Genomic DNA, 108,028 nt, shown 5'->3' on the forward strand with positions numbered 1-108,028 from the left:
ACCGTCAAAGTCAAAGATCACAGCGCGCATGGAGTCCTACCAGTTGTGATGTCGTACCTACGAAAGTGGACGGGCGGCATTATAGCACAGCGAGAGGGTAGTGGTAGGACTACCTACCCTCTCGCGGAGGATGAACCATGGATGATCAGGGTTTCAGCTTGAGCTGTTTCTCGGCCAACCATCCCTTGGTGCCGAAGTCGGAGCGAATGGAGTAGACCCAGCCATTTCCTTGGAGATCGCCGTCAAGAATCGTGAATACAGTTCCTGGGGGAATGGCCGGTCCTGGTTTCGTCCCTTCGGCGTCTTGACTAAGCTGCACTTTCTGACCGGGAGCGGCTTGATTGTGCACCACGCTGACCCGTTGCCCTTCGCTGAAGAGTGGCGCTGGAGTTTCGATAACCGGAGCGGCTGGAGTTGGCGCTGGACCTGAGGCCGAAGTCGGTAATGCCGGTGCCGGAGTTGAAGTCGTCGGCATCGGTGGCGCAGCCGGTGCTATGGGGGGTAATGCTGGAGCGGGCGCTGCCGATTGCGGTGTCTCAATTGGCGTGATAGCCGGGGCAGGTGGCGGTGTCACGGCTTTAGGCTGTGCGGCTGGGGGAACAGGGACAGGAGCTGGGGGCGCCGGCTTTCGAGCGACAGGTGCTTGAGGCTGCTGGGCTGGGGCTTCGCCAAGGAGCGGGCCAAGATACTCCATGATCATGTCCGGTTCCATCGCAAGATAGGCGCCGCCGCCGAGCAGGAGGACCAACAGGGCCAGCAAGAGCGGACGCTTGTTTGATGGCTTGGGTGGCTTTACGGGTGACGGTGATCGAACGGTGGTCGTCTGCTCCAATTCCTCTTCGGTGAATTCTAGATCCGGTTCAGGTTGACGCGCGAAGAACACGCTCCAGGTGAGAGGATTGCCGGCGAACGACGGACCTCCAGCAGTAGCAAACATCGAGCACCTCCCTCTAGCAGACGGTATCGTAATCTCTCGAAAAGTACTTATCATCAAGCGCGTAGACTGTCAATTTTGCGTGAAGATTCAGCAGGATCCTGTTAACAAGATTGCACATGGGAGCAGGAGAGTACCTGATGCTCTCGGCTCCCGGCTCGATACACCGTCACGCCTTTGCAGCCCAGTTCATATGCCAGCGAGAGCGCAGCGGCCACATCCGCGGTTGTCGCGGAGGGAGGGAGATTGATCGTTTTGGATACCCCGCTGTCGCTGTGTCGCTGAAAGACGGCCTGCATTCGGACATGATGAGCCGGAGCGATATCGTGGGCGGTGACAAACAGCCGGCGAAGATCCTCCGGGATCTGTGACAGATGTTGAATCGATTCATGCCGACCGATTTCTTCACGTAACTCGCAGAGGGAGAGGCCCCTGGCTCGAGCTCGCCGAAGGAACTCTGGGTGAAGGCGTTGGAGCCGGATGTCTTCCATGATTGTATGGGCGACACTGACACCGTAGAGCGGTTCAATCCCAGCGGAACAATCGGCTAGAATACTGATGGTTCCGGTTGGAGCAATGGTCGTGACCGTTGCATTCCGCCGGAGAAGACCCTCGGCTTCCAGCGGACTGCCCTTGTAGGCTGGGAAGGGGCCCCGTTCCTGTGCCAGTCGATGCGAGGATTCATGAGCCTGTTGGCGAACAAATCCCATCAACTGATCCGCGATGTGCAACGCGTCATCGGTATCGTACGGGACCCCCAGCTGAATCAGTAGATCAGCAAACCCCATGATACCGAGCCCAATCTTTCTGGTGCGTTTGGTCTTGGCTTCGATCGATGCCAACGGGAAACGGGTTCGGTCGAGTACATTATCAAGAAAGCGAACCGCCAACTGAATGATGTGTTCGAGTCGTTCGTAGTCGATGCTGCTCGTGCCTCGATGGGTCGTCAGGCATCGGGCAACATTGATCGATCCGAGCGTGCATGATTCATAGGCCAGCAGCGGTTGTTCGCCGCAAGGGTTCGTGGCTTCGATCGTCCCGAGGTGGGGTGTGGGATGTGCTTTATTGATGGTATCAAGAAAGAGGACACCAGGCTCACCTGATTGCCAGGCTGCTTCGACCAGCCGATCAAAGACCATCTTGGCGGGGAGGCGTCGCACTGGCATGGCGTTCCGTGGGTTGATGAGCGCATATGACCGGTTGTGTGTGACCGCCTTCATAAATCGGTCGGTCAGCCCCACGGAAAGATTGAAGTTTGTCATTTCATGCGGCTGGCGTTTCAACGCGATGAAGTCCAGGATGTCGGGATGGTCGACTCGTAGGATGCCCATATTGGCGCCTCGTCTGGTGCCGCCTTGTTTGATGACATCGGTCGACAGGTTGAACAGGCGCATGAACGAGATGGGACCGGATGCAAGGCCATTGGTGGTGGTGACTCGATCGGCGTGAGGGCGAATATGACTGAAAGAAAAGCCGGTTCCCCCGCCTGATTGATGAATGAGCGCTTGATGCTTCACCGCGTCGAAGATCGATTCCAAGGAATCGTCCACCGGTAAGACGAAACAAGCCGAGAGTTGCTGAAGCGGACGTCCAGCGTTCATCAGGGTCGGCGAATTCGGAAGAAATGTCAGAGATGCCATAGCCTCGTAGAATTGACCGGAGAGACGGCGTCTGTGCGCGGGCGGTTCGATTGAGGCGACATCATCGGCGACGCGGTGAAACATTTCGGCGGGAGATTCGATGACCACCCCACGTTCGTTCTTGGCCAAGTAACGCTGGCGCAAGACCGTGAGTGCATTGGGAGACAGTCGCGGTGAGCGGTTTCTGGTACCCATAAAGCGATGAGGTCAATTATAGCTCTTTCCAGGAAAGAGGGAACATTCGGCGGGAGGTTGAATAGGCCGAAGCCTCTTGCATGTCTTCCACACCGGAGGGCAGAATGCGGCGGTCGATCATCATGAAATCCTATCGAGAAGAACTCTGGTTTGAAACCAAAACCAGGCGTGCCTACATCAACATCACACCGCAGATTGAGGCGTTGATCCACAAGAGCGGCGTACGGGAAGGACTGGTGTTGGTGAATGCCATGCACATTACGGCAAGCGTGTATATCAATGACGATGAACCGGGGCTTCTGAGGGATTATGACGACTTTCTCGAACGACTCGCTCCCCATGAGGCGCGCTACCGGCACAATGACACCGGTGAGGACAACGGGGATGCTCACCTCAAACGGCAAGTGATGGGGCGAGAAGTGCTGGTGGCCATTACAGAGGGCCGGCTCGACTTCGGGCCCTGGGAGCAAATTTTTTACGGCGAGTTCGACGGTCGTCGGCGCAAGCGTGTACTCGTCAAAATCATCGGGGAGTAAGGGAACCTCTGTGCATGAGCACTTCCGTCATACCGGCAATGTTGTTCGCGCTTGCGCGGGGTGCAAAAGTTTGGCAACATGCAGTCTGAGTTATCGGCCCATTGGTCGTGGCTCGCATGGTAAGGAAGAACAATGCTAGCCTGGTCTCGTCCGGACCCACTCACGCGCGATCTCATCCATCTCATCAACGCCCGCCGTCATGAGCACGGAGATGCCGATGATGCGATCGACACCCTGCAGGCTTTTCTCGAGCAGGGGCGTGAGCATGATCTACTGACTGTTCTAGCCGCACTCGATGAAGAAATGGCCGAGTGGCTGTTTGACTTGGTCGCCGAGGCGAGTTGTACGCTGCTCTTGGACGGGCCGCATGACGAAAAGCCGACGTATGCCACCATCGCGGCTCTGGCACTTCCGCTCCAGGCGAATTTGACTGCGCCGCTGAAGCTCAAGATCGACCCGATCGCGACCGCCGATTTGCTGCACAAACATCTGCAGCTTCCTCCAGGAACGGTCGTTCGCGTTGAATCGAGATTGTTGACCGATGCCACCTTGGAGATGTTGAACCTCCAGCTATTTCATGACCATCTGGTGATGGTCGCCGATTCACGACGCGTACAGTCCGTTGCAGCGCGCTTACTTCCACCGGTTGAAAACACCGCCTTCCTCTTGTTTGAGATGATGGGAGCTCCGGATCCAGGATTGCCCGACTCATGGGAAGATCAGCAGCGCCGTGAGATTCTGGAAGGACTCGTCAAACAATGTCCGGAGCTCGCCTGTGCACCCGACATGATCGAAGCACCGGTGTATGCCGCTTATGCGATGTTTGATGCACAAAATGCCGTACGGCTTCATCATCTGGCGGATGAGACCGCTGCGGTGTGGCGAGAGTTGGACCCGCTCGTCAGGTCTCGGACGATCGTGCATCTTCACACACAATGTGGAAATGGGGTCTATATGCCGGTCTGGACAGACCTGTTCGACCCGGAACTTCCTGAAGAACATGGTCCAGTGTGGACCTCGCCGGACGTCTGGGTATTCACGGCCGATCTTCCGATCGAATGGCCTGGCGAAATGCTGACCAACCGTCTTTTGGCCGAAGGCTGCACCAGGTTTGAAAACCATATCGTAGAAGCTCCAGAGAACTAGCCGTCCTCTTCCAGTTCGAATTCTCCGTATTCCTTCAGGGTGTGTCGTATCATTTCAGGTAGAGGTCTTGCGCAAAACACCAGTTTCGGTGATTTTCCAGCGGCTTTATTTTATTCTCAGCACGATGATGCAGCCAAAACAGACGGAGCAATCTGCAAAGGCTACTGCAAGCCTCGTCACGGGAGGCGGGTTGATCCTCGTCTGGGCGATTATCTGGACAAATGTCCCGCCGAAAGATGAATTCGTATCTGCTCAATCTACAACACCATCCGTAGAACGGTCACGCCCAGTTGAGCTCGACCTGACAATCCCCGGCGCACCTCGTCAGCCTCTGCAGGGCTCGACCGGAACCGGAGAGCTGTCAGGTGGCGTTGCGAGTAGCGGAGACGCGGCTCTGCAAGACAGTCATGCGAGGCAAATTGCGGAAGTGCGGTGCGATGCGCGAGTCCAGCAACTGTGCCCGGATTCACTCATGGGGGAAGAGAGACGGCGCTGTGTGATGCAACGGGTACGGCAGTTGGATCAGTCCTGTCAGCAAATCATCCGACAGCGTACAGCGCGATGGAAAGCTGCCGATGCCTATCGGTTGGCCTGTGCGCCAGATGTCAAGCGCATGTGCCCGACAGTGGAACCGGGGGAAGGTCGTATTCTCACGTGTTTACAAGAACACGAACAGGATCTTTCTGAAATCTGCTATCAAAGCTTGCCGAAGGGCCAGCTCCACTTCAGAAACTGAGACCTCCAGCCTGCAAGGTATTCTGATGTGAGCCCTGGCTTTCACGATATTGAGGGCTCACGGACTTCATCTTTATGCCGCCAGTCCTTGGGTGCAGGAGCGGAGTGCCGTGGCGAATTCGCTCGCACGGCGGTAGCGTTGGGCTGGATCTTTCTGCAACGCGCGATCTATGACGGTTTTAACGGTGGGAGGTAGATCAGGTCTGAGCGTCTTCAGGCTGGGATGGGGCGTTTGGGCGATGGCGAATAACAGTGCGGACACGTTGTCTGCCAGGAACGGCGGTCGGCCGGTCAGCAACTCAAACATGACGACGGCTAGCGAGAACATATCAGAACGTCCATCCACCTTTTTCCCTGCGATCTGTTCTGGAGACATGTAGGTCGGTGTACCCATCACGATATTTGTCTGAGTCTTGGCGGACATCGCCATCTTGGCAATACCGAAGTCCATGATCTTAATGACCTGTTCCCTGGTCAGCATGATGTTGGCTGGTTTGATATCGCGATGGACCACGCCCTGTTGGTGCGCATAGTCCATTGCCTCGGCGACGGTGACCGCAATCGAAATAACTTGCTCGAACGACAGCAACTTCGGTTTCCGCGACCAGTCCTTGAGCGTCGTCCCTTCGAGCAGTTCCATTGCGATGTACCCAAGAGGCCCCTCCTCACCCGCATCGAAAATCGTGACGATGTTTGGGTGTGACAACCGGCCCGTCGATTCAGCTTCGCGAAAGAACCGTGTCTTCATTTCATGGAGTTTATCGGAATCGTCGTTCTCGTCGAGCCGCATGGTTTTGATCGCCACGAACCGCTGGATGGTCGGATCTTTTCCGAGGTACACCACTCCCATGGCCCCACGCCCCAGCTCCTTCAGGACCTTGTAGCGACCAAGTGTTGAAGGAGAGCCTGCCTGAGTGGTGGAGTGACGAGGTGAGGTGTCCACGTCACAGTCGTCCTCTTCCTGTCCGAGCGTCTCAGTTGTCGTGAGGGATGTCGTATGGTGAGTCGGCTTCGGTGATGTTGCAAAAAATCGATGAAGTGCATCAAAGTTTACCAACCAGGTCGTCGTGATCCAGAGACCGGTGAGGGTGAGGACTGCCGTTTGTGCGATGGCATAGCGTGCTGTCCCGACGCTGTCGATCAGTGAGATTCCGAGCACTCGAAAGGTTTTGTCCACTGCCATGACAATAAAGAGGGTCGTGACGGGAAGGGTCATCCGTTTAAGGAACGATTGGCCTCGTCCGTCATCCGGTATTAAGTGCACTATGCGAGCTGCGATCAGGAAGAGGGCCGTAACTCCGACTGCTTGAGCGATCAGGTGAACAGTTTGGGTGCCGCTCAGACCGAAGAGAGTGAAAGGGAATGATTGAGCTGCAGGCAGTTTGCTGAACGCGGGGCCGGCGAAAAAAACCGCGCAGGTCATCAGAACATAGTGTAGGGCGCAGCGTGACGTGTTGATCATAACCGACGTGCTGAGGAGACAGGCAGAGTCTAGCCGATCTGGGAGGGGAGTCAATGGATTGAAGAAATCATGCGATCAATGCGAGCCGGTCGATATCTATCATTCCAGCATGCTCACAACCTGCTAACAGGCTGTTGACAAAGGCTGCCAGCGGCGTTTTCACGTCGCTCAGAGGCTCAACGTACGGGCCGGAGTACGATTCGCCCACTGCGGCCTTGCTGGACAGCCTGCGAGGCATCTCAATTCGGTTAGTCACTGTGAGGCTCGGCCCGTTTGAGGAAGAACGCAGGGTTTGTCAACACACTGCTAGATTCGTCCGACGGCGGCCTTCATCTTGGTAAGCAACGAAATGGGGACATGCAGAGTGCCTTTGCCGATTCCGACGTCAATATCGGGTTTCGTGAGACCATGGAAGTCGCTTCCTCCGGTGACCAACAGGCCGAGTTGTTGCGCGAGGCTGAGATACTCGCGTGTTTGCCGGGCTGCATGGGTGCTGTAGTAGACCTCCACACCATCGAGTCCCGCAGATTTGAGATCTCGAAGCAGCTCGATTAACGAGCGATCAGCGAGTTTGACCCAGGTCGGATGGGCCAAGACGGCAAGTCCTCCCGCTGCTTTGATCCATTGAATGGCTTCAGCGGGACTCGGAAGATCGCGAGGCACGTAGGCAGGTTTTCCATCGGCGAGAAAACGATCAAAGGCTTCCTTGGCCGACGAGACCACCTGTTTGTCCATCAGGGCACGGGCGATGTGAGGTCTACCCACGGAGTCACTGCCCGCGAGAGCTCGAACTTCCTCGTAGGTGATGTCAATGCCGAGTGATTGGAGCCGTTCAATGATTTGCGGATTGCGCCGGTGTCGACTGTCACGCAAGGTCTTGAATCGTTCATTGAGGACAGAGTCGTGCCAGTTAAGAAAGTAGCCAAGGATGTGCAACTCCGATCGGCCGCTGATCGAGCTGACCTCGACGCCTGGGATGACTTCAATCCCACAGGGCTCTGCCGCCGTGATGGCCTCCGCGATTCCCGTCATGATGTCATGATCCGTGATGGCGAGGGCGGTCACACCGGCCTGATGTGCGAGGCCGATGACCTCCGAAGGGGTATGACTTCCGTCCGAGTGGGTTGTATGGAGGTGAAGATCTAAGCGGTTCATGTTGAAGTTCCTGGAGTGAAAGGTTTTTGTGCCACGAGTTGCGCAGTGTACGCCGAATCTCCGTCTCGAGCCCCTTCATGCAGTCCTTCATCATAATGCAGGACACGAAGTCCGGAGGTAAGGCCCAACAGTTCCCCATGGCCCAGGCAGAACTCCCGCCGTCGGGGATGTTGGTAACGGAGGTGATGATCGATCAGAAAGGTCTCGTAGACGAACAGTCCACCAGGTTTGAGTGAGCGAAAGAGATGCGGAAAGATCGGTCGATTCAGATAGAAGAAAACGAGGATGGCGTCGTATCGTTCCTCACCGAGATCCGGCGGATGCGGTGATTCCAAGTCGAGCGCTTGTGTCGTGACGCCACCGAGATGTCTCGTTCGAGCATCGGCCAACAGCTGTGCGAGCGCTTGTTCATCTCGATCAACGGCTTCGACCTGGTATCCGAGGGATGAGAGAAATAACGTGTGTCGTCCTTTTCCCGCAGCGACGTCGAGGATCAGCCCCTTGGGGAGGCGATCCAGCTGCTGCACGAGAAACCTCGATGGGTGTGGATCCGCACGGAGCAACAGCTGGGTCAACCGGGTCCGCTCAAGGGTGATGCCGACGGATGATGTGATCTGCACGATCGGCGGATGCAATTTGCGCAGCCAGAGCTTGATTCGACCAACAGGGAATTCAGCAAAAAGAGCGGCAACAAGCTGTTCGGCGATTGATTCAAGAAGTTGCGCCTCTCGACCGGTTCCGATTTCGACGATGCGGCGGGCCATGGCCGCATAGTCGATGGTGTGGCGTAGATCGTCAGAAACCCCCGCGTGATCCATCCGGCAATCCAACTCCAGATCGACGGCGAGGGGTTGCGCGCGCGCGCGTTCTTCGGGTGTCACCCCGCAACGACTACGAAATTCCAATCGCTCAATGCGGATCTGGTCAGTCATAAAGCATTGTCGAAGATCCTCTTTTGACCTGTCAAGCCAGGCGAAGGGGAAGGGAACGGGAGCTGCTGATCAGGGATGCTGCCGATCTGCTCAAACAAAGTATCGGCTGGTATCGATCTTATATTCGGTGGTATCGACCAAACGGATGATGCTGTGGCGGTACGTGCCGGTCTCGTCTTGCTCAGTGAGGTCCAGCTCAGGCCCATTGTCGACGGAGGTGCCGTGCTGGTCGGTAATCACTTTGACCAGAGGCCGTTCAGCGTTGGCTTTGTCGACGGCTGGTTTGAGGACTACGGCCAGTTCGTCAGTATCCAGTATTACCAGGCTTCCGATCGGGACGATACCGACACAGTTGACGAAGAGTTTGAGGAGGGTGGGGTCAAAGCTCTTTCCGGATTTTGAAAACATAATGCTCAATACTTTGGATGGAGAGATCGGCTCTCGTCGATAGACGCGTGACGAGGTCATCGCGTCATAGCAATCCGCGATCATCAGAATCCGGCCGGTCAGAGAGAGTTTCCACGGTGTCTTTAATTTGGGATAACCGGAGTAGTCCAAGTTCATATGGTGCTCGAACGACGCTGCGACCATGCGCGACGGAAGATTCGTGATGCCACGGAGCTGGGTGAGACTCAAGACACCTTCAGTCGGATGATTGCGCATCATCGTCCACTCGTCTTCCGTGAACTCACCTGGCTTGTTCAGGACCTCAAGCGGAATGTTGGCTTTCCCCATGTCATGAAACAGGGCCGCCAATCCAAGGTCGGCCAGTTCGATCTTGGGATACCCGGCGCGGTTTGCGAGCGCAATGGACAAGAGAGAGACGTTCACGGAATGGTTGTGGGTATATTGGTCGTGACAACGGAGTGTCGTGAGGCCCAGAAGCGTCGACTCATCCTGCATCATGAGATCCACGATGTTTTGGATGGCTCGTTTGGCTTGCTTGAAGTTCAGCGTTCCGCCATCGCGCACGGATTGTGTCAGTTGTCCGACTTCGTTCGCGGCTTTGCCGTACGCGACTTTCGACTGAGCTTTCTGCTGAGCCTTTGAGGCGGATCCTGTTCCGTTGCTGGACGGGGATCCTGGGCCCGCTTCAGCAGGGTCCTCTCTGAGGGCAAGCTCGCGAGGATCCTCAAGTTGGATCGCGGTCACCTCGCTGGCCGTCAGTTCCTGTCGGAGTTCTTCCAGTGACTTTGTGGCCGGGTCGAGCGTGACGAAGAGATAGGCGAACGCGCGAAGGTCCTTGGACGACGTTGAGGCGCTAAACGTCAACCCCCCGATCTTCCATTTGGCCATGGTGTCGATCATGCTCGATGCCACGAGCATTTGTTGTGCACTGATCTTGAGGTGGCGTTCCCCGAGAAAGAGAAAATCATTCTGAATCCGCAGCGTCACCGGGTGGTCACTGGCCAATGTCTGAATCAGGGTCAACATGGTTTCGACCGGTTTATCAAGGGCGGCGTTCGTCCTCCCATGAATGCGCGATGTCTTGATGAGTGTATTCAGTTGCGTGATGAGCTGGAACCCCAGCATCGCCAGCTGTTGGTCGAGAATGTCGCCGGCTTCGGAGCCTTGTCCGATTTTCTGGGACAGGGATTTTTCATGTGTCAGGAGTGGTTCGGCCTGGGCGGTCTGTCCCTTCGACCGTGGTTGCGCTGTCTTGGGGACTGTCATGAAGGCTCTCCCTCCGTCGAGTGGGTGCCGGAGCGTGGTTCCTGATGGGGCTTCACTGTCTGGGTCAGCGCCATGCTGCAGGCTTGGCGAACGGCCGAACTTCCTTTTTTTGAGCCTCGTTCCAAGGCGGCGATTGCAGCGGGTGTCGCAAGTTTCCCGAGTGTTTCAGCCGCAAGTATCGCGAGCTCTTCCTTTTTTCTGCGATTGGTCCAGGCCCAGGCTGTCATGAGTCCCTGCCAGTACGGCACCGCTTCGTCTCCGCAAGAGACCCGCATGGCCTGGAAGATGCCGCGACGTTCGCTGATGGGCCGGTCCATGAAGTCGTTTTCGGAGAGCAGAGGAGACCATTGAGTGAAGGGTGCGGTATATTGGCCTGACATGAGAAGTTTCAGTGCGGCAAAGCGCACGCTTTCGTCCTCATCGCTGGTCAATGGCACCAGTCTTACCCCTGAGCCGGTCGGACGGAGCCGACCGATTGCGCGCACGACGTCACGCCGGACCTGTGCGTCAGGATACCGAGTCAACTTTTCGATCGGCTCAACGAATTTCGGACTATTCCAGGTCAGAAGGATGGAGATGAGATTGCGGACATAGATCGGTCGACGATCCATTAATCCTCTAACCACAGGATCCGGCTTGTCTTTTGCCAAGTGGGTGAGAGCTTCGACGACGATGGCCTGATGTCCCGAGGAGGTGAGGTTTGCCAGGAGCGTGCAGAGCGCAGGGACTGCCTCCGGCTTCATGAGGAGTAAAATGGTCGACAGGCCTTCGACGTTGGCATCCGGACTTTGATTCAGATAGTTTTCGATGGCTTTGATGCGTTCGGTGCGTCCTAGCCCGTCCATGATGGAGACGAGCTGCTGCTTGTGTTCCGTGCTGATATCTGGTCGCACTGCCTCAGTTTCATGCAGCAGGCTCAATACATGCTCCAACACCGTCCATTTTCCCTCGCGGAGGAGCGTTTCGACAACGTGGCCCCACAGGCCAAACAGTTTTGTCAGCAATGCTGGGGAGGTCTCAGAGACCAGAATCGAGGTCATGGCATCTAAAATGTAGGAGAGGCCATCTTGTTTGCTCTCTGCTTCAATTTCTCTTGCGAGCGTGGCCAGTTCTTCTTCGGTGACTTCGTAGCCGACGAGTCCTGATTGGAAGCGGTTACTTGAAGCGCTACCGGAGGTTTTCGTGTTGTCTCCCTCTCCAGCCCCTGTGTCTGCGTGCCGGCCACGACTTCGTTCACGATCCAACAGTTCTCGGAGTGTCGAATCGGACAAACTCATTCCGCTATCCAGACGAAAAAAGCCCTCATTCCCGACGGAGGCTTTTGCGACTTCTTCGGCCGTGACGATAGAGATGCTCGAAAGGTTCTTTTCCCAGATGCGCGTCACAATGTCATCATCGTCCTTGCTGGGATCAAGCCCACCCCACAGGGACTCCAGGAAGAATCCCAGATCTTCTTCGGTCAGGCCTTGATGCAGGGCCAATTCTCGAATGCCGTCCGCGTACAGCTTAAATGCAAGGCCTTCCCCGCCGCCATCCTGTTCCGCCTGATAGACCACACACTCTTTGCACAGGAGCGCCGTTCGCTGGACGAGGAAGGTGAGTTTGGAATAGGTGATCAGATGCGTGGTGAGTTCTTCGAACAGCTGATGCGAGAATTTCTGAGCAACTGGGTTGGCGGAGCCGTACGTTCGATTCGACTTTGCAGTTTTGTCCAACAGCTTCAGAACACGCTTGATGGAGACAATCTCAGGATCTTCGGCGCCTCGTGCTGCAACAGCAGCCGCAAGCATCTCCTGCGCCGACGTGACGTTCGTGGACATAAGAGTAAGACCTACCGAGAGATCCGGTATTCGTCAAGGAAATCGCCATTCTTCGCGATGGTGCGCTGAAGAGAGGTCGTACGAGCGGCTTGTATGACATCGGAGGCCTCGGTAGAATTGACCTGCACAATGAGTCGATCACCTCTCATTATCTGTTTTGGGGATAGTCTGACGGCGGGGTTCCAGTCTCCGACGAGGGAGAACCCGAGCGGACGGGACACTCCGTATGGACGGTTTCTGCAGTCGTATCTGGGTGATGCCGTAGAGATTCGTGTCAGTGGGGTTTGTGGTGAGCTGACGGGAGAGATGGTTGGACGGTTTCGACGAGATGTCCTCGATCACCAGCCGAACTATGTACCAATTCTTGGCGGGACGAACGATCTCGGATGGAATGCCTCACTGCAAGATATCTTTGACAATCTCATCAGCATGTACGACCAGGTCTTGCGAATGGGGGGCTTGCCGATTCCCGTGACCATTCCCTCGATACGCGTCGAGGATGCGGCAGGAAGCCGAGAGGGACAAGAATGGGTCCAAGAGCATGTGGGGCGCCGACGTCAGTTGAACCAGCTGCTTCAGGAGTTTGCCGGTTCAAAGGGTATTGCCTACGTCGATCTGTTTGGTGCGACGGCAGAGCCTGAGAGTAGCCAACTGGCGGCGAACTACTCAAACGACGGCATTCATCTGACCACCGCGGGTTATCGGCTCTTTGCGGAAGGAGTGGCACAGGTTCTGAAGCCGTTGTTGGCGGGATCTGTGCAATCATGAGTTTGAAGCTCCCATCGGTGACCGATCGGGAGTTCGATCGGGTGGTAGAGGGGAGTCATGTGCCGGTGTTGGTGGAATTTTGGAAACCAGGCTGCGGTCATTGCCAGGTTTTGATGAAAGAGCTGGAGCTGGTGCAAGCAGAATTGGCTGAGCGAGTCCTGATCCTCACGATGAATGTCGATGAACAGTTTCAGATTGCTGCGGAATTGGAAATCTTGTCGCTCCCCGCGCTGGCGCTTTACATGAACGGCCAGTTTGTGAGTTTCATCGGAGGGCTTGGGAAGAAAGAAGCCATACGGATGAAGATTGAATCCGCTTTGTCCGGCTGATTCTGATATTCAGCGCGCTTCTTACAGTACCCGCCAGGTCCGGCCGTCGTTTTGGATCAACCGATCGGCTTCGACAGGCCCCCAGGTGCCGGCTTGGTATTCAGGGAGCCAGCGCTGGCCTGATTTTTCCCACGCTTCGAGGATCTGGGTGATCCAAGCCCAGGAGGCTTCAACGGCGTCGCGTCGCATGAAGCGGGATGCATCTCCCGCCATGACATCAAGCAAGAGGCGTTCGTAGGCCTCCGGAGATGGCCGACCGAAGACTTCTCCGTACTTAAAGTTCATCTCTACCGGATGGGTTTGCGCGCGTGTGCCAGGCACGCGGGAGACGATACGAAGGGACAGCCCTTCTTCCGGTTGAATCTTCAAAGCCAAGACGTTCGGAGCTTGAGGGTTTTGCTGGTTGGCATTGAAGAGGATCTGCGGGATCTCTTTAAATTGAACGGCAACCTCGCTGGCCCGTAAGGGCAACGCTTTCCCTGTGCGCAGGTAGAAGGGGACTCCCGACCACCGCCAGTTCTCGACGAAACATTTGACCGCCACATAGGTTTCGGTGGTGGAGTCCGGTTTCACGCCTTTTTCACGGCGATAGCCCGGCACCGGTGTTCCGTGGACTTTTCCCTCTGTGTATTGCGCTCGTACGGTGCAGGTATCCACATCTTTGGCAGTGATGGGCCGAAGGCAGCGGAGGACTTCCATTTTGGCATTTCGTACGACGTTCGGGTCCAGCGAATAGGGCGGTTCCATCGCCACCAGGCAGAGCAGCTGGAGGAGATGATTCTGAATCATGTCTCGGAGCGCGCCCGCTTCTTCGTAGTAACTGGCTCTGGTTCCAACCCCTTCGGCTTCGCTGACGGTGATCTGGACATGGTCGACGTATTTGTGGTTCCAGATCGGCTCAAAGATGCTGTTGGCAAAACGGACGACCATGAGATTTTGAACGGTTTCTTTGCCCAGATAATGATCGATCCGGAAAATCTGCGATTCGTCGAAAACACGGCCGGTGACCTGGTTAATCGCTTGTGCTGAAGTCAGATCGCGCCCGACCGGTTTTTCAACGATGATGCGTGTGTATGGTGCACGGGCTCCGGGAGTGCCGGCGAGTCCTGAACGGGAGAGCCCTTCGCAGACGTCGGTGAAGGAACTCGGGGGAATGCTGAGATAGAAAATGCGGTTTCCCGGGAGTTGGAATTTCTGCTCCAGTTCTTCGACCCGCTCCTTCAAGCGAGCGAAGGTCTGTGTCTCATCGTTGCCTCCTGCCATGTAGAACAGGTGTTGGGAAAATGCGGTCCAGGTATCTTCGATGAGCGCTTGGCGCGAGTGTTTGACGACACCGTCACGAACCGTTGAACGGAATTCTTCGTCGCTCATGGGTGTGCGCCCGAGGCCGAGCACGACATAGTTTGATGGGAGCAACCCGTCGAGCAAGAGGTTGTAGACGGCAGGAATCAAGCGCCGACGAGCCAAATCGCCCGAACCACCGAAAATGACGAGGGTGCAGGGTTCGACCGGCGGCAGCGGTTCCTGTGCAGGATTGCTGTCGATGCGTGGACCATTCGTCGGCGCCATAGAAGTCTCCTCAGTGAACTCGTCTCGTTATCGACGGACCGCGTGACCGCCGAACGCGTTGCGAAGGGCCGCCAACATCTTTTCCGCAAAGGATTGCTCTTGTCGCGATCGAAACCGTGTGAAGAGTGCGGTCGTCAATGTGGGGACCGGGACGTCTTTTTCAATGGCATCGGCAATCATCCAGCGGCCTTCCCCGGAGTCCTGCACATACCCTTTCAGCTGGTCGAGTTTCGGATCCTGTTTGAGCGCGCCGACGGCGAGCTCCAGCAGCCAAGAGCGCACCACGCTGCCGTGCATCCAGAGATCGGCGACGCGTCCCAAATCCAGTTTGTACTCGCTTTTCGACATCAGCTCAAAGCCTTCCGCATAGCCTTGCATCATACTGTATTCGATTCCATTATGAACCATTTTGACGTAGTGACCTGCCCCGACGGCGCCGACATGGGCCCATCCATTGTCCGGAGCCAGGGTCTTGAACAACGGAGCGAGCCGTTGCACTGCGGCCTCTTCTCCTCCGACCATGAGGCAGTAGCCGACTTTTAGTCCCCAGATTCCTCCGCTGGTTCCTGCGTCGACGTAGTGGATCCCCTGTGGCTTCAATATCGCAGCTCGTCGGACGTCATCGTGAAATCTGGTATTGCCGCCGTCGATGATCGTGTCCCCTGGTTTCAACAATGCCGCCACGGCCTGTACAGTTTCTTCCGTCGGTGCACCGGAGGGAACCATGATCCAGACGGCACGGGGTGCACTGAGTTTGCTTACCAGATCGGCAAGAGACGTGGAGCCGACACAACCATGGCCTTCGGCCTGGTGGATGAGGTCGTTCGATCGGTCATAGACGACCACGCGGTGCTGATCGCGTCGTAGACGGATGACCATGTTCATGCCCATTTTTCCTAACCCGACAAATCCCAGTTCCATAAAGGGCTCCTTGGTATGAAGGTCGGTGACAGAGAACCGATGCCCGCTGATCGATGGCACGATCAGAGGCAGGCCTCTTCCATCGTATGCAACACAACGTCGTGATTAGGACGCTGCCGGTTCTGTACCGTGCGGCGGTCAGTCGATACGAGCCGGATTCGGGACATCCTTAAAGAGGAGATCGGCAAACTGCCGGCCAAAGTTGAGCCGGTCGACGAGAGTCGTGGAGGTCAGAAACTGTCCGGCCAGGTCGGCTAGAGTGGGCTCGCGGGAAAACATGAAGCGATGGACATCCACCGGCGCGACCAGCCAAAACCCTCTCAGCCGAAAGAAGGCGGAAATGCAATCTTCGTAAAAGAGCGTCAATAGGTAGTAGGCGGTGCCCGGTTTGTCTACGAGATCCTGCGCCTTCCCTAAGAGATGGTAGCACTCCGCCTTGAGACGAATCTGCTCATTGATGGATGCCGACGGCGGGCCCTGGCGAAAGCGCTGATGGACTTTGTCGAGGAGTTTGGCGCAGACACCGTCATGATCGTAGAGGATCCGACTTTTTCGCAAGAGGGAGGGGAGTCGGAGGGAGTAGGCGAGGTCATCTTCTACCGAACGGTAGCCATGATAGCGGATATCGGCGAGTCGCTCGCCGACTCGGAGAATTTCATGACCCTCTGTTTCTCCCTTGACGAGGGCGAGCAGATCGATATCGCTATGGGGTGTGAGTGTGCGCCGCGCCCCGGATCCGACCAGGAGGATGCCGACCAAGTCGCCTCCTCTGCGGCCCTTCACATGCCGGACGGCCACTTCAATGCCGTCCTCAAAGCCTGGAGGGGGAGGACTCTCCGGTTGTTCCGGCGGCTCAGGCACTTCGAGTAGCTCGGCGTTCAGTTCTTCACGAGTCGGAGTGGTGGTCGCCGTGTTGGATTCCATAGACATCAATAATTATCGCAGAGTGGTTATGGATGTTTCCTTGCGCATTCGTGGTGCGAGGTCCGCATGCCACGGCATCACTTTGGCATTCTATGGATCGAGGGGGAGCCTGTCAATGTCGAACGATCATCGAGGGAGAACCCGCGTGAACGCTGCGACGGCTTCTTCAATCTGAGGGTCCGTAATGTCCAGGTGTGTGACGGCGCGATAGCTCTTTCCGCCGACCGAGTTGATGAGCACACCTTGCTCTTTGAGTGCGGCGATCAGGTCGTTCGGCGAGCGTCCCTCGTCGAGGATGTCAAAGATCACGATATTCGTTTCCACATGCTGCGGAGCGATCTGGATGGCTGGAATTTGCTGAAGCAGCCGGGCCAGTTTCTTCGCATGTTCGTGGTCGGTTTTGAGACGGGCCACATGCCGTTCCAATGCGTAGATGCCGGCGGCAGCCAACACGCCGGCTTGACGCATGGCGCCTCCGTACATGCGGCGAAAGCGACGCGCTCGCTCGATGAGCTTGGGATCGTTGGAGAGGAGCAGGGATCCGACGGGCGCGCCGAGCCCCTTCGAGAGGCAGAGGGAGACGGTTTCAAAATGCTGGGCATAGGCGGTCGGAGGGAGCGTCGTGGCAGCCACGGCATTGAAGAGCCTGGCGCCGTCCAGATGCATCGGGATGCCGTATCTCACTGCGATCGCGCGGACTTTTTCGATCGTTGAAAGAGGGTAGATGGTGCCGCCGCCGGCATTGTGTGTATTTTCCAAACAGATCAGCGCGGTCTTGATGCTGTGCGGGTCAGCCGGCCGGATCGCAGCTTCCACCTGCTCAGCCGTGATGATGCCGCGCTCTCCCGGCACCCAATGAAGCTGCACCCCGGCCAGGGCACCGGCTGCGCCCTGCTCGTATCGGACGATATGGCTTGTGCTTTCGACGATGACTTCTTGTCCCGGTTGGGTCTGAATGCGAATCGCCAGTTGATTGGACATGGTGCCGGAGGGAACGAAGAGACAGAACCGCTTGCCCAGCATCGCCCCGGCCATGTCTTGGAGCCGATTGACGGTCGGGTCTTCGCCATAGACGTCATCGCCCACGTCCGCGCGGGCCATCGCCTTGCGCATCTCATCGGTCGGTTTGGTGACGGTGTCACTACGAAGATCGATCATCCTTATGGCCTCCCCTCTATACGGCAGCGCATTGTAGCAGATCTTCTACTTGCAGGCGACGATACACCTGATACACTGCGGGCGCATGGATGATCCACGTCATGCTCGACTTCAGCGATGGGCCGACTTCCTCGGAGCCAGACAGGAAGAGCTGGTACCGTTGGCCTGGGCGTTCGCCTATTTCTTCTGCCTCCTCTGCGGGTATTCCATCCTCCGGCCCGTTCGTGATGAGATGGCCATCGAAGGGGGACTCAAGCATCTCCCGTGGATGATGACGGCGACGTTTCTCACCATGCTCGGGGCCACGCCGCTATTCGGGTGGCTCTCCGCGCGGTGCTCACGCTATCGATTGCTGCTGACGGTGTACGGGTTCATTATTACGAACCTGCTCGCGTACTACGTGCTGATGACAAGTCATGTGTATCCCGAGTGGGTGGCCCGCAGTTTTTTCGTGTGGCTCTCGGTGATCAATCTGTTGATCGTGTCCGTGTTCTGGAGCTTCATGGCCGATCTCTTCACAACCGAGCAGGGGACGAGACTGTTCGGAGTCATTGCGGCGGGAGGGAGCAGCGGGGCATTGGTCGGCCCGTTGATCACAACAGGACTGACGTTTGTCTTCCCGGTGCCGGTGCTCATGCTGGCCTCGGCGGGGTTTCTGCTGCTCTGTCTGGGATGTATCTATCGACTCGAGCAGTGGGGACGTGAACAGTCCGCGCATCACCAGTCGAGGCCCGGTGAGCCGCTTCACGGCAGCTTCCTGGCCGGCATCCGTCTGACACTGTCCTCACCGTACTTGATGAAGATCTGCGGGTATTTGGCCTGTCTGACCATGACCGCCACGTTTCTGTATCTCGAACAGACTCGCTTGGTGTCTGAATATCTCGATCAGCCGGAAGCCCGCACTCGCCTGTTCTCCAGTCTGGACTTTACGACAGGGCTGTTGACGTGGTTGACCCAGGTGTTTCTCACACAGCGCGTGATTCGGCGCTTCGGCCTGGTCGCGCCGTTGCTGTTTTTGCCCGTCATCAGCGTGATTGGGTTTTTAGGCATTGCCGTATGGCCCACCCTTGCACTCTACGTCGTCTTTTCCGTCCTGCGGCGGGTGGGGGAGTATGCGCTCTCGAAGCCGGCGCGTGAAGTGCTCTTCACCGTCGTCAGTCGAGAAGAGAAATATAAAGCGAAGAATTTTATCGACACGGCCATTTCTCGCGGCGGCGACGCTTCAACCGGATGGCTCGTCACGGGTGTGAAAGCTCTCGGTGCCACAACAACTCACATTGCGTTGGCGTTGGTGCCAATGATGGTCGTCTGGGCCTGGCTGGCGACGATGCTGGCTCGGGAAGAGGGACATCGGTCGCCATCGCCCTCGCAGAAGACGTCTTGAAACTATTTGGTCTCGTCCTGAAAATAGAAGAGGGGGCTCTGAGCAAGCGCAGCGCGACGAGGTGGCACATGGCCGCCACTCCTACCGTCCCCTCAAGCCGTGCGAGCCTGCCAGGAATTGTTGTCACTGATTCTGCAGCCCGACCAGTGTCTCCACGCATGTCAAGTGACGCTGAGGCGAACGCTCAGACTTCATGCTTCGGCAAGCCCGGAATGGACTCGTCAGACCCTGTGTGAGCCAAGTCGAACCGTATGAATCCGTTGAGGGATGTGGTGCTCAGTCCCGGATCGTCACCGCGCCGATGACGTAGGAGCTGGTTCGGCCTGCTCGGGCTCCTCGGATCCGCACTTCGGAGACATCGCGCACATGGTCACGGAGCGTCCATGTGGTGTTGGCTTGCAGCTCGGGCCAGAACCACCAGGTGCCATCCCGCTTTCGGAACCAGAGCTGGATCGAGGTATCGGGGAGCACCTGAATCGAGTCCATGTCGAAGTAGATGGGCGCATGGGTATCGGTTGTGCTGAGCCATATTTTGACCCACTGACTTTGGTCATGGGAGGTCAGGACGCGCGGGGTTCTGACCCAATCCACATCGGTGCACTTCCATTCCACGAGCCTACCGAATCCTCGTCCCAGGCCGTCTCCAGGATCCGGGAGGGTATAACACTCGATCCCGGTCTCCATGCTCAAATGATAATGGGCCGAGCCGATGGTCTCAAGATTAATGTCGCTGCGTGAACAGTGTTGACGGTAGGTCCAGCAGTTGGTGTGCTTGGTACTGTCACAGACTTGCAGCTGTCCGTTTGACCCACGGCTGGTTTTGAGGGCCAATGTCGATCTGGCATGCCCGTAGATCTGGCCCAGTGCGGCTTCATCGTCAAACGTGACCAGGCACGATTGGCGGGGGCTGTCGGCCGAACGCGCTTGCACGGCTTTGGGCGGCTGGCTCTCCCGCTCTCGTTCGGCGACTTGTTCAGGGGTGGCCTGCGTTGGTGCCGTCAGCGTCTGTGCGGATTTCAACTGCGCACAGGCTCCCAAGGTTGTTGTGAGGATCAGGCAAAGCGCCAAGTAGCACCCGCGTCCGTTCATTTGCACTCCAGACCGCATTGTTCCTCCTTCGTCCGGCCTATCTCGACGTGCTCCTGCCGGTTTGTTATTCGTCATCCTCACTGATCAGTGCCCTGCTCGGCACGTCTGAGATCTCGACCGTGGTTTACTGATCGAAAAAACGCGTGTTATAGTCCGCCGTCTCCATCATCAGGCCGGTGCTCACGAGGTGCTCGTGACGGCAACGACGCAGTTGAACCTGTTTGTGGATCATGAGGCTTATGGCGATTGACGTTCCTGCTAAATTATACATCGAAAAGCTGTGTAAAGACTCACGGAGTATTGCCGGCGCCCTGCGGCTCCTCCCTGGCCCGGTCAAGACGACCGCGCTTCACGCCATGGCTGAGCGTGTGGCGTCTGACCACGACACAATTCTAACGGCGAACGCGAAGGATGTCGAGGCGGTGGGGAAGTCTTTTGGGGAGGGAACCGCCAAGGAGGGGATGAAGGCTGCCGTGACCCATGTGCGGGTGACGGCTGAACAGATTCACGAGATGGTTGGGCAACTTCATCAGATTGCCGAGCTGCCGGATCCGGTGGGGCTGGTGGTGTCACGGCAGGAGCGTCCGGATGGGTTGCTCGTCTCGCGGGTCAAGGTACCGATCGGCGTGCTAGGGGTGCTTTCGGAGCGCAGTCCGCTCGTCACGGTGGAGTCGATTGCGTTGGGGCTGAAGTCGGGGAATTTCTGTATTCTTCGCGGGGCTCCGGAATGGCGGCATACCCATCAGGCGATTGATGCGGGGTTGCGTGAGGCGGCCTTGAAGAGTGGGGTGCCGGCTGGGGCTTGGGTTCTAATTGATCGGCCGGATCGAGATGTGGCGCTCGAACTGATGCGATCGGCAAAAGCGGTGGACGCCCTCATCGTGCGAGGCGGCGCCGGGTTACGAAAGGCTGTCGCGGAGCAGGCGAAGGTGCCGGTGTTGTGCGATGACGGGGGGGTGACGCAGCTGTATATCGACGGCGACAGCGACATTCCGATGGCGCAAAATCTGGTGATTAACTCGAAAGTCCAACAGCCGGGAGCCTCCAACTCCCTGGATACGTTGCTCGTGCAACAGGTGATCGGGCGACAGTTCCTGCCGCCGTTGATCAATCGATTACTCGATCAGTTTAAAGTGGAGGTGCATGCCTGCCCGAAGACCGTCGCCCTCATGGGGCAGATGGCCATGACGGGCCATACGGCAATTGTCCCCGCAACGGAGGCCGATTGGCGGACGCAGTTTGCCGGACCCACCTTAGCCATCAAGATGGTGGAAGGCTTGGACGAGGCGTTGGCGCACATTGCCGCCCATCGCCCCTGTCTGACGGCGGTGATTGCCACCAACCGCTATGAGTCGGCGATTCGATTCACCAGGGAAGTCGATGCCGGCGCCGTGCTGGTGAATGCGTCGACCAGGCTGCATGCTGGAGAGAGTTTCGGGATGGGGCATGACGTGGGGTTGAGTGTCGGGAAGTTGCACGCGAAGGGCCCGATTGGTCTGGAGCAGCTGACCTGTGAAAAGTATGTGGCATTCGGATCCGGACAGCTACGGTTACCCCATCCGGTACCGGAGACGTACTTCGACGCCATCATGCTGAAGAGGCCGTGATTTCCGTTGAAGTGTCAGGCGTAAAGCGTGAAGTGTGTCGTGCTGAGGCGAGGAGCGTATAGCGAATGGCCTATAGCACGGAACATTCAGGATGATACGCCGGTTTTTCACCTAGTCCTCGGCCAGAAGCCATCGGCCATATGCTCCCCTCTTCAGATGAGATACGAGCGGCCCTCTTCGAGCATCTGGCCTGGTGGGGACTCAGGAAGTTCACGACCGACCACGATTACTTTGCCTGGCAACAGGAACAATTCTCTCCGGACGATCTGAAACAGCTTGCGTCATGCGCCGAACGAAAACGCGTAGGCGATCGTCGCGATGAGATTGCCTTCTATGATGTTGCTGCCCGTCCGACGATCTTTCCGGTGCTGTACAGCCAGCGATACGACTATTACGAAGCGATCGCTCCATGGATGGCGGTGCAGTGTAGTGCTGCGAAGCAGATCCTCGATTTTGGTTGTGGACTGGGGATTCTGACCTCTTTTTGTGCACGCCTGTTTCCGGAGAAGAGTTTTGTGGGGGTCGACCGGTCACCCGCGTCCATTGCGGTCGCACAAAAACAAGCTGACCGATTGGGCATACGCAATCTCCGCTTCGACTGTGTGGACGGAGAGGTCCAGCGGCTTTCCGGTTGCTACGATCTTGCGGTGGCCACCCATGCGCTGTTTCAGGCTGAGCAAGATCCTGGACTTCCAAGCCGAAGTTGGCGGACCTTTGAACGTGGGAACGATCCGACACTTCAGGCGGCATTCGAACAGCGAACAGGGCTTGGTCGTCGGTTGGACAACCTGGTGGATGTGCTGTCTTCAGAGGGGCACGTGATGGTGTGTGAGAAAAGCAGGCAACTGGCCAGACGAGTGCCTTTCCAGCGAGCCCTGGCGGCGAGAGGGTTACAGCTGATCGAACCTCCCATCCCCGTCCAATATCACACAGTCGAAGAACTTGTAGAGGACGGACCATGTTATCGGTTGCAGCGCAGAAGTCAGGAGACTGTCATATGGGATGAATCACCAGAGCCAGATGAGGGTCGCCCATTTGCTCCTGAAGCCATCGCGATCTCTAGCGATGCCGAGCATCCCCTCTATGAAAATCATCGGCCTTCCGCTCAAACGGCATGGGAACAACTCATGGGCCGCGACGTGCTCGCCGAGACCACACGCGAGGAGCCGGACGGTCGACAGGTCCATGTCGAGCGTGGAAGATTTCTAGGGTTTCAGTATTTGTACTGCGCGAATACCTTCGACCAACGTCAGTTGGTCATCGTGCAGCAGGCTCAAGCCGGCATACTGGAGACGTACTACCAGGACATTCTACGTGAGATCGCCTAGCAGATCTCCTAGTTTGTACTGGTCTATACGGATCTTCGGACCACAAAATCCATCAAAACCCGATATCGTCCTTGCAATCGTTTTCCGCTCTCGCTACCCTTGAGTCGCTTCCCAACAGATGTCTCCTGAACGCTGAGTGCGATGTCAATTCGTGTTCCTGCCGGGTGATGAGTCGGAAGGAGAGATGGTCATGAAAACGGCGCACACCGTTCTCGCTGTACTGAGCACCCTGTGTATCGGTTGCACGACGCCGCCGGAAGTCAAGCAGGCGTTGCTCGCCAAGGATCAGGCCTATGCCGAAAACGCCAGGCTGATGGACATGCATCGCCAACTCCTGGAGACGATCGACCAGCGCTATGCGTACTGGTATCAGTACACGAAGCAACTGGCGCTACTCAACCTGGCGTTGAAATGGGCGACGACCGACCCCGGTCCGGCGGACGAGGCCGGCAGAGGCGCGCTGGTTTCGGCGACGATCAAAGAATTCGGAACAGCCCCCGACATGCGAAGCGCACTGATCCATGCCATCAATAGCATGCGTCTCAAGGACCTTCCGGAACGCAAAGACAAACAGGGTACGATCGTGTTTGAAAAAGGCCAAGGCGATATGAACAGCCTCATCCGTGAGATTCCGACTCTCATCAACGTCATTCATACCCAGGTGGAAGCCGAGCGAAAGATCGAAGAGAACACCAGGCCGACTGACTACAGCGGATTTGACGACTATCAAACGAATCTTGCCGCATTGCGTCGGCTCAACGGGATGGTCAAACGTTATCTTGACATCGATGTCACGATAGACAAAGCGGACATCCGACAGCTGAGCGAGTCCGTAAAGGCCTTGCGGTGAGAGGGTAGTTACAGGAAGGAGCCTTTCATGCAGTCACCTAGAGTCGTCGTCGCTGTGGCGCTGCTCGTGCTGGTTGCCCAAGCAGGCTGTCATTCGATTCAGAGCAACGCGGTTCGAGATCTGGTCAAACGAGAAGGTGTCAAGATCGATGCCGCGCAGACCAATCTCCACCAATACCATCGCGATACTCAAAAACGGATCGAGTATTTGAAGCAATCGCTCGATGACCTTGATACCAGTATCAAGCTCGTTCAGGCCGCCGAAGCGCGACATGCGCTCATTGCCGCGTCACCGCAGAATGTGCTGACGAAGAAAGGGGTCGATGCATGGGCGGTGTCCTACTTGATCGGCAAGACGTATCTTGCTGAGTACCAAGGACTTGAACAGGCGGTGAAGAAGCAATTCGAGGACGATTTTTGTGCGGTACTGGAGGCGGTCAGCCGTATTGAAGATTCGTGGGGTGAGCTCGCGACGATCCATACACAGATCGAGCGGTACAGTCAGAAATCATTCCTCGCCTCGGTCGATCCCGAGTTCGTTGGGGCGTTGGTGGAATACGTCCCAGGTGGATCGGATCGGTTGGCTCAGGTGCTCGCCAGTTCGCGGACGGTGAACGAGGCGCTGGGTGAAGCGGCGACCTATCGGTTTCTCAAATCACGAGCGTTGGATCGGACGCGATCGCTGACGGTGGATCTCATGGACCTTATCGAACGAGTCAAGTGAATAGGAATGGCGAAGACCCTGTGAGCTGGAGGAGGCCTCAATGAGTATCCCGATGAGCGTCGAAGGTATCACCGCCTTTCTCAAACAGAATGACGCGCTGATCACTCAGATCAGAGAGGGGATCGAGCTTGGTGAAACGGCTGCCACTGACATACGGAAGTTCTTCACCAAGTTGAATGTGGCGAAGGACGATGCTCAGGAAGTGTTGGACGCGCTTGGTCCTCACGTCAAGTTCGTGGTGGCCAAATCCTCCGACGTTCGAGCCACTCAAGCTGCGCTGCTTGAGGAGATCAATGAGGTGAGTCAGGCCATTCGCGATTCCGACGGTGATCCGGAATTGCGCGCCTTGCAATTGCTTCATCGGTCCAGGCTGTACAAGAAACTGGCCGACACGTTTAACGAGACGGTGTCGAGGATGATTCCGTTCAACCAGCCGGAGATCGACGAATTGGATACGTTGTTGAATCGTGCACGACTCGATGCGGAAAAACGGCAGAAACTGGCGTTTGTCCTCGACGGGGCGGTCGGCCTGGCGAAGTTTGCGGCAAAGGTGGCCATGAAGGTTGCCGCGGCATGATCGGCAGTTCCCATCCTTGGGGTGGTGTCATTGCGGAACAAATCTGATGAGAAGGGGTGAGCCGGTGTCCGCTCATGGTCGACTGCTTCTGCTGATGCTTGTGCTGTTGCATCAGGGTTGTTCGGCATTGTCCGGTCCACGCCAGCACAGTGAAGTACGAAGTCCGGAAACCGTCACGGCTGCTTCCCTGCCTTTCCCTCCTGGTCATGTCCATCGGTTGGAATTCGATGATCCCGCTGACGGTGTACGCAGGAGACCGATGGGGATCACCGCGCTTCCCGCCGGCCTGGGCACTGTAGCGGATGGGGCGGCGTCGACGGCGAGAGCCTCGGACCTCGCAGCGAAAGCCGTGACCAACTCGAAACTCCGCCAGGTCCTTGGGAGTCGCTACACGGTCATCTCCGTAACGGTCACCGATCCGAGTACCACACATCTTTCCGAATGTTGCACCGGAATGATGCCCAAACATCATCTGCTGTTTTACAGCTATACGAACGATGTTGCCGTGGATGTTGAGATAAAGGGTGAGGATGTCATCACGATCGTGCAGAGAGATCGGTCGTACCTTCCTCCGGAGGGAGAGGAGGAAATGCAGCAGGCCATCGATCTGGCGAGAAAGGACAGCCGAATTCCGGGCGGGCTTCCGCAGCTGGATGGTCACGCGATTCTCATGCAGCCGGGAGACGGGGTGCTGTGGAACGAACCGGGGTACGGTCACCGGGTCTTCTGGGTGACGTTTTCCAAGGGGCTCACCGGTAATCCGGAATATTGGGCTGTTGTCGATCTGAGCGCACAAACCGTTCTGAAGGTCGAAAAAGAAGACGCACATCCGTAAAGGAGCGGCCTGTGAAACAGCGAATCATCCTCCTCTTGGCGTTGCTGGGCGGTCTCTTCTCGCCGTCTTTCCTCTTGGCTGAAGACAGAGGCGGCCATATCGATTTCACACCATGGAGCCTTGATTGGGACATCAGCGACGATACCGGTCTGGTGTTACGGAACGTGTTCTATGCCGGAGAAAAAGTGCTGGCTAAAGCGAGCATGCCCGTCCTTCGAGTCAAGTATGAGAAAGAGCGGCACTGGTGGAATCCCTTTTCACTGGGTGGGTCTCGTGCGGCAACCGGCCGGTGCGGCCCGTTCCAGGATCGGTTGAGTTGGACGAATACCGTGCCCATTCCGAATTGTGGAGACAAGAAAGTCTGTGCGCAGACCTATCACCATGACGAGGTGGAATGGCTGGAGCTGGGGGTCTACGCCAGAATCGGCGAATACCACATTTATCAGGCATGGTACATCTCGCGGGATGGAGAAATTCATCCGGTCGTTCATAGCCGAGGCCTGTCTTGTAATACCGACCATGTGCACCATCCCTACTGGCGATTTGATTTCGACATCGACGGCAATGGGCAAGACCAGGTGTTTCGCTATGATGTCGGTGGAAAAGACGAGGGGTGGGGGGCCGGATGGCATAAGTATACGAACGAGATCAATGATACGAACGTGCCGGATCGGATCTGGTTTGTTCGGGATCAACCGACGGGGCATGGGGTGTGGGTGATGCCGGGTCAGGCCTATAGCCCCTTGACCGATGAGGCCCTGACAAGGGACTCATTTTCGGATATGGATATTGCAGTTCGGCGGAACAAGCGTTGGGAAGATGAACCCTGGACGTTTGGTGCCCGAGGGGAACTCGCCTACGATCAGGACCAAGAGGGGATTCAGGAACAAGACATCGTCTTCTGGTACGTGGGGCACCTTCCGCACAAGGCCGCACTGGGTCCGATCAAGTGGCTGACCCTTGGCCCCGTTCTCCGCATCCAGCGATAGAGTGCGTCGTTCCCAGGGCCACAGTCCAAGTCCACCGCTCTCAGAAACTATCCCAATCCAATCTTGAGCTGAGCGAAGGTGAGGTTGGAGCTGGCGAGAGGAATCGAACCTCCAACCTGCGGTTTACAAAACCGCTGCTCTGCCGATTGAGCTACGCCAGCTTCCTAATGATTTGAACGAGTTGCAGTTTTACAGACTCTCGGCCTTGGGGTCAAGTGTTCCGAGTGGTCTCTTGGCGACTTCGTCCGGTAAAGACGAAGCGAGGTGGCCATGCCCTGCGCCCATTGCGCAAGCATGCGGGTGCCGACGTCCTCGAACTCCGAGTGATTTTTGATGTAGAAGGTAAAGGGGGTCGTGCGTCTTTTCATGCATGGTGAATACGTCGAGCGCATTGATAATGGCCAATCCGTTGTCACTGCCGTGGGTCCATTATATCTGTGGACATATTTAGAATGGGTCAAGACGACTGATACGCTGTCCGACTGAGCTATGGATTTACGAAGGACTTGTTGGGCCGATCAGCAATAGGGAGGCGTGTTTCGCTCACAGTCCTTGCTTGAGGATCGAGTGAGGAGTGGTTGGTGGATGAGTGAAGCTGACTATCGTGGGTCAGTGGTTAGGCAGCGGGTTGTTTGGTCACGTCCCAGCCTGGAAAGACCAGGACGGCGGGATGGCATTGCAGTACCAGCGCCAGGGTTTTGGCCCGTTCGACGCCCAGATTGATGGTGTTGTTTTCGATCGCCGAGATTGTGGACTGTGGAATTTTGGTCCTGCGTGCCAGTTCGCTCTGCGTGAGCCCCTGGAGTTCACGAACGATCCGAACGGATTCTCCTACCGACACCGCAGTCCGTACTTTTGCCGGACGAACGTCTTTCATTTTCATCATTGCCTCCGATAATCGTGCGCGGTGACGTCCATGACCACTACCAGGATGCGCTGGGCTTCAACCTTGTAGATCACTCGATACCGCACATTCAGTCGTGATGATCGATGTCCTTCCCATTCTCCTTGAAGCCGCTCATCGTGGAACTCCTTGATGAGACGCAAGCCTGCCGGGCCTGAGATCCGCACGATGTCTTTCCACTTCTCATAGCGTTTCAGTAACTCAACCGGAAGGCGATCAAGGCTCCTGCTCGCTCGACGGTGTTCGTAGATCTCCCACATGGACGAGCGTACTATACTATATAAGATATAGCCCAGCACAATCCATTAATAGGGCCAGGCTTCGGTATCTTAACGATTGACGCTGGTTCACAAGGACGCTGCATGACGCACTCCCCCTTCCGGATGGACCGACAGGACATGAGTGAAGGACATGCATCCACCTCCGTCGATGGCGCGGTGAGGGAATGTGGTTTCTTCTCAGTGCGGGTTCCTGCGGCAGCACTGGTCCGGATCACGACCGCGCATTCGTCCTCTGGTCGGATGGACGGAGGGTAGAATGTCCGGATGTTCGATCCACTTCCGGTTTACCGACCCTTGTAAAAGTAATTGATATCGCTTGCAAAGAGTGGCGTGGGCCATTATTCTAAGCCCGCCATGCATTTCGTATTCCACATTTTATGAGTATGAACCAAGTCAACGTATTAATTGTCGATGATGATGCGGCCGTCCGGGCAATTCTGCAGGAGGTGCTTCTGCATGAAGGCTATGGTGTGTCCATGGCCGAGGACGGCAACGCGGCCATTCACATTGCCAAGGAGTCGGTCGTTCATATCGTGATCACGGACTTGCAGTTGCCCGATATCGATGGGCTGGAGATTATCGATCGTTTGGCCAAGCAGGATGCCAAAATCATTCCCATCATGATGACCGGGTTCGGGACGATCGAAACCGCGGTTCGGGCCATGAAGTCCGGGGCCTTTGAGTTCATTACCAAACCCTTTGATCTTGAGACGGTTGCGGTCGTGGTGCGAAAGGCGGCGGAGTTCTATCGGCTGCGACAGGAAAACCACCTGCTGCGGAAAGCCGTCCGTGATCAGTATCGATTAGAGCAGTTGGTCGGAGTCAGTGAGCCGATGCAACAGGTGTTGGAGTTCGTGCAAAAGGTCGCCGACAGCGACAGCACGGTCATGATCCAAGGGGAAAGCGGGACCGGCAAAGAGTTGGTTGCCCGGATGCTTCACTTCAACAGTTTGCGAAGGGACCGCCCGCTCGTTCCGGTCAACTGCGGGGCCATTCCTGAAAACCTGCTGGAGTCGGAACTCTTCGGACACGAAAAAGGTGCGTTCACCGGCGCTACTCATTCGCGGATGGGTCGGTTTGAATTGGCGAACGGCGGGACGATCTTTCTTGATGAAATCGGCGAGATGAGCCTTCCCTTGCAGGTCAAGCTCCTGCGGGTGTTGCAGGAGCGGGAGTTTGAACGAGTCGGAGGCAATCGCACGATTCATGTGGATGTGCGCATTATCGCGGCGACGAATCAGGATCTCGAGTTGCAGGTGGAGGAACGGCGATTTCGGAAAGATCTTTTCTATCGGCTCAACGTCATTCCCATCCTGATTCCTCCTCTTCGCGAACGCCGAAGCGATATTCCGCTGCTCATTGAGCATTTCCTGGCCCGGTTCAATCAGAGCAAACATACGGATGTGTCGGGCTTTTCGACTGAGGCGCTGCAGTTCTTGATCGAGTACGATTGGCCCGGTAACATTCGCGAGCTGGAGAACATGATCGAGCGATTGGTTGTCCTGAAAAAACAGGGGACGCTGGGTGTCGAGGACTTGCCTCAAAAATTCGGTCGCCGGTCGATGACGCCTGAATTCAAGGAACAGTTCATCCGGTTCAACGACGATGGGATCAATCTCTCGAGAGAAGTGGAACAGTACGAAAAGCATCTCATCATGGAAGCGTTGCGCAAGGCGAATGGGGTTACGTCCAGAGCCGCGCAGTTGCTCCACTTGAATCGAACCACGTTGGTTGAAAAGCTGAAACGCAAGGGAGTCGATCCACGCTCCCATGTGGAAACTCTTCCGCTCTGGCCCCGCGTATCCAGTCAAAAGATTGACGACCTTCCGACCTAGTCGATGCCAGTCCTGACGCGATTCCGGCTGATTCTCAATTCCTCTCCATAACTCTCCTGATTTTCCTCAAGTTTTTGAGTGTGGCGAAGGGCATGAGCCTTGCTGATGTCTTCCCGCTGTGAATCTATGCCGTCTTCTATATGTCGGAGTGATGCTCCTGAGTGTCGTCTGGGCGGCCGGGCCTCAGCTGGTCATCGGACAGGCGCTTCCCTCGGGGAAGAGTTCCGGTATGCCCGCCGGTGGACGGCTGGCCGCGGTGAAAAGCCAGGCGCCGGTTGAACGGCTTGCTCTGCTCTTGCCGGACGATGGCCCACGGCTGGAAGGTCAGTCGACCGGGATCGATGGATTGGCTTGGCAGGAGGGGCAGTCTGCGTACAGGAAGCAAGCGTGGGCGGAGGCTCAACGATTCTTCGTCAAGATTGTCACGGACCACCCTGAAAGCCCGCTTGTGCCGTCGGCCAAGGCGTTTCTCATTGAGTTGGCCCTTCGTGAGGACTCCTCCGGCCAAGGTCGCGCGTCGGGAATCCAGGAGTATAAGAAACTCGTGCGAGACCATCCGCAGTCGGTCAATGCCCGGAGAGCAGAGTGGCGGATGGGTGATCTCTACTTTGAGCAAGGATGGTATCAAGAAGCCCAGGTGTTCTATGAGCAAGCGATGGCGCATGCCGAGAGCCGTCACTTCGATGGTCCACGATCGTTGCTCGGTCTGGGTTATGCGTTTATGGCGATGGGTAAGTGGAGCGAGGCGGAGCATGCGTTTTCAAATGTGCGCACACGGACGGAGCACGAGCCGCTGTTGCAAGGTGCCACGCTGGGGTTAGCCCATGCCTTGTATCGGCAACAGCGATATTCCGACGCCCAACCGCTCTTTGACCTCGCCTATCGACGGTGGCCGCGTTTGGTCAAGGCAGATCCGCTTGCGATTCACCGGTTTGCCGTGACGGAAATCAGGCTCCAGCATGAAACCTCCGCAAGGGAGTTGCTGCTCTTGTTGTATAACCTCTATCCCCGCTATGAGCATACGCCCGCGGCGCTGTTACAGCTCGCCGAGAGCCTGAGGGCCGGCGCGAACCAGCGACTTGCAGAGTTTGTCTATGCCCTTCTTCCCGCGCTCTATCCCTATAGCCTGCCGGCCACGACAGCCAAGCTCCGCTTAGCGGCTCAGCAGACGGAGACGATGCAGACCAGCGACATCGAGTCACTGGGGCGGACCGTCAGTGCCATGATGCACGATGTCCCAGTTCCGTTTCAGAACGCCGCATCGTACCGAGCACTGTTGGAAGACATTGCCGCGCGAGAAGCGGAAAACCCAGCCGGGAGCGAGGCACTCTTTTATCTGGCGAAAGCGGCAGAGCAGCGTCATGACATGAACCAGGCGATTGGACTCTACCGGGAGATCACGCTGAAGACGGCCCAGGTGACCGATCCCTGGGCGACGAAAGCGGCAGACCGCCTGACTGCGCTGCTGACTCCATGGATGGAAGCCGCTATCGCCTCGCAGGATGATCTGACGGTGGTCAGTTTGTTCCATCGGCATGGAACTGTGGCCAGACAACGGTATGCGCGATCGCCCCTCTTGCTGCAGATTGCTGACGCGCATCGTCGGCTGGGATTCTCGACGGAAGGGAGCAGCCTTTACCAGCAGGTGATCAAGGCGCACGCCGAGCCAGGGTTGATCGAGCCGGCCTTGATCGGGCTTGGCAAAATCTATCTGGATCAGCGCGACCCCGATGCGGCGCGGAAGGTGTTCGAGCGATATCGCTTTCAGTTTCCGCTTGGAGCCTACGAAGGGGAAGTCGTGCTATTGCTGGTGAAGACTATGCGGCAGCAGCGAGACATGCAGGGTCTCCTCCAGTTGTGCCGCACGTGGCTGCTGCGCCATCCCGGTCATCGGGAGCGCCCCGCGATGTACCTTGAGCTGGCCAAGACGTTGGGAGAGCTGGAGAAGCTCGAAGAGTCGGCGCTCGCGTATGAAGAAGGTCTCAAGGTCGGGGCGGTCGCGTCTTCCGATACGCTGTTGACCTACGCGGACACATTGTCACGGCTGAATCGGCACGAACGAGCGATCGCAGCGTATCAGTCGGTATTGGAGAAAAAACCCAATGTGCGCCAGGCTGAATGGGCTCGCTTGCAAATGGCACAGCACTGGACTGCACTGAAGCAATACGATCGCGCCACGGTGGCGCTGGCGGAACTCGGCCGCGCGGATGACGAGATGGTCAACCGGCTCTCGGCCTCGCTCAAGGGGGCCGCGCAGACGGTCCGGCATACAGGAAAAGCGGAGGGGCTATGACCAGCCTGGCGACGAATCCGGACGAACGGGCCCTCTTGCAGGCGGCGTTTCAGAGTTTCGACGAGGCCGCGCATACGTTACAGCAATCCTACAGTGCGCTCACGGCACGGGTGGAGGAGATGGATGCCGAACTTGCGCAGAGCAACGATGCGCTTCGGCGACAGCTTGTCGATAACGAAGCCATGCGCGTGCGCTTGGATGGCATTCTTGAGTCGTTGTCGACGGGGGTGGTGGTGGTGGACGAATGCGGGGTCATCACTCGCAGCAATCGCGCCGCGGAGCAGCTCCTTGGGGCGAGCGATGTGGAACTGCGAAATCATCGCATCCCGGAGGTCTTGGCGGAGCGAGGCCTCACCGTCTCTGATCGCCCGCAACGCATCGGACAGAGCGTGGTGTCCATCAGCCAGGTCCCGCTTCGAAACGACTCCGGTGATGATTCCGGGCAGCTTGTGCTGCTTCAGGACATCACCCGGGTCTATCAACTCGAAGAGCAATTGCAACGAAAGGATCGGCTCGCCGCGATGGGTGAGTTGATCGGTCGGATCGCGCATGAGATCCGCAATCCATTGGGCAGTGTGGAACTCTTTGCGTCTCTGCTGCAACGAGACCTCGACGCGCATGAACCTACGCAACGGTACGCGCAGCAGATTTCGCAGGCCGTTCGGTTGATGGATGGTCTGTTGGCGAATCTGCTGCTGTATATGCGCCCGGTGCACTTGACCCGCGCGTGGCACGACACGGAATCGTTACTCAGCGACTCGATCGAGTTGGCCGCTCATGCGATTGCCAAAGTACCCGTGAACATCCGTATGGACATCAGCCGGGAGGTGCCATTGTTGTGGTGTCACGATGGACAGTTGAAACAGGTCGTTGTGAACCTGGTCGTCAATGCCGTACAGGCGATGCCGAACGGAGGCGAGTTAGGAATCAGTCTCTCCCAGGAGCCGCTTCAGACGCTGGGGTCTCCCGCAGTACGACTGACCGTCCGTGATTCCGGTATGGGGATCGATCCGGCGCATCGGTCGCGCCTGTTCGATCCATTTTTTACGACGAAAGACGAGGGCACGGGTCTGGGGCTCGCCATCGTGCATTCCATTGTGGACGCCCACCATGGACGGATCGACGTCGAGAGCACGGTGGGGCAGGGCACGGCCTGTTCAATCATACTCCCTCATCCTTCGGTAGCCGGAGACGTGAGTGCCAAGACCGGCCCCGGTTGCGAAGACTGTGATGTCAATGACGCCGAGCGATCGGCGGGAGAGATCGTCCTCATGGAGGATTCGTCTTATGAGTGACCGTGAGAAGCAAGTCCCGACGGCAGAAACCGGTGAGGAGCAGGAGCGGATTCTGGTCGTTGACGACGATCCGTCGATGCGTATCGCCTTGATGGAAACTATCAGGCGACTCGGCTATGCCGTACAGGGAGCGGTTGATGGGACAGAGGCATTGGAGCGGATCACAAAGTTTCGTCCTTGGTTGGTCTTGACCGATTTGCGCATGCCGCGCCTCACTGGTCTCGAGCTGATCAAGGAGATGAAGGCCCGCGCCCCTCAGACGGCGATTGTCCTCATGACGGCCTATGGGACGGTTGAAACCGCCGTTGAGGCCATGAAGCTGGGAGCCAGCGAATATCTGCTGAAGCCATTTTCCATGGATGTGCTGGAACGGGCGATTGCCAATCTCAAAGCAGGCCGTGAGGAAGGGGTTGGCCTCGGTCAGCCGGTTCATCAGGTGGAACACCGAGCCCTGCTCAGCCAAGATCCGGGGATGGTGAGACTCCTGAGCACGATAGAAGGAGTGGCCTCCAGTCAGGCCACCGTCCTGATTCATGGTGAAAGCGGAACGGGCAAAGAGTTGCTGGCACGGTTTATCCACTTGCGAAGTCCACGGGCCCATCGACCGTTTATTGCAGTCAACTGTGCCGCGCTTCCCGATGGATTATTGGAGAGTGAACTCTTCGGTCATGAGCGAGGTGCCTTTACCGGTGCCGTCATCCGGAAAGTCGGGAAGTTCGAGATGGCTCACACCGGCACCCTCCTCTTGGACGAAATCAGCGAAATGAATCTGGCCCTCCAGGCGAAACTGTTGCGCGTCCTACAGGAACGTGAGGTGGATCGGATCGGCGGGCGTGACCCGGTTCCCGTCAACATTCGTGTCATCGCCACGACGAACCGTGTGCTCTATCGGGAGGTTGAGCAAGGCCGCTTTCGTGAAGATCTCTATTATCGATTAAACGTCTTTCCCGTAACGGTGCCACCGTTACGAGAGCGGGTCGTCGATATTCCCATCCTCGCGCGCCACTTTGTGAACCAATCGGCCATGAGAAACGGTCTGACCCCCCCGGTCGTGTCGGAGGGTGCTCTGGCACATTTGCAACGGTTGCCCTGGAAAGGAAATGTGCGTGAGTTGGAGAACGTGATGGAACGGGCGTTGTTGTTAGCCGGCCAGGGCGCAATCTTGCCGGAACATTGTCCTCCTGAACGGAGCGAGGAGGTTACCATCCCGTTTGTGCGTGCAGCGCAACCGGCCAATGGGTCGCTGTGGGAGATGGAGCGAGAGCTGATTTTCAAAACCTTGGCCCGCGTGAAAGACAATCGGACGCATGCGGCGAAAGAGTTGGGCATCAGCATTCGCACGCTCCGCAACAAACTCCGGGAGTATCGGGAGGGCGAACACTCGGCGTCCAGTTCGCCGGGAGGGTAACCAGAATTGCCGATGGGCAAATTTGTTCCAGGCAATCCATGTGTGTGACTGAGTGCTGAAGAGGCGGGAGGGCTGAACCCAGGACGTGCAGCCTGGAACTGCGTCGGCGGGTGACCTTTGAATGTGAAGACCGGCATCCAGGTTGCAAGGACGAGGGGATGTCACGCTGAAAGGAGTCAGGAGTATGACGATCTTCGATCGAACAATGCGGTTGTTGGAGCGCACGCTCGACCTTCGTAGTGGTCGACAACGGGTCATCGCCTCCAATCTCGCCAACGAAGAAACGCCGGGCTATCGTGCATCGGAGCTGACGTTCATGGATCAACTGCAGTCGGCACACAAGGGGCGTCTCCCCATTGTCCTGGCGGCGACCCAGCCGCGGCATTTTGGGCTCAGGGGGGCGGAGGGAGTGCAGGCCGTGACCGGAAAGCTCAATGAAGTGCCGGCCGGCGACATTCCGCTCGATGCCAACTCGGTCAATCTCGAATTGGAGATGGCGAAGTTGTCCGAAAACGTCATGCAGTATAACGCTGCCGCCACCATCCTTTCGAAGAAGTTTCACGGGCTGTTGAATGCCATACGGGAGGGACGTTAACGAATTGCTGAGCCTCCCACCTCAGGGAGGCGGTTGACGAGTCATTTTTGATACCTAGGAGGTTTCCTATGGAGATGTCCGACAGTCTGGCTGTCTCGGTGTCCGGGTTAGATGCCCAACGGCGACGACTCAACGTCATTGCCAGCAATCTTGCCAACGCGCAGTCGACGAAAACGCCGTCAGGCGGTCCGTATAAGCGGCGGGACGTGGTCTTTCGATCGACGGCGGTTCCCAGTGCATTTCAGCGATCGTTTCGGCAGGTGGTTGTGGGCCCATCGGCCCATGCTCTTGAAGGGGTTTCTGTTTCACGGGTGCAAGAAGATCCCAAGCCCGGGCAACTGATCTACGATCCACACCATCCGGATGCCGATCCAAAAGGATTCGTCCGGCTTCCCAACGTCAATGTGATGGAGGAAATGGTGAATATGATCGGGGCGTCGCGCGCGTATGAAGCGAACGTGCAGGCGATCAATGCGACACGCACGATGTGGAACAAGGCGCTGGAAATCGGGAGGTAATGATGGGGCCAATCACTGGTGTGGCATCCGGCATCGCTCCTATTGTCGATGTGGCATCGACTGGATCCACGGGCACGACTGGAAAAGCAGGCGGACCAGGATTCCTCGATTCGCTCAAGTCGGCGATCGGCAATGTCAACGATGCGCAAAAGGAAGCGAGTCGGGCGGTCGATGCGCTCATGACCGGCGAGACGCAAGACATTCATCGGACCATGGTTGCGCTGCAGCAAGCGGATGTGTCGTTCCAATTGATGATGCAGGTCAGGAACAAGCTGGTGACCGCTTACGAGGAAATTCAACGGATGCAAATCTGATCGGTCGTCTCGGTTGACGAGTAAGGGGTGGGCATGTTCTCCAAGTTTTCCATCAATCAACGGATGATCATCCTCGTCGCCTTGGCGGGATCCATTGCCGGTCTGATCGCCATCGCCTTGTGGACGCAACAGCCTGATATGCAAGTGCTGTTCACCCACCTTGGCAGCGAAGACGCCGCCGCCATTATCGATAAGCTCAAGGAGACCAAGGTGCCGTACGAGACGACCGGAGGCGGTTCAACCGTACTGGTGCCCAGCGACCAGGTTCACGACCTGCGATTGCAACTTGCGACCCAAGGGCTTCCTCACGGCGGTGGAGTCGGGTTCGAGATTTTCGACAAGACTTCAATCGGGATGTCCGAATTTGTTCAGAAGTTGAATTACCGTCGGGCCTTGCAGGGGGAATTGGCGAGAACCATTGCGCAGATGCCGGAAGTGGAACGGGCCCGCGTCCATCTGGCCATACCGGAGCGACGACTGTTCGCGAGTGAGCAGGAGAAAGCGAGAGCCTCCGTGATCGTCACGCTTCGTGGCGGCCAGCAGCTCTCGCCGGCACAGGTGCAGGGGGTCATTCATTTGGTATCGAGCAGTGTGGAGGGGCTTCAATCCCGCGATGTGACCGTAGTGGACGGACACGGACGTCTCTTGTCGGCGACGGTGACGGATGAGACGGCCGGGCTGACCAATACACAGCTTGATTATCAGCGCAGCATTGAAAAGGACATCGAGACGCGCATCCAAACGATGTTGGAACGAATCGTCGGACCCAATAAGGCCGTTGTTCGTGTCTCGAGTGTCGTGGATTTCAGGAAAGTCGAAACGACGGAAGAGCGGTATGATCCGAATAGCCAGGTGGTGAGAAGCGAACAGCGCGGCCAAGAGAAGTCTAATGGGAGTAACGGGGTTGGAGGCGGCGTGCCAGGCGTTCAGTCGAACGTGCCGCCCGGGACGGATGTTGAGCCGGCACAAAGCAGTTCGAACAGCAGTCAAACGAAAAACGAAACGGTCAATTATGAAATCAGTCGCACCGTGTCGAAAATTGTGGAACCTGTCGGTGCCATCAAGCAGCTGTCCGTCGCGGTATTAGTCGACGGGGTGTATGAAGCCGCCAAGGCCGGCGAAGGCCAGACGGGGGAGGCTCCCGCTGCGGCACGAAAGTATATTCCACGCTCGGAAGAGGATCTCAAGCGGATCGAAGACATCGTGAAAAAGGCGATGGGGTTCTCGGCCGAACGACAAGATCAGGTGCAAGTTGTGAACGTGCAGTTTGGGACGGAAGCCGAGGAACCGCAGGCGGGGACGGCGGAAGTGGCATCGGAAGGGTTGAAACCGTGGATGCCCTATCTTCGATACGGAGTGGGGATCCTTCTCTTTGCCGTTATTCTCATGTTTGTCGTGCGGCCGTTGCTCGCCATGTTGGGAACAAACATGGAACAGGCACAGGCAGAGGCGTCTGTGGCCGAGCTTTCTGGTGCGACCCATGGGGGTGGAACGACCTTGCCGGGTGCTCCGGATCGAGCGCAGATCATTGATATGGCCAAAAAAAACCCTGATGCGACGGCCGTGGTCGTCAAAGAGTGGTTGAAAAGTCCAACCTAGAGTCTGGCAATGGCAAATACTCTGACCGGTGAACAAAAAGCGGCGATTTTGCTTCGGGCGATCGGTGAAGAAGCGGCCGCCCAAGTCATGAAGCAACTGGATCCGAAGGAGATCAAGAAGCTGGGGAGCTTCATGAACGGAACCGCTCAAATCTCCCGAGAGGATGAAGAAGTGGTCATTTCTGATTTTCAGGCGGCGAGCGCCGCGGGAGGCGTGCAATTCCAAGGACGAGAGTTCATCAAAACCGTGCTGACCAAAGCACTGGGAGCAGACAAGGCGGCGCGGATCATTGAGTCCATGACGCAGAAAAATTATCCTGGAATTGAAGCGTTGAAGTGGGTCGACGTGAAAACGCTTACGCAAATGCTGAAGATAGAACATGCCCAAACAGTCGCCGTCATCCTGGCGCATCTGGAGAGTGACCAGGCCGGCCAGGTCCTGGCCTCGCTTCCGGAGGACATGCGCGGGGATGTAGCGCTTCGGCTGGCAACCATGGAAGAGGTGCAGCCGGATGTGCTGGAGGAACTGAGCGATACGCTACAAGAAACATTGTTGGCAGGTACAGGGGGCGGTGCGCATAGTGTCGGTGGCACCGAGGTGATCGCCAACATTCTGATGCGAATGGATAAAACGAATGAAGGCGGCATCATGGCGCGTATCACGGAGAAAAGCCAAACGCTCGCCGACAACATTCGGGCACTGATGTTTGTCTTCGACGATATGGTGAAAGTGGATGATCGTGGAATTCAGGAGCTCATGAAGGAAATCAGCAAGGAAGATTTGCCAGTGGCGCTGCGCGGCGCCAATCCGGAAGTGAAGGAAAAGTTCTTCAAGAATATGTCGAGTCGTGCTGCGGAAATGCTGAAGGATGATATGGAAGCCAGGGGACCGGTCAAAGTATCCGATGTGGAAAAAGCGCAACAAAACATTCTCAAAGTCTGCCGAAAGCTGGAGGACGAAGGCCGTATCGTCATCGCCGGTGTCGGAGAGGAGATGCTCTAGTGGCGGCTGCGGCTATGCCGTTGATGTCTTCTCACGGGCAGGGACTTTCGAGAGTCCAGGGATCGGTCCTTGTCGTCGATGATGAAGAAAGCATTCGGAATCTCTTTCTGGAGCTCTTCAGGTCCGAGCGCATCAATGTCCGCGTTGCCGGTTCGGGACAGGAAGCCCTGGCGATGGTCAGGCAGATTGTCCCGACGGTGCTGATCGTCGACGTGTTGCTGCCGGATGGCGACGGCATCGCCGTCCTGGAAGAAGTACAGAAACTCGACAATCGGATCATCGGAGCGGTGATGACCGGGGCGGCGACCATCGAGCTTGCTGTGCGAGCGATGAAAGCCGGAGCTGTCGATTTCTTCTTGAAACCGTTTCAGACCGAGGCCGTTATCGCCACAGTCCGGCGTTTATTGGCGATTCATCTGGCGCGAGGGGAACATGCGGTGGTGAAGCATGCAGCCGTCCGGTCCGGGGCGATCCGGCTACAGGATGCGCCCTTTCACACGTTCGACGAGGGGGGGATGTTTCGCGGAGCCGATGGGCCCGCGGAATATGAACGTGGGTTGGCGGAAGGACGACGGCTCGCGGAGGATGAACGCCGACAGGCCGTGGCCGTGCTGACCAACGCGGCCAGACAGTTTGACATGGCGCGGGGAACGGTGCGGCAGACGATGGAAGCGGACGTGATCGAATTGGCGTTTCAAGTGGCTTCCAAGATTCTTCATGAGTCGGCCGAATCGTGCCGTGAGCAGATCGTTGTTCAGGCCAAGGCAGGGATCAATGCGCTCCGCGACGCGGAGAGCGTGGTGATTCAAGCACATCCATTGGATGCCGGTGTTTTGGAAGCGGCCAAGGCTGAACTGGCAGGACAGCGAGACACTCCCTTCGTCATCAATGTTGAAGCGGTCCCATCACTTCCACGGGGAAGTTGCCTGTTGCATACCAGTACGCGATTGGTGGATGCCTCCCTTGAGACGCAGTTGGCTTGCTTGGGGCAGGCGATGCAGCCTGGGGTGCGGCATGAGTCGTAGTCATCTGCTTGAGCACATCGAACCCATTGAGATATCCGGACGGGTGGCCCAGGCCGTGGGGGGAGTGGTAAACGACTATGACCCGATGACGACCCTTCCATGGATGGCGGATGCGTCTCTTGCGATGCAGTCAGCTCGTTTGGGGCAGGTGGTGCAGCTTGGGGTGCCGCATGAGTCTTAGTCATCTGCTTGAGCACATCGAACCTATTGAGGTATCCGGACGGGTGGCCCAGGCCGTGGGGATGGTGGTGGAAGGCTATGGTCCAATGACGACCATTGGTGAGCTCTGCCGTATCACAAGAGAGGTGGGTGCCGCGCCGATTATGGCGGAGGTGGTCGGATTTCGTGGAGACCGTGTGTTGTTGATGCCGCTTGGAGACATGCGTGGAATCGGACCAGCCAGCCGCATCACTATGACTGGGCAGGTGGCAAGCCTCGCGGTCGGACCTGGCTTATTGGGCAGGATTCTGGATGGATGCGGGGACCCCATCGACGGGAAAGGAACGCCGAAGACGAGTCACCGCTATCCGCTCCATGCTGCCGCACCGAATCCCCTTGAGCGGGCACGCATTCAGGATCCTCTTGATCTCGGTGTTCGTGCGATCAACGGATTCTTGACCTGTGGCCGTGGACAAAAGATGGGGATTTTTTCAGGTTCAGGAGTCGGAAAGAGCGTCCTGTTAGGGATGATCAGTCGCTACACAAAGGCAGATGTCAACGTCATTGCACTCATCGGAGAACGAGGGCGAGAGGTCAACGAGTTTCTTGAGCGTGACCTGGGGGCCGATGCACTTGCGCGAACGGTCGTGGTCGTCGCAACGTCCGACCAAGCTCCGTTGATCCGTCTACGAGCCGCGTTGGTGGCCACGACGATCGCCGAATACTTCCGTGATGCAGGACAGCAAGTACTCTTGTTGATGGATTCACTCACGCGACTGGCCTATAGCCAGAGAGAGGTCGGACTGGCCATCGGAGAGCCACCGACAACAAAAGGCTATACGCCATCCGTGTTTGCGCTTCTTCCAAAACTTTTGGAGCGTGTGGGAACGGGGCCCGGACCGGGAACCATTACAGGTCTGTATACTGTGTTGGTGGATGGCGATGACCTGAGTGATCCCATTGCCGATACCGTTCGATCGATCTTGGATGGTCATATTGTGTTGTCACGTACGTTGGCCGCACGCAATCACTTCCCGGCCATTGATCTGCTCCAGAGCACGAGCCGTGTCATGAGGGATATTGTCGGGAAGGCGCATCATGATGCCGCCAGGCGGGTGCTTGAACTGATGGCTCGGTATCAACAGTCCGAAGATCTCGTCCTGTTAGGCGCGTACAAAGCCGGGATGAATGTAGGACTTGATAAAGCCGTGCAAGCCCAGGATTCGATCAACGGATATCTCCGACAGGCGATCGATCAGCCTGCCAACATGGCATCATCGGTGCAGGAACTTGAGGCGTTGGCGGGGCAATCGGCATGAGTCTCGATTCGATACGAAAGGTGCGGGCACAGACCGTCGAGTCACTGATGATGGAATTGTCGCAAATCACACAAGCGCTTACTCACAGTGAAGCACAGTATCGCACCATGGAAGTTCAGATTCAGGCGGATACTGAGCTCTATGCTCAGCAGGCCGGGCAGGGTCTGACGATCGAGGATCTGTTGCAATGGCAGGGGAAAATGGATGCCCAGCGGTCTGCGCTGCGGCAAGTCCGTGCCTCAATCGATCATGCGACCGGTCTGTGGCAGCAGACTCACGAACGGCTTGTTGAAGCCAGGCAGGAATGTAAGCTTCTTGAGAAAGTGGTCGACCAGCGTCAGGCAGCCCTGCAGGCGGTGAGTGCCCGCCGGGAGCAATGGGCTGAAGACGAGACTGCAAGTCGCCGGATCCCCATTCGAGATCGAGGCGATTCATGAAGCGGCCAAGCAATCCGATGAAGATGTCTCCGTTCACCCTCGCTACTCGGTGGCCGTGGCTCGCGCCGCGGCTGAGGCAGAATCGGCGTGGATCGCTTTGGACGATGGTCGGGGGATTGGTCGTTTCGACAATTCTGTTTTGGGTCATGGTTCAGTTGGGACAGGCCTCTTCAGATCCCAAGCCAAAGGTCTCGGCGCCGCACAATTCTGCCAAGCAAGAAGGGCAACCCTCCGTGCCAGAGGGACCACCGCACGAATCTGAAGCCAAGGATGGGACGATGGCTGCGGTCCGATCAGCGCCTCAGGGACCGGCAATCGAGATGCCCCGTGAAGTACTCGAGATGCTGGATCAACGAAAGCGCGATCTGGATCGACGAGAGGAAGTCATTCGACAGAATGAAGAACGGCTCATGATCGTGAGGAGCCAGGTTGAGGAACTCCTTGAGCAGAACGAGGCGTTGGAAAAGCGGATACAGAGCGCACGGGCCAAAGAGGAACGCCCTGCGGCTCAATCGACCAAGATTCAAGCGGACAAAGATCGTGGAGCACAGGATCAGCGGGCGCAGCTGGCCAAAATCTTTGAGTCGATGCCGTCGGAGGATGCCGCGGCACGTCTTGAGCGGATGCCGGACCGAAAAGCGATTGAAATTCTGCGAATGGTCAAGTCCAAAACTGCCGGAGCAATCCTCTCCCAAGTGAAGGCAGATCGCGCTGCCAAACTCACCGAACAGTTGCTGGTCCAAACGCCCTAGCCTGAAGTATTCCTGAACGCGTCCCCAATGATTGTCGAGACAGCGCCGTGAAGCGTATTTCGTTCCAGGATTCGGATGCTTCACGCCTCACGTGCGACGCTTCACGAGTTACTCGCTAAGGCGGTATTGTCCCTCAACCCCTCGGTTTCGCTCTGGGTCGACCCTGAGCGGGCTCTCTCCCACTCCGATCCATTTTGCCTACGACCCAGAAATATTTTCCTCCTTCCCTCCATGTGATCGGGAGTTGAATCACAACTGCTCGATATTTCAGTTCCTTATGAACTGTCAACTTGGCACGAGGCTTGTATTTCACCCTGCCGGAATCTCACGAGGACTGATAGCCATGGAGTTCATTGTGCCAGATCTGCTCTCCGCTGCACCGACCGCTACCTCGGATGGGCTTGTGCGGACTGCTCGATCTGCTTCTTACAGCGGTCCTGCTGTTCGGAAGAGCTTTTCGTCTGTATTGCAGGGGGTCCGTAGTGAAGAGAAGAAGAGCAATACGCAGGAAGCGGATAGTCCTCGAGGATCCCACAAGGTCGAGGATCGACCGGATCCCAAGCAAGCCAAAGGCCTCAATTCAGGGGCATCCCAAACGGAACGGTCTGAGGCCCTCCAGGCTCGTACCTCAGATAGTGAACAGTCAAACGACGCTCAAAGCCAGACAATGGACAGTTTACGGGAGGAATCCGAATCGGCATCGCCGCAGAGTAACTCAGGATCGGCAGCCGAAGGACAGATGTTTGTGTCGATGGCATCGGCAAACCTGTCCCAGGCAGAAGCTCAGATGATGCTCAGCGAGGGACAGGAGACGCACGAAGGCGTAGGCGAAATCGGCCGCGAACCGAGTTCGTCTGCAGAGTCGTCAGCAGCACGTGTGGCGACTGATGCTTCAGTACGGCCGGCCGAGCGCCGCTCAGCGGAGCAAGGAACCATTAGCTTACCGACTGACGTGCCAGAACAGGCTCAGCATTCATCACTGTCTCTGAAGGGAGAGTCTCGCGTCACGCAGTCCATGGAGCTGGGGGGCACGGTGGGTGAGAGCGACGTCACGGAGAACGCAGCCGATTCTGCGCAAGCTCACGCTGTGATTCAACCCTCATCATCCGGTGGGACCATTTCATCTTCCGACCACAATATTGTCCGGCTTGCCCAAACCCATGACGGGAAGCTATTGCCGGGGAATCAATTCGATCGCAACGTGGCTGCGCTTGATCGAGGGGAGTCCGGTGTCGTCCATCATTCACCGGACAATCAGCCGCCTCTCCTTGTGCTTGCTCAGGAGGATCAGGGAGAAACCGGTCCAAGGACTCAAGGGATCAACCCTCATGGACAGTCGCTCATTGTTGATCAGAAAGAGCTGTTCAGCCAGTCAGGGCATGAACATGATGGTCGGCAGCAGGGCGATCCTGAGCCCAAGCTGTTTCAGAGGATGGCTATTGACCTTCCATCCATGAACGGCCGCACAACGGAACCGTATGCGGCTGTCGCGCAAAGTCAGACCATTTCCATACCAACGGCACCTGCTCCAACTGTGAGTGTGCCGCCGGCGCAGCCAGTCTCCCACGTGCCTGACGTGACTCCGACACCGACGCATTCACTCTTACGATCAGTGGTGTTGGAGGTGGCTCAACCGGAGTTGGGGCATGTCAACATCCGCGTGGCCATGATGAATGAGTCTGTTCACGCCCATTTCTCGACGGATCGGGTGGAGGTTGGCCAGTTCCTGATCAACGGACAGGACAGACTGCAAACATCGCTTCAAGCGAACGGACTCGACATGGGACAGTTTCGAGTGGATATCGATCGCCAGAGTGGTGGGCGGTCGTTCCAACAGGGATTGTTTCATGAACAGGGACGGTCCGGACATCAAGGATCCCAGGGGGACACTCGAGAGCAGGCTCACGGGTGGTCGGATGAACGGTACCGTCCACTCCAGGGACGGCTGAACGTGGTGGCGTAAGCCTAAGGGAGATTTTACATGATCGATGTTGCAGGACTGAGCACAACCGGGACCACGTCCACGCCTGAAAAAACTGGGCCGCGAGCGTTGGGACAGGATGACTTCCTTAAACTGCTGGTCACGCAGCTGAAGAATCAAGACCCGTTGAATCCGACCGACAATACCGAGTTTGTCTCGCAGCTCGCGCAGTTCAGCCAGCTCGAACAGAGTGCCAAACAAGCGCAGTTGCTGCAGCAGAGCCTCGACGCGCAAACGGCGTCCTTGCAATTCACACTGCTTCCCATGATCGGCCGCACGGTGACGATCGGTCACCCGTTGATTCAGCTGGGAGAGGGACCAGCCACGTTCGGCTATTCACTGGAGAAGAATGCTGCGAAAGTTCTCATCAGCGTTCAGAATGCGGATGGACAAGTCATACGGACTCTGGAGCATCGTGATCGGCTGGCCGGACCGCAGGCTGCTGAGTGGGATGGAAAGAACCAGGATGGCGTGCGGATGCCCAAGGGCCTGTATCGGTATGTCATTTCCGCAGCAGACAGGGAAGGAAAGTCAGTGAACGTGGAGGGGCGTGCCAGCCTCACGGTGTCCGGTGTACGCATGGAGCAAGGGCAGGCGAAGCTCCTGGTCGGCGATTTAGCGATTGATCCGTCCGATATTGTTGAGCTGCGATAACAAAGAGGAGGATTGTACCGATGGGAATTCTGTCGTCGCTTTTTACGGGCGTCAGCGGGCTGAACGCAAACGGCAATGCGCTATCGGTCGTGGGAAATAATATTGCGAACCTGAGTACGGTGGGGTTCAAATCCAGCCGTTCTGTCTTTGCCGACCTGATCAGTTCTTCACTGGGAGGGGCGGGTGGAGCGATTCAGACCGGTCTGGGGGTCGCGCTCAACGGAGTGCAGGGGAACTTCAGTCAAGGGTCACTCAGTACCACGAGCAACGCATTGGATTTGGCCGTAGACGGCAACGGATTTTTTGTGCTTCGCGACACAGCCGGGGCGGCGTTTTATTCTCGAGCGGGGCAGTTTCATTTGAATTCGCAAAACCAGATCGTTGATCCAAGCGGATTTCTGCTCCAGGGTTTCCAGGTCAACACCAGCGGGTTGATCACAGCCAGCATCAGTGGCGTGACGCTTCCGACGACCACGGCTCCACCAAATCCGACCAGCAGCGTCGATATCGGCGCCAATCTCAATTCACAATCGACGGCCAGTACGTTCTCTCTCGCGGATCCGGCCGGGACGTCTCAGTTCTCCTCGTCGATCACCGTCTATGATTCCGTGGGCAACAGTCATCTCCTGACGAGTTATTTTACGAAGACGGCGGCGAATACGTGGACGTACAACGTGGTTGGCAGCACGAACGAAATCGTCACGGGTAATTATCATACATCGAATGTGAATACCTCGCTCGGACTGGTGCGGTTAGCCTCGGGGACGTTGACCTTTAACACCTCAGGCGCACTGGACACGGAGAGTGTCGTGACGAGCTACGATAGCGGCACGGCTGGAGGCACGGCCGGAAGTACTGTCGGGCAATCGCAAATCGATTTTGTCGGCGCGACTGGTGATCAGGCGATCAGCTTCAACTTCGGCACAAGTGTGACGACCGACGGGGGAACCGGCATGAATTTGACCACTCAGTTCGGCGCCGCCTCAGGGCTCGTTCAGCAATCTCAAAATGGATTCGGCGCCGGAGCCCTGCAGACGTTCAGCGTGGAGACCAACGGAATGATCAATGGGCGATTCTCGAATGGGCAGGTCCGGCCGTTGGCCCAGTTGGCGTTGGCACGATTCCCTGATCCGCTTGGTCTTGTGCGAACCGGGAAAAACACATTTGCCGAATCCGGCACTTCGGGACAACCATTGATCGGGGCAGCCACATCTGCAGGCCTCGGGAGAGTGCTTGCCAACACGCTTGAGTTGTCCAATGTTGATCTGGGGGAAAGTTTCATTGAGATGATTGCAGCCCAACGAGGGTTCCAGGCGAATTCGAGAGTCATCACAACTTCGGATGAGGTGCTTCAGGAGTTGGTGAACTTGAAACGATAAGTGCATCGGTTGTAGCCCGGGAGGAACATTCTTCCCGGGCCGCGTTCCAAGCCCCCCAGACCTACGGGGGCTACGGTTCCCTTCCTCATCTCTTCTCACCACGTCAGTTTCTTGACGGTGTCAATGACTTGCCTGACGGTACCTGGGGAAGGTGTCGGCGATCAGGCCTCCCGCTGATAAAACGCCTGTCAAATACATCTATTATGGGGAACCGTAATCGGCAGCCACCAACGGCTCAATGGCATATGCATTGCAGTTGCTTCACGAAGGCGATGAGGCCTTCAAGGAGGAGCTATGGCAGATGCAGCCGAGACGGACGACAAAACCGCGGGAGCGGCCCTTGCTCCGGCATTCCCGATCAAGTTGCTCATTATCGTGTCGGTGATTGCCCTCCTGTTCGGTGTGGGAGGAGCGGTCGTCGCCGTCAAGTTCTTCGGCGGATCCGATAAAAACGCAGAACATGCCGAGGAACACAAGACCGAGGCCGTGGCGAAGTCCGATGCGCAAGGCGGAGCGAGTGGAAAAGCAGGACAGACTGCCGCCCCGGGAGTCATGTTCGACCTGGATCCGTTTATTGTGAATCTCGCCGACGTGCCGGACGTGCGTTACTTGAAGCTGACCGTCAAGCTTGAGGTCGACAGTGAGGCGGTGTCTGCCGATCTCTCAGCACGGGTTCCCCAGGTCCGCGACGCCGTCCTTGTATTGCTCAGTAGCAAGGATGTGAATGCGGTGAGAACCACTCAAGGGAAATTTCAATTGCGCGATGAGATTACGCAACGGATCAATGGGCTGCTTCCCAAGCCTGGAGTGCGGTCCGCATATTTCACGGATTTCGTCGTTCAGTAGAGATCGCCCGCATGGAAAAAATCCTGTCACAAGACGAAATTGATGCACTCTTAAAGGGAGTGGTCTCGGGAGAAGTCGACACGGCTCCCAAAGACAATGAAACGGCTGCAAAGGGAGTTGCGCAATACGACCTCTTCAATCAGGAGCGGATCATTCGCGGGCGAATGCCCACGATGGAAATGATCAATGACCGGTTTATCCGCCGGCAATCCGTTGCCTGGACCAATATGTTTCATGACGCCATTGATTTTGTGGTGGTCGGGACCCAAGTGATCAAGTTCGGTGAATTTCTCAAGAAAATCCCGCAGCCTTCTTCGCTGAATGTGTTTCATATGTCCCCCCTGCGCGGTAGTGCGCTGTATGTGATGGATGCCTTTCTCGTCTACTTGATCATCGATTACTTCTTTGGGGGCAAGGGGCAAACTCACGTAAAACCGGAAGGCCGGGACTTTACCCCGGTGCAGTTACGCGTGATCAAAAAACTCCTGCTGCAGGCGTTGGTCGATCTCGAAAAAGCATGGCACGCTGTCGCGCCTGTGAAGGTGGAATATGTGCGGTCGGAAAGTAACCCGCAGTTCGCGATGGTGGTAACGTCCTCCGAGATCGTGATGGTCGTCACGTTGCAGGTTGTTCTGGGGGAAACCGCCCGTGAGCTCTACATCGTGTATCCGTACGCCATGCTCGAACCGATCAAAGAAAAGTTGTATTCCGGCCTGGTCTCCGACCAAGTCGATCAGAACGGAGACTGGAGTCAACGATTCCGGGAGCGCTTGCAGGAATGTCAGCTGCCGCTCGCGGTTCGGTTGGGAACCGCCACGGTGACTGTCAAGGATGTGCTCAATTTCGCCCCCGGGGATGTCGTGTTACTGAATCAGCGACCGGGTGATCCACTCGATTGTTTTATCGAAGGGTACCATAAATTCCAGGGTAGTCCCGGGGTCTACAAGGGCAATCACGCATGTCGCGTGACTAAAGTGTTGACGTAAGCGGGACCGGAGGACGCGAATAACTATGGCCGAATCAGAATCCACGACACCTCGTGATTCCCAGTCCGGTGGAGGGACGTCTCCACAGCTCGCATCGTTTCCGCCTGTTCAGAATTCAGAAACCGGCGGCAGCTCGAAGAATATCGATTTTATTCTGGATATTCCGATGAATGTCGCGGTGTATGTTGGATCCACCAAAATGGCGATCCGTGATCTCCTGCAGCTGGCGCAAGGGTCTGTCATTGAGCTGGATAAGTTGGCAGGCGAACCGATGGAGGTAATGGTGAACAACAAACTCGTTGCGCGCGGCGAGGTCGTCGTGGTGAACGAAAAGTTCGGTATTCGGTTGACCGACGTGGTCAGTGCGGCCGAGCGTGTTCAGCAGCTTCGGTAAGACAGTCACAGGGAGAGCGCGTGATCGACGTATGGGACAGCCTGATCAGAACCGTTTCGGCGCTTGCCGTGGTGTTGGTGTGTATCGGCATCGCGGCATTCGTGGCCCGTCGGGTGATGGGACCACGGGCGGGGAATTCCAGTGGCCGGCCGCTGGTTCAGGTGTTAGCGAGCGGGTATCTTGCTCCGCGCAAGACGATTAGTTTGGTGGATGTCGCCGGCGAGTATCTGATCGTGGGCGCAACGGCAACCGATCTCGTTCCTTTGGGACGGATTACCAATACGGCACATCTCCGTGAAGTGCTCGGAATGCCAGCTCAGACGCCTCCCTCCGGGGTGACATCTACCCCAGAGGCCGATGTGGCGGCATGGCTTCAACGACAACCGCTCCGTTGGGCTGATCATGACAAGGAACAGCATGGCCACTGACCGCGTTCATTCACGACTCGTTGGCTGGGCGATTGTCGTCGCGGTGGGGATATTGCTTCTGGCATCGGCAGCGGAGGCAGCCTCAAACGGCCCGTCTGTCAGTATCGATTTGGGTGCCGGTGGCCCAAAGCAAATGGCCGTCGTCATCCAGATTCTGATCCTGTTGACGGTGCTCTCATTGGCGCCGGCCTTATTCATCATGGTCACGTCGTTTACCAGGATCGTTATTGTCTTGGCCTTCCTGCGGCAGGCGCTCGGCACACAAGCGGTGCCTCCCAATCAAGTGTTGTTGTCCTTAGCCCTGTTCCTGACGATGTTCATCATGGCGCCGGTCGGACAGTCTGTCTACACCAACGCGTTGCAGCCGTTGCTCGCCGAACAGATCTCCTACGAGGATGCCTGGAAGAAGGGGATTGAGCCGGTTCGTGGGTTCATGTTGAAACAAGTGCGGGACAAGGACCTTGAGTTGTTCATTCAGCTGAGTCACATTCCCAAGCCCGATCGGGTTGAAGACGTTCCGACCCATGCCATCATTCCTGCATTTATTCTGAGTGAGTTGCGAATCGCCTTTCAGATCGGGTTCTTGATCTACATTCCATTTCTGATCGTCGACATGGTCGTCGCGAGCATTCTGATGTCGATGGGTATGATGCTCCTGCCTCCGGTCGTCATTTCCCTCCCGTTCAAGTTAATTCTATTCGTGCTGGCTGACGGCTGGTATCTCGTCGTCGGCTCGATGGTGCGCAGTTTTCAATGATTCCATGATCGTGCGAGCGGCTAAGACAACGGGAGTTGTGTGGGATTCGGCTGGCAACGACTCGAAACACGGGTGAGAGGAGGGCAGTCGATGACACCTGAAATCGTCACGGAATTGGGCAGGCAGGCGTTGGAAACCACATTACTCGTGTCGGCTCCGATCTTAGGACTGAGTCTGCTCGTCGGTCTGATCATCAGTGCGTTCCAGGCTATGACGCAGCTGAATGAGGCCACGCTGACATTCGTTCCAAAAGTATTGGCACTCTTCGGAGCGCTCTTGGTGTTTCTCCCCTGGATGTTGAACATCATGACGACCTTTATGGCGAATCTGCTGATGAACATTCCGAACTACGTGCGCTAGCTCGTTGGATTTATGAATGTAGCTGCTACGAATGACAATGTGCGGCCGCGACGATATACGTCATGCGTGAAACGTGAAGCGTATCTCGTTTCCGAATTCGAGCGCTTCACGTCTCACGCTTCACGAACCGTCATGACGAGTGTCGGCTAGGAAAAAACGATGGCGTTAACACAGACCATTCAGCTGCTCCTTCCCGAGTTTCAAGCATTCCTGGTGCTCATTTCTCGAATTGGAGGGCTTCTCGCGGCCTTGCCGGTGCTGAGCGGGCACTCGGTTCCGTTGAAAGTCAAAGGCGCATTGGTTCTGTCGTTGGGAGTGCTGTTGGCTCCGCTCATCCATCTTCCGCCTGTGCCTTACGATCCCCTGGTGCTGGCCGCCGGGCTGCTCAGCGAATTGGTGATCGGACTGGCCATTGGGTTGGCTGTCCGGCTGTTTTTTGGCGCATTTGAGGTGGCGGGAGAAATGATCGGCGTTCAAATGGGCTTCGGTGTTGTCCAGCTCCTTGATCCCACCACGTCTCGCCAGACACCGCTTATGGCGCAGTACTTTACGCTCCTTGCGTCCCTTGTTCTGCTCTCATTGAACGCGCACATGCTCATCGTGGCCACAATCCTGTCCAGCTACGAATCCATCCCGGCATTCGGGGCCGCTCTTCCGGCCGGAGCGGGAGATGAGGTCCTGCGTCTCTCTCAACACATGTTCATGGTGGGGCTCAAGCTTGCGGCTCCGGTGCTGGTCATCATTCTGGTGATCAACATTCTGCTCGCGATTCTTGGACGGGCAGTCAGTCAAATCAATGTGTTCGTGTTGAGCTTTCCCATTACGATCGTGGGAGGATTGGCGGTGCTCAGCATTTCGATGCCCTTTACAGTGGAAGTTCTCATTCGCGAAATCGAACGATTACAGTTTACGATTTTCGGACTTTTGAAGGCACTGGGACATGGCTGAGGACAGGGGAAATAAAACAGAACCGGCGACCCCCAAGCGCAAGGAGGAGGCGCGGAAACAAGGACAAGTCGCCGTGAGTCGCGACGTCTCCACGGCGGCGGTGCTCTTAGGGGGCGTCGGGTTGTTGGGTGCCATGTTGCCGGTGGGTCTTCTGAAAATGACGGAGATGACTCGTCAAGGTTTGACCCTCACGTTTCCCGGCGAATGGTACCGAAATATCTCGATCGAACAGGTCTACACAATTCTTATTCAGACCGGTGTGACGGTGGGTGTCTTGAGTCTTCCAATCGTGGCGGGAGTGCTTGTGCTGGGAAGTGTGGCGACGCTCCTCCAAACGGGTTTGTTGTGGCGAACGAATGCCTTTCAACTCGATTGGAGTCGAATCAGTCCGGCCAAAGGGTTCTCACGCCTGGCCTCGTTGCGTTCCGTTATGGAGCTCGTCAAGGGGCTGCTCAAAATCGCCATCATCACAGGAATCGGGCTGTGGGTCACCCGCCATGATGTGCTGCGGATTCCGGAGCTGATCCAGTTTGAGTTGAGCGGCGTGTTGCCGCTTGCGGGGAGTCTTGCGTTCAAGGTCGGGCTGGCGGTGTCGGGAGCGATCGCGGTGCTGGCTGTCTTTGACTATGCCTATCAGCGGTATGAATGGGAACGCAGTCTCCGTATGTCGAAGGAGGAGATTAAAGAAGAACACAAAGCGGCGGAAGGCGATCCTCTGATTAAGAGTCGCGTACGAACTGTCCAGCGTGAGCTGGTGAAGAAGCGCATGCTGGCGGCCGTCAAAACCGCCGATGTTGTGATTACAAATCCCACGCACTTGGCCGTGGCTCTCAAGTACGACACCGCCACGATGGCGGCTCCGGTCGTGGTGGCGAAAGGTGCCGGTGTGATTGCGGAACGAATCAGGGAGTTGGCACGACATCATAGCGTGCCGGTCGTGGAGAATAAGTTCGTCGCCAGGACGTTATTCAGGCTGGTCGATATCGGGAAAGAAATTCCGAATGATCTGTATCGCGCTGTGGCGGAGATTCTGGCCTTTGTGTATCGGGCGCGAGGGGGCACGGCGTGAGTCGGCCGTAGGCAGTATCCATTATGGCAACCGTCACGGAACCAACCAGCGCATCGCACTTCGTCAAACACCCGGACATTCTCATGTCCGTGGGGGTCGTCGCCATTCTCATGGTGATGCTCCTACCGTTGCCGCGGTTCATCCTCGACTTGTTGCTCAGCTTCGATATCACCCTCTCCGTCATCATTCTTTTGGTCGGTCTGCAAGTGCGTCGCCCCATCGAGTTCTCAGTGTTCCCATCGATTCTGTTGATGATTACGTTGTTCAGACTGTCGCTGAATATCGCCTCGACACGGCTCATCCTTTTGCATGGCAATGAAGGGGCCGGGGCGGCCGGTGAGGTCATCCGGGCATTCGGCAATTTCATTGTCGGCGGCAATTACACCGTCGGTCTCGTGGTCTTTACGATTCTGGTCGTGATCAATTTTGTGGTGGTCACCAAAGGAGCAGGCCGTGTCGCCGAAGTCGCGGCACGCTTCACCTTGGATGCGATGCCTGGAAAACAGATGAGCATCGACGCGGATCTGAATGCGGGTTTGATCAATGAAGCCGACGCGCGCCGACGAAGACGGGAAATCACCGAAGAGGCAGACTTCTACGGGTCGATGGACGGAGCGAGTAAGTTTGTTCGAGGTGACGCCATCGCGGCGGTGATCATTACCCTGGTCAATATCGTCGGCGGCCTCGCCATCGGTGTCTTGCAGCAAGGGATGAGTCCGGGACTCGCGGCACAGACCTATACGGTGCTCACTGTCGGTGAAGGACTGGTCGCGCAGATCCCCGCCCTCATTGTTTCGACGGCAGCCGGTATTGTCGTGACGCGCGCCGCTTCGGATATGGACTTGGGTGGGGCGATGACAAAGCAACTGCTGATGTCCCCCAAGCCGGTCGGGATTGCAGCGGGGATTCTTCTCGCTCTCGGCCTAGTCCCTGGCCTGCCGCATCTGGCCTTTCTGGTATTGGGCAGCGCAGTGGCGTGGATGGCCTATCACTTGCATCAGGAGGAAATCCGGGAAGCGGCTCCAACTCCAACCCAGACCCCTACGGCTCCAAAGGCTGATGAGGGGCCAACCCGCGTGACTCCGTTGGATTTGATGGAGGTGCAAGTGGGCTATGGGTTGATCGGTCTGGTGGAAGGAACACAAGGCACCGCGTTGCTCGACCGAATTAAAGCTCTCCGGCGGCAGTTTGCAGAAACGATGGGATTCGTCGTGCCGCCCATTCACATTCGTGACAATTTACAGCTGAGACCGAATGAGTACGCCATCATGTTGAAGGGCGTGGAGGTCGCCAAAGCGGATGTGTTGCCTGGGCACCTGTTGGCGATCGATCCAGGGACAGGGCAGAAGGGCGTGGTCCAGGGCATCGCAACGAAGGAGCCTGCATTCGGACTGCCGGCGCTCTGGATTCCGGAAGATGGGAGAGAACAGGCTCAGATTGCCGGTTATACCGTTGTGGATGCGAGTTCTGCCATCGCCACCCATCTTTCAGAGCTCGTGAAGCGGTATGGTCATGAATTGTTGGGGCGTCAGGAGGTTCAGGCACTTCTGGATGAGGTTGGCAAATCTCATCCCAAGCTGGTGGAAGAGCTGATTCCGACGATGGTTCCGTTGGGGACGGTGGTTCGGGTACTCGGCAATCTGCTCAAAGAGGGCATTCCGATCAGAGACTTGCGCTCCATTCTGGAAGCTATTTCCGATCAAGCCTCGAACAGTAAAGATCCTGAACTGTTGACGGAATATGCCCGGCAGGCCTTGGCGAGGACGATCACCAAACAGTATCAAGCATCGGACGGCAGCCTCCAGGTGATTACGTTGGATCCCCGGCTGGATCGGTCGCTGGCCGATCAAGTTGCGGCACTCCCGCCGGGCGCTGCCTTACAGCTTGATCCGACTGTGTTGCACAAGCTTCTGACGGGAATTAAACAGGCGGCTGAACGGGTTGCGGCTCGTGGGCAACAACCGATCGTCATTTGTTCACAGGCCGTTCGCCGGCATCTTCGTCGCCACAGCGATCGCATCCTTCATTCGGTGCCGGTGATGGGGTTTAACGAGGTTGATTCATTTGTTCGCCTCCAGTCGCTTGATACGGTGCGAGTCGACTTCGAATTGGCACAGTCATCCTAGGATAGCCCATGAAGGTGAAGACATTTCACGCGCTCACCATGCAGGATGCTCTCCGAGCCATCAAGGAGGAGTTGGGGCCGGATGCCATTATCCTGTCATCCAAAGAGGTGCGTGAAGGCGGGCGACTACTACGAGTCTTCAATCACACCGTGTTGGAAGTGATGGCGGCAGCCGAGTACGAGCGTCCACAGGTCGTCCGGGAGAGCACACCGGTTCAAGAATCTGTGCCTCCGGTACGAACGTCAGGGGGCGGCCCTTCGGCTCTTCATCCGGTGAACACCTTCCAACAGACCTTGCGAGGGATGTTGGAACCTACCAATGAAAGGAAACCACGAAAGCAGAGTCAGCAGGAGCCGTCGAGCAAGTCTGCCACATCGACTAAGACGCCGAATCGACGCCGCCAGGTACGGGCGGTGTACGACGAACTGAGTCAGTTGTTGCGCGAGCTTTCGCCGGACGCATGCACGCCACGGGCCGGTCAATCGTCGTCGGTTCTTTCAACCCTCCGTCAATCATTGTGCGATCAGGGGATGCATCCGTCCACGACCGAGTTGCTACTCGGTGAGGTACTGAAAACCGATCGACTGGCGCATGTTTCGGACGAACAGATGATGAGACGCGCACTCTATCAGGAAGTTGTCCGGCGTGTACGGGTCACCGGTCCGTTGGATCATGGCCAGGCACGTCCTGCGATTGAACTGTTCATCGGTCCGAGTGGAGCGGGGAAGACGTCGGCGGTTGCCAAGCTTGCCGCGTTTTATCGCCTGGAGCAGCAGAAGTCGGTCGCCTTGATTACGTTTGACAGCTATCGGGAGACCGCCGTGGAGCAGCTCCGACGGTACGCCAAGATCATAGGAGTCCCCTTTGCCTGTGCGCTATCGGCTCGGCAGGTGCAGGCCGGGCTGCGTCGCCATGCGAAGGTGGACCTTGTGCTGATGGATATGCCGGGGATTGCCCCGGCGGACCTGGCCTTGGCGCAGGATCTTTGTCGTTTGTTGAAGCACGATGCTATTACGACGCATCTGGTCTTGCCGGCCGCCATCAGAGCACAAGAAGCCTGTCGAATGACCGGTTGCGTGAGGGCACTTCCGGATCTCCGTTTGTTCTTTACCAAACTCGACGAAACGGACTCTTCTGGAACGATCTTTGAAGTAGGACATGCGACCGGGCTTCCACTGTCGTACTGGAGTATTGGACGGCGAGTCCCTGGGGATATTGAGGTCGCGTCTCCGGAGGTTCTCGCTGGCAGGCTCACGGCTGGTAGCACGGAGAGAGCGCATGATCATGTCGGACAGTCGGATCGATCAGCGGGAGCGAAGGTTGCGTTGGCGGCAACGGGAACTTATCACCGATAACGTGGTTGGAGGTCACACTATGCAGCTCAGATCCAAATCGTCAGCCTCGGTGTCGGAACCTGTCAGATGGGAAGGTGAGTCGTTTCCCCAAGTGATTGCCGTCTCAAGCGGAAAAGGTGGTGTGGGGAAAACCAATGTGGTGGCCAATGTGGGCATGGCTCTGACCAAACTTGGGAAACGAGTCCTGATCCTGGATGCCGATCTCGGCCTGGGCAATCTCGATGTGCTGCTTGGCCTTGTCCCACGGCTCACGATTGAAGATGTGCTCGCCGGGACCCATACATTCGAGGAAATCGTATTGAAAGGCCCGGCAGGTATCCATGTACTACCGGCAAGTTCCGGGGTCCCGCAGCTGACAAGTTTGACGGAGTCCCAACAGCTCATCATCCAAGAGCAGTTAGCACAGTTTTCCGGTGGGATGGATGTGCTGTTGATCGATACCGGTGCAGGTATTTCCCCAAGCGTGACATTTTTTGCCTCCTCGGCTGATGAAACCGTGGTCGTGGTGTCTCCAGAACCCACATCGCTCACGGATGCCTATGCCTTGATCAAGGTCTTGGCGCGCCAATATCGTGAACGTCGCTTCAAAATACTCGTGAACCAAGCAAAGAGTCCTCGAGAAGCATCCGAGGTATTCGGGAAACTCGATGTCGCGGCGGATCGCTTTTTGCATGTCGCTCTCGAATTGATCGGAGCCATTCCGTATGACGACTATGTGCCGATGGCTGTCATGCAGCAGAAGGCAGTCCTGGAATTATTCCCTGAGGCACCGGCGTCCGAAGCATTTAAAAAGTTAGCCAGGCAGATCGTGCAATGGCCGAAACCCGCACTTCCCAAAAGCTCGATGCAGTTGGTGTGGCAGCGGTCGGCGACGCACGTCGGCAACTAGCAAAAGGTTAGCAACTATTATGAGTAAGGCGGCATTACCACACGAGCGGAAAGCGTTCTCAGCAGAAGGGGCGCGACGTGAGCAACTGATCAAAGAGTTCGCCCATGTCATTCGCGCCATGGCCCATCGGTTGGCGTTCCGGCTGCCGGCCTATCTGGATGCGGAAGATCTGATTTCGGTCGGCACCATCGGATTGATGGATGCGATGACCAAGTATGATCCCACAAGGGAAGCCAAGTTCAAGACCTATGCAGAGTTCCGTATTCGAGGGGCCATGCTCGATGAGATCCGCGCGATGGATTGGATTCCCCGATCGGTTCATGAGCGAATTTCCTTGCTCCAAAAAACCCACACCCTCCTCATGAGCCGCCTCGGTCGCCCGCCGCATGATGAGGAGGTGGCAACCGAGTTGAAGATGTCGCTGGAAGAGCTGGATGAGTTCATCACACGTGCCAGAGGGGCGGTCATGATCAGTGTGGACGATCTGAGCCTCCACGAGCCGGATGGGCACAAAGTGGTGAAGATGTTGGCCGACACCCATACTCCTGATCCGCTCTCCTCATTGGTGAATGAACGCGAACGTGAATCCATTGCCGGAGCGATTCAGATGTTGCCGGAAAAGGAACGGCTTGTCCTCACGCTGTATTACTATGAAGAACTCACCATGAAAGAAATCGGAGAACTCCTCAAAGTGACAGAATCGCGCGTCTGCCAAATTCACACGAAAGCCATCATCCGACTCAAGGCCACCCTCGAAGCGATCACCTAACAGGCTGTTGAGAAAGGCCATCAGCAGCGTTCTCACGTCGTTCGCCTCGCAACGTTGGCGAAGCGGGTTCAGAAGCTCAACGTACGGGCCGGAGTGCGATTCGCTCCTGCGCTTGCTGCGGCCTTGCTGGACAGCCTGCGAGGCATCTAGATTCGGTCAGTCACCGTGGGGAGCGATCAGTTTGAGAAAGGACGTAGGGGTTCTCAATGCACTGCTAGGAGTCGTGAGCGGCCGTTGCAGGAGCAAGGCGCGAGCGAGATATGCGACGGCATCGTTGTCCCTCTGTCATGCGCTTCATCCAATATCTGTGATCGCTGCGTTCTTGTGGACCAGATGGGCACCAGGGTCTGTCTGTCGGCCTTGAAGACTCCGGCTACCCCCACACCTGCTTGCCCGTCATCATGCATAGCATGAACATGTCTTTCCTGGCTGTGCGGGCCGTCGTGTCTGATCGGCCATGGGAAGAGGAGGGGCTGCGATGAGCATGAAAGAGGTCGGGTGCTGTTCCAGGAAAAATATGCCGCTAGCTGGGTAGAATATGTCCTGACCGTACCGCGGCTTGCTCCAGTAGCCTGTCGTTCTTCATCTCAAATCGTGATTATTCTGCTCTATTTCTCTGATTTTGAATTGTGACCCTATGAAATCAGCAGGGCCAGGAGTGTGGCACAAGGGTTGCTGTCTTTGTGTCGGGACCGATAAGGAGTTGCTCACATGAACCGTGGTATCTATCCCATCCTCTCCGGTGCGTTGGCTCATGAGCGGCGGATGCAAGTCTTCGCCAATAATATGGCCAATGTGAATACGGCAGGTTTCAAGCAGGACGAGCAGGCCTTCAAAGCCATTTTCCCCAGGTATCAGGCGGTCATTCCTGCGATCGGTCAGAGTGCGGGATTGGCCCAGCAGATTGTGGCCAGGCCATTTGGGGCGACCGAACGTGCATTCGTTGCGCCGCATACGATGAAGACAACGTTCGAAGCGGGTCGTATCAGGCTCACCGGCAATCCGCTGGATCTCGCGATTCAGGGAAGAGGGTTTTTGGAAGTGGAGACCCCTCAAGGGGTTCGATACACCAGGAACGGCATGTTGTCACTGGACAACCAGCGCAGGCTGGTGAATAGCCTCGGCTATCCCGTGATGGGCACCAAAGGGGAAATCAAGATTCCTGCCGGGAAGTTGGAAATCACTCCTCAAGGCGATATCAAAGTGGATGATAAATCGGTCGGAACAATCAAGGTCATGGATTTTCCCGAGGAGGAGATGCCGGTCAAGTCTGCTGAAGGGTTGTTCGCATCCGATAAAGGCAAACCGGTCAAGAATCCGCAGCTTCTGGCCGGGCACATCGAGGAATCGAACGTCAATTCAATCGGTGAAATGGTGAAGATGATTGAGGGGATGCGGAGTTACGAGTCGGCACAAAAACTCATTCAAACGCTGGATCGCATGGCTGAAGTCGCGATTCAAGACATTGGGCGAGTGGTGTAGTACCGTGAAACGTATCTCGTGAAGCGTGAAGCGTCCAAAGTCTGAACGAGATCCGCTTCACGAACGACGGGAGACGAGGAGGGGTTAGATGATTAGAGCCATGTGGACAGCAGCAACGGGGATGACGGCACAACAGATCAATGTCGATACCATTGCACACAACCTTGCCAACGTGAACACGAATTCCTTTAAGCGAAGCCGAGCGGAGTTTGCGGACCTGGTCTATCAAATCCAGCGACTCCCTGGCACAAACGCATCGAATGTCGGCGTATTTCCTGTTGGGATTCAGGTCGGGACCGGAGTTCGGCCGACGACTGTCGCCAAAGAATGGCTGCAAGGGAATATGCGTCAAACGAACAATGAGACGGACCTGGCGATCGACGGGAACGGATTTTTTCAAGTGTCCCGCCCGGATGGCACCATCATGTACACCAGGAACGGCTCATTCAAACGAGACAACGTCGGGAATCTCGTCACCGGAGACGGCGATCTTCTGAATCCGGTCATCACCATTCCATCCGGCGCGCTCAAAGTGGATATCGGTCAAGATGGTACCGTGTCCGTGTTGCTTCCCGGTGTGACTCAAGCCTCACAGGTTGGTCAGATTCAGTTGACCAGGTTCGACAATCCCTCGGGTTTGGTGGCGATGGGAAACAACCTGTTCATCGATAGTTTTGCATCGGGCCCTCCCACACAAGGCACCGGCGGTTTCACTACCGGGTTCGGCACGATTCAACAAGGATTCCTGGAGAGCTCGAACGTCAACCTCGCTGAGGAGATGGTCAATATGATCATTGCCCAGCGGAGTTATGAGATCAATTCAAAGACGATTCAGGCTTCGGATGAGATGATGGCCATTGCCAATAATCTTCGCCGGTAAGGGGTAGGATGATGAGGATCGGGATCGTGCTCATGTCGCTCTGGGTGGGGTGGGTTAGCGGGACTTCTGTGGTCTTAGCCGGGACCAGAGTCGACACCCGCACCGTCACACTGGTGAAGGCGGGACACGAGATACGATCTGTGGAGAAGGAGCGTGAGAAACCTGCCATGCAGGAGCTCAATGCCGAACTGCTGCAGGGAGCGATTCATCGATATCTGGAGCAGGCCTGGTCTCAAAAAGTAAAGATGATCACCGTAGCAGTGCTGGATCCGGTAGAGCCGATTTCTGTGCCGTCCGGAATCATCGAGTTTCAAGTATTATCAGCTGGTTCGGACGACGGCCTTGGGAGACGGATCTTCCCGGTTTCGGTTGCAGTGAGCGGAAAAGCGTGGAAAACAATTCAGGTGCTGGCGGATGTGTCGGCGACGATCGAGGCCATCGTTCCCACACGGTTGTTGAGGACGGAGGAGGTGATCGATGGTGTAGACCTCAAGACCATGCGTGTTCGAATTCACCAGTGGAATCATCCGTTCGTGACTGATCGCGATGAGGTGATCGGCAAAAGCGCCGCACGACCACTTCCGCCTGATACGCCATTGCGTCCGACATTTGTGAAGTTTCCGCTCATCGTGAAGAAAGGTGACCGAGTCATGATTGAGGCGCGTCGAGGAGGTCTGTCGATTCAGACCTACGGCATCACCAAATCAAGCGGCCAAGTCGGACAGACCATTATGGTGGCGAATCTTGATTCGGGCCGAGAGTTGAGAGCGAAGGTTGTGGCACCTAGTTTGGTACAGGTTGATTTCTAGGAGCGTATGGTGAGTTCTATGATATCTGGTCATCGAATTCAGCCCAACGTTGCCATTGCGGGACTCGGGATCATGACCGTGATGTTCTTGCACGGATGTTCAAGTCCGCCAAGCCCGTCAAGCAAAGTGACTCTGCCGCTGATCCCTCCTCCGAAGACGCTGGGCTCGCTCTGGCAGGAAGAAAACGGACGTGCGTATCTCTATGAAGACATGCGTGCCATGCGGATCGGGGATATTCTGACCGTGAAGGTCTCCGAAGTTCATAAAGGATCAAAGTCCGCCGATACGGCGGTTCAACGAGATTCGACGATTAAGAACGGGATGGTCGGGAGCGGGATGGGGTATATCGGGCTTCCAGGGATCCGATTCAGCGATGAAACCAAGCGTGGATTCGGAATCAATGCGAGCGCCAACAACAAGTTCGACGGGAAAGGTTCTACGAATCGTGAAGGCACATTGACAGGGACCATCTCGGCGATCGTCACGGAGGTGCTTTCCAATGGGGATCTTCGGATCGAGGGGCGGCGTGAAGTCACCGTCAACAGTGAAAAGCAGCTGATGACTATCGGCGGGATCGTCCGTCGTGTGGACGTGGATACCAAGAATACCGTGGCGTCGAGTGCCATCGCAGATGCCAAAATCGAATACTCTGGTCTTGGTGTATTGGATGATGTTCAACGTCCGGGGTGGTTTGTTCGAATTCTTGACTGGGTGTATCCGTTCTGATGAGAAGTATCTCTATGCCGACTCCACTAAGACGTCCACCCACTCGAAGAACGATCTCCAAGCGGCGAGTGTTGAACGTGCAATCGCTGCAACTGATGGTCAGAAGTGGAGTCGTCCGTAGGGCAGACTCCATGCCTCCGCTTCCGCTCAGGCGAGGTCGTGTGTCACTATCGGATCAACAGCAACGAGCCGTGTGCAGCGAAGTCGTGCAAGAGCAAGGGTGGCTGTCGCGCGTCATTTTTGGCCCGAAGCCGCACCCCGCGATCACGAAGCGTTCCTCATTCGACGGAGGGCAATAGTTGTATGGTGTTACGATGGTTCGTCTTGGTTGGCTTCTTGAGCGCTGGCTCCCTCTGGCCTGTGAATGCCGATGCCGTGAGGATCAAGGATATTGGTGCGATTGAGGGGGTGCGTGAAAATCAACTGCTCGGCTATGGCTTGGTGGTGGGGTTAGACAGCACGGGCGATCGTGTGATCGGTGGGCAGTTTACGATTCAAGCAATGATGTCGATGTTGAATAAGATGGGGGTTCATCTCGTCATTGACCCCATTCAACTTCTGACGAGGAATATTGCGTCGGTGATGGTCACCGCAAAACTTCCTCCATTCTCGAAGCCCGGCATGACGTTGGATGCGGTGGTCTCCTCAATGGCCAACGCGAAGAGTTTGCAGGGTGGTACCCTCCTGCTCACGCCTCTTAAGGCAGCGAACCAGCAAGTATTTGCCGTGGCGCAAGGGCCCGTCTCAATAGGAGGATTTCTTGGCGGCACGGGTGGGGCCGGCGGGGCGACGGTGGCCAAAAATCATCAGGCTGCGGGTGTGGTGCCGAGTGGAGCCATTATTGAAAAGGAACTTCCCGTCGACATTGATTCGTGGGAGACCGTCTCAGTTCTCCTACGTCAGCCGGACTTTACCACTGCGATTCGGACGGCGGAGGCCATTGAGCATGCTTTTGGGAAAGGCAGTGCGTCAGCCGTCAACGCCGGCTCCATTAAGGCAACAATTCCTCCGGTTTTTCATGGGCGGGTTGTTGAATATATTGCGTCGATTGAAGGGCTTGATGTGTCTGTCGATGCCATTGCGAAGGTCGTGGTTAATGAGCGGACGGGGACGGTCGTCCTTGGAGAACATGTTCGGATTTCAACCTGTGCCATTTCTCACGGGAACCTTACAATTTCGGTCAAAAATACATTGAACGTGTCTCAGCCGGCTGCACCGCTCGTGGGGAATGCCGCAGGACAAACCACGGTCACCCCCGATGTCCAGACCGAGGTCAAAGAGCAGGAGTCCCGGTTGATCGTCGTCGATGAAACAGTCACCTTGGGAGAGGTTGTCCAGGCACTCAACGCCGTAGGAGTGACGCCTCGAGATTTGGTGGCGATTCTCTCGGCGCTCAAGTCGGCCGGGGCCCTTCAGGCGAATCTGGAGATCATTTGAGGGTTGCTATGGATGGGGTCACCTATACAGGTCTGGAGAAGAGTCGGGCGTTGATGGCATCACCATTATATGTGGATCCTGGGGCACTGCTCTCCCCAGATCGGTTGAAATCCCATCATAACCCATTGATACCACAGGATGTTGTGAGGGAGCGTCAGAAGCTTATCGAGGCAGGGAGGCAGTTTGAGTCCTATTTTGTCTCGCATTTACTGAAGGTTATGAGAGAAACCATTCCTCAGGGGGCAATTGCCAATAAGCAGGGTGCCTATTTCCATTCATTTTACGATGAGGAAATCGGACGACGAGCGGCAGAATCCGGAGGAATCGGTATTGCTCGGATGGTTCAGGAGCACGCGGAAAAGTATTTTTCAGGCTCCCCCGCAGAACGCTCAAGTTTTCCTGTGGGTGACCGATAAGTCACTCGACAGGGATAAAGGGCACCGATCGTTCAGGACAGGAGTTGGGAGAGTTGGGGAAGGAGTAGGACGATGCAGATTTCAGGTCATGGGAAAGTTGACCATCTTGCAAAAGTGTTGCTTGGAGTGCATGAAGCTGAGAACGCAGCAGCTCGACAACCGACGGCTCAGCCTAAGGCTGGTACGGATGAGGTTCAGATCTCGGCTCAAGCAAAGGAACTGCAACGAATTCGAGAGTTGGTCAATCAGCCGGATTCTGTACGGGCGGAACATGTCGACCGCATCAAACGGGCCCTTGATAGCGGCACTTACGATATCAGCGGTCGTGCAGTTGGAGATGCTCTGATCAAACAGGTTCTGACCGACGCTGTACTGTAAGCAGTTAGAATCCACCTCCGTCGAGTCGACAGCGCAACGGATCCTTGATCTGGTCCATGGATGGGCAGGTTCCGATCGTGAATGCTTCAATCTCTCTCGAGCAGTTACCCTCTATCCTCGCTCGTGAATCAGCTCACTGTGATCTCCTCGCGCAGAATATTGTTCAGGAACGTGATGCCATCAAGCGTATGGCACTCGACGAATTCCTTTCGATCAACCAATCCAGGATCTCGATCCTGGAGTCCCTTCACCGTCTGAAAGACGAGCTCGATCTGCTGCTTGACGACCTCGCACATACCTATCAGATGCCGCTGGCTAATCGAACGATGACTGACATACTCCACCGAGTTCAAAGCCCACAGGCTGGGGTCATTCTAGCGCAGTATGAGCGACTGGCTGAAAAGGTTCGGGCGGTCAAACAGGATATTGCCGTCAATCAGGTCCTGATCCATAGCGTTCAGTCGTTTCTCGTTCGAGCGCTGGAAGCGCACCGGCAGGCATTGCCAGAAGGAGATCTCTATTCTGAGTCGGGCTCTCGACAGCAGCACCATGTGCCGGCAGCCGTCATCAGGCGGCAGGGGTGACGATCAATGGGACTGAGTGCATTAATGGACATCGCCAAGACGGCCCTGTTTACCGCACAACAGGGACTCACCGTCACGGGCCACAACATCGGTAATGTCAATACTCCGGGTTTCTCCAGACAACAAGTCATCCTGACCGAAGAACGGCCGGCCGATGGAAGCCCAGGGCAAGTCGGGACGGGTGTCAGAATCGCCGAAATCCGGCGAGCCGTGGATGTCTTTCTGAACCGCGAGGTGATGGAGTCTCATGAGGATCTTGGGCAATTCACCGTGCTCCGAGATGAGTTAAATCGACTGGAGAGCCTCTTCGGAGACGCTCGAGGTCAGGGGCTCTCGGGAAAGCTCAACGAGTTGTTTAAGTCGTTGCAGGATGCGACGACCACACCTTCACAGGTCTCCTCACGCTCGGTGGTGTTGGGGAGAGCGGCAACCTTGGCCGGAGCGTTTCATCAGATCAATACGGACTTGGTTGAAACTCGTCGAGCGATCGATGTCCAGGTCGGGGTGACGATTAACGAGGTCAATACGCTGACCGCAAAGATTGCACAGTTCAATACCCAAATAAAGTCGGCTGAAGTGAGCGGGCAGAATGCCAATGACTTGCGCGATCAACGAGATCTTGCCGTCAATGAGTTGGCGACAAGAGTCGAAGTTTTCACACTCGACCGCTCAGACGGCACCATCTCGGTCTTCACCGCTCGTGGTCTTGTGCTTGTTGATCAGGAGACGACTCGCAACTTGGTCGGAGTCGAATCGACGGACAACGATGGTCTTCTGGAAATCGGCTACGATATCGGGGGAACGCAACCGGCGATCATTAGCGACTTGATTTCAACCGGACGTCTTCGTGGACTGCTCAATGTTCGAGACCAATCCATTCCGTCGGTTCAGCGGGGTATCGATGCACTGGCCGGATCGTTGATCAATGAGGTGAACCAACTCCACCGCGTGGGATATGGCCTGGATGGCTCCACCGGGAATGATCTCTTCTCGGGATTGTCGGTCACGACAAACGCGCCTGCGACAAATACTGGGGCCAGCTCGATCGGCAACGGAGTCATCACGGCGCCGAGCTACCTGACATTTCATGATTACGAAGTTCGGTTCAGCGGCACAACCAGCTATACAATTGTCGATGCGACAACGGGCGCTGGAATTCATGGGAATTACACCGGAACAGCCATTACTCCGCCGACAGTGGATGCTCCGTTGAACATTGTCTCCGGGGTCAATGACACGCTGGTCGTGTCGATCGACGGGACTACGTCAGGGACCATTACCCTCAACGGAGCCGCATCCCCAGGTCTTCCCTATACATCCGGAAGCGCATTGGCGGCTGAGCTGCAGGACAAAATCAACGCGGATTCGACGCTGACGGCAGCGGGCCAACGCGTCACGGTAAATTTTGACAGTACGACGAACCGGTTCGTCTTGCGCTCCAATTCAGCCGGCGGTGCAAGCGCTGTCGACGTCACCGGTGGGACGGCAAGAGCGGGGCTCGGCCTCTCTGGGGGAACGGCCACCGCAGCTTCCGGCACCTACAGCGGTCCCCAGACGTTTCATGTTGACGGTGTTGCCGTCACGGTATCAGGAGTGCCAGCGGCCAACGATGTTTTGGCGTTCAACTCTCGAGAGAATGCGGCGAGAGACATTCTTGTTGCGCTGTCCGATCCCTCAAAACTTGCCCTCTCGTCCACACGAGCGGGTGTGCCGGGGAACAATCAGAACGGCCTCAATCTCGTTGCCCTGCAATCGAGGACCATCACAAGTCTCGATAACGCAACTCTCCTCGATTCCTATCGTAAGACGACGGCAGATCTGGGAGTCGCATCCCAGGTTGCCACACAGCGACTGGATACAGAGGAAATCCGCCAAGAACAGCTCCAAAACTTTCACGCCCAGGTGTCTGGTGTCTCACTTGATGAAGAGCTGGTCAATCTTCTTAAGTTTCAACGAGCGTTCGAAGCTGCTTCGCGTATGATCGTCGCAGCCGATGAAATGATGTCGACCTTGATTTCGCTCAAGCGATAAGCCAAGGAGTGCGCCATGCGCGTGACGGAACAACAGGTCTTTGGATTCCTTGTCAACAGTTATCAGCGGTCTCGATCACGAGCGCTGCAATTGCAGGAACATCTTGCGACCGGCAAGCAGGTGTTGCAGCCGTCCGATGATCCTGGGCGATTCCATCGGATCGTCGGAGAAAAAGCGATACTCGCGAGACTGGAGCAGCATCTTCGAAATATTTCTTCGGCGACTGTCCGACTGGATTTGGCCGACACGGCGTTGCAGGGTACGACTTCGACCCTCTCCCGCGTGAGACAATTGGCAGTTCAGTATGCATCTGATACCAATGGCGCAGCGGAGCGAGCCGCTGGCGGGCAAGAAGTCAAGGCGCTGCTCCAACACCTCCTTCAACTAGGAAATGCCGAATACGATGAGAATCAAGCGGTTTTTGGCGGGACAAGCCGTCATGGTTTTGCTGCGGGATTGACGCTGTCCACGCCCGTGACGCTCACGAATGCGGCGACAGATACGCTGACGGTGACGGTGGATGGGGTGACCTCCGGCACGATTGATTTGACCGGAGGCACTGAGACGTTGACCGGTCCTGAACTAGCTGCGCGAGTACAGAGCCGAATCAATGCCGATACCACGTTAGCCGCTGCGGATAAGAGCGTGTCTGTCCGGTATGAGGATGCGCGTCTCGTCATTGTGTCCAATTCTGAGGGCGCAAGCTCAACGGTGGATGTCTTCGGTGGGGCGGCCCGCACGCTGCTTGGATTCAACGGAGGGAGTTCCGGGAACGGTGGGGCGACATTTGCGACGACGGTGGCGACTCACGTGGCCTCGACAAACAGTGGGGGAGGCTTGATTTCTCAGGGACAAGTGCTGAATCCAAGTACGACCTCCTATGACAACTACATTGTTCGATTTACTGGGGCAACAACGTTCGATGTCGTCAATGTTTCGACTCCTCTCCCGGTCACGCCGCACTCTGCCAATGCCGGACGGGTGGGTGTTTCCGATGCTGGTATCGTCGATCCGCAACAGATTACACTCGACACGTACGAAATACAGTTTACGTCGGCATCTCAGTATTCCGTGCGAAACACCACCACAGGTGCAACGCTTTCGACCGGCAATGTGTATGTGTCCGGTGGCTCCATCGAATTCGAGGGCGTTCGTGTCGTGCTTTCTAACACCCAGGGGAGCGGGCCCGTCACCGGCGATCGATTTACTCTTGCCGTGGCTCCTCAAACGGTGCTCGCCAACCAAGCGTATACGGCGGGTGCTCCGATTGCATTTGATGGAATCCAATTCCGAATCACTCATAGCACGTCTGCACCGGCTGCAGGAGATCTGTTTCACGTCAGCGCACATACTCGCTATGCTGGAGATGCAGGCAGCCAACAGATTGAAGTGGCTGACGGGGAGATTGTCGGCACCACGGTGCGCGGGGATGAAGTCTTCAGCGGTTCCGACGTGAATCTCTTTGATACGGTACAACAACTTCTGGCTGCCCTTCGAGGAAACTTCAAAGCGGGGATCATTGAGAGCTTGGATAGTCTGGACCGTGCGATCAGCCAAGTCGGGGCCGCACAGGGAGACGTTGGTGCGCTGACGAACCGCTTGGAGTCGACGTCCTTGGCCTTGGACGAGGCCAAGGAGCTGGCCACCAATACGCTGTCGTCATTCGAGGACATTGATCTGGCACGCACAATCTCGGAGTTGACGCTGCAAGAGTACGCGATTCAAGCCGCAGGGGCAACGCTTGGTCGGATCTTCGACAATACTCTCCTCAAGTACCTGCGTTAGGACGGCTGCTCAAGTTTGTGGGAGCCGTGACCGATAGTACGCTGCAGAACTATTTGGCCAAGGAAGGCAGGTATGCTGGTACTGACTCGTCGATGCGGAGAAAGTGTCACGATCGGCCCTGATATCAGAGTCGTCGTACTTGGCCTGAAAAGCGGGCAAGTTCGTTTGGGGATTGAAGCTCCTTCGGCGGTGGCAGTTCATCGGGAAGAAGTCTATACACGGATTCAGGAAGAGAATCGATTGGCGGCCAAAACCCAAGCCGTTCCTCTCGATGCGTTTCGTCGACTGATTCCCGGAAAACGTGGAATGGTCTCATAAGGATGTCCAGATGAAGTGCAGATCGACCCGATTTGGGTCATTTGATGTTGCCGACGACAGCATTATCCGATTTCCAGCCGGTTTGTTGGGATTTCCGGATTCCCAACGGTACGTCATTCTCGATCATGACACGGAGGCTCCGTTTAAATGGCTCCAGTCGATCGATGAACCTGGGCTGGCCTTCGTGATCCTTGATCCAGCCATATTCCATGCTGACTATCATGTCACTGTGCCAGCCGATATTGTGGCCGAAATGAATCACGGGAAAGATGAGGATCTGGCATTGGCCGTGATCCTGACGATTCCCTCCGATGATCCAGCTCACATTACGGCAAATCTACGGGGGCCGCTGGTCATGAGTCACAAGACGAGATTGGGTACACAGCTGGTACTCTCTGAGGAATATCCTACTCGGTTTGCGCTGTTCCCTGGATCGTCCTCCCAACCATCACTCTCCATAGGGCCACGGGCTGCCGCAAAGTGTCCTGCCTAAGAAGTATACGTTTCAAGTTTTGTGCTTCAGGTTTGAGATTGGTGCACAGCTTGAAACGTTGAACTTGCAACGTGAAACCACGCACCAAACGACGAACATTATCGTAGGTGTGTCGTGGTGCTTGCAGAAGCGGTGCTCGTCAATATCATGGATTAGGCCGCAGCCTTCGTGAGGGCAGGGTACCCATTGCGATAGGATTCCAGTACTTGGACCAGTCGCGCGACTTCGATCTCAAGTTGTGCGTACACAGGGGGCGCATCGTGAAGCGCTTGAAGGCGGCCGACTGCCTCGAGACGACTGGCGATCAATCCGACCTCTGAAGCACAGAGATTTCCTGCAGTTCCTTTAAAGGTGTGTGCTGATCGCTCGACGGCCGACGAATTGCCATCAGCCAGAGCCGTTCGAATGTCGGCCAGCATCGTTTGATACCGATCCAAAAAGAGACGGATGAGTTGGCCAAACAACTCAGTGTCACTCCCAATATTCTGATACATCTGTGCGTGATCGAAAATGCCTCGGGCAGGATCGGTTGTGCCCGGAGGGAGTACCGGCTTGATCGGATGGACCTTCTCAGGTGGGGCGGGTGTCCAGCGCGCGAGTGCGGCCCGTAGTTCGTCGAGCTTGATCGGCTTCGAGAGGTAGTCGTCCATGCCGGCGGCTAAGCAGCGTTCACGATCGCCCTGCATGGCATTGGCGGTGACGGCGATGATCGGTATATGTCGGCGAGTGTCAGGTGGCGGGCTGTAGGGTTCCTGTTGGCCGCCTACCTTGTCCGGCCCAGACTCTGAAAGCTGCAACTCGAAATGCGACAGCGTGGCGGATGCCTCGCGTTCGCGAATGATTCTGGTCGTCTCAAAGCCGTCCATGAGGGGCATCTGACAGTCCATCAGGATGGCGGCATATCGCCCTTTGGCCAATGCTGCCAAGGCCTCCTGCCCGTTATCGACGACATCCGGTCGGTAACCAAGCTTCTCGACCATCCGCACGGCAAGCTTCTGGTTGACAATATTATCCTCTACCACCAGCACATGTTGATGTTGAACGTTCTCGGCAACGGTATGTCGCGTGACCAGCTGTGGGACAATCGAACCGCTCTGCTCGGTTATCCGTTCTTGGTCATCCTGCATCCCAAGAACGGTTCTGAGACACTCTCGTAGCTCGTCGTGACGAACAGGCTTGGGGAGGTAGCCCATTGCACCGGATGATCGGGCCTGTTCAGCGTGCCCGCGCTGGAGAATGGATGTCATGACCACAAGGCGTGTGTGAGACTGCTCTGGATGGCTATTGAGCTCGCGCGCGAGCTGTAAGCCGTCCTTTCCAGGCATGACGACGTCCAAAATGGCGAGATCGTATGGCGTTCCTCTCTGATTGGCCTCTGTCATACGGTGCCAGGCTGACTCGGCGTCTTCGGCGAGGTCGTCCATCATTCCCCAGCCGGAAACAAGATGGTGGAGAATCATTCGGTTCGATTCATTGTCGTCGACAATCAGGACTCGTTTTCCTGCGAGCTCACCGGATGGAAGAATGGCACGGGGCGAGCCAGCTTGTTTCTGAAAGCGTGCCGTACACCAGAAGGTACTTCCGTGACCTTCGATACTCCGGACACCAATCTGACCTCCCATCAACTCCACCAGCTGCTTTGAAATCGAGAGACCCAGGCCGGTCCCCCCGTATTTTCTTGTCGTCGAGCTGTCTGCTTGAACGAACGGGCGGAAGAGCTTGTCGAGTGTCGCCGAACTCATGCCGATTCCGCTGTCAGTGACTTCGAATCTGATCACTGCGGTATCCGTGAGGTCTTCCTCAAGATACGCTTGGAGCGCCACATCACCTTTGCCCGTAAATTTTACGGCATTCGCAACCAAATTGGTGAGAACCTGCCGGAGGCGTCCCGGGTCTCCTTTTAGCCCTGTAGGAACGGCCGCGTGTACCAGTCCTGTAAGTTCGATTCCTTTCGTCTCTGCCCGCTCGGCAAACTGTGCGAGCACCTGTTCAACCGTGGTTCTCAGATTGAACTCCAGGCACTCTAACTCCAGTTTCCCGGCTTCGATTTTGCTGCATTCCAGCACGTCATTGATCAACTGCAAGAGGGCTTCGCCGCACTGGCGAATGGTTTCAGCGTACGAGTGTTGTTCAGGCGTCAACGGAGTCTCCATGAGTAGGCTCGTCATGCCGATCACCCCGTTCATGGGTGTACGCAGTTCATGACTGACCGTGGCTAAGAATGCGGACTTCACGCGTGCGGACTCCGTCGCCTTTTCAAGCGCCTGATCGAGGCGTTGATTGCTCTCACTAAGTTGAGAGGCGGTTTCCTGGAGTGCCTGTTGTGTCGTGTAGACGGTAGTCAGATCCGTTGCGTACCCACGGACGACTCCGTGAGGGAGGACCGGACAAAATGTCCATGAAAAACTGGCTTTGGGAAGCAGGACGTCTTCTCCGTGCAGGATTTGGCCGGTTGACAGGCATCGCTGGATGATCGTCATGAGCTGTGCGGGTGCCACGCTGGGAAATCCTTCGAGGCTATAGCCGAACCGGGAGAGCAACGAGATCATGGCAGGGTTGGCATACAGGAGGCTGCCATGTCGGTCCAACTCGATCATGGGTGAGGGACTTTCATGCGCAATGGCGGCGAGGCGGTCACGCTCCTGTTTGACCTCCATTTCTTGAGACAAGTCCCGGACGCAGATCATCAGCACCGTGACGTCACCGACCATATTGGGCGTACATGTCCATTCGACTGGAATGAGGGCGCCCGTTCGTTTCATGTGGAGCTGTTGTCTCGAGGCAATTGGATGACCGCTTCGTAAGACTCTGGTCAGTTGTGCCGTAATCATGTCGGCATCGGACGACGTGAGCGTCGACCAGAAGGCGGGAAAAGATTGTTTCATCGGGAGCCGTGATCGTGGTCCGAGGAACCGGCGTGCCTCCCGGTTGACGGCGAGAATCGTGAGATCTGGGTTGAGGAGAAGGGCCCCGATCGGTAAGCCTTCAAGCAGGTTGGCAATGTTGGGAGTACGCCACGAGTCGATTCCCGCCCGACGGCGGGATGGTTCATGCTTTTTCTGGGATCGCGGCATTACGCGGCTCGCAAGTCGGAATTATCCAGGTGAATACCGATGTTGACTCGTTCACGAGTGGGATCGAGCACACGGAGGACGGAACGTACCGTGTGGTCTGCAGATGGTGCAGCGAGATCCACCGCGATCGGTGTGGGGTAGGAGCCTCCCTGTGGGTCGGTCGTGATTTTGACGAGTGGTTTGAGTCGTTGCTGAGGGTTGACTCCCACGACCACCGCTTGTTCTCCGGTATTGAGCCTGACCAAACTTCCCACAGGGTATACGCCGATGCTTCGAATCATCAGTTCTACGAGAGCTTTCTCGAATTGGCCTCGCTCTCCGGCCAGAAACAGTTGTCGAACGGCGTCATGCGGCATCATGGAGGGGCGTGTACCACGTCGGCTCACCATGCCGTCGTAATAGTCGACGATACCGACAATCTGTGCGAGCTGCGAAGTTTGGTCGTGCTGGAGGGCGGCAGGAAAGCCGCTTCCATTGCTCCGCTCATGATGCTCCTTGACGATGCGCAAGACATCCTCAGGCATCCCCGGTTGTTCAGCGAGCACGGCGACTCCCAGTTTGCAGTGCTGTTCCAGAAGAGTCTTGTCCTGTCCGGTGCACTCATCTCGCTTGCGCACGAGATTCCGAGGAAGCCGCACATAGCCCGTATCGTGCAGCAAGGCCCCCATTCCAACGAGTTCCTGTGTCGGTTGATCCAGTCCGCTCTCAAGAGCCACGATGAGCGACAGGATGCAGGTATCCAGTGCATGGGTCGTCAGGGATCGATCAAACTGCTTGATTTTTTGAATGGCGAGCTGAGTGGCCATCGCAGCATGGTCGCTGAGTACGTGCTCCAGAACGATCGATACGATCGCTTTGGTTGCTTCGGGTGAGGGAGGAATGCCACGTTCAAGATCAGTGAAGATGCGCTCCACCGCTTCCTGTGCTTGGGCATAGATGACCGAGGGCGGCTGACCGGCATCATGCCTCGCGACTCCACCGGCTGCGGTCGTGTTCGCAGGCGGGGCTGGTTCAACAGAGGCGACCGAGTCAAGCGGAGGGGGTTCCGGCTGTGCGTGGCGCTCGAGGGTATCCGGGTTGGTCGGGGGGGGGCACGATGGCACATCAAGCCCTTTACTGGTGTCGATCGTCACCATCCTGATTCCATGACGCTTCATGAGTTGAATGGTGTCTAGGTCTTTGATGGGAAATTTATGAGACAGGAAGGGGGTGCGATACCAAGGAACGTCCATGCCAACGAGATACATACCGAGGATCAGCTGGTCGATTGAAATCTGCTTGGTAGCCATAGATCGTGGACTCCAGGTCGGAGACGTCGTCGAACGGACTATTATCCTGCAGCTGGTTCGCGTGCGTTATCGGCGAAAGAAACAGTGAACTTGATCGGTGTGTGCAAGACGGTGCGCGTTGGAATTCATTCTGAATCAATATGTTCCATCTCGTATCCTTGTTGCTCAAGAAAAGTCTGTGCTGGACCGATAGAGCCCATCAGCGAGTGTTTGTAACGATTGCTCAACGAGGAAGGAACAAGATGAACGACTTAGTCGAGGCGACTCCCTCTCCAGCATCGTTCTTATCAGTGGGCTTGGCCATCAAACTGTCTTTGACGCTTGATGGGCAGAAAGTGATGTATGGCTCCACGCTGTTGGGCTGGAAAGATCACGCGTGGCTTGTCTGTGAATGGCCGCTCCCGCTGAGTCACGACCAGCGGGTTGAGAGCGGGACTCCATGCACCGTGAGCTATCTTCATGACGGCAAGTTGGTTGGGTACCGGAGTGAGTTTCGCGATCTGATTACCTCGCCGGTGCCGTTACTCTTCGTGGCCTACCCGAAGAACGTAGAGGAAATGCACCTGCGTAAGCATCTCAGAGCCTCCGCCAACGAACCGATTCTTTTGATGCAAGCGGACACGGCGAGCGGTTCTTCTTCCGTATTACCTGGGAACAGCTATTTTGGCGGTTTACTGAAAGATCTCAGCGGGGGAGGCTGCAGTGTGACCTTGGTTCGAAGACCGGCGTGGTTGCGGTCAGGATCGGCAGTTCGTCTGGAGTTCGAACTTCCTGGACTCGGGCACATTACCAATTTGACAGGAGTCGTAAAAAACGTCGATGTACGACATGGTAGTGAAACGATTGGGATTGAGTTTCGGTTCAACGAAATGGAATATATCGAGTATCGAGGTTGGGGAGGGTCGGTCAAGAGTGCGATCGAGCAGTGGGCGACACAGAAAACGATGGTGCTGTCATTGTCTTGACAGTAGAAACCCTTCAGCCTTCCTAAGGAATTGTTTTCCCTTCAGACCGGCAAATACTGCCGACCTATTCGTCTTCTAAATCAAAAAACCCTCGTCTAGACGCCATAGTCCAGCCGTCTGTCTGGCATGTGTCTTGAAGTACGTTTCTGCGCAGATCTGATCTCAAGGAAGAGAGCATCATGAACGGTCCACCTACGACGCAACACGAGCTCAATCCTCGATGGTGTTTGGCGTACGACACAATCGACCGTCACGACACTGATCGCCTGATCGAGTGGCTTCGTACCTATCCACGATTAACGAAGGGGACTGTTACGTGCGACTTTGAGTCGCGTTGGTCAAACTGGTTGAATTCCTCGCACTCCATATTCTGCAACTCTGGGTCGTCCGCCAATCTCTTGATGTACTACGCGCTCCTGGCCTCAGGGCGGTTGCGTAACAAGAAAGTGATCGTTCCCAGCGTGGGCTGGGTCACATCGATTGCGCCGGCGATCCAATTCGGTTTTGAGCCCATTATGTGTGAGGCCGATTCGGAGACGTTCGGTCTCGACTTAGATCATCTCGAAACGCTGCTAAAACAGCATCACGCTCAGACCGTCATGCTCGTCCAAGTGCTTGGTGTCCCTCACAAAATGCGGGAACTGATGGCATTGAAGGCTCGCTATGAGTTCGTGCTTCTCGAAGACGCGTGTGCGGCAATCGGAGCGACCTACGAGGGGCGGAGAGTCGGCTCATTTGGTGATATGGGCAGTTTCTCATTTTACTTCGGCCATCAAATGTCGACGATCGAGGGCGGCATGGTCTCTACCGATGATTCCAAGATGAGAGATCTACTGCTCATGCTCAGAAGCCACGGCTGGAGCAAGGACTTGGACAGAGCGACACATCACTCGCTTGTAACGCGATACGGTATCGATGACTTTCATTCACCCTTTGTGTTTTATGAGCCCGGCTTCAACCTCCGGTCGACAGACTTGAACGCGTTCATCGGGATCGGGCAACTGGAAAAGCTGGATTGGATGACGGAGCAGCGCCGGCAGAACCATGCTCGCTATTTGGCTCGCTTGAGTGGAAGTTTCTACGTTCAACGTCATCCGGCAGATAGTGAAGTAGCCAGCATTTCTGTCGGACTCTTGGCGGAGTCTCGTCAACAACGGCAGCGCATCGTCCAAGCCCTCTCTGCCCGTGGCGTGGAGACACGCATTTTCTCAGCCGGCAATCTTGGTCTGCATCCGTTCTGGATGAACCGCTATGGGGCAGCCAGTTTCCCGGTCGCCGATCGGATTCATCACTGTGGGTTCTTTCTACCGAATCACCCAAGCCTGAGCGAAGAGGACATTGCGACGATTTCCACTATCGTTCTGGAGGCAGCGTGACAGCTCCCTTACTTGTCACCGGTGGATCGGGGTTGTTAGGGCAGGCCGTGCGCCGTCTGAGACCTGATGCGGTCTACCTGTCCAGGCGGGACGGAGATCTTCGCGATCGAAGCGTCGCCGAGCGGCTGTTGCAATCTATTCAGCCCGGCCAGATCTTGCATTTGGCCGGCGTGGTCGGAGGGGTCAAAGCCAATGCCGTCGACAATGCGCGGTTTCTCGAAGAGAACATGCTGATCAACACGGCTGTCTTGTCGGCCGCACGGCAGCTGCGCATCCCGCGTCTCACAACGATGTTATCCAGTTGCGCGTTTCCCTTTTATGCGGATCGCCAAACTACGGAAACTGACTTGCTGAGTGCATCGCCCTATGACGGAAACGCCGGCTACGCCTATGCAAAGCGCATGCTCGACCTTCACGTCAGGCTCGCGGCCACGGAAGCGGGACTTGCGTGGAACAGCCTCACACCTGTGACCATGTACGGGCCGCATGACTCTTTCGACCTGGAATCGGGGCATGTGGTGGGCGCGCTGATCCGCCGTTGTCATGATGCCCAGACGAACGACGCTGGTTTTACGGTCTGGGGTACTGGACGGGCCGTTCGTCAATTTGTGTACGTCGATGATGTGGCGCGTTTAGCTCTTGGAGCCCTAGCGGGTGCCTGGGGATCAGGTACGACCATTGTGACTCCGGACGAAGGAATTTCGATCGCTCACCTCGCCCGTACGATCGGCCAGGTCATGGACTATCACGGTCCTATTGTCTTCGACGCCACCAAGCCGGAAGGGATGCTCGTAAAGCGCTTGCGGAGTACTACCTTCGAAGCACGATTTCCAGGCAACCGATTCACCAGTCTCACTGATGGGCTCACAGAGACCGTGCGATGGTTTTTCAGCCGACAGGTCGGACGATCCCAGCGTCATCTTGAGTCGTCGTTGTGCGGTCATTCGTAAGGAGTCAACAGGAACATGATGACATTGCAAGAACATGTCGTGATCACGGGCGGAGCAGGCTACATCGGATCCGTGCTGTCTCGCCACTTACTCAATCGCGGGTATAGGGTCACGGTCATCGACAATTTCATGTACCGACAGAATAGCCTCCTGGATTGTTGCAGCGACGACAGGTTTAGCGTGATCCGCGGTGATTGTCGGGATGAACGACTCATGACGGATGTGATTCGTGACGGCGATATCCTCATTCCGTTGGCGGCGTTAGTGGGTGCACCGCTGTGCAATCGGGACCGAATCGGTGCCTATTCGATTAATTTGGATGCGGTTCACATGCTGTGTAAGCTCTCTTCGCCGACTCAGCGCATCATCTTTCCTGTCACCAACAGTGGGTATGGGATCGGTCAACCTGGAATTCCCTGCACCGAAGAGTCGCCGCTCCGTCCCATTAGTCTCTACGGTGAGACCAAAGTAAAAGCCGAACGGGTCGTACTCGATCGGGGCAATGCCATCACGCTTCGGCTTGCGACGGTCTTCGGTGCTTCGCCCCGGATGCGAATGGACCTCCTCGTGAACGATTTTGTCTGGCGGGCGGTCCATGATCGAGCCGTCACAGTCTTCGAAGGCCACTGTAAGCGCAACTATATTCATGTTCGGGACGTGACCAAGGCTTTCCTCCATGCGATCGAGCATTTCGACTCCATGAAGGACTCCCCATACAATGTCGGGCTGGACGATGCCAACTTGTCAAAGTTGGAACTGTGCGCTGAAATCAAACGGCAGGTGCCGCAGTTCGTCTATTCGGAGGCCCCGATCGGGGAAGATCCGGACAAGCGGGATTACATCGTCTCCAACAAACGGATACTCGCCACAGGCTTCACACCCGATTGGTCGCTCGCACGTGGCATCCGGGAGCTGACTAAGTGCTACACCGTCATCGGCGGAACCGGATACGGCAATGTGTAAGGCCAGCACGATCGCACAGAGGGGAGTCGTACGATGATCATCAGCCGCACACCCTTCCGCATCTCATTTTTCGGTGGTGGCACCGACTATCCGGTGTGGTTTCGGGAACATGGGGGCGCTGTGTTGGCAACGACCATCGACAAGTATTGTTACATCTCCTGCCGGTATCTGCCGCCGTTCTTTGAACACAGGACACGCATTGCCTACTCACGTATCGAGCAAGCCAAATCGAATAATGAGATCAAACATCCTGCGGTCCGTGGTGTACTCCAGCATATGGGCATAACCGATGGTCTTGAAATTCACCACGATGGTGATTTGCCTGCGCGCACCGGATTGGGATCGAGTTCTTCGTTCACCGTCGGCCTATTGCATTCCTTGTACGCCTTGCAACACACCATGCCGAGCAAAGCAGAATTGGCTCAGACAGCGATTCACATCGAACAGAACGTCTTGCAGGAGTCCGTCGGCTGCCAGGATCAGGTGTTGGCGGCGCACGGCGGGTTGTGCCGCGTTAATTTTTCATCGAACGGTGACATCGGATACACATCGCTCGTGATGAAACCGGAGAGACTGACCGATTTTCAGGATCATCTATTGCTCTATTTTACAGGATTTTCACGCACAGCATCCGAAATCGCGAAGGAGCAAATTGAAAAAACAAAGCAGCGGCGTGTCGAACTCTTCGCCATGTTACAGATGGTTCAAGAGGGTATCTCGATCATGGTTGGAGATCGCGATCTCGGTGAGTTCGGTGAGTTGCTGCATGAGGCTTGGATGGTCAAGCGAGGTCTGACGTCCCAGATCACCACGCCGATGATCGACGACATCTACGATGCAGCAAGGAGAGCGGGAGCGCTTGGCGGCAAACTGCTTGGTGCAGGGGGTGGTGGATTTATGCTGTTCTTCGCCAAACCGGAGGTGCATCAAAGAATCCATGCTGCCTTGCCTGGGCTTCTTCGGGTTCCCTTCCGATTCGAAGGGCTTGGCAGCCAGATCGTATTCTATCAACAGGAAACACCGATAGTGCGGGACTTTGGATGGACGGATGAGCAGGCGTCCGCCGCTGGTCGGAACGCATTCCCGTTGGAGAAAGCGGCATGACCATAGGTGCCGGTGGTTGTGATCTCGTCGTTCTGTGTGGTGGGCTTGGCACAAGGCTGCGTCCGGCGGTGAGCGACCGGCCGAAAGCAATGGCCCTAATTCATGACCGACCTTTTCTCGATTTCATTCTTGAGCACTTTGTCGTTCACGGAATGACACGTATTATTCTGTGTACTGGATACCTGGGTGGGCATATCGCCCAGCGATACGCCGGTATACGGCATCCCTATGAAGTAGTGATTTCGCATGAGCCTTTCCCGATGGGAACGGCGGGCGCTGTCAAGCATGCGGCCGCCCTGATCCAGAGCGATCCTTTCATGGTTGTCAACGGTGATTCGTTGATCGAAATTGATCCGAACCAGCTGCTCGAATTTCATGCTGCCAAGCAAGGATGGGCAACCATCGCACTAGCCTCAGCAGGAGCACGGAGTGACGTTGGTTTTGTGACGGTCAATTCACACGCACAAGTCACGGCGTTCACCGAGAAACAACCCGGTACGGTGCCGCAATATCACAATGCCGGTCTGTATGTGTTCAGGAGGGATGTGCTGAAGGAGATTCCGGATCATCGCCTCTCATCCATTGAAAGAGACGTGCTCCCGGCGTTGCTGCCTCGCGGCGTGTACGGATTTGTCAGCACCGTCGCGCTATACGATATCGGCACCCCGGAGCGGCTGGCAGAGTTCGCAAGCTCTCGGCATGAGTGGCGGGGAGGAGTCCTGTCATGATCGCCGTCAGAAACTGGCGGATGGAAGAGTTTGTGAGCCGCAGAGGATTGCGATGACCTATTCTCATGCATTGACGACATTGCCGTTTTCTTCTCGAGGAGATCGGCTCATCGGCCAGGAGATGTTCAAGGTGTTGGATCGAGCCCAGAGCCTGGAGCTGGACGGGCAATATGTCTATCACCTTGAGCTGGGCAACCCGCGTATGGCACCTCCCACTGAAATTATCGAGGCGACCGTGGAGGCCGTCCGGGGGAGGCAACTTGGGTATACCCCGATGGGAGGCCTTCGCGAATTACGGACCGCCCTGGCTGCTCGGTACGCTTTGAGAACCGGACGAATCCTCGACGACAGTCATGTCGTGATCAGCCCGGCGAACTTGCTGATCAGCCAGTTTCTGGACCTCACGTGCAATCCCGGCGACAGAGTTGTGCTCTTCACTCCGGCATTTCCATCGTATTGGGCGGCGACGGCGCACATAGGTCTTGACGTGACATCAGTTTCGTTGGCGCAAGACAACGGGTTTCATCTGTCTGAGGCACATATTGAAGCAGCCATCTCTGCATCTCCTAAAGCCATCATTGTCAATTCCGCCAACAATCCAACAGGTGCCGTCTATACCAGGGCAATGCTGGAACTGCTGGCGCAACGGTGTGACCAGGAGAGTATTTGGCTGTTGAGCGACGAAACCTACGGCGAGTTGTCTTTCAGTTGGCCATTCTTCAGTTTGGCTTCATGTGACATGCCTCAGTTGGTCGTGATGTCATCTTTTTCGAAACTGTGTTCGATTCCTGGATACCGTATCGGCTATGCGATCGCACATCCTTCAGTCGCAGAGAAGCTGGCACTCTCATCATCCACGCTAATCTCCTGTTTGCCGGCGTTCACTCAACTGGGATGTCTTGCGGGTCTTCCGATACTCGATCAATACGTTGCGCAGGTCAAGGCACATTGTAACCGCGTGGCAAGCACGTGTGCCGCTTCTGTCAACGGCTCGGGAATTTTGCGCACGGCCTCGCCGGAATCAGGCTTCTACTTGTTTGTCGATATCGGTGGGACGGGCCTGGACGATATGACGTTCTGTAAACAGCTGCTGGAAGAACGACATACCGCGGTGACACCGGGACGAAGTTTTGGCGCCAACTGCTCCACCTTTATCCGGATCGCCACCTGCGGACAAGAGCAGGATGTCATGGAAGGTGTTCGACGTGTCGTGGCATTGGCCCATGATGTTGGAGGCATGCATGTCGCAGCGTAGTGATGTCCTGTTTGTGACGCCACCAAGCCGTGTGCAGGTTTATCAGAGTCTCAGTCGCGATTTGGCTGCGATTGAGCCCCCTGTATGGGCAGGAATGATGGCATCCTTCATTCGGGATCGTGGGTATGACGTCGGGATTCTAGATGCGGAGGCGAAAGGATTTACCCATGTGCAAACCGCCCATGCCATTGCACAGGCCGATCCCCGCTTGGTGGTGTTCGTCATTTATGGACAGCAGCCCTCTGCTTCAACGCAATGCATGCCGGCTGGGAGGCGCGTCTGCGAAGAGCTGCGGGCTTTGTCAGATGTTCCGACGCTGGTGATGGGGACGCATCCGTCGGCGTTGCCCAGACGAACACTGCTGGAAGAGCCCTATACCTACGTGTGTCAGGGAGAAGGACCGTACACTGTGCTGGGACTTCTGCGGCTACTGCGGGATGGTGTGGGATCGCTCAAGGACGTGCCGGGCTTGTGGTATCAGGAGCAGAGTCAGATCCACTCGAATCCACCTGCGCCGCTGATTGCCGATCTGGACCGGGAGTTGTCGGGGCAAGGCTGGGAGTTGCTCGAGATGAGTCGCTATCGTGCCCACAATTGGCACTGCTTCGACCGTCTCGAGGCGCGCAGCCCCTACGCTTCGTTACAAACGAGCCTGGGATGCCCATTTAAATGTTCGTTTTGTTGCATCAATGCGCCGTTTGACACGCCGATGCTTCGTACCTGGAGTCCCGATCATGTCATTCGTCTGATTGATCGGCTGGTCCTAGACTATGGCGTCACCAACATCAAGATTCCGGACGAGATGTTTGTGTTGAACCGGCGGCATGTGCTGGGTATTTGCGACCGGATCATTGAGCGAGGCTACCACCTTAATATTTGGGCCTATGCTCGTGTGGATACCGTACAAGACCAGGTCCTCGAAAAACTGAAGGCGGCTGGGTTCAACTGGCTGGGGCTGGGTATCGAGTCCGGCAGCCAACATGTCCGCGACGGCGTAGAGAAAGGGCGGTTCGGAGACCGGGAGATCGTCGCAACGGTAGAGCGCATTCGGTCGCATGGTATTTATGTCGCGGCCAATTACATTTTTGGGTTGCCTGACGACACGCTGGCCAGCATGCGGACGACACTGGATTTGGCGCTCGAACTGAACACGGAGTGGGCCAATTTCTACTGTGCAATGGCCTATCCGGGATCACCCTTATATGCCCTGGCAAGAGACAAGGGGTGGCCGCTGCCTGATGATTCAGGAGGACCAGGGTGGATCGGGTATTCACAGCATGCCTATGAGGCGCTGCCCTTACCGACTGAACAGTTGTCGGCCACCGACGTATTGGATTTTCGTGATCGAGCATTTCTGGAGTATTTCCAGCACCCGTCGTATCTCGGGTTGCTGCACCGGACTTTTGGCCCGCATGTGGCTGATCATGTCATGGAGATGTGTTCTCATCACGTCCAACGGCGTCATCACGACGCCACGGCCATACCGGCGGTCTGACCAAAGCCGCGAAGGAGTCCTATGATCAAAGTGGCGGACTACATTATCAATACGCTCGCAGAACGAGGCATCGACAAGATATTCGTCGTCTATGGCGCGGCCAACGGCGACTTGATCGATGCGTTCACCAGGACGGCAGCCACGGAGTATGTGGCGGTCATGCACGAACAGGCCGGCGGATTCGCCGCGGAAGGGTATGCCAAGGTCAAAGGCATTCCCGGTGTGGCGATCGCGACGAGCGGACCAGGTGGCATGAATCTTCTCACATCGATGGGGAATTGTTTCTATGACTCGATTCCTTGTGTGTTTTTGACCGGTCAGATCAACTCGAGGTTTCTGCGGCCTGATCCTTCGATTCGGCAGGTCGGATTTCAAGAAACGGACATCGTTGCAATGGCAGCGCCGGTGACGAAGTACGCCAAGATGCTCGTGAAGGCGGAGGACGTCCGCTACGAAGTGGAAAAGGCGTTGTGGCTCTGCCAAAGCGGACGCCCCGGGCCAGTCTTACTCGATATTCCGCTCGATATTCAAAAAGCCAAGATTGATGTGAAGCAATTGGTTGGGTTCGAGCCGCCAGCCGTCGCCGGCTACGACCTGGATGTGGTGGACCGGCAGATCCACAAGTTGCTGGATGATCTCCGATGGGCGGAACGGCCGGTTATCCTCGTAGGCGGGGGCGTCCGGCTGTCTGACGCGCAGGACGACGTTCGCGAGCTGGGACGTCGGTTGAAGATTCCTTGCTTCCCGACCTGGAACGCGTTGGACGTTATTACGTCCGACTATGAGTTCTATGGCGGGCGTATCGGGACTTACGGAGGTGCTGGGCGGAACTTCGGCATTCAGAACAGCGATCTCCTGATCTCGATCGGCAGCCGGATTTCCGGACGCATCACGGGAGGCAATGTGCAGAGTTTTGCCAGGCAGGCCAGAAAATACTTGGTCGAAATCGATCCGGCTATGGTGCAGCGGAAGTTCCAGCAAGTGCCGTTCGACGTCAACATCCTCTGCGACGCCAAGGCGTTCGTGCGGCGGCTGCTGGTCGCGCTGGACAAGAATCCGAAAGCGATTCCTCACCGTGCGAGCTGGACCGAACGGGTGATGGAATGGAAGCGGAAGTACGATCCCGTGCGCTCCGACTTCTTCAAGCAGAAAGAAAAGGTCCACCCCTATGCCTTCATGCGCCGCCTGTCCGAGAAGATGGGTGCGACCGACGTCCTGGTCGGTGATTGCGGCGGCAACATCGTCGTCAGCAACCATGCATTCGAGACCAAGTACGGACAGCGCAACCTGACGAACAATGGTAATTCGCCGATGGGTTTTTCCTTTGCCGGAGCCATGGGGGCCTGGTTCGCGGATCCAACCCGCCAGGTGGTCTGCACGATCGGTGACGGCGGTTTCAATATGAACCTGCAAGAGTTGCAGACGTTCCTCAACTATGGTGTGAAGGTCAAAACGTTCATTTTGAACAACCATATTTACGGGATCACCAAAGCGTATCAGGAGACCAACTTCCAGGGGCGTGCTGAGGCTTGCGGTCCGAAGGGGTATCGTCCGCCAGACTTTCTTAAATTGGCAGAGGCGTATGGCATCAAAACAGTGGCGATCGGTAACCATGCCGAAATGGACGCCAAGATCGATGAAGTGCTGCAGTACGACGGACCGGTGGTCTGTGACGTAGATATGGATGAGTACCATACCTACGAACCGAGAATCTTCGGATGGAAGACGCCGATCGAAGACATGTACCCCTACCTCTCGCGCGAGGAGTTCAGGGACAACATGGTGGTCGAGCCGGTGGAAGGATGGATGTGTCCAGAATATCCAGATGTTGTGAAGTCGATGCAGCCGTGAGGATGGAGTTTGTGATCATTCGAGCGGGACGGACCGGAGGTATGAGATGAAGGTGCTTTTCCTCTATCCAAGCTGGACAGGATCCTACGGCCTGTTTGGTCATTTTGCGAGACGGAACTCGACCTGGCCTCCGCTGAATCTGGCTCTGCTGGCTGCGATCTCCGAACGGCATGGTCACGAGGTGACCATCATGGACGGTGAAGCCGAGCAGATCACACTAGAGGACATGGCTCAACGGGCGGTGGCGCTCAAACCAGACATGATCGGATTGACTGCGACAAGTCCATTTTTCCATATCAGTAAGGCAGTTGCGGAAGGGATCAAACGCATCGCCCCGCACATTCCAATTGCCGTGGGTGGTCCTCACATCACCATCATGAAGGAACAGGCGCTGCTTGCCGCATTTGACTATGCGTTTATTGGAGAAGCCGAACAGTCATGGCCGGAGTTTCTCAGCCGGTATGAGAAGAAGCAAGATCTCTCATCCGTAGCCGGGATCATTTATCGAGATCAAGGTCGGGTAGTTTCGACGGGACAGCCAGCGGATATTACCAATCTGGATGTACTGCCGGCTCCCGCCAGGCATCGCCTGAACATGCCGTTGTACAAGCTAGGCACGCTTCGTGGTCGACTGCCGTTCACGTCGATTCAGACGATGCGAGGCTGCCCCTGGAAATGCATTTTCTGTGCATCCGAGGCCTTGAAGACAACCCAAATGAGAGTGCGGTCACCGCGTTCGGTGGTCGATGAAATAAAGCAGGTGGTTGAGCGGTTTGGGACCAGACATTTCTATATTGTCGATGACGTGATGACATTGTGGAAGGACCATATTCTGGAAATCTGTGACCTCATCGACCAGGAAGGATTGAAGATCACGTTTGAAGGCAGCACCCGGGCGAATCTCGTTGAGGACGAGATTATGGCGCGTCTGGTGCAGAGCGGCTTAATTCGATTGTCCTTTGGGTTGGAAACGGTAGATCCTGAGATCCGGCGAACCATGAAGAAGCAGGTGCCATTGGAGCACTACGTCAGGGCCAATGGTATCTGTAATAAGTACGGTGTTGAAGCCTTGAACAGCGTGATGATCGGGCTGCCTGGCGAGACGAGGGATACGGTTCGAGCGACGCTGCGGTTTCTACGCAATGCGCGGGAAGTCAAACAGGCAAACTTTGCCATTGCCGTGCCGTATCCAGGAACAGAGTTTCACGAATTGGCGGTAAAAGGGGATAAAGGTGTGAAGTTGATGACGAAGGACTTTTCAGAGTATCGACGCTATGGGTCCGCCGTCACGGCCGTCGGCGATCTGACACCTCAAGATTTAATCGATCTGCAAAACGAAGGTTTTGTCAGCATCTACAGCGCCCCCTGGCGCTGGATTCCTATGCTCCAAAAGCATGGTGCGATCGGGGGATCGCTTATGTTGATACGAGTCGCACGGCTTCTGTCGAAGAAGCTGTTCGCGCCGTCCGGTCAACGGCAGAGTGAGCAATTGGTCAGTCTGGGTGATGGTGGTTTCGGGAGTGTTCAGGATATGCCGGTGGCGATGATGGCTGATCAGGCACCGATGACCAGTTCACCAGACCTCTTACAGATCGAATCTCCGGAGAGGGACCTTGTCGCTCCAGCCGGCCACTATGGATCGCCAGCCAGGCCGAACGGCTGAGCGCAGGCAGGACTAACGCGGATGAATCGTCGTACCGCACCAAAGGTGTTGTTGCTGCAGTTGGAGTTTCCGACCTGGGCTCAGGCGAGAGCTTGGACTTATCCTGCCTGTTTCGGTGTCGGTGAAGGTTTGCGTGCCGCCGGTGCGACCTGCACCACGTTACCATTGTTCGCAAATGCGTCGTTGTCGCCGGAGCGATGGCTCGAACAAAGCCGGGCTGCGGTCGACGGCCAACGATTCGACCAAGTGTGGGTTTGGCTCGTCCATGCGCCCTTGACTGTATCTATACTTGAGTGGATCTCCGGTCTGGCGCCGGTCCGTGTTGGGATCGTGATGGAGTCGCTGACGTATGATGAAGCCGATTATGACTGGGCGGGACATCTTCGTGGAAGAATGCAGACAGTAGCGGAGCAGGCCAGCGTTTTCACACATGTGCTGGTACCGGACGAACGGGACGTCGAACCCTTGGCGCAGCGCGCTGGCGTTCAGTCTTTATGGTGGCCGACGATGGTGCCTGAACGATTCATCGTTCCGAGTACGTCCGAGCCGCGCTTTTCAACTGGTGTGTTCCATGGCCATCCATACGGCCCTCGACGGGCCTGGGTAGAAAACGCACGGTTGCAGGCACACATGACGTTTGTGGGGCCCGGCGCGCCATCGACTCGTTATCAGACCTGGTTCGACCAGCTGCAAGCTTCGGCAATCAGACGCTGGTCCTCCCCTGCGGCCATGCCGACACACCAGATCACAGACTATGTCACCATGCTGCAGGAGGTGCGCGAAGGTGAATTTCGAGAGTGGATGGCGCAGCTTCAGCAGTGGGCCGCTATTGTGAATTTGCCAAGTTTGGCAAAGTTCTATGGCGGTCGTGTGTACGAGGGCATGGCCGCCGGTCGTCCTGTGCTCACCTATCAGGTGCCGGATCATCCGTTCAATAACTCGTTGTTTGCCGAAGGCGAGGAGGTTCTGTGCTTTGCGCCGGATGATCCAGAATCGCTTCATGCCGGTCTTGAGAGGGTACTGCGCGATCGCGACTTGGCCCACCGCATTGCGGTGAACGCTCAACGAAAGATGCGGCGTTATCATACGAGCGAAAGACGGCTGGCAGATACTCTGCGTTGGATCGAATCCGGCGTGCGTCCGGACTACGGCATACAACACTCATTGGAAGTACTCCCGATTCCTCAGTCGGCGGGGCATGATCAGAAAACAACAGTCTTTGTGCTTACGGTGGACGATCCAGTCTTTCCGGCGTGCAAGGCGGCGCTCGAAGCACAGCGCGGGACGGAGTTCCGCCTGGATATCATCAGCAACGTAAGCCCGTTCAGTGCGGCGGCGCAGAAGATGATCACGGCTTGCACGACCGAGTTCTTTATCCAGGTCGATGAGGACATGGTCTTGCAACCGGACGCGGTTGCCTCGATGGAAGCAGTTATGCAGAAGGCTCCAGACGATGTCGGCATGATCTGTTTCCATCTCTATGACGAAGATCGGGGAATCAACATCCAAGGGGTCAAGATCTACCGGACGGCCCTCTTGAAGGGATTGTCCTTCCGAGACCGTAAGGCCAGCGAGATGGATCTGCTCGAACAGATGGGACAACTAGGTATCAAGTGGATTCTTCATCCTGATGTGAAGGGACGGCATGGAACCTTCTATACACCCGAAACAATCTATCGTCGTTACAAGACGATGTATGAGAAAGATATCAGACAGTGGAATACGTTGACCTCAGATGTGCGGAGAAAAGCCGAGCGCTTTCGAGAGAGTGGTGACATCATTCAACTCTTTGCGCTACTCGGTGCGGCTCATGGAATTATTAGCGCCCCCCATGCCCCGGACTGCGAGAAGGACGCTCGCCGGTACGGGCTCATAGAATTGGATGTATTCAAGCGTTTGTTTGTGTCCACACCTCCGACGACTCAACCATACGATGCCGACAAAACCGGCATTCCTGTCGGTAACCCACCGATTCCTTTTGCACAGGTGAACTGGAATCATGACCATATGCAATCTGTACGGCCAAGTCTTGGGCACACTTCGACCACGCCAGTGGCTCCAACGACGACTGAACCAATCGGCTGCGGGAGGTCCCACACGAAAAACATTCTCATAGTGACGCCGTTCTTCTGGCCCTCAACTGGTGGAGTAGAGCGGGTGGCAGAGCAACTGAGTATGGGTCTTCTCCGCCAGGGCTATCAAGTCGATGTCGCCACTTATCCGACCATTGGACGATATCTGGATAATTATAAGGGTGTACGAATAATAACTCTCGCAAACTTTGATCAGGTTGTCGACGACCATCGGATTTGCATTCTTCAAGTGGAGAAATTATTGCAAAGCCGACGCTATGCAGCCTGCCTCTTACTTGGGGCTCCGTCAAACGCTCTCTTTTATGGAGCACTCACGACACCATTCCCAGCGGAGACAAAGCTGTTTATCCAGCCGACGATGAATGAGGAAACCCTTGATGACTTGAAACAGGATGATTTCTTGCGCCCCTTGTTCCACAAACTCGCGCGACAAGCACAGGCGGTCGTTGTGCTTTCGGAAGATGGCGAAGATGCTCGCTTCATGAAAGAACAGGGTGTCGGACCGGTGTATTTGCCAAACGGTACGATGCCGGTGAGTCCTCGTGAGGATTTCCGTCAAAAATATGGTATTGCGCCACACCGTTTCCTTATTTTACACGTGGCGAACCTATATCCGGTTAAGAACCATCTGGGTTTGCTGACCGAGTTGAACAGGCTGCCGTCGGATGCTCAGTTGGTGATGATCGGCAGACCAACTGAAGAAACGGAATATGTTCGTCAAGTCCAGAGCGCACTGTCCGGAAGGCCGGACGTGCTGTACGTTCCCGGACTAGACGCTGAAGGGATAGCCGCCGCGATGCGGGCCGCCGATGTCTTGGTCTTGGCATCCCACAGTGAAGCATCGCCCTTAGTCGTGCTGGAAGCAATGAGCTGCGGTCTTCCATGGCTGGCCACTCCCGGCTGCGGGACGGTTCACGAACAGGCAGGTGGGCTGGTTGCCACGCTCAGCAGTTTCCACGAAGTCATTATGCGCCTGAAGGAGGATGGGGATCTGCGGCGGCAATTGGGTGAGCTCGGTCGAGCGCATTGGGCAGCCTCCTTTGATTGGTCACATGTGCTACGAGGTTGGATCGAGCTACTGACAACCGGGCAGCTCACCGCCTCGTTTGTGACACCCGAGGAAGTGAAGCAGGGTATGCGGAACTTACGCAGGCATAGAGCGCTGCGGGACCTCACCGCCAGCGAGGACGTGGGTCACACAGCAATTGCATCGGCCGCAACGCGGCCTCCTCACAACACTTCGGAGGGATCGATGGATTCCGATCGGTTTTACGTGAATCTCTTCGTCAATGCGCCGGCTTGGTCGACACCCCAGCCGAATGTGGACGAGTCAGCACGCTGGAGCAAGATTGCATCGTTTCTCGAATGTATTCTGCGACAGGTTCGACGGCAGAATCCTGATAAGGCTTTGCGTATCTTGGACGTGGGATGTGGACGCGGGTGGCTCACGAATCTCGTGTCCATGTACGGAAGCTGCGAAGGGATTGAGCCGGTGAGTGATGTGGTGGTGCATGCGCGGCGATTGTTCCCCCACCTGCGGTTTGAAGCCGGCACGGCTGACCAGGTCTTAGCCCGTCCGGACTTTGCCCCCTACGACGTCGTCGTATGCTCGGAAGTGCTTGAACATGTTCCTCACGGAGAGAAAGATCTCTTTCTGGCCCAGCTTGCCGCGCTGTTGACACCGGAAGGATATGTAGTCCTGACTACACCGCGCGGTGAAATGTGGGAGCAGTGGAAAACCATTGCACCGCCGAATCAGCCGGTAGAAGACTGGGTGACGGAGGGAGACCTACGGAAGCTATTTTGTCGACAAGGATTTGCCGAGCTTGGTTTGGAACGGGTGTATGTCGAAGTGCCTGGGCTGCGGTATGTGCCGGCACCGACTCCGGCTGAGCTCGAGTCCATGCAGCTGTTGCCGATCTACCAGGTGTGGGCTTGTCAGCGTGTGAAGTGTAATCAACCGGCTACCTTCCTGCGCCGGCCGAAAGTCTCGGTCATTCTGCCGTCGTACAATCGGCCTGACCGTTTGACAGAGGCCCTCCAAAGCGTTCTCCGACAGAGCTATCAGGACTTTGAAATCGTGGTGGTCAACGATGGAGGGACCGATGTTGGTGCGACCGTGGCGGCGCTCAATGACGGGCGCATCATGTACATTCAGCACGATCGCAATCGTGGCCTCGCCGCGGCACGGAATACCGGGCTACGCGCAGCCAAGGGGAAATATGTTGCCTATCTGGACGATGACGATCGATATCTGCCCAACCACCTGGAGACGCTGGTGAAGGTTCTGGTGGGTAGCGAATGTAAAGTTGCCTATACGGACGCGTGGCGTGTTCATGAGCAGAGTGAAGGTGGGCAGTATTTTGAGGTAGGCCGGGATCTGCCCTACTCGTATGACTTCAATCCGGCCAATCTGCTGGTCGGCAATTACTTTCCGGTTCTGTGCGTCATGCACGAGCGAAGCTGTCTGGACGACGTCGGCGGATTTGATGAATCGTTGTTTGCCCACGAAGATTGGGATTTGTGGATTCGCATGGCGATGAAGTTTCAGTTCGTGCATGTGAAGAAGATTACGGCGGAGTTTACCTGGAGAACCGACGGCAGTTCGATGACCAGCGGCACCCAGCAGACCTATTACCGAACCACGGAAATCATCTATCGCAAGTACCGGCCCTATGCCGAACGAGTGCCGGACGTGCGTGCGGCGCAGGAGCAGCGGCTGGCCGAACTGAGAGCCAAGACGCGGCCGTCACACTTCGACTGTTCCATCATTGTTCCCGTCTGGAACGGAGCGGAGTTGACCAGGCAATGTCTGACGGCTCTTGCCTGTGCCACCACCGATGTGACGTTTGAGGTGATCGTTGTGGATAACGGGTCCACGGACGGTACGCCCGAGGTGCTGGCCTCTCTCGCGGGCGATATACGCATCATCCGTAATCAGGAGAATCTGGGATTTGCCAAGGCCTGCAACCAGGGCGCCCGGGCGGCGACGGGGAACTATCTCGTCTTCTTGAACAACGATACGATTCCCCAACGCGGGTGGCTGAAGGCGCTCGTCAATGAAGTCGAAGCGCATACAGAGGTCGGCATTGTTGGCAGCAAGCTCTTGTACCCTGACGGCACAGTTCAACATGCCGGTGTCGTTCGAGATATTGAGGATCGCCTGCCTTACCATATCTACCAAAAGTTTTCCGGTGACCATCCGGCCGTGAATCGGCGTCGGGAATTCCAAATTGTCACGGCGGCCTGCATGTTGACCAGACGTATCTTGTTTGAAGAACTCGGAGGATTCGACGAAGGGTACGTCAACGGGTTTGAAGACGCGGACCTGTGCTTGAAAGTGAGAGAACGTGGGTACCAGGTTGTGTATCAACCGAGGAGCGTCGTTGTGCACCTTGAAAGCCAAACGCCTGGGCGGATGACGCATGAGAATGCAAACGCGGCCCGTTTCTTAGACCGGTGGGGTATTCAGTGGTGGGCAGCAGACGAAGATCGGCATTTCTATATCGATGGCTACAACATAAAACGCATTGCCCGTAAAGGGCAAACAGACGGAAATATTGTGCTGAGGGAGGAAACCAGGGATGGTGCCTCCTGGGCACATGTGGCGGCGACGCAAACCTCCGCCATGAAGAAGGATTGGGAGGCGGTACGGCGAGAACTTGCTCTAGTTGATGAGTGGCCGAACGACCGATTTGTCCTGGCCTGGGGTGCGACGGTGGCTGAGCGGCTGCAAGAGCCAGTCTATCGGGCACAGTTTCTCGCACGATATGTGGCCTTGGTCGATGAGCCGGCCAAGCGACTTGAATTGATCCGTATGTTTCTCGAACAGCACAATCTGTCTGGTGCTGAGGAACATCTCACAATCCTTCTGGCAGCATCACCCGATCATGGGGAAGGCCTGTTGCTTAAGGGCATTTCCTGTATGCAGCGGGAGCAGTACGAACAAGCAGAGACGGCATTTGCTGCGGCGATTCGCGAAGGTGCCGAGCGGAGGAAATGTCTGATGGGTATGGGCATGGCCGCCATGGGGAGAGCCTACACCCAAGGGGCCTGGGAGCGGTTTCTTGAGGTGCTGGTCGAATACCCCGATGATGGGGAGGCGATCCATTGGCTGCTCCGTGCAGGGACAGCGCAGAATCGTTGGCAGGAGTTGGGTGAGCGCTTGCATGTGTATACGACCAGAAACCCAGGGGATCTTGCTGCACGCTTTGCCTTCACCAGCGTCTTGTTACGCGGCGAGCAGATCGAAGCCGCTCGCAGGGAATATGATGCCCTGTGCAAGGTCGACCCACATTATGACGGGCTTGGTCAGCTTAGCCAGGCCATTGCTGGAAGGGAAGCGGCGCTTGCCATGGAAGGCGCCTCGTCTTAGTTCCATGACAAAACGTGTCCTTCTCATCCAGCTTGCGAGGCTCGGTGATCTTGTTCAGACGATTCCGGCCATGATGGCGCTGAAAGAGGCTCATGCAGATTGGATCCTGGATCTTCTTTGTCCGATCCACTTAGAGGATATCGGGCGGATACTTCCTGTGATTTCTACGGTAGTGAGGTGGGACGGAACCGCGTGGAATCGACGTGCGCGCCTGGCTGAGAAAGAATTCAGGCCTGAGTATGTCGTCGAAGCCGATACTGATATCCGTGCGATCACGCAAGAGCTCTATGATTGTGCCTGTGTGCTCAACCAACATCCACGCGCCATTCTGGCCGGGGCACTTCTTGCGCAGGAGAGCATGGGAGCTATGACTGGTCGGCCGTTCGATCCGACCTTATCACCTTGGGGAGCCTATGTGAGAGCGGTAGCCAAGAACAGAAGTGGGAACCGCGTTCATTTGGCGGATGCATTTTGTGGGATGTGTGGAGTTCCTCCACCCAAGCACATCATGCCGATACAGGTGAGCTCAGTTCAGCTACCGAATGATCTCGATCCGATCGGACAATCCTGTGGGCCTTGGATCGGAGTACTGGTAGGTGCAGGGGATCCGGAACGATTAGTTCCGGCCATGGCCTGGGCGCGTTTGATCGCAGGCTGTCTGGAGCAGCTCCAGGGAAGTCGTGTCCTGTTATTGGGAAGTCGACAAGAACAAGAACGAGCCAGCTGGATTCTGGCCTCACTTCCTTCTTCACTCGTAGGGCGAGTCTGGGATACGACCGGTCGACTTTCGCTGGCGGAATTGGCACAGGCACTGACCCGCTGCCAGGTCGTGATCGGAGCCGACACCGGCCCGCTTCACCTAGCAGCAGCGGTGGGGACCTCGGTGATCGGGTGGTACTTTGCGAGAGCGCGAGTTCATGAGACGGGCCCTTACGGGCAGAGCCATTGGATCTGGCAAGCGGAGGCCGTGAAGCGTGAAGCATTACACGTGAAGCTCGAACGAGAAGATCCGCGGCGGATCGAGTCGCTCGACACACTTCGCGTATCACCGGTTCAGTGGCCGATCGAGGGGACGATTGCCTTGTTGTCGAACGGATCAGCCGCTTCCGTCGACGGCTGGTCTCTGTGGACAAGTTATCGAGATCGATGGGGAGCGTACTATGTTCAGGCGGGACAAGAACCGGTTGCCCCGCTTCAACGAGAGCAAATCTGGAACGAGTTGCATCCGACTGCGGTGTGAGGGGGAGTTCCGTGGAGCACCTGAACCAGAACCTAGAAAACCTTCGTCAGACTGTCCCTGATCTTGTCTCCGCGCTGTGGAACTCCTCCGGTGGGGTCCTTTCGATTGTTCCCTCACGTGAGGGGTCCCCTTCGGCGAGGTTTCAAGATCAATGGGTCCACAGCGCCTATGACCCCAAGAAAGAAGCCAGGTCCTGGGCAGAACAGCAACTCAAGGAATGGAAACCTGGAGAGGTGGCGGTAGTTCTCGGGGTCGGTCTTCTGTATCACGTGGAGGCGCTTGCCTTTGCTTGCCCCGCCGATGCCCGAACGGCCATCGTGGTGCCGGATCTATCCGTCTTAAAAGATGCAATGGGGGCAAGGCCACTCGGATCATGGATCAACAGGATTCAGTGGGTGACGGGCACGCCGGAGGAAATGGCCACGCAATTGACTGCGCTATCCTCTCCATTGCGGTTCTGTACCTATGGACCGGCCGCACGTCTGCACGGTGATGTTCATGAGCGACTGCAGACGAGTCTTCGCCGCATCATGGCTGCGAAAGCCGGAGGCCAACTGCATGTGGCGGTGGTCGGTCCGATCTACGGAGGGTCGCTGCCGATTGCTCGCTATGTCGTCTCGGCGTTGAATGAGTTGGGCCATCGAGTCAGCTGGCTTGATCACCACGTGCATCAGGGGAGCTACGAGGCCTTCGGATCCTATCGCGAAGAACGCCATCGCTTGATGCTTCAAAGCCGATTTGCCGACGTGCTCAGCCTGAGCACGATGGCGCATCTCGCGGAAGATCCGCCCGATCTGGTTCTGGCCATTGCTCAAGCACCGTTGAGCTTGGCGGTCTTACAACATCTGCGCAAGAAGAAGTTTCTGACGGCCATGTGGTTCGTGGAGAACTATCGGCATTTGACCTACTGGCAACAGTTGGCGGCAGGATACGATTACTGGTTTGTGATTCAGCAAGGGGATTGTTTCGACGCATTGAAACGGGCCGGAGCGGCTCATGTGCACTACCTTCCTATGGCGGCGGATCCCACGGTGCATCGTCCGATGACGCTCACAGCGGCTGAGCATCAGGAATATGGCGCCGACGTCTCCTTCGTCGGAGCTGGCTATGCCAACCGACGGATCCTCTTGCCGCAGTGGCTCTCTCACGAATGGACGATGAAACTGTGGGGGAATGAATGGGACGGTGCTGCCGCGCTCTCCGGAGTGCTTCAACGAAACGGTGCCAGGATCGATACCGATACTTGCATGAAGGTGTTCAACGCTACGGCCGTCAATTTGAATCTGCATTCGTGCTCCGGAACAGGCATGGATCCTCAGCCGGACTTCGTGAACCCCCGCACCTTTGAATTAGCTGCCTGTGGTGCGTTTCAGCTTGTGGATGACAGGACACTCCTTCCCGATTTGTTTACCTCGGAGGAGGTGGCGTCCTTTCGCCGTACAGAAGATGTCCCACAACTGATTCGGAGGTGGCTGCCAGATACGGAGGGTCGCCGTGCCCATGCTGAGGCATCGCGTCGACGGGTGCTGCGTGACCATACCTATCGCCATCGTCTGCAAGAGCTACTTTCCACGGTGGGTCTTTCTCAACCCGATCGCATCGGCTCGATCTTGCGAGGAGACCGGCTCACCACAGGTCTGAAGGAACGGGCCGCGTCGGTGCCGGAGCTGCTTCCCTTACTCAATCGCTTTCCGACGGGACAACGAATTGAGTTGAAGGACCTTGCGGCTGACATTCGAGCACGAGCTGCTGGACATCAACTGGCTCGAGAAGAGCTGTTGGTGCTCATGATCGACAGTTATCGAGCGGAAACAAAAGATCTGGTATGACGAAGAGTTTTAAGTTGCTGGTTTCTTGTTTCACGTTGAACCTAAAACCTGAAACAACGTTCCCTGCTGGAGTGCGAATGTGAAGCAAGTGCTAATTTTGAATATTACCCGGATGGGTGATCTTGTCCAGATGGGCGCCTTGCTGGATCGACTCCATGAAGAATGGCCGGGAGTTGGCGTAGATCTTGTCGTGGATCGACGGTTCGCACCGGTCGCCTCGTTGTTGAAGGGATTGCGCGAGGTCATCGCGTTGGATTTTCACGCCCTGATCGATGAGAGCCGTGCGCTCGTGAAGGATGTGGTCGCGCTGTATCAGGAGGTGGCGGCCTGGGCGAAGCCATTGGCGGAGCATCGGTATGATCGAGTCATTAATCTGACGTTCAATAGGCCGAGCGCGCTCCTGGCTGGATTCGTTGGGGCTCCCGATATTCGTGGGGCCCAAAGCGCATGGGACGGTGGCATGGTCGTTGAGAATCCCTGGATGGGGTATTTCTGCGATTTTCACCAGTTTCGCCGGCTCAATCGATTCAATCTCGTCGATATCTATGCACTCGGTGGCAGTCGCCAAGGGACATTTTCTCCACTTCGATTGTCTCTTACTCAAGAAGACCACAGGTGGGCGAAGGAAGCCCTCACCGGGGTAACTGAGTGGATTGCCGTACAGGCCGGGGCAAGCGACAGTATGAAGGCCTGGCGTCCGCAGCTCTTTGGCCATGCTCTCGCAAATGTGAGCAAGCGATGGCAAGGCGGAATACTCCTTATTGGAAGTCGCGAAGAGGAAGCGACCATCGCGGAGGTCGTACAGGTCTATCGCGAAGCCGGAGGGAAGAGTCCGATCAAGAATGTGGCTGGCCATACGACGTTGAACCAACTCGCAGGTTTGCTGGCGGAATGTCGATTACTGCTGACCAACGATACGGGTCCCATGCATATTGGGGTGGCGGCCGGCACCTCAGTGATTGATCTTTCTGTGGGACATGTGGACTTTCAGGAAACTGGTCCCTATGGGGCTGGTCATTGGGTGATTCAACCGGAGTTGGAATGTGCTCCCTGCGGGTTCGACCAAGTCTGTGCCCATCATGCCTGCAAAGACCGTATCTCTGTGGACGTTGTCGCTGATCTCATGTGCCATGTGTTGAAGATCGGGGCTGTCCCTACGAGGGTATCAGGGGCACGCCTGTATGAGTCCGGAGTGGATGAGGATAGGCTCGGCACCTTTCAGTTGAAGGTTGGAACGGAGTCTCCTGTCACGGCTTGGTATGCGGCGTTTTGGCGTCGTTATTGGTATGAAGCCCATACGGGATTGCAGAGTCGCCTTCCTCTTCCCGAGGGACCACCTCCCGATGCGGCGGAGGTGAACGTACAGCTGCGGACCCTCATGCCGCTTTTGGAGACGGCATGTCAAAGAGCGGATGAAATCGCTCGAGCGGCTTGTCGAGCATCGGTCGATCTTCCAGAGTTGAAACGGTTGCAGCGCGAGCAACGAGCCGATCAAGAGCGGTTGCTTCGCATTGGGCTGACCACCGAGGCACTGGCCCCTCTCGCAGCAGCGTTTGGGCGTCATATGAGAAACGACAATGTCATCGGGTTGGACCGACTTGCGAAGCATCAGGCTGCTGCCTATCACACCTGGCTGAGACGTTTGAGAGATGTTGATCGGTGTCTGGCTGGCCTGTACCCCGGTGATCAGAGGGGCATACCTGGATATAGGGCCAATCTCATCGCACTTGGGCGAGAGCGGCAAGCGGCATGAGCCACTTGGTGCAAAGGGAGAGAACTGATGAATATTCAATTGGACAACGATCAATGGCAAGCCGGAAGCACGGCGACGCTCGGTGACATCCTCGCTGATCTGAGTGAACGGGCGCATGCTCGTTCTCGCATCGTGACGACCGTGATGCTCGATAGTCGTCGGATCACGGATCGAGACATCGACCCACACCTGCTCCAACAGACTTCCGCAAACTACCGCCAATTAATCGCCACGTCATCGACGCAGCAGGAGATTCTTGAATCTGCACATGGTGCGATCGAACGATATCGGAGTGTGGTTGTGGAGGAAGGTACATCGCTCGCCAACCAGTTTCGAATGGGAGTACAGGATCTTTCATCATTCGATGCCTGGCTAGGGAAGGTTGCGGATGCGGTTGAGATCATCGAGAACGGGCAGAAACGGGTCGGAACCCAATCGCAGGGGCATGCCATCGTAGGATGGATTGAAGAGCTTCTGGCCGCCAGGCGTATCCGTGATACCGTAAGAATGGCGGATTTGCTGGAATATGAAATTCTTCCAAGGATTGCGGTCTGAGCCCGTGATGTTCATTCGTTCCCATTCTGGCGAGGTAGCCCTCATCTCTGCGAATTCCTTTGGAAGCTCAAGTCCCTGGGAGATTGGCCGATAAGACAGGCACGCCACGTACAGGCGTAGGGGGACACGGCTTCTACACGGATGTCGGAAGCACAGCAGCAGATGGTGTTCTAGTTTCAAGGAGGAAGGGCAATGGCTCTTATCGTTAACAACAATCCTGCATCCATTGCGGCTCAGAGGAATCTCTCGATCAATACCTTGAGCCTGAACCGTTCGGTCGAACGGTTGTCATCCGGTCTTCGGGTGACGCGAGCTGCCGATGATGCCGCCGGTCTTGGACTGTCCGAGTCCTTGCGGGCGCAGATTCGCAGTATCAACCAGGCGACTCGGAACGCATCGGACGGGATCAGCTTGACGCAGATCGCCGACGGTGCAGCCGCGACGATCGGTTCGTTGCTGGCTCGGCTCCGCGAGCTGTCTTCGCAATCGGCGAGCGGCACCGTGGGCAATACCGAGCGATCCTACATTGATCAGGAGTTCGTCGCTCTGCGGTCGGAAATCGACCGTATCGCTCAGGTAACCGAGTTCAACGGCCAGGCGTTGACGAGTGGCTCATCGATCAGCTTCTCCATCGCAATCGGATTCCGAAGCGGCTCGGGGAATACACTGAGCTTGGATCTCAATGACATCACCACCAGCTCGTTGGGTTTATCCAGCGTCAACGTGTCCACTTCCGCCAACGCGACCAGCGCCTTGGCTAACGTGGATAGTGCCATCAGTGCTATTGCCACGGCACGAGCCGAATACGGTTCGATTCAGAACCGGTTTGAGGCGACAATTGCCAACCTGCAGGTCACGAGTGAAAACCTCACTGCTGCAGAGTCGCGTATCCGTGATGCGGATATTGCGCTTGAAACGTCCATCTTCACCAAGAATCAGATCTTGGTGCAGGCCGGTATCGCGACGTTGGCACAGGCCAACACGTTACCGCAACAAGCGTTGGCGTTACTCCGAGGATAATGGCGGCATTCCGTCCACCGCCCCTCTCCTACACCGGAGAGGGGTTCGGTGAACGGAGTGATTGAGGGGGCATTATGATCACCAATGTAACATCGAAGGTTGATCTCCCGGCCGCTGCCAATAACAAAAGTCAAACCAGTGTTCAACCCAGGACAAAGCCTGTCGTTGAGCACCAGCAGGGTGCTGACTTTTCGTTTGCTTCTCCCACGGATCGGGTAGCGCTTGAGCAAGCCGTGAGTAAAGTGAAGGAAGCGTTCCAGCAATCGGGCTCGCAGTTGCAGATCGAAGTCGATCCTGACCTTGAACGAGTCATTGTGAAAATTCTCAAGGGGGATTCCGGCGAAGTGATACGACAGATCCCCCCGAAGGAAGTGATCGATCTCGCCAAGAATCTGGCGGGAACAAGAGGGGTCTTGTTCGAAGAACATGTCTAACCTGGCGCACAAGGATGTGGCATGCCGACGATAAGTTTCGGTGGGCTCGGAAACGGGCTGGATTTCGGAAAGGTCGTCGATCAACTGGTCAAAGTTGCCCAACTGCCAGTTGATCGACTGACCAAGAAAAAAGCCGATCTCAATACCAAGTTCACCGATCTGACCACGGTGAGCACGAAGGTGGCGGCGCTGCAAAGCGCCGCTCAGGCCTTACGGCTTTCCACCTCGTTTGATCGCACGACGGCATCCGTGACAGACACTTCGGTTTTGTCCGTGTCGGCTTCCTCTTCATCAACTTCAGGAACCTACAGTGTCCGAGTTCTTCAGCTCGCTCAAGCTCATCAAGTTGTCAGTAAGGCCGCTAAGGCCGTGTCGTCAGAAACTACGGACATCGTGAGTGGTGGGTCGGCGACCTTCACCTTCAAGGTGGGAGCCGGTGCGAATCAAACCGTGACGCTCGGGGCCACGGGGACCTTGACCGACCTGCGCGAGCAAATCAACAACTTGGGAGCCGGTGTCAATGCCTCTGTGATCAATACCGGTACAGAGGTCGCACCATCTTATCGATTGGCGCTGTCCTCGAGTAATACCGGCAGTGCTAATGCGATCACCATTGTGGCGGATGGGACGGATTTGGATCTTCTGAACGGCAGTGGGACCGGCGGCATCGATACTCTTGCGGCGGCGCAAAATGCTCAAGTTCAGATAGGTGATCAGGCATTGAATCCTTTGACGGTTGAACGGAGTTCCAACACCGTGTCTGATGCGATTTCCGGTGTGACCCTGACGTTGACGAAGACCACGGGGACAGGGACGGTGCAAGTCAGCCTCTCTCAAGATGTCGATGCCGTGAAGACAAACATCAAGGCGGTGGCCACGGCTTACAATGAAGTCGTGAAGTTCATCAACGAGCGAAATACCTACGACGTGACGACGAAACAAGGCGGCATCTTTTTTAACGAAGCCGCGGCGAAATCGACCTTGTCGCAGCTTCGAACGGCAGTATCGTCATCGGTGAGCGGGGCTACGGTGTTTTCAAGCGTCGGGCAGATCGGGTTCAAGACTGAACGTGATGGCACGATTACGGTTGACGAGGGGCAGTTATCCACGGCGTTGAACACGAACTATAGCGGAGTTAAAGCGTTATTCAGTAACCAGGGTGCGGCAACCGGCCTGGCACAGGCTATCGTGACCGCGGTGGATGCGCTCAACGACGTTACCGGGGGTGCTCTGACGCTTCGCAAGAATGGCCTGACGAGCGAGATCGATCGGGTCGGTAATGACATTGCCAGACAAGAGGATGCAGTGAGCCGGTATGAGGAGCGGCTGCGTCGGCAGTTTGCCGCTCTAGACGGCCTGTTGCGTCAGCTTGATGGACAAAGCGGATTTCTCCAGGCTCAGTCGGCGCAGCGGCAACAATAAGGACGAGGGACAGACCCCATGATGATGCAGTATGCCCGTCAGTACGAACAGACTCAGGTGGTGACATCGTCCGGTGTTCAGCTGGTCGTGCTGCTCTACGATGCGGCCATCCAGTCCATGGAGATGGCACGACGCGACATTCAAGAGAGGAATGTTCGCGAGAAAGCGCGACATCTGGGGCGTGCCATCGCCATCATCGGCGAACTCAATAGCGTGCTCGACCTTGAACAGGGGGGAGAGATTGCCCGGTCACTGCGGCGGTTATACGACTACATGCTGATGGAATTGGTCGAGGCTAATGCACGTAATAATGAACGCAAGTTAGAGGGGCCGCTGCGTTGTCTGAGTACGCTTCGTGAGGCATGGCGTGAAGTGGCCAGCCAGCAACAGCCTCGTCTGGTCGGTACCAGATGAGTGCGCCGGACAGCGGAAGTCGGGCGGAAATCGTGCGACTGACCAAGGCGGCAGGTGAGGCGGCTCAGCAGGGGCGATGGGACGAGGTCATTCAGTGCTACAGCGAACGAGGCCTACTCCTGGCCTCGTTCTCAGACTCGACGCTCCCCACTGATGAGCTGCTGAGTATGGATGACGAACTGCGTGACCGTATCCATACTGCTCAAGCCCTGATAGAACATCTGCTCGTCGAGGCGCAAATGACGAAACGGCAAGTGCAAGGATTGCGTCAGCGTCTCGCTCCCCAGCCATCAGGACCCGAAACAGTGTCGATAGACGCCTGACCCGTTTCTCGTGACGGCTGAAGTGTCGTGGCCAACGGTTCCAAGTGTCATATTCGGGTATGACGGCGTGATGTCTGCACAACCTGAAACTGTACACGTGAAAGCGTGCACGCTGCATCGAAGAGTGAACGGCGCATCGTGTGGGTTCGCATGAGGGTGAGAGGTCTCTAAATCATGGCATCATCCATCATGACTGCATCGACTACGTCTCATAGTGCGGAGCCCGACGAACGCCGGGAATGGATCAGGATTGATGATCGGGTCCTGATGGAATATCGATTGGTGACTGAGGCGGGAAGCAGTGTGCCGGTTGAACTGAACCGTCCAACGCCGGAATCCATTGCCGCCGCAGTGAACAAACCAACCTTGGATCTTCTGGCTCGCTCCAGTGAGGTTGTGGTTGATTCAGCGGTCCTCCCATGGATCAGGAAGGTCGATTACCTGCTCGAAGTGATGCTGAATGCCCTTGCCATCAGTCAGCCGGCTAGCGTCTCGATGGCACAGCCTACGGATGTCAATCTGAGCGGGGGAGGAATCGGGTTCGTGTCGTTACGGGAATTTGCCGCTGATGATCAATTGGCGGTGAAGCTCATCTTGCCACCGTTCACAATGATCCGGGTGCATGTGAAAGTCATTCGTGCAGTACCGGTCTCCGATGGCCAAGGCTTCACGATCGCCACCGAGTTTGTCGATCTGACGCCGGATGATCAGGAGCACTTGATCCGCCACATTCTGCATGTGCAAGCCCAACGATTGCGCGCAGGACGAGGTCAACCCAACTAGACGTCCCTCAGGCGGGAAGTTCGTTGATGAGAATACACTCATGAGTCGATCCAGCATCAAGGAAATCATTACGAAAGTTGAGAAGCGGATCGATGCCTACCGAAGTGAAAATGCGAGAATCAGCAGCCAGATCACTATTCTTTCGCTGAACGCCACTATCGAAGCGGCAAGAGCCGGTGAAGCAGGACGAGGGTTCGGCGTCGTCGCCAACGAGGTGCGGACGCTTGCATCCCAGGCGGCCACTGCATCGGAGGATCTCGGAAGTCTGCGAAACGAGTTGCTGCAACAGTTCACAGAACGGGAATGGGACCGACTGTCTGATACCGCGCAGACCCTGGTACAGTTGATCGTGCGCAATTTGTATGAACGTACCGCCGATGTTCGATGGTGGGCGACGGATGAAGCGTTGGTTCAGGGGTTGGAATCGCTCGAGGGCCCAGCGCTTAGGCATGCGGAGGAGCGGCTCAGTCTCATCAACCGCTTTTACTCGGTCTATCTGAATTTGATTCTGGTGGGGGTGAAGGGAGAGGTGCTCGCCTGCTCCCGGCCGACACAATTTCCCAAGGTCGTGGGCTCAAATGTCTCGCGGTCTCTCTGGTTCAGGAACGCCATGGCCACGACGGCGGGTGATCAGTATGCCGTCGATGATATTGCCAACGATGGCGCCCACGATGGTCGATTGGTCGCGGTGTTCGCGACGGCCGTCAGGCAGGCCGCGAAAGTCGACGGCAAGAGCATCGGTGTCCTTGGAGTAGTATTCGATTGGGAAACTCAGGCCAGGACCATCGTCCGAAAAGAAGTGACGATGTCAGCCGAAACGTGGACGCGCAGCCGAGTGATGTTGCTCGACAACAATCTGCGTGTGATCGCGTCGTCCGATGACAAAGGGCTGCTTCAACCATTTAGGCTGGAGCATAAGGGACAGTCGAAGGGCTATTACACGAATGCCGATGGAGAGATCGTTGCATTTGCCAAGACCATCGGATACCAGGAGTATGACGGGTTGGGATGGTATGCCGTGATCGTCCAGAGACCGTAACGAAGGTGACGGAGGGAGACCACTCACAGCCGGTTCAGGTTAGGCAGCTGAGGAAGTCGCTGTCGCCAGCGTGGTCAACAAGGCGTCAGCAATGCGTCCCAGGGCCACTGCGGAAGGGGAGGATGGACTATGCTGGATGACCGGGACGTACGCCCGCACGGACTGTTCCATCGCAACATCCTCCGGAATTTCCCCAAGCAAGCTTAAATCCCCTCCGACATATTCCTTGAGGAGTTTCTTGAGCTGCGGCACATTTACACGGGCACGCCCTGAGGTGCGGTTAAGGATGAGCGCCGGGTGAAAAGCCTGCAATGTGGTTTCAGCAATCCTGCGGCCGGATTCATCCGTTTTCCCCGCGACGTCCAGCACCTCTTCCACGCTACTGTAGTCCCGGTTCGCGAGACCTTCCGCCGCCACATCTCGCATCAGGAACATGGAGAGAACGCGGCGAATGGCCGCGAGCTTGATGAAGCGATAGAGGTCCAGGACCGATGTCGGATCAGGAGTTGCCACAGCGATGTGGTGGTCGGCCATCAGAAAGAAGTCGAGGGCATGATAGCTCGTGCCGGCTCCGATATCGACGAGGATCAAGTCTGCGTGGATGTCTTGAAAATGCCGGATCAAACGCCTTTTCTGTGAATAGGGCATGTTGGCGGTGGCCAAGGTATCGCCGGTGCCGGGGATGATCTTCAAATTGGGATGAAGCGGGAGCGGTTGAGCCAGGGCATCCAACCGCTCGACGCGATGAGTGAGAAAGTCGGTCAAGGTCATGGGAGGGTTAAGCAGGCCGAGCAGGATGTGGGCGTCGGCCCCGCCGACGTCCAGGTCTGCGAGCACCACCTGCTTCCCCTTCTTGGCGAGGAGCAAGGCCAGATTCGTGGCGACGACACTCTTGCCGACCCCACCTTTCCCTGACGCGACGGAGATGATATGTGCCATTGAGATCCGTTCCTGTTGATTTGGAAACACTGTCACAGTCTTCTTCGGTCGCGACCCGTGAAATCTGAACAGACCGGACGCGATCCGCACAGAGTGGAGAGCAATGATCGCTGATGATGGAGAGGTGGTTACAACAGCAGCTTAAGTTTCCCAGCTGATACGCCGATATGTCACTCGTTATGAATAGCGATGTATCTGCTGAAACGACGACTCAGTCTGAAACGGGCGCCAGCCGGGACGGAGAAATCCTCACGGTCATGGAGGTGGCGCGGTTTCTTCGCGTGCCCAAGTCCACTGTCTATAAGCTGGCACGAGGCGGGGAATTGCCGGCGTCCAAAATCGGAAAACATTGGCGTTTTCTCCGACGTGACATTCATGAATGGATGCATAGCCGGTCCAAGCACGCCGCGTGACGAGCCGAACATCGCGAGATCCGTCGGAGCCTGGGCGATCGCGGTGCATGCCGGATATGGTTGCGGGGATGGGCGGTGGGTGTGAGCCGGCCTGTGGTGGAGTCATGCGAGTGAGCCGTTCTCCACATGCACCTGCGAGCGTTGTTCTGCTCGGTGAGCATCACGAGTGGTCGTCCCTCAGGATCAGGTCGTTCAACAATTATTCCGATCGATGGTGAAGGAGTAGACCATTCTCCGCCGAGCATGCACAGCGGTCGGAGAGTTGGCCGTGGGCTGAGAAAAGGAGGCAATATGCCAGCCGATCTAAGTATGAAAATTCTCATCGTGGATGACATGGTCACGATGCGAAGAATCGTCAAGAACGTGCTTAAACAACTTGGCTTCTCCAATATCGACGAAGCCGAAAACGGTCAAGATGGTCTGCAGAAACTCAAGTCCAGCAAGTATGATTTCGTCGTCTCGGATTGGAACATGCCGGTGATGACGGGAATCGACATGCTCCGGGCGATCCGAGCGGACGAACAATTGAAAGCCATACCGGTCCTCATGGTGACGGCGGAGGCACAACAAAAAAATTTGGTAGAGGCGGTACAGGCGGGAGTCAGTAATTACATCGTGAAACCGTTCACGGCCGAAACCATGCAGGAAAAACTCGCCAAGATATTCAAGTAACGCGGAGGGCGCGAGGCATTGGGTATGAGCGGACTCGAGGGAGGTACGCGTGAAAAAACGAGGACATAAACTCTACGAAGAACTCGGCGACTTGGCACGGTTCGTCGAAAACGCCATGAAAGCCATTTCCAGCGCAGGTCCACAGCTGGTCTCCAGCAGCCAACAGTTGCCCACGGCATCCACGCATCTGAGTGATCTCAATAAGATGACGGAAGAAGGGACGCTCGAGGTGATGCGATTGACGGAATTGATCCAGGATGAGCACAGCCAGATCGGGAAAGAGCTGCGAGCGATCATCGAGGTCTTGCAGACGATGGACTGTGCCAAGCTTGCGGAGCGACTGGCCAACATCAATACCCTTGTGAGTCAGGAGGGGAAATATTTGACCGAAATCATGACGGCCTTATCCTTCCAAGATTTGGTCGCACAACGGGTCAAAAAACTCGTCTCGATTCTCGATGAAGTGCAACATAAGTTGATGGAACTCGTGGTGGTGTTCGGTTTGCAAGAGAACGGACAGAAGATGGTAATGGAAGGCACGGCGGGGCATCTGTTGAAACAACTCGAGGAGTCAAAGACCACCGCCATGAAGCAGAAAGTGGCCGACGATATCCTGGCACAATTCGGATTCAAGTAGGCAACAGGCAGGCAGGTTTCATGTTTCACGTTGCATGTTCCAGGTTGTGGAAGAGCCTGAACCAGGAAACATGAAACGTCTACGCACAAACCGGTCAGGCCGGGTCACGCTGCACTCATGAGGGCGATGGCGAATGGATATCGCAACAATCCTCGGGATCGTGATCGCATTGGGCTCCATTATCGGGGGCCAGGTGCTCGAAGGTGGGCACGTGGGCTCGATCATGCAGCTCACGGCCTTCATCATCGTGATCGGCGGTACGTTTGGTGCGATTTGCATTCAGAATCCATTGCCGGTGGTGATCAAAGCATTCGGCGCACTGAGCATCGCAATCTCAGGACCCCACATCGACAACAAAGGGACGATCAAACTCATCCTGGAGCTTGCCAATATCTCGCGAAAACAAGGGCTGCTGGCGTTGGAGGGCAAGCTCAAAACCATCACGGATCCGTTCATGAAAAAAGGTGTCCAGCTTATTGTCGACGGGACGGAGCCCAAAGCGGTGATCGAAATCCTCGAAATTGAGGTGGAGCACCATGAGGAGCAAGGGGTGATCGCAGCGAAGGTCTGGGAGGCAGCCGGGGGCTATGCCCCAACCGTCGGCATCATCGGAGCCGTGCTCGGTCTCATCCACGTGATGGAAAATTTGGCCGATCCGTCAAAGTTGGGCGGCGGAATCGCGGTGGCATTCGTGGCGACGGTATACGGAGTAGGCGCGGCGAATCTCTTCTTCTTGCCCTTGGCCAATAAGATCAAATTGAAGTTGAAGGAGCAACCCGGTTCCAGAAACTTGATGATTATGGGGCTGGCGGGGCTTGCTCAGGGGGAAAATCCACGACTCTTGCAGGAGAAGTTGGAAGGTGTACTGCCGCACAATGAGCGGACAAAAGAAGGGAAGAAGTAACGCGCGCGTCGCGCGAGGTTTCAGGTTCCACATTTCATGTTTCACGTTGTCTGAAAACCTGAAACGTTCAACCTGAAACACGAAATACTGGCACGAGATACGCTTCACGCGTGATCCATGGCGAAACACAAACATGAGGAGCATGAAAACCACGAGCGGTGGCTCGTCTCTTATGCCGACTTTATTACCTTGTTGTTTGCCTTTTTTGTTGTGATGTACTCGATTTCATCCGTCAATGTCGGAAAGTACCGAACCGTCAGCGAGTCGATCAAGGCTGCGCTGAATCCTATCGTGGCGCCTCCATCCACCCCAACCCCGTTGACGTTGAGCGCCAACAAATCTGCACTGACAGCACCAGATTCACCGGGGAGTAAAGAGGTTGCCATTCGAAAACTGCGCAATCTCGTGAAAGGGATTAAGACCTCGCCGCAGTTGGCGTTGGTCCGGATCACGGAGCGAGTGAACGGGGATATCGTGATCACCATTCCGGATCAATTATTGTTCAACAGCGGTGAAGCAGCCATACGCAGCGAAGCGCTGCCATTTCTGGAAGGCCTGAGCGCGGCCATTGTGGAACTCAATCGATACACCAGGGTCGAGGGGCACACGGACAACGTTCCCATACGCACGGCACAATTCCCTTCAAACTGGGAACTCTCTGCCGCCCGTGCGGTCATGGTCGTCAGAGTCTTATCGGAGTTATTTGCCGTGCCGTCGGAGCGGTTGTCGGCGGTGGGGCACGCCGATACGCGTCCTGTGACCGCCAACCTGGATGTCGAGCAACGGGCCAAGAATCGACGAGTCGAGGTGGTGATTCTCGAACAGGCGCCGCCCGCGCCTCAGCTCGAGGCCGGAAACACGGCTGGTTCAGAGGAGCCACCGGTAGAGGAGGGAGCATTGACTCCGGTGCCGTAAAGGGTGAACGATCCATCGGTGGGCCTGTCAGGGTCGTCAGAAAGAATAGTCGAAGGCAGGCGCTCAAGTCTCACTGGAAAACAGCCGACACAACACCTTAGTGCATCAATCTAAAAGGTCTCACAATCAATGATGACTGACGCATCTGGAACCGATAGGCCTCAGGCTGAAGCGGCAAATCCGAGACATCTTGCTCCAACGGGCGACCTCTCCATTTTTGAAGCAGGAGAATTCAAGGAGGCATTGGTGAAGTTGATGG

The 108,028-nt window shown here is 56.2% G+C and carries 100 protein-coding genes and 1 tRNA gene; 83 read left to right on the top strand and 18 right to left on the bottom strand.

The annotated features are described in order from the left end of the window. Nucleotides 1–145: 145 nt before the first annotated feature. Nucleotides 146–937, bottom strand: coding sequence for a hypothetical protein (locus tag ACMTNU_RS10640; protein WP_413935226.1), 792 nt, complete (start codon nt 935–937; stop codon nt 146–148). Nucleotides 938–1,038: 101 nt separating this feature from the next. Beyond that, nucleotides 1,039–2,769 carry an adenosylcobalamin-dependent ribonucleoside-diphosphate reductase gene (locus tag ACMTNU_RS10645; protein ID WP_413935227.1) on the bottom strand — a complete coding sequence of 577 codons (1,731 nt, stop codon included), beginning with the start codon at nt 2,767–2,769 and terminating at the stop codon, nt 1,039–1,041. Nucleotides 2,770–2,891: 122 nt separating this feature from the next. Here ACMTNU_RS10645 and ACMTNU_RS10650 point away from each other — a divergent pair, with 122 nt between their 5' ends. The 3 genes from ACMTNU_RS10650 to ACMTNU_RS10660 all read left to right on the top strand — a co-directional run bounded on the left by ACMTNU_RS10650 (nt 2,892) and on the right by ACMTNU_RS10660 (nt 5,187). Beyond that, nucleotides 2,892–3,305, top strand: coding sequence for a secondary thiamine-phosphate synthase enzyme YjbQ (locus ACMTNU_RS10650; protein WP_413935325.1), 414 nt, complete (start codon nt 2,892–2,894; stop codon nt 3,303–3,305). 132 nt (nt 3,306–3,437) lie between these two features. Beyond that, entirely contained in the window at nt 3,438–4,451 is a 1,014-nt protein-coding gene (locus tag ACMTNU_RS10655) for a hypothetical protein (RefSeq protein ID WP_413935228.1), read from the top strand. Nucleotides 4,452–4,518: 67 nt separating this feature from the next. Continuing rightward, complete coding sequence (locus ACMTNU_RS10660) at nt 4,519–5,187, top strand: cysteine rich repeat-containing protein (RefSeq protein ID WP_413935229.1); 669 nt, start codon at nt 4,519–4,521, stop codon at nt 5,185–5,187. Between the two features lie 72 nt (nt 5,188–5,259). Here the strand turns inward: ACMTNU_RS10660 and ACMTNU_RS10665 are convergent, their stop codons facing one another. From ACMTNU_RS10665 to ACMTNU_RS10685, 5 genes are all read right to left on the bottom strand, one after another. Beyond that, nucleotides 5,260–6,648, bottom strand: a complete 1,389-nt coding sequence (locus ACMTNU_RS10665; protein WP_413935230.1) for a serine/threonine-protein kinase — start codon at nt 6,646–6,648, stop codon at nt 5,260–5,262. A 306-nt stretch (nt 6,649–6,954) separates the two neighbouring features. Beyond that, nucleotides 6,955–7,803 carry a PHP domain-containing protein gene (locus tag ACMTNU_RS10670; RefSeq protein ID WP_413935231.1) on the bottom strand — a complete coding sequence of 283 codons (849 nt, stop codon included), beginning with the start codon at nt 7,801–7,803 and terminating at the stop codon, nt 6,955–6,957. Then, nucleotides 7,800–8,735 (bottom strand): dihydroneopterin aldolase, encoded by a 936-nt coding sequence (folB, locus tag ACMTNU_RS10675; RefSeq protein WP_413935232.1) that lies wholly within the window; start codon nt 8,733–8,735, stop codon nt 7,800–7,802. The genes ACMTNU_RS10670 and folB overlap by 4 nt, the downstream gene beginning before the upstream one ends. A gap of 90 nt (nt 8,736–8,825) precedes the next feature. Continuing rightward, nucleotides 8,826–10,409, bottom strand: a complete 1,584-nt coding sequence (locus ACMTNU_RS10680; protein ID WP_413935233.1) for an HD-GYP domain-containing protein — start codon at nt 10,407–10,409, stop codon at nt 8,826–8,828. After that, entirely contained in the window at nt 10,406–12,229 is a 1,824-nt protein-coding gene (locus ACMTNU_RS10685; protein ID WP_413935234.1) for a HEAT repeat domain-containing protein, read from the bottom strand. Before ACMTNU_RS10685 ends, ACMTNU_RS10680 begins: the two co-directional genes overlap by 4 nt. Nucleotides 12,230–12,358: 129 nt before the next feature. Between ACMTNU_RS10685 and ACMTNU_RS10690 the strand changes: the two genes are divergently transcribed. Beyond that, nucleotides 12,359–12,997: an SGNH/GDSL hydrolase family protein gene (locus ACMTNU_RS10690; protein WP_413935235.1), complete on the top strand. Its 639-nt coding sequence runs from the start codon at nt 12,359–12,361 to the stop codon at nt 12,995–12,997. After that, entirely contained in the window at nt 12,994–13,326 is a 333-nt protein-coding gene (locus ACMTNU_RS10695) for a thioredoxin family protein (protein WP_413935236.1), read from the top strand. Before ACMTNU_RS10690 ends, ACMTNU_RS10695 begins: the two co-directional genes overlap by 4 nt. Before the next feature lie 21 nt (nt 13,327–13,347). Here the strand turns inward: ACMTNU_RS10695 and zwf are convergent, their stop codons facing one another. From zwf to ACMTNU_RS10715, 4 genes are all read right to left on the bottom strand, one after another. Further along, nucleotides 13,348–14,895 carry a glucose-6-phosphate dehydrogenase gene (zwf, locus tag ACMTNU_RS10700; protein ID WP_413935237.1) on the bottom strand — a complete coding sequence of 516 codons (1,548 nt, stop codon included), beginning with the start codon at nt 14,893–14,895 and terminating at the stop codon, nt 13,348–13,350. Between the two features lie 27 nt (nt 14,896–14,922). Further along, entirely contained in the window at nt 14,923–15,816 is an 894-nt protein-coding gene (gene gnd / locus ACMTNU_RS10705) for a phosphogluconate dehydrogenase (NAD(+)-dependent, decarboxylating) (RefSeq protein ID WP_413935238.1), read from the bottom strand. A gap of 138 nt (nt 15,817–15,954) precedes the next feature. Continuing rightward, a complete protein-coding gene (locus tag ACMTNU_RS10710) occupies nt 15,955–16,740 on the bottom strand; it encodes a nucleotidyltransferase domain-containing protein (protein ID WP_413935239.1) in 786 nt (261 codons plus the stop codon). Nucleotides 16,741–16,866: 126 nt separating this feature from the next. Continuing rightward, the gene (locus ACMTNU_RS10715; protein ID WP_413935240.1) at nt 16,867–17,898 is read right to left on the bottom strand and encodes a threonine aldolase family protein; all 1,032 of its coding nucleotides are present in this window, start codon (nt 17,896–17,898) and stop codon (nt 16,867–16,869) included. 85 nt (nt 17,899–17,983) lie between these two features. Here ACMTNU_RS10715 and ACMTNU_RS10720 point away from each other — a divergent pair, with 85 nt between their 5' ends. Beyond that, nucleotides 17,984–19,282, top strand: coding sequence for an NTP/NDP exchange transporter (locus ACMTNU_RS10720; protein WP_413935241.1), 1,299 nt, complete (start codon nt 17,984–17,986; stop codon nt 19,280–19,282). A 276-nt stretch (nt 19,283–19,558) separates the two neighbouring features. Here the strand turns inward: ACMTNU_RS10720 and ACMTNU_RS10725 are convergent, their stop codons facing one another. Next, nucleotides 19,559–20,389, bottom strand: a complete 831-nt coding sequence (locus ACMTNU_RS10725) for a hypothetical protein (RefSeq protein WP_413935242.1) — start codon at nt 20,387–20,389, stop codon at nt 19,559–19,561. A gap of 221 nt (nt 20,390–20,610) precedes the next feature. Between ACMTNU_RS10725 and ACMTNU_RS10730 the strand changes: the two genes are divergently transcribed. From ACMTNU_RS10730 to ACMTNU_RS10760, 7 genes are all read left to right on the top strand, one after another. Continuing rightward, a complete protein-coding gene (locus tag ACMTNU_RS10730; RefSeq protein WP_413935243.1) occupies nt 20,611–21,978 on the top strand; it encodes a glutamate-5-semialdehyde dehydrogenase in 1,368 nt (455 codons plus the stop codon). Nucleotides 21,979–22,118: 140 nt separating this feature from the next. Continuing rightward, a complete protein-coding gene (locus ACMTNU_RS10735; RefSeq protein ID WP_413935244.1) occupies nt 22,119–23,306 on the top strand; it encodes a class I SAM-dependent methyltransferase in 1,188 nt (395 codons plus the stop codon). A gap of 190 nt (nt 23,307–23,496) precedes the next feature. Then, nucleotides 23,497–24,156 (top strand): hypothetical protein, encoded by a 660-nt coding sequence (locus tag ACMTNU_RS10740; protein WP_413935245.1) that lies wholly within the window; start codon nt 23,497–23,499, stop codon nt 24,154–24,156. Between the two features lie 27 nt (nt 24,157–24,183). Beyond that, complete coding sequence (locus tag ACMTNU_RS10745; protein ID WP_413935246.1) at nt 24,184–24,879, top strand: hypothetical protein; 696 nt, start codon at nt 24,184–24,186, stop codon at nt 24,877–24,879. A gap of 40 nt (nt 24,880–24,919) precedes the next feature. Then, nucleotides 24,920–25,456 (top strand): hypothetical protein, encoded by a 537-nt coding sequence (locus tag ACMTNU_RS10750; protein ID WP_413935247.1) that lies wholly within the window; start codon nt 24,920–24,922, stop codon nt 25,454–25,456. A 46-nt stretch (nt 25,457–25,502) separates the two neighbouring features. Then, nucleotides 25,503–26,291 (top strand): hypothetical protein, encoded by a 789-nt coding sequence (locus tag ACMTNU_RS10755; RefSeq protein ID WP_413935248.1) that lies wholly within the window; start codon nt 25,503–25,505, stop codon nt 26,289–26,291. A gap of 11 nt (nt 26,292–26,302) precedes the next feature. Continuing rightward, nucleotides 26,303–27,280 (top strand): hypothetical protein, encoded by a 978-nt coding sequence (locus ACMTNU_RS10760; protein WP_413935249.1) that lies wholly within the window; start codon nt 26,303–26,305, stop codon nt 27,278–27,280. Between the two features lie 85 nt (nt 27,281–27,365). On the opposite strand, the gene ACMTNU_RS10765 is transcribed toward ACMTNU_RS10760, so the two are convergent. The 3 genes from ACMTNU_RS10765 to ACMTNU_RS10775 all read right to left on the bottom strand — a co-directional run bounded on the left by ACMTNU_RS10765 (nt 27,366) and on the right by ACMTNU_RS10775 (nt 28,444). Beyond that, nucleotides 27,366–27,441, bottom strand: a tRNA-Thr gene (locus ACMTNU_RS10765). Between the two features lie 455 nt (nt 27,442–27,896). Continuing rightward, nucleotides 27,897–28,157: a helix-turn-helix domain-containing protein gene (locus tag ACMTNU_RS10770; RefSeq protein ID WP_413935250.1), complete on the bottom strand. Its 261-nt coding sequence runs from the start codon at nt 28,155–28,157 to the stop codon at nt 27,897–27,899. 5 nt (nt 28,158–28,162) lie between these two features. Next, on the bottom strand, nt 28,163–28,444 hold the full coding sequence (locus tag ACMTNU_RS10775) for a type II toxin-antitoxin system mRNA interferase toxin, RelE/StbE family (protein WP_413935251.1): 282 nt from the start codon (nt 28,442–28,444) through the stop codon (nt 28,163–28,165). A 102-nt stretch (nt 28,445–28,546) separates the two neighbouring features. On the opposite strand from ACMTNU_RS10775, the gene ACMTNU_RS10780 reads away from it, so the two are divergent. The 43 genes from ACMTNU_RS10780 to fliW all read left to right on the top strand — a co-directional run bounded on the left by ACMTNU_RS10780 (nt 28,547) and on the right by fliW (nt 69,296). Further along, nucleotides 28,547–28,720: a hypothetical protein gene (locus ACMTNU_RS10780; RefSeq protein WP_413935252.1), complete on the top strand. Its 174-nt coding sequence runs from the start codon at nt 28,547–28,549 to the stop codon at nt 28,718–28,720. 128 nt (nt 28,721–28,848) lie between these two features. Then, the gene (locus ACMTNU_RS10785) at nt 28,849–30,300 is read left to right on the top strand and encodes a sigma-54-dependent transcriptional regulator (RefSeq protein WP_413935253.1); all 1,452 of its coding nucleotides are present in this window, start codon (nt 28,849–28,851) and stop codon (nt 30,298–30,300) included. A 151-nt stretch (nt 30,301–30,451) separates the two neighbouring features. Beyond that, nucleotides 30,452–32,593, top strand: coding sequence for a tetratricopeptide repeat protein (locus tag ACMTNU_RS10790; RefSeq protein WP_413935254.1), 2,142 nt, complete (start codon nt 30,452–30,454; stop codon nt 32,591–32,593). Further along, nucleotides 32,590–33,888 carry a two-component system sensor histidine kinase NtrB gene (locus ACMTNU_RS10795; protein WP_413935255.1) on the top strand — a complete coding sequence of 433 codons (1,299 nt, stop codon included), beginning with the start codon at nt 32,590–32,592 and terminating at the stop codon, nt 33,886–33,888. Before ACMTNU_RS10790 ends, ACMTNU_RS10795 begins: the two co-directional genes overlap by 4 nt. After that, nucleotides 33,881–35,296, top strand: a complete 1,416-nt coding sequence (locus ACMTNU_RS10800; protein ID WP_413935257.1) for a sigma-54-dependent transcriptional regulator — start codon at nt 33,881–33,883, stop codon at nt 35,294–35,296. The genes ACMTNU_RS10795 and ACMTNU_RS10800 overlap by 8 nt, the downstream gene beginning before the upstream one ends. Before the next feature lie 184 nt (nt 35,297–35,480). After that, nucleotides 35,481–35,891: a flagellar basal body rod protein FlgB gene (flgB, locus tag ACMTNU_RS10805; RefSeq protein WP_413935258.1), complete on the top strand. Its 411-nt coding sequence runs from the start codon at nt 35,481–35,483 to the stop codon at nt 35,889–35,891. Between the two features lie 68 nt (nt 35,892–35,959). Next, a complete protein-coding gene (gene flgC, locus ACMTNU_RS10810; protein WP_413935259.1) occupies nt 35,960–36,409 on the top strand; it encodes a flagellar basal body rod protein FlgC in 450 nt (149 codons plus the stop codon). Then, a complete protein-coding gene (fliE, locus tag ACMTNU_RS10815) occupies nt 36,409–36,723 on the top strand; it encodes a flagellar hook-basal body complex protein FliE (RefSeq protein WP_413935260.1) in 315 nt (104 codons plus the stop codon). Before flgC ends, fliE begins: the two co-directional genes overlap by 1 nt. 33 nt (nt 36,724–36,756) lie before the next feature. Beyond that, nucleotides 36,757–38,322 carry a flagellar basal-body MS-ring/collar protein FliF gene (gene fliF / locus ACMTNU_RS10820; protein ID WP_413935261.1) on the top strand — a complete coding sequence of 522 codons (1,566 nt, stop codon included), beginning with the start codon at nt 36,757–36,759 and terminating at the stop codon, nt 38,320–38,322. 9 nt (nt 38,323–38,331) lie between these two features. Continuing rightward, nucleotides 38,332–39,324: a flagellar motor switch protein FliG gene (fliG, locus tag ACMTNU_RS10825; protein WP_413935262.1), complete on the top strand. Its 993-nt coding sequence runs from the start codon at nt 38,332–38,334 to the stop codon at nt 39,322–39,324. Then, nucleotides 39,324–40,349, top strand: a complete 1,026-nt coding sequence (locus ACMTNU_RS10830; protein ID WP_413935263.1) for a response regulator — start codon at nt 39,324–39,326, stop codon at nt 40,347–40,349. Before fliG ends, ACMTNU_RS10830 begins: the two co-directional genes overlap by 1 nt. Further along, complete coding sequence (locus tag ACMTNU_RS10835; RefSeq protein WP_413935264.1) at nt 40,339–40,530, top strand: hypothetical protein; 192 nt, start codon at nt 40,339–40,341, stop codon at nt 40,528–40,530. The genes ACMTNU_RS10830 and ACMTNU_RS10835 overlap by 11 nt, the downstream gene beginning before the upstream one ends. After that, on the top strand, nt 40,520–41,827 hold the full coding sequence (locus ACMTNU_RS10840) for a FliI/YscN family ATPase (protein WP_413935265.1): 1,308 nt from the start codon (nt 40,520–40,522) through the stop codon (nt 41,825–41,827). The genes ACMTNU_RS10835 and ACMTNU_RS10840 overlap by 11 nt, the downstream gene beginning before the upstream one ends. Further along, the gene (locus tag ACMTNU_RS10845; protein WP_413935266.1) at nt 41,824–42,264 is read left to right on the top strand and encodes a flagellar export protein FliJ; all 441 of its coding nucleotides are present in this window, start codon (nt 41,824–41,826) and stop codon (nt 42,262–42,264) included. Before ACMTNU_RS10840 ends, ACMTNU_RS10845 begins: the two co-directional genes overlap by 4 nt. After that, nucleotides 42,261–43,016 (top strand): MotE family protein, encoded by a 756-nt coding sequence (locus tag ACMTNU_RS10850; protein ID WP_413935267.1) that lies wholly within the window; start codon nt 42,261–42,263, stop codon nt 43,014–43,016. The genes ACMTNU_RS10845 and ACMTNU_RS10850 overlap by 4 nt, the downstream gene beginning before the upstream one ends. Nucleotides 43,017–43,359: 343 nt before the next feature. Then, nucleotides 43,360–44,979 (top strand): flagellar hook-length control protein FliK, encoded by a 1,620-nt coding sequence (locus tag ACMTNU_RS10855; protein WP_413935268.1) that lies wholly within the window; start codon nt 43,360–43,362, stop codon nt 44,977–44,979. Between the two features lie 18 nt (nt 44,980–44,997). Further along, entirely contained in the window at nt 44,998–45,651 is a 654-nt protein-coding gene (locus ACMTNU_RS10860) for a flagellar hook assembly protein FlgD (RefSeq protein ID WP_413935269.1), read from the top strand. A 20-nt stretch (nt 45,652–45,671) separates the two neighbouring features. Next, nucleotides 45,672–47,030, top strand: a complete 1,359-nt coding sequence (locus ACMTNU_RS10865; protein WP_413935270.1) for a flagellar hook protein FlgE — start codon at nt 45,672–45,674, stop codon at nt 47,028–47,030. Between the two features lie 294 nt (nt 47,031–47,324). Next, nucleotides 47,325–47,876, top strand: coding sequence for a flagellar basal body-associated protein FliL (gene fliL / locus ACMTNU_RS10870; RefSeq protein WP_413935271.1), 552 nt, complete (start codon nt 47,325–47,327; stop codon nt 47,874–47,876). 11 nt (nt 47,877–47,887) lie between these two features. Next, the gene (gene fliM / locus ACMTNU_RS10875) at nt 47,888–48,862 is read left to right on the top strand and encodes a flagellar motor switch protein FliM (RefSeq protein WP_413935272.1); all 975 of its coding nucleotides are present in this window, start codon (nt 47,888–47,890) and stop codon (nt 48,860–48,862) included. 25 nt (nt 48,863–48,887) lie between these two features. Next, on the top strand, nt 48,888–49,256 hold the full coding sequence (gene fliN, locus ACMTNU_RS10880) for a flagellar motor switch protein FliN (RefSeq protein ID WP_413935273.1): 369 nt from the start codon (nt 48,888–48,890) through the stop codon (nt 49,254–49,256). A 20-nt stretch (nt 49,257–49,276) separates the two neighbouring features. Continuing rightward, nucleotides 49,277–49,684, top strand: a complete 408-nt coding sequence (locus tag ACMTNU_RS10885; RefSeq protein ID WP_413935274.1) for a FliO/MopB family protein — start codon at nt 49,277–49,279, stop codon at nt 49,682–49,684. After that, nucleotides 49,674–50,441 carry a flagellar type III secretion system pore protein FliP gene (gene fliP, locus ACMTNU_RS10890; RefSeq protein ID WP_413935275.1) on the top strand — a complete coding sequence of 256 codons (768 nt, stop codon included), beginning with the start codon at nt 49,674–49,676 and terminating at the stop codon, nt 50,439–50,441. The genes ACMTNU_RS10885 and fliP overlap by 11 nt, the downstream gene beginning before the upstream one ends. Before the next feature lie 90 nt (nt 50,442–50,531). Beyond that, the gene (gene fliQ, locus ACMTNU_RS10895) at nt 50,532–50,801 is read left to right on the top strand and encodes a flagellar biosynthesis protein FliQ (protein ID WP_413935276.1); all 270 of its coding nucleotides are present in this window, start codon (nt 50,532–50,534) and stop codon (nt 50,799–50,801) included. A gap of 159 nt (nt 50,802–50,960) precedes the next feature. Continuing rightward, nucleotides 50,961–51,749 (top strand): flagellar biosynthetic protein FliR, encoded by a 789-nt coding sequence (gene fliR / locus ACMTNU_RS10900; RefSeq protein WP_413935277.1) that lies wholly within the window; start codon nt 50,961–50,963, stop codon nt 51,747–51,749. Next, on the top strand, nt 51,742–52,818 hold the full coding sequence (gene flhB / locus ACMTNU_RS10905; protein WP_413935278.1) for a flagellar biosynthesis protein FlhB: 1,077 nt from the start codon (nt 51,742–51,744) through the stop codon (nt 52,816–52,818). The genes fliR and flhB overlap by 8 nt, the downstream gene beginning before the upstream one ends. A gap of 23 nt (nt 52,819–52,841) precedes the next feature. Continuing rightward, nucleotides 52,842–54,944, top strand: coding sequence for a flagellar biosynthesis protein FlhA (gene flhA, locus ACMTNU_RS10910; protein ID WP_413935279.1), 2,103 nt, complete (start codon nt 52,842–52,844; stop codon nt 54,942–54,944). Nucleotides 54,945–54,952: 8 nt separating this feature from the next. After that, the gene (gene flhF / locus ACMTNU_RS10915; RefSeq protein ID WP_413935280.1) at nt 54,953–56,299 is read left to right on the top strand and encodes a flagellar biosynthesis protein FlhF; all 1,347 of its coding nucleotides are present in this window, start codon (nt 54,953–54,955) and stop codon (nt 56,297–56,299) included. Between the two features lie 19 nt (nt 56,300–56,318). Next, entirely contained in the window at nt 56,319–57,188 is an 870-nt protein-coding gene (locus ACMTNU_RS10920) for a MinD/ParA family protein (protein ID WP_413935281.1), read from the top strand. Between the two features lie 19 nt (nt 57,189–57,207). Continuing rightward, on the top strand, nt 57,208–57,957 hold the full coding sequence (locus tag ACMTNU_RS10925; RefSeq protein WP_413935282.1) for a sigma-70 family RNA polymerase sigma factor: 750 nt from the start codon (nt 57,208–57,210) through the stop codon (nt 57,955–57,957). Between the two features lie 711 nt (nt 57,958–58,668). Continuing rightward, the gene (flgF, locus tag ACMTNU_RS10930; protein WP_413935284.1) at nt 58,669–59,439 is read left to right on the top strand and encodes a flagellar basal-body rod protein FlgF; all 771 of its coding nucleotides are present in this window, start codon (nt 58,669–58,671) and stop codon (nt 59,437–59,439) included. An 88-nt stretch (nt 59,440–59,527) separates the two neighbouring features. Beyond that, on the top strand, nt 59,528–60,319 hold the full coding sequence (flgG, locus tag ACMTNU_RS10935) for a flagellar basal-body rod protein FlgG (protein WP_413935285.1): 792 nt from the start codon (nt 59,528–59,530) through the stop codon (nt 60,317–60,319). A gap of 8 nt (nt 60,320–60,327) precedes the next feature. After that, nucleotides 60,328–61,128, top strand: coding sequence for a flagellar basal body P-ring formation chaperone FlgA (gene flgA / locus ACMTNU_RS10940; protein WP_413935286.1), 801 nt, complete (start codon nt 60,328–60,330; stop codon nt 61,126–61,128). A gap of 18 nt (nt 61,129–61,146) precedes the next feature. Beyond that, nucleotides 61,147–61,854, top strand: a complete 708-nt coding sequence (locus ACMTNU_RS10945; RefSeq protein WP_413935287.1) for a flagellar basal body L-ring protein FlgH — start codon at nt 61,147–61,149, stop codon at nt 61,852–61,854. A gap of 14 nt (nt 61,855–61,868) precedes the next feature. After that, nucleotides 61,869–62,153, top strand: a complete 285-nt coding sequence (locus tag ACMTNU_RS10950; RefSeq protein WP_413935288.1) for a hypothetical protein — start codon at nt 61,869–61,871, stop codon at nt 62,151–62,153. Between the two features lie 4 nt (nt 62,154–62,157). Continuing rightward, on the top strand, nt 62,158–63,291 hold the full coding sequence (locus ACMTNU_RS10955) for a flagellar basal body P-ring protein FlgI (protein ID WP_413935289.1): 1,134 nt from the start codon (nt 62,158–62,160) through the stop codon (nt 63,289–63,291). Between the two features lie 53 nt (nt 63,292–63,344). Beyond that, entirely contained in the window at nt 63,345–63,707 is a 363-nt protein-coding gene (locus ACMTNU_RS10960; RefSeq protein ID WP_413935290.1) for a rod-binding protein, read from the top strand. 72 nt (nt 63,708–63,779) lie between these two features. Beyond that, nucleotides 63,780–64,085: a flagellar biosynthesis anti-sigma factor FlgM gene (gene flgM, locus ACMTNU_RS10965; protein WP_413935291.1), complete on the top strand. Its 306-nt coding sequence runs from the start codon at nt 63,780–63,782 to the stop codon at nt 64,083–64,085. A gap of 56 nt (nt 64,086–64,141) precedes the next feature. Next, the gene (gene flgN / locus ACMTNU_RS10970) at nt 64,142–64,669 is read left to right on the top strand and encodes a flagellar export chaperone FlgN (protein ID WP_413935292.1); all 528 of its coding nucleotides are present in this window, start codon (nt 64,142–64,144) and stop codon (nt 64,667–64,669) included. Between the two features lie 6 nt (nt 64,670–64,675). Continuing rightward, nucleotides 64,676–66,700, top strand: coding sequence for a flagellar hook-associated protein FlgK (gene flgK / locus ACMTNU_RS10975; RefSeq protein ID WP_413935293.1), 2,025 nt, complete (start codon nt 64,676–64,678; stop codon nt 66,698–66,700). Nucleotides 66,701–66,715: 15 nt separating this feature from the next. Next, complete coding sequence (locus ACMTNU_RS10980) at nt 66,716–68,485, top strand: flagellin (RefSeq protein ID WP_413935294.1); 1,770 nt, start codon at nt 66,716–66,718, stop codon at nt 68,483–68,485. A gap of 72 nt (nt 68,486–68,557) precedes the next feature. Then, nucleotides 68,558–68,803 (top strand): carbon storage regulator CsrA, encoded by a 246-nt coding sequence (gene csrA / locus ACMTNU_RS10985; protein ID WP_413935295.1) that lies wholly within the window; start codon nt 68,558–68,560, stop codon nt 68,801–68,803. A 10-nt stretch (nt 68,804–68,813) separates the two neighbouring features. Continuing rightward, the gene (fliW, locus tag ACMTNU_RS10990; protein ID WP_413935296.1) at nt 68,814–69,296 is read left to right on the top strand and encodes a flagellar assembly protein FliW; all 483 of its coding nucleotides are present in this window, start codon (nt 68,814–68,816) and stop codon (nt 69,294–69,296) included. Nucleotides 69,297–69,448: 152 nt separating this feature from the next. Here fliW and ACMTNU_RS10995 read toward each other — a convergent pair whose 3' ends face one another. Together ACMTNU_RS10995 and ACMTNU_RS11000 are read right to left on the bottom strand one after the other, a co-directional pair. After that, a complete protein-coding gene (locus ACMTNU_RS10995) occupies nt 69,449–72,370 on the bottom strand; it encodes a response regulator (protein ID WP_413935297.1) in 2,922 nt (973 codons plus the stop codon). Further along, complete coding sequence (locus tag ACMTNU_RS11000; protein WP_413935298.1) at nt 72,370–73,659, bottom strand: HD-GYP domain-containing protein; 1,290 nt, start codon at nt 73,657–73,659, stop codon at nt 72,370–72,372. Before ACMTNU_RS11000 ends, ACMTNU_RS10995 begins: the two co-directional genes overlap by 1 nt. A 242-nt stretch (nt 73,660–73,901) precedes the next feature. Here ACMTNU_RS11000 and ACMTNU_RS11005 point away from each other — a divergent pair, with 242 nt between their 5' ends. The 22 genes from ACMTNU_RS11005 (at nt 73,902) to ACMTNU_RS11110 (ending at nt 103,289) form a co-directional block, all read left to right on the top strand. After that, nucleotides 73,902–74,624 carry a flagellar brake protein gene (locus ACMTNU_RS11005; protein ID WP_413935299.1) on the top strand — a complete coding sequence of 241 codons (723 nt, stop codon included), beginning with the start codon at nt 73,902–73,904 and terminating at the stop codon, nt 74,622–74,624. Nucleotides 74,625–74,803: 179 nt separating this feature from the next. Further along, complete coding sequence (locus ACMTNU_RS11010; protein ID WP_413935300.1) at nt 74,804–76,000, top strand: DegT/DnrJ/EryC1/StrS family aminotransferase; 1,197 nt, start codon at nt 74,804–74,806, stop codon at nt 75,998–76,000. Next, the gene (locus tag ACMTNU_RS11015; protein ID WP_413935301.1) at nt 75,997–76,950 is read left to right on the top strand and encodes an NAD-dependent epimerase/dehydratase family protein; all 954 of its coding nucleotides are present in this window, start codon (nt 75,997–75,999) and stop codon (nt 76,948–76,950) included. The genes ACMTNU_RS11010 and ACMTNU_RS11015 overlap by 4 nt, the downstream gene beginning before the upstream one ends. 15 nt (nt 76,951–76,965) lie before the next feature. Further along, nucleotides 76,966–77,913, top strand: coding sequence for an NAD-dependent epimerase/dehydratase family protein (locus ACMTNU_RS11020; protein ID WP_413935302.1), 948 nt, complete (start codon nt 76,966–76,968; stop codon nt 77,911–77,913). Nucleotides 77,914–77,946: 33 nt separating this feature from the next. Continuing rightward, the gene (locus ACMTNU_RS11025; protein ID WP_090750196.1) at nt 77,947–79,017 is read left to right on the top strand and encodes a kinase; all 1,071 of its coding nucleotides are present in this window, start codon (nt 77,947–77,949) and stop codon (nt 79,015–79,017) included. Further along, a complete protein-coding gene (locus ACMTNU_RS11030; protein WP_413935303.1) occupies nt 79,014–79,745 on the top strand; it encodes a sugar phosphate nucleotidyltransferase in 732 nt (243 codons plus the stop codon). The genes ACMTNU_RS11025 and ACMTNU_RS11030 overlap by 4 nt, the downstream gene beginning before the upstream one ends. 52 nt (nt 79,746–79,797) lie before the next feature. Further along, entirely contained in the window at nt 79,798–81,000 is a 1,203-nt protein-coding gene (locus ACMTNU_RS11035; protein WP_413935304.1) for a pyridoxal phosphate-dependent aminotransferase, read from the top strand. Next, entirely contained in the window at nt 80,987–82,495 is a 1,509-nt protein-coding gene (locus ACMTNU_RS11040; RefSeq protein WP_413935305.1) for a B12-binding domain-containing radical SAM protein, read from the top strand. Before ACMTNU_RS11035 ends, ACMTNU_RS11040 begins: the two co-directional genes overlap by 14 nt. Nucleotides 82,496–82,516: 21 nt before the next feature. After that, nucleotides 82,517–84,346 carry a thiamine pyrophosphate-binding protein gene (locus ACMTNU_RS11045; RefSeq protein ID WP_413935306.1) on the top strand — a complete coding sequence of 610 codons (1,830 nt, stop codon included), beginning with the start codon at nt 82,517–82,519 and terminating at the stop codon, nt 84,344–84,346. Between the two features lie 46 nt (nt 84,347–84,392). Beyond that, a complete protein-coding gene (locus ACMTNU_RS11050) occupies nt 84,393–86,009 on the top strand; it encodes a B12-binding domain-containing radical SAM protein (RefSeq protein WP_413935307.1) in 1,617 nt (538 codons plus the stop codon). Between the two features lie 21 nt (nt 86,010–86,030). Further along, nucleotides 86,031–92,477 (top strand): glycosyltransferase, encoded by a 6,447-nt coding sequence (locus ACMTNU_RS11055; protein WP_413935308.1) that lies wholly within the window; start codon nt 86,031–86,033, stop codon nt 92,475–92,477. Nucleotides 92,478–92,481: 4 nt separating this feature from the next. Beyond that, on the top strand, nt 92,482–93,717 hold the full coding sequence (locus ACMTNU_RS11060; protein WP_413935309.1) for a glycosyltransferase family 9 protein: 1,236 nt from the start codon (nt 92,482–92,484) through the stop codon (nt 93,715–93,717). 11 nt (nt 93,718–93,728) lie between these two features. Further along, nucleotides 93,729–95,546, top strand: coding sequence for a glycosyltransferase (locus ACMTNU_RS11065; RefSeq protein WP_413935310.1), 1,818 nt, complete (start codon nt 93,729–93,731; stop codon nt 95,544–95,546). Nucleotides 95,547–95,625: 79 nt separating this feature from the next. Then, on the top strand, nt 95,626–97,299 hold the full coding sequence (locus tag ACMTNU_RS11070) for a glycosyltransferase family 9 protein (RefSeq protein WP_413935311.1): 1,674 nt from the start codon (nt 95,626–95,628) through the stop codon (nt 97,297–97,299). 27 nt (nt 97,300–97,326) lie between these two features. Then, on the top strand, nt 97,327–97,854 hold the full coding sequence (locus tag ACMTNU_RS11075) for a hypothetical protein (protein ID WP_413935312.1): 528 nt from the start codon (nt 97,327–97,329) through the stop codon (nt 97,852–97,854). Between the two features lie 192 nt (nt 97,855–98,046). Further along, on the top strand, nt 98,047–98,874 hold the full coding sequence (locus tag ACMTNU_RS11080; RefSeq protein WP_413935313.1) for a flagellin: 828 nt from the start codon (nt 98,047–98,049) through the stop codon (nt 98,872–98,874). 74 nt (nt 98,875–98,948) lie between these two features. Then, a complete protein-coding gene (locus tag ACMTNU_RS11085) occupies nt 98,949–99,308 on the top strand; it encodes a flagellar protein FlaG (RefSeq protein WP_413935314.1) in 360 nt (119 codons plus the stop codon). A gap of 21 nt (nt 99,309–99,329) precedes the next feature. Further along, complete coding sequence (gene fliD, locus ACMTNU_RS11090) at nt 99,330–100,730, top strand: flagellar filament capping protein FliD (RefSeq protein WP_413935315.1); 1,401 nt, start codon at nt 99,330–99,332, stop codon at nt 100,728–100,730. 18 nt (nt 100,731–100,748) lie between these two features. Further along, on the top strand, nt 100,749–101,144 hold the full coding sequence (gene fliS, locus ACMTNU_RS11095; RefSeq protein WP_413935316.1) for a flagellar export chaperone FliS: 396 nt from the start codon (nt 100,749–100,751) through the stop codon (nt 101,142–101,144). Next, entirely contained in the window at nt 101,141–101,467 is a 327-nt protein-coding gene (locus tag ACMTNU_RS11100) for a hypothetical protein (RefSeq protein WP_413935317.1), read from the top strand. The genes fliS and ACMTNU_RS11100 overlap by 4 nt, the downstream gene beginning before the upstream one ends. Nucleotides 101,468–101,641: 174 nt before the next feature. Continuing rightward, nucleotides 101,642–102,250 carry a PilZ domain-containing protein gene (locus tag ACMTNU_RS11105; RefSeq protein WP_413935318.1) on the top strand — a complete coding sequence of 203 codons (609 nt, stop codon included), beginning with the start codon at nt 101,642–101,644 and terminating at the stop codon, nt 102,248–102,250. Nucleotides 102,251–102,290: 40 nt separating this feature from the next. Continuing rightward, complete coding sequence (locus ACMTNU_RS11110) at nt 102,291–103,289, top strand: methyl-accepting chemotaxis protein (protein ID WP_413935319.1); 999 nt, start codon at nt 102,291–102,293, stop codon at nt 103,287–103,289. A gap of 39 nt (nt 103,290–103,328) precedes the next feature. Here ACMTNU_RS11110 and ACMTNU_RS11115 read toward each other — a convergent pair whose 3' ends face one another. Beyond that, on the bottom strand, nt 103,329–104,228 hold the full coding sequence (locus ACMTNU_RS11115) for a P-loop NTPase (RefSeq protein WP_413935320.1): 900 nt from the start codon (nt 104,226–104,228) through the stop codon (nt 103,329–103,331). Between the two features lie 167 nt (nt 104,229–104,395). Between ACMTNU_RS11115 and ACMTNU_RS11120 the strand changes: the two genes are divergently transcribed. The 5 genes from ACMTNU_RS11120 to ACMTNU_RS11140 all read left to right on the top strand — a co-directional run bounded on the left by ACMTNU_RS11120 (nt 104,396) and on the right by ACMTNU_RS11140 (nt 107,769). Next, nucleotides 104,396–104,641, top strand: a complete 246-nt coding sequence (locus tag ACMTNU_RS11120; protein ID WP_413935321.1) for a helix-turn-helix domain-containing protein — start codon at nt 104,396–104,398, stop codon at nt 104,639–104,641. Nucleotides 104,642–104,950: 309 nt separating this feature from the next. Then, on the top strand, nt 104,951–105,313 hold the full coding sequence (locus ACMTNU_RS11125) for a chemotaxis response regulator CheY (protein WP_090750679.1): 363 nt from the start codon (nt 104,951–104,953) through the stop codon (nt 105,311–105,313). Nucleotides 105,314–105,362: 49 nt separating this feature from the next. Continuing rightward, nucleotides 105,363–105,950, top strand: a complete 588-nt coding sequence (locus ACMTNU_RS11130) for a protein phosphatase CheZ (RefSeq protein ID WP_413935322.1) — start codon at nt 105,363–105,365, stop codon at nt 105,948–105,950. 133 nt (nt 105,951–106,083) lie between these two features. Then, nucleotides 106,084–106,854, top strand: a complete 771-nt coding sequence (locus tag ACMTNU_RS11135) for a flagellar motor protein (RefSeq protein WP_413935323.1) — start codon at nt 106,084–106,086, stop codon at nt 106,852–106,854. Nucleotides 106,855–106,971: 117 nt separating this feature from the next. Further along, entirely contained in the window at nt 106,972–107,769 is a 798-nt protein-coding gene (locus ACMTNU_RS11140) for a flagellar motor protein MotB (protein WP_413935324.1), read from the top strand. Nucleotides 107,770–108,028 lie beyond the last annotated feature (259 nt).

Source organism: Nitrospira sp. BLG_1, from assembly GCF_047338595.1.
GTDB lineage: Bacteria > Nitrospirota > Nitrospiria > Nitrospirales > Nitrospiraceae > Nitrospira_D.

Excerpts from the sequence above, each read along its gene's own strand:
- ACMTNU_RS10945 (WP_413935287.1), top strand. The coding sequence starts at position 61,147 with ATGATATCTGGTCATCGAATTCAGCCCAACGTTGCCATTGCGGGACTC.
- ACMTNU_RS10780 (WP_413935252.1), top strand. The coding sequence starts at position 28,547 with ATGACGCACTCCCCCTTCCGGATGGACCGACAGGACATGAGTGAAGGA.
- fliQ (WP_413935276.1), top strand. The coding sequence starts at position 50,532 with ATGACACCTGAAATCGTCACGGAATTGGGCAGGCAGGCGTTGGAAACC.
- ACMTNU_RS11030 (WP_413935303.1), top strand. The coding sequence starts at position 79,014 with ATGACCATAGGTGCCGGTGGTTGTGATCTCGTCGTTCTGTGTGGTGGG.
- gnd (WP_413935238.1), bottom strand. The coding sequence starts at position 15,816 with ATGGAACTGGGATTTGTCGGGTTAGGAAAAATGGGCATGAACATGGTC.
- fliF (WP_413935261.1), top strand. The coding sequence starts at position 36,757 with ATGTTCTCCAAGTTTTCCATCAATCAACGGATGATCATCCTCGTCGCC.
- ACMTNU_RS11105 (WP_413935318.1), top strand. The coding sequence starts at position 101,642 with ATGGCATCATCCATCATGACTGCATCGACTACGTCTCATAGTGCGGAG.
- ACMTNU_RS10720 (WP_413935241.1), top strand. The coding sequence starts at position 17,984 with ATGGATGATCCACGTCATGCTCGACTTCAGCGATGGGCCGACTTCCTC.
- ACMTNU_RS11075 (WP_413935312.1), top strand. The coding sequence starts at position 97,327 with ATGAATATTCAATTGGACAACGATCAATGGCAAGCCGGAAGCACGGCG.
- flhB (WP_413935278.1), top strand. The coding sequence starts at position 51,742 with ATGGCTGAGGACAGGGGAAATAAAACAGAACCGGCGACCCCCAAGCGC.
- csrA (WP_413935295.1), top strand. The coding sequence starts at position 68,558 with ATGCTGGTACTGACTCGTCGATGCGGAGAAAGTGTCACGATCGGCCCT.
- flgM (WP_413935291.1), top strand. The coding sequence starts at position 63,780 with ATGCAGATTTCAGGTCATGGGAAAGTTGACCATCTTGCAAAAGTGTTG.
- ACMTNU_RS10640 (WP_413935226.1), bottom strand. The coding sequence starts at position 937 with ATGTTTGCTACTGCTGGAGGTCCGTCGTTCGCCGGCAATCCTCTCACC.
- fliD (WP_413935315.1), top strand. The coding sequence starts at position 99,330 with ATGCCGACGATAAGTTTCGGTGGGCTCGGAAACGGGCTGGATTTCGGA.
- ACMTNU_RS10775 (WP_413935251.1), bottom strand. The coding sequence starts at position 28,444 with ATGTGGGAGATCTACGAACACCGTCGAGCGAGCAGGAGCCTTGATCGC.
- ACMTNU_RS11115 (WP_413935320.1), bottom strand. The coding sequence starts at position 104,228 with ATGGCACATATCATCTCCGTCGCGTCAGGGAAAGGTGGGGTCGGCAAG.
- ACMTNU_RS11035 (WP_413935304.1), top strand. The coding sequence starts at position 79,798 with ATGACCTATTCTCATGCATTGACGACATTGCCGTTTTCTTCTCGAGGA.
- ACMTNU_RS10960 (WP_413935290.1), top strand. The coding sequence starts at position 63,345 with ATGGCATCACCATTATATGTGGATCCTGGGGCACTGCTCTCCCCAGAT.
- ACMTNU_RS10860 (WP_413935269.1), top strand. The coding sequence starts at position 44,998 with ATGATCGATGTTGCAGGACTGAGCACAACCGGGACCACGTCCACGCCT.
- flhA (WP_413935279.1), top strand. The coding sequence starts at position 52,842 with ATGGCAACCGTCACGGAACCAACCAGCGCATCGCACTTCGTCAAACAC.
- ACMTNU_RS10695 (WP_413935236.1), top strand. The coding sequence starts at position 12,994 with ATGAGTTTGAAGCTCCCATCGGTGACCGATCGGGAGTTCGATCGGGTG.
- ACMTNU_RS11010 (WP_413935300.1), top strand. The coding sequence starts at position 74,804 with ATGAACGGTCCACCTACGACGCAACACGAGCTCAATCCTCGATGGTGT.
- flgG (WP_413935285.1), top strand. The coding sequence starts at position 59,528 with ATGATTAGAGCCATGTGGACAGCAGCAACGGGGATGACGGCACAACAG.
- ACMTNU_RS11045 (WP_413935306.1), top strand. The coding sequence starts at position 82,517 with ATGATCAAAGTGGCGGACTACATTATCAATACGCTCGCAGAACGAGGC.
- ACMTNU_RS11140 (WP_413935324.1), top strand. The coding sequence starts at position 106,972 with ATGGCGAAACACAAACATGAGGAGCATGAAAACCACGAGCGGTGGCTC.
- ACMTNU_RS10925 (WP_413935282.1), top strand. The coding sequence starts at position 57,208 with ATGAGTAAGGCGGCATTACCACACGAGCGGAAAGCGTTCTCAGCAGAA.
- flgF (WP_413935284.1), top strand. The coding sequence starts at position 58,669 with ATGAACCGTGGTATCTATCCCATCCTCTCCGGTGCGTTGGCTCATGAG.
- ACMTNU_RS10745 (WP_413935246.1), top strand. The coding sequence starts at position 24,184 with ATGCAGTCACCTAGAGTCGTCGTCGCTGTGGCGCTGCTCGTGCTGGTT.
- ACMTNU_RS11005 (WP_413935299.1), top strand. The coding sequence starts at position 73,902 with ATGAACGACTTAGTCGAGGCGACTCCCTCTCCAGCATCGTTCTTATCA.
- fliL (WP_413935271.1), top strand. The coding sequence starts at position 47,325 with ATGGCAGATGCAGCCGAGACGGACGACAAAACCGCGGGAGCGGCCCTT.
- ACMTNU_RS10670 (WP_413935231.1), bottom strand. The coding sequence starts at position 7,803 with ATGAACCGCTTAGATCTTCACCTCCATACAACCCACTCGGACGGAAGT.
- ACMTNU_RS10790 (WP_413935254.1), top strand. The coding sequence starts at position 30,452 with ATGCTCCTGAGTGTCGTCTGGGCGGCCGGGCCTCAGCTGGTCATCGGA.
- fliE (WP_413935260.1), top strand. The coding sequence starts at position 36,409 with ATGATGGGGCCAATCACTGGTGTGGCATCCGGCATCGCTCCTATTGTC.
- flhF (WP_413935280.1), top strand. The coding sequence starts at position 54,953 with ATGAAGGTGAAGACATTTCACGCGCTCACCATGCAGGATGCTCTCCGA.
- ACMTNU_RS10785 (WP_413935253.1), top strand. The coding sequence starts at position 28,849 with ATGAACCAAGTCAACGTATTAATTGTCGATGATGATGCGGCCGTCCGG.
- ACMTNU_RS11080 (WP_413935313.1), top strand. The coding sequence starts at position 98,047 with ATGGCTCTTATCGTTAACAACAATCCTGCATCCATTGCGGCTCAGAGG.
- flgN (WP_413935292.1), top strand. The coding sequence starts at position 64,142 with ATGGATGGGCAGGTTCCGATCGTGAATGCTTCAATCTCTCTCGAGCAG.
- ACMTNU_RS11135 (WP_413935323.1), top strand. The coding sequence starts at position 106,084 with ATGGATATCGCAACAATCCTCGGGATCGTGATCGCATTGGGCTCCATT.
- fliN (WP_413935273.1), top strand. The coding sequence starts at position 48,888 with ATGGCCGAATCAGAATCCACGACACCTCGTGATTCCCAGTCCGGTGGA.
- ACMTNU_RS10725 (WP_413935242.1), bottom strand. The coding sequence starts at position 20,389 with ATGCGGTCTGGAGTGCAAATGAACGGACGCGGGTGCTACTTGGCGCTT.
- ACMTNU_RS10850 (WP_413935267.1), top strand. The coding sequence starts at position 42,261 with ATGAAGCGGCCAAGCAATCCGATGAAGATGTCTCCGTTCACCCTCGCT.
- flgA (WP_413935286.1), top strand. The coding sequence starts at position 60,328 with ATGATGAGGATCGGGATCGTGCTCATGTCGCTCTGGGTGGGGTGGGTT.
- ACMTNU_RS11060 (WP_413935309.1), top strand. The coding sequence starts at position 92,482 with ATGACAAAACGTGTCCTTCTCATCCAGCTTGCGAGGCTCGGTGATCTT.
- ACMTNU_RS10800 (WP_413935257.1), top strand. The coding sequence starts at position 33,881 with ATGAGTGACCGTGAGAAGCAAGTCCCGACGGCAGAAACCGGTGAGGAG.
- ACMTNU_RS10655 (WP_413935228.1), top strand. The coding sequence starts at position 3,438 with ATGCTAGCCTGGTCTCGTCCGGACCCACTCACGCGCGATCTCATCCAT.
- ACMTNU_RS10995 (WP_413935297.1), bottom strand. The coding sequence starts at position 72,370 with ATGCCGCGATCCCAGAAAAAGCATGAACCATCCCGCCGTCGGGCGGGA.
- ACMTNU_RS11055 (WP_413935308.1), top strand. The coding sequence starts at position 86,031 with ATGAATCGTCGTACCGCACCAAAGGTGTTGTTGCTGCAGTTGGAGTTT.
- ACMTNU_RS10665 (WP_413935230.1), bottom strand. The coding sequence starts at position 6,648 with ATGATCAACACGTCACGCTGCGCCCTACACTATGTTCTGATGACCTGC.
- ACMTNU_RS10755 (WP_413935248.1), top strand. The coding sequence starts at position 25,503 with ATGAGAAGGGGTGAGCCGGTGTCCGCTCATGGTCGACTGCTTCTGCTG.
- ACMTNU_RS10865 (WP_413935270.1), top strand. The coding sequence starts at position 45,672 with ATGGGAATTCTGTCGTCGCTTTTTACGGGCGTCAGCGGGCTGAACGCA.
- ACMTNU_RS10685 (WP_413935234.1), bottom strand. The coding sequence starts at position 12,229 with ATGTCCACGAACGTCACGTCGGCGCAGGAGATGCTTGCGGCTGCTGTT.
- flgK (WP_413935293.1), top strand. The coding sequence starts at position 64,676 with ATGGGACTGAGTGCATTAATGGACATCGCCAAGACGGCCCTGTTTACC.
- ACMTNU_RS11110 (WP_413935319.1), top strand. The coding sequence starts at position 102,291 with ATGAGTCGATCCAGCATCAAGGAAATCATTACGAAAGTTGAGAAGCGG.
- ACMTNU_RS10845 (WP_413935266.1), top strand. The coding sequence starts at position 41,824 with ATGAGTCTCGATTCGATACGAAAGGTGCGGGCACAGACCGTCGAGTCA.
- fliR (WP_413935277.1), top strand. The coding sequence starts at position 50,961 with ATGGCGTTAACACAGACCATTCAGCTGCTCCTTCCCGAGTTTCAAGCA.
- ACMTNU_RS10855 (WP_413935268.1), top strand. The coding sequence starts at position 43,360 with ATGGAGTTCATTGTGCCAGATCTGCTCTCCGCTGCACCGACCGCTACC.
- ACMTNU_RS11040 (WP_413935305.1), top strand. The coding sequence starts at position 80,987 with ATGTCGCAGCGTAGTGATGTCCTGTTTGTGACGCCACCAAGCCGTGTG.
- fliS (WP_413935316.1), top strand. The coding sequence starts at position 100,749 with ATGATGATGCAGTATGCCCGTCAGTACGAACAGACTCAGGTGGTGACA.
- fliP (WP_413935275.1), top strand. The coding sequence starts at position 49,674 with ATGGCCACTGACCGCGTTCATTCACGACTCGTTGGCTGGGCGATTGTC.
- ACMTNU_RS10840 (WP_413935265.1), top strand. The coding sequence starts at position 40,520 with ATGAGTCTTAGTCATCTGCTTGAGCACATCGAACCTATTGAGGTATCC.
- ACMTNU_RS10680 (WP_413935233.1), bottom strand. The coding sequence starts at position 10,409 with ATGACAGTCCCCAAGACAGCGCAACCACGGTCGAAGGGACAGACCGCC.
- flgC (WP_413935259.1), top strand. The coding sequence starts at position 35,960 with ATGGAGATGTCCGACAGTCTGGCTGTCTCGGTGTCCGGGTTAGATGCC.
- ACMTNU_RS10690 (WP_413935235.1), top strand. The coding sequence starts at position 12,359 with ATGAGTCGATCACCTCTCATTATCTGTTTTGGGGATAGTCTGACGGCG.
- ACMTNU_RS10730 (WP_413935243.1), top strand. The coding sequence starts at position 20,611 with ATGGCGATTGACGTTCCTGCTAAATTATACATCGAAAAGCTGTGTAAA.
- ACMTNU_RS10980 (WP_413935294.1), top strand. The coding sequence starts at position 66,716 with ATGCGCGTGACGGAACAACAGGTCTTTGGATTCCTTGTCAACAGTTAT.
- ACMTNU_RS10740 (WP_413935245.1), top strand. The coding sequence starts at position 23,497 with ATGAAAACGGCGCACACCGTTCTCGCTGTACTGAGCACCCTGTGTATC.
- ACMTNU_RS11100 (WP_413935317.1), top strand. The coding sequence starts at position 101,141 with ATGAGTGCGCCGGACAGCGGAAGTCGGGCGGAAATCGTGCGACTGACC.
- zwf (WP_413935237.1), bottom strand. The coding sequence starts at position 14,895 with ATGGCGCCGACGAATGGTCCACGCATCGACAGCAATCCTGCACAGGAA.
- ACMTNU_RS11000 (WP_413935298.1), bottom strand. The coding sequence starts at position 73,659 with ATGGCTACCAAGCAGATTTCAATCGACCAGCTGATCCTCGGTATGTAT.
- ACMTNU_RS10735 (WP_413935244.1), top strand. The coding sequence starts at position 22,119 with ATGCTCCCCTCTTCAGATGAGATACGAGCGGCCCTCTTCGAGCATCTG.
- ACMTNU_RS11125 (WP_090750679.1), top strand. The coding sequence starts at position 104,951 with ATGAAAATTCTCATCGTGGATGACATGGTCACGATGCGAAGAATCGTC.
- ACMTNU_RS10650 (WP_413935325.1), top strand. The coding sequence starts at position 2,892 with ATGAAATCCTATCGAGAAGAACTCTGGTTTGAAACCAAAACCAGGCGT.
- ACMTNU_RS10950 (WP_413935288.1), top strand. The coding sequence starts at position 61,869 with ATGCCGACTCCACTAAGACGTCCACCCACTCGAAGAACGATCTCCAAG.
- fliW (WP_413935296.1), top strand. The coding sequence starts at position 68,814 with ATGAAGTGCAGATCGACCCGATTTGGGTCATTTGATGTTGCCGACGAC.
- flgB (WP_413935258.1), top strand. The coding sequence starts at position 35,481 with ATGACGATCTTCGATCGAACAATGCGGTTGTTGGAGCGCACGCTCGAC.
- ACMTNU_RS10750 (WP_413935247.1), top strand. The coding sequence starts at position 24,920 with ATGAGTATCCCGATGAGCGTCGAAGGTATCACCGCCTTTCTCAAACAG.
- ACMTNU_RS11120 (WP_413935321.1), top strand. The coding sequence starts at position 104,396 with ATGTCACTCGTTATGAATAGCGATGTATCTGCTGAAACGACGACTCAG.
- fliG (WP_413935262.1), top strand. The coding sequence starts at position 38,332 with ATGGCAAATACTCTGACCGGTGAACAAAAAGCGGCGATTTTGCTTCGG.
- ACMTNU_RS11025 (WP_090750196.1), top strand. The coding sequence starts at position 77,947 with ATGATCATCAGCCGCACACCCTTCCGCATCTCATTTTTCGGTGGTGGC.
- ACMTNU_RS11050 (WP_413935307.1), top strand. The coding sequence starts at position 84,393 with ATGAAGGTGCTTTTCCTCTATCCAAGCTGGACAGGATCCTACGGCCTG.
- ACMTNU_RS10795 (WP_413935255.1), top strand. The coding sequence starts at position 32,590 with ATGACCAGCCTGGCGACGAATCCGGACGAACGGGCCCTCTTGCAGGCG.
- ACMTNU_RS10920 (WP_413935281.1), top strand. The coding sequence starts at position 56,319 with ATGCAGCTCAGATCCAAATCGTCAGCCTCGGTGTCGGAACCTGTCAGA.
- ACMTNU_RS11085 (WP_413935314.1), top strand. The coding sequence starts at position 98,949 with ATGATCACCAATGTAACATCGAAGGTTGATCTCCCGGCCGCTGCCAAT.
- ACMTNU_RS11020 (WP_413935302.1), top strand. The coding sequence starts at position 76,966 with ATGATGACATTGCAAGAACATGTCGTGATCACGGGCGGAGCAGGCTAC.
- ACMTNU_RS10770 (WP_413935250.1), bottom strand. The coding sequence starts at position 28,157 with ATGAAAGACGTTCGTCCGGCAAAAGTACGGACTGCGGTGTCGGTAGGA.
- fliM (WP_413935272.1), top strand. The coding sequence starts at position 47,888 with ATGGAAAAAATCCTGTCACAAGACGAAATTGATGCACTCTTAAAGGGA.
- ACMTNU_RS10835 (WP_413935264.1), top strand. The coding sequence starts at position 40,339 with ATGAGTCGTAGTCATCTGCTTGAGCACATCGAACCCATTGAGATATCC.
- ACMTNU_RS10710 (WP_413935239.1), bottom strand. The coding sequence starts at position 16,740 with ATGGAATCCAACACGGCGACCACCACTCCGACTCGTGAAGAACTGAAC.
- ACMTNU_RS10715 (WP_413935240.1), bottom strand. The coding sequence starts at position 17,898 with ATGATCGATCTTCGTAGTGACACCGTCACCAAACCGACCGATGAGATG.
- ACMTNU_RS10955 (WP_413935289.1), top strand. The coding sequence starts at position 62,158 with ATGGTGTTACGATGGTTCGTCTTGGTTGGCTTCTTGAGCGCTGGCTCC.
- folB (WP_413935232.1), bottom strand. The coding sequence starts at position 8,735 with ATGACTGACCAGATCCGCATTGAGCGATTGGAATTTCGTAGTCGTTGC.
- ACMTNU_RS10645 (WP_413935227.1), bottom strand. The coding sequence starts at position 2,769 with ATGGGTACCAGAAACCGCTCACCGCGACTGTCTCCCAATGCACTCACG.